At 71.4% G+C, this 113,735-nt stretch carries 102 protein-coding genes and 5 pseudogenes (1 of these 107 running past the window's edge); 66 read left to right on the plus strand and 41 right to left on the minus strand.

Translation table 11 applies throughout. The features are described 5' to 3' along the window. A pseudogene (locus ABD355_RS25650) lies at positions 1–133 on the plus strand (ABC transporter ATP-binding protein); the annotation flags it as partial. Beyond that, complete coding sequence (locus ABD355_RS25655) at positions 130–2,472, plus strand: ABC transporter permease (protein WP_344403004.1); 2,343 nt, start codon at positions 130–132, stop codon at positions 2,470–2,472. The pseudogene ABD355_RS25650 and the gene ABD355_RS25655, both read left to right, overlap by 4 nt. Before the next feature lie 186 nt (positions 2,473–2,658). On the opposite strand, the gene ABD355_RS25660 is transcribed toward ABD355_RS25655, so the two are convergent. Further along, complete coding sequence (locus tag ABD355_RS25660) at positions 2,659–3,564, minus strand: serine/threonine-protein kinase (protein WP_344403005.1); 906 nt, start codon at positions 3,562–3,564, stop codon at positions 2,659–2,661. A 124-nt stretch (positions 3,565–3,688) separates the two neighbouring features. Between ABD355_RS25660 and ABD355_RS25665 the strand changes: the two genes are divergently transcribed. The 4 genes from ABD355_RS25665 to ABD355_RS25680 all read left to right on the plus strand — a co-directional run bounded on the left by ABD355_RS25665 (position 3,689) and on the right by ABD355_RS25680 (position 6,340). Next, entirely contained in the window at positions 3,689–4,234 is a 546-nt protein-coding gene (locus ABD355_RS25665; protein WP_344403007.1) for an RNA polymerase sigma factor, read from the plus strand. 61 nt (positions 4,235–4,295) lie between these two features. After that, entirely contained in the window at positions 4,296–5,045 is a 750-nt protein-coding gene (locus tag ABD355_RS25670) for a hypothetical protein (RefSeq protein WP_344403008.1), read from the plus strand. Positions 5,046–5,183: 138 nt separating this feature from the next. After that, the gene (locus ABD355_RS25675) at positions 5,184–5,867 is read left to right on the plus strand and encodes a hypothetical protein (protein WP_344403010.1); all 684 of its coding nucleotides are present in this window, start codon (positions 5,184–5,186) and stop codon (positions 5,865–5,867) included. Between the two features lie 269 nt (positions 5,868–6,136). After that, the gene (locus ABD355_RS25680; RefSeq protein WP_004986771.1) at positions 6,137–6,340 is read left to right on the plus strand and encodes a cold-shock protein; all 204 of its coding nucleotides are present in this window, start codon (positions 6,137–6,139) and stop codon (positions 6,338–6,340) included. 175 nt (positions 6,341–6,515) lie between these two features. On the opposite strand, the gene ABD355_RS25685 is transcribed toward ABD355_RS25680, so the two are convergent. Further along, positions 6,516–6,890 carry a hypothetical protein gene (locus tag ABD355_RS25685; protein ID WP_344403011.1) on the minus strand — a complete coding sequence of 125 codons (375 nt, stop codon included), beginning with the start codon at positions 6,888–6,890 and terminating at the stop codon, positions 6,516–6,518. 640 nt (positions 6,891–7,530) lie between these two features. On the opposite strand from ABD355_RS25685, the gene ABD355_RS25690 reads away from it, so the two are divergent. The 3 genes from ABD355_RS25690 (at position 7,531) to ABD355_RS25700 (ending at position 10,146) form a co-directional block, all read left to right on the plus strand. Next, entirely contained in the window at positions 7,531–7,881 is a 351-nt protein-coding gene (locus tag ABD355_RS25690; RefSeq protein WP_344403013.1) for a MerR family transcriptional regulator, read from the plus strand. Between the two features lie 229 nt (positions 7,882–8,110). Further along, positions 8,111–8,233, plus strand: a complete 123-nt coding sequence (locus tag ABD355_RS25695; protein WP_344403014.1) for a hypothetical protein — start codon at positions 8,111–8,113, stop codon at positions 8,231–8,233. A 119-nt stretch (positions 8,234–8,352) separates the two neighbouring features. Beyond that, on the plus strand, positions 8,353–10,146 hold the full coding sequence (locus ABD355_RS25700) for an ABC transporter ATP-binding protein (RefSeq protein WP_344403015.1): 1,794 nt from the start codon (positions 8,353–8,355) through the stop codon (positions 10,144–10,146). Between the two features lie 25 nt (positions 10,147–10,171). On the opposite strand, the gene ABD355_RS25705 is transcribed toward ABD355_RS25700, so the two are convergent. Continuing rightward, positions 10,172–11,293 (minus strand): sensor histidine kinase, encoded by a 1,122-nt coding sequence (locus ABD355_RS25705; protein WP_344403016.1) that lies wholly within the window; start codon positions 11,291–11,293, stop codon positions 10,172–10,174. Beyond that, positions 11,290–11,958, minus strand: a complete 669-nt coding sequence (locus ABD355_RS25710; RefSeq protein ID WP_344403455.1) for a response regulator — start codon at positions 11,956–11,958, stop codon at positions 11,290–11,292. Before ABD355_RS25710 ends, ABD355_RS25705 begins: the two co-directional genes overlap by 4 nt. Positions 11,959–12,218: 260 nt before the next feature. On the opposite strand from ABD355_RS25710, the gene ABD355_RS25715 reads away from it, so the two are divergent. Further along, positions 12,219–13,460 carry a DUF418 domain-containing protein gene (locus ABD355_RS25715; protein ID WP_344403017.1) on the plus strand — a complete coding sequence of 414 codons (1,242 nt, stop codon included), beginning with the start codon at positions 12,219–12,221 and terminating at the stop codon, positions 13,458–13,460. A 443-nt stretch (positions 13,461–13,903) separates the two neighbouring features. Here ABD355_RS25715 and ABD355_RS25720 read toward each other — a convergent pair whose 3' ends face one another. The 5 genes and pseudogenes from ABD355_RS25720 to ABD355_RS25740 form a co-directional block, all read right to left on the minus strand. Next, positions 13,904–14,125: a hypothetical protein gene (locus ABD355_RS25720; RefSeq protein WP_344403018.1), complete on the minus strand. Its 222-nt coding sequence runs from the start codon at positions 14,123–14,125 to the stop codon at positions 13,904–13,906. Then, entirely contained in the window at positions 14,122–15,423 is a 1,302-nt protein-coding gene (locus ABD355_RS25725; RefSeq protein ID WP_344403019.1) for a cation:proton antiporter, read from the minus strand. Before ABD355_RS25725 ends, ABD355_RS25720 begins: the two co-directional genes overlap by 4 nt. 209 nt (positions 15,424–15,632) lie before the next feature. Further along, positions 15,633–15,884, minus strand: a pseudogene (locus ABD355_RS25730) (hypothetical protein); the annotation flags it as partial. A gap of 3 nt (positions 15,885–15,887) precedes the next feature. Then, positions 15,888–16,019 carry a hypothetical protein gene (locus tag ABD355_RS25735; protein ID WP_344403020.1) on the minus strand — a complete coding sequence of 44 codons (132 nt, stop codon included), beginning with the start codon at positions 16,017–16,019 and terminating at the stop codon, positions 15,888–15,890. A 59-nt stretch (positions 16,020–16,078) separates the two neighbouring features. Beyond that, complete coding sequence (locus tag ABD355_RS25740; RefSeq protein ID WP_344403021.1) at positions 16,079–16,819, minus strand: DUF4232 domain-containing protein; 741 nt, start codon at positions 16,817–16,819, stop codon at positions 16,079–16,081. A gap of 287 nt (positions 16,820–17,106) precedes the next feature. On the opposite strand from ABD355_RS25740, the gene ABD355_RS25745 reads away from it, so the two are divergent. Together ABD355_RS25745 and ABD355_RS25750 are read left to right on the plus strand one after the other, a co-directional pair. Next, complete coding sequence (locus ABD355_RS25745) at positions 17,107–18,291, plus strand: macrolide family glycosyltransferase (protein WP_344403022.1); 1,185 nt, start codon at positions 17,107–17,109, stop codon at positions 18,289–18,291. 244 nt (positions 18,292–18,535) lie between these two features. Then, a complete protein-coding gene (locus ABD355_RS25750) occupies positions 18,536–19,720 on the plus strand; it encodes a beta-ketoacyl-[acyl-carrier-protein] synthase family protein (protein ID WP_344403023.1) in 1,185 nt (394 codons plus the stop codon). Between the two features lie 16 nt (positions 19,721–19,736). Here the strand turns inward: ABD355_RS25750 and ABD355_RS25755 are convergent, their stop codons facing one another. Both ABD355_RS25755 and ABD355_RS44730 read right to left on the minus strand, forming a co-directional pair. Further along, a complete protein-coding gene (locus tag ABD355_RS25755) occupies positions 19,737–21,896 on the minus strand; it encodes an ATP-binding SpoIIE family protein phosphatase (protein WP_344403024.1) in 2,160 nt (719 codons plus the stop codon). A 241-nt stretch (positions 21,897–22,137) separates the two neighbouring features. After that, on the minus strand, positions 22,138–22,392 hold the full coding sequence (locus ABD355_RS44730) for an nSTAND1 domain-containing NTPase (protein WP_425585795.1): 255 nt from the start codon (positions 22,390–22,392) through the stop codon (positions 22,138–22,140). Here ABD355_RS44730 and ABD355_RS25760 point away from each other — a divergent pair. Beyond that, positions 22,324–22,476 carry a hypothetical protein gene (locus tag ABD355_RS25760; protein ID WP_344403025.1) on the plus strand — a complete coding sequence of 51 codons (153 nt, stop codon included), beginning with the start codon at positions 22,324–22,326 and terminating at the stop codon, positions 22,474–22,476. The two genes, ABD355_RS44730 and ABD355_RS25760, sit on opposite strands and share 69 nt — an antisense overlap. 355 nt (positions 22,477–22,831) lie before the next feature. Here the strand turns inward: ABD355_RS25760 and ABD355_RS25765 are convergent, their stop codons facing one another. After that, entirely contained in the window at positions 22,832–24,196 is a 1,365-nt protein-coding gene (locus ABD355_RS25765; RefSeq protein ID WP_344403027.1) for an MFS transporter, read from the minus strand. Positions 24,197–24,758: 562 nt separating this feature from the next. On the opposite strand from ABD355_RS25765, the gene ABD355_RS25770 reads away from it, so the two are divergent. From ABD355_RS25770 to ABD355_RS25830, 13 genes and pseudogenes are all read left to right on the plus strand, one after another. Further along, complete coding sequence (locus ABD355_RS25770) at positions 24,759–25,751, plus strand: NAD-dependent epimerase/dehydratase family protein (RefSeq protein WP_344403028.1); 993 nt, start codon at positions 24,759–24,761, stop codon at positions 25,749–25,751. Position 25,752: 1 nt separating this feature from the next. Further along, positions 25,753–27,387 (plus strand): carbamoyltransferase family protein, encoded by a 1,635-nt coding sequence (locus ABD355_RS25775; protein ID WP_344403029.1) that lies wholly within the window; start codon positions 25,753–25,755, stop codon positions 27,385–27,387. Next, positions 27,384–28,367 (plus strand): annotated as a pseudogene (locus tag ABD355_RS25780) (glycosyltransferase family 2 protein); the annotation flags it as partial. The gene ABD355_RS25775 and the pseudogene ABD355_RS25780, both read left to right, overlap by 4 nt. Positions 28,368–28,894: 527 nt before the next feature. Next, positions 28,895–29,446, plus strand: a complete 552-nt coding sequence (locus ABD355_RS25785; protein WP_344403030.1) for a D-glycero-alpha-D-manno-heptose-1,7-bisphosphate 7-phosphatase — start codon at positions 28,895–28,897, stop codon at positions 29,444–29,446. Further along, entirely contained in the window at positions 29,443–30,450 is a 1,008-nt protein-coding gene (locus tag ABD355_RS25790) for a glycosyltransferase family 9 protein (protein WP_344403031.1), read from the plus strand. Before ABD355_RS25785 ends, ABD355_RS25790 begins: the two co-directional genes overlap by 4 nt. Beyond that, entirely contained in the window at positions 30,447–31,409 is a 963-nt protein-coding gene (locus ABD355_RS25795) for a glycosyltransferase (protein ID WP_344403032.1), read from the plus strand. The genes ABD355_RS25790 and ABD355_RS25795 overlap by 4 nt, the downstream gene beginning before the upstream one ends. Beyond that, positions 31,406–32,647, plus strand: a complete 1,242-nt coding sequence (locus ABD355_RS25800; RefSeq protein WP_344403033.1) for a glycosyltransferase — start codon at positions 31,406–31,408, stop codon at positions 32,645–32,647. The genes ABD355_RS25795 and ABD355_RS25800 overlap by 4 nt, the downstream gene beginning before the upstream one ends. Further along, positions 32,644–33,264, plus strand: coding sequence for a D-sedoheptulose-7-phosphate isomerase (locus ABD355_RS25805; protein ID WP_344403035.1), 621 nt, complete (start codon positions 32,644–32,646; stop codon positions 33,262–33,264). Before ABD355_RS25800 ends, ABD355_RS25805 begins: the two co-directional genes overlap by 4 nt. Continuing rightward, positions 33,261–34,907, plus strand: a complete 1,647-nt coding sequence (gene rfaE2, locus ABD355_RS25810; protein ID WP_344403036.1) for a D-glycero-beta-D-manno-heptose 1-phosphate adenylyltransferase — start codon at positions 33,261–33,263, stop codon at positions 34,905–34,907. The genes ABD355_RS25805 and rfaE2 overlap by 4 nt, the downstream gene beginning before the upstream one ends. Before the next feature lie 112 nt (positions 34,908–35,019). After that, complete coding sequence (locus ABD355_RS25815) at positions 35,020–36,042, plus strand: glycosyltransferase family 9 protein (RefSeq protein WP_344403037.1); 1,023 nt, start codon at positions 35,020–35,022, stop codon at positions 36,040–36,042. Between the two features lie 134 nt (positions 36,043–36,176). After that, a pseudogene (locus ABD355_RS25820) lies at positions 36,177–37,209 on the plus strand (glycosyltransferase family 2 protein). A 106-nt stretch (positions 37,210–37,315) separates the two neighbouring features. Then, positions 37,316–39,796 (plus strand): molybdopterin oxidoreductase family protein, encoded by a 2,481-nt coding sequence (locus ABD355_RS25825; protein WP_344403038.1) that lies wholly within the window; start codon positions 37,316–37,318, stop codon positions 39,794–39,796. Then, complete coding sequence (locus ABD355_RS25830; protein ID WP_344403039.1) at positions 39,793–40,284, plus strand: hypothetical protein; 492 nt, start codon at positions 39,793–39,795, stop codon at positions 40,282–40,284. Before ABD355_RS25825 ends, ABD355_RS25830 begins: the two co-directional genes overlap by 4 nt. A gap of 138 nt (positions 40,285–40,422) precedes the next feature. On the opposite strand, the gene ABD355_RS25835 is transcribed toward ABD355_RS25830, so the two are convergent. Continuing rightward, positions 40,423–41,301: an alpha/beta fold hydrolase gene (locus tag ABD355_RS25835; protein WP_344403040.1), complete on the minus strand. Its 879-nt coding sequence runs from the start codon at positions 41,299–41,301 to the stop codon at positions 40,423–40,425. 28 nt (positions 41,302–41,329) lie between these two features. After that, positions 41,330–42,031, minus strand: a complete 702-nt coding sequence (locus ABD355_RS25840; protein WP_344403041.1) for an SDR family oxidoreductase — start codon at positions 42,029–42,031, stop codon at positions 41,330–41,332. A 134-nt stretch (positions 42,032–42,165) separates the two neighbouring features. On the opposite strand from ABD355_RS25840, the gene ABD355_RS25845 reads away from it, so the two are divergent. Next, the gene (locus tag ABD355_RS25845; RefSeq protein WP_344403042.1) at positions 42,166–42,735 is read left to right on the plus strand and encodes a TetR/AcrR family transcriptional regulator; all 570 of its coding nucleotides are present in this window, start codon (positions 42,166–42,168) and stop codon (positions 42,733–42,735) included. 286 nt (positions 42,736–43,021) lie between these two features. Then, positions 43,022–46,075 (plus strand): FG-GAP-like repeat-containing protein, encoded by a 3,054-nt coding sequence (locus tag ABD355_RS25850; RefSeq protein WP_344403044.1) that lies wholly within the window; start codon positions 43,022–43,024, stop codon positions 46,073–46,075. A gap of 31 nt (positions 46,076–46,106) precedes the next feature. Here the strand turns inward: ABD355_RS25850 and ABD355_RS25855 are convergent, their stop codons facing one another. Next, on the minus strand, positions 46,107–46,910 hold the full coding sequence (locus ABD355_RS25855) for a TrmB family transcriptional regulator (RefSeq protein WP_344403045.1): 804 nt from the start codon (positions 46,908–46,910) through the stop codon (positions 46,107–46,109). Between the two features lie 307 nt (positions 46,911–47,217). Between ABD355_RS25855 and ABD355_RS25860 the strand changes: the two genes are divergently transcribed. After that, positions 47,218–48,414, plus strand: a complete 1,197-nt coding sequence (locus tag ABD355_RS25860) for a S53 family peptidase (protein ID WP_344403046.1) — start codon at positions 47,218–47,220, stop codon at positions 48,412–48,414. Between the two features lie 53 nt (positions 48,415–48,467). Here the strand turns inward: ABD355_RS25860 and ABD355_RS25865 are convergent, their stop codons facing one another. Then, a complete protein-coding gene (locus ABD355_RS25865; RefSeq protein ID WP_344403047.1) occupies positions 48,468–49,214 on the minus strand; it encodes a DUF4232 domain-containing protein in 747 nt (248 codons plus the stop codon). 195 nt (positions 49,215–49,409) lie between these two features. On the opposite strand from ABD355_RS25865, the gene ABD355_RS25870 reads away from it, so the two are divergent. Both ABD355_RS25870 and ABD355_RS25875 read left to right on the plus strand, forming a co-directional pair. Further along, positions 49,410–50,735, plus strand: a complete 1,326-nt coding sequence (locus ABD355_RS25870; RefSeq protein WP_344403048.1) for a helix-turn-helix domain-containing protein — start codon at positions 49,410–49,412, stop codon at positions 50,733–50,735. Positions 50,736–50,927: 192 nt separating this feature from the next. Then, on the plus strand, positions 50,928–52,280 hold the full coding sequence (locus ABD355_RS25875; protein ID WP_344403049.1) for a S53 family peptidase: 1,353 nt from the start codon (positions 50,928–50,930) through the stop codon (positions 52,278–52,280). Between the two features lie 70 nt (positions 52,281–52,350). Here the strand turns inward: ABD355_RS25875 and ABD355_RS25880 are convergent, their stop codons facing one another. Together ABD355_RS25880 and ABD355_RS25885 are read right to left on the minus strand one after the other, a co-directional pair. Then, positions 52,351–52,995 (minus strand): response regulator, encoded by a 645-nt coding sequence (locus ABD355_RS25880; RefSeq protein ID WP_344403051.1) that lies wholly within the window; start codon positions 52,993–52,995, stop codon positions 52,351–52,353. Next, positions 52,983–54,233 carry a sensor histidine kinase gene (locus ABD355_RS25885; RefSeq protein ID WP_344403052.1) on the minus strand — a complete coding sequence of 417 codons (1,251 nt, stop codon included), beginning with the start codon at positions 54,231–54,233 and terminating at the stop codon, positions 52,983–52,985. Before ABD355_RS25885 ends, ABD355_RS25880 begins: the two co-directional genes overlap by 13 nt. 169 nt (positions 54,234–54,402) lie before the next feature. Between ABD355_RS25885 and ABD355_RS25890 the strand changes: the two genes are divergently transcribed. After that, positions 54,403–54,852, plus strand: coding sequence for a hypothetical protein (locus ABD355_RS25890; protein ID WP_344403054.1), 450 nt, complete (start codon positions 54,403–54,405; stop codon positions 54,850–54,852). 35 nt (positions 54,853–54,887) lie between these two features. On the opposite strand, the gene ABD355_RS25895 is transcribed toward ABD355_RS25890, so the two are convergent. Then, on the minus strand, positions 54,888–55,703 hold the full coding sequence (locus tag ABD355_RS25895) for a COG4705 family protein (protein WP_344403055.1): 816 nt from the start codon (positions 55,701–55,703) through the stop codon (positions 54,888–54,890). A gap of 133 nt (positions 55,704–55,836) precedes the next feature. Continuing rightward, complete coding sequence (locus ABD355_RS25900) at positions 55,837–56,214, minus strand: DUF952 domain-containing protein (RefSeq protein WP_344403056.1); 378 nt, start codon at positions 56,212–56,214, stop codon at positions 55,837–55,839. 198 nt (positions 56,215–56,412) lie between these two features. Between ABD355_RS25900 and ABD355_RS25905 the strand changes: the two genes are divergently transcribed. Together ABD355_RS25905 and ABD355_RS25910 are read left to right on the plus strand one after the other, a co-directional pair. After that, complete coding sequence (locus ABD355_RS25905; RefSeq protein ID WP_007383480.1) at positions 56,413–56,616, plus strand: cold-shock protein; 204 nt, start codon at positions 56,413–56,415, stop codon at positions 56,614–56,616. Between the two features lie 220 nt (positions 56,617–56,836). Continuing rightward, positions 56,837–58,288, plus strand: a complete 1,452-nt coding sequence (locus ABD355_RS25910; RefSeq protein ID WP_344403057.1) for a DEAD/DEAH box helicase — start codon at positions 56,837–56,839, stop codon at positions 58,286–58,288. A 44-nt stretch (positions 58,289–58,332) separates the two neighbouring features. Here the strand turns inward: ABD355_RS25910 and ABD355_RS25915 are convergent, their stop codons facing one another. Then, positions 58,333–59,469: a sugar ABC transporter substrate-binding protein gene (locus ABD355_RS25915; protein WP_344403058.1), complete on the minus strand. Its 1,137-nt coding sequence runs from the start codon at positions 59,467–59,469 to the stop codon at positions 58,333–58,335. 193 nt (positions 59,470–59,662) lie between these two features. Between ABD355_RS25915 and ABD355_RS25920 the strand changes: the two genes are divergently transcribed. Both ABD355_RS25920 and ABD355_RS25925 read left to right on the plus strand, forming a co-directional pair. Next, entirely contained in the window at positions 59,663–59,941 is a 279-nt protein-coding gene (locus ABD355_RS25920) for a CopG family transcriptional regulator (protein WP_344403059.1), read from the plus strand. After that, a complete protein-coding gene (locus ABD355_RS25925; protein WP_344403061.1) occupies positions 59,938–60,363 on the plus strand; it encodes a PIN domain-containing protein in 426 nt (141 codons plus the stop codon). Before ABD355_RS25920 ends, ABD355_RS25925 begins: the two co-directional genes overlap by 4 nt. Positions 60,364–60,561: 198 nt before the next feature. Here ABD355_RS25925 and ABD355_RS25930 read toward each other — a convergent pair whose 3' ends face one another. Then, a complete protein-coding gene (locus ABD355_RS25930) occupies positions 60,562–61,875 on the minus strand; it encodes a hypothetical protein (RefSeq protein ID WP_344403062.1) in 1,314 nt (437 codons plus the stop codon). 253 nt (positions 61,876–62,128) lie between these two features. On the opposite strand from ABD355_RS25930, the pseudogene ABD355_RS25935 reads away from it, so the two are divergent. Next, positions 62,129–63,187 (plus strand): annotated as a pseudogene (locus tag ABD355_RS25935) (chitinase); the annotation flags it as partial. A 333-nt stretch (positions 63,188–63,520) separates the two neighbouring features. After that, a complete protein-coding gene (locus tag ABD355_RS25940; RefSeq protein WP_344403063.1) occupies positions 63,521–64,366 on the plus strand; it encodes an SCO2400 family protein in 846 nt (281 codons plus the stop codon). A 71-nt stretch (positions 64,367–64,437) separates the two neighbouring features. On the opposite strand, the gene ABD355_RS25945 is transcribed toward ABD355_RS25940, so the two are convergent. Both ABD355_RS25945 and ABD355_RS25950 read right to left on the minus strand, forming a co-directional pair. Then, positions 64,438–65,109 (minus strand): DUF4328 domain-containing protein, encoded by a 672-nt coding sequence (locus tag ABD355_RS25945; RefSeq protein WP_425585787.1) that lies wholly within the window; start codon positions 65,107–65,109, stop codon positions 64,438–64,440. Between the two features lie 62 nt (positions 65,110–65,171). Then, positions 65,172–65,858: a TetR/AcrR family transcriptional regulator gene (locus tag ABD355_RS25950; protein ID WP_344403064.1), complete on the minus strand. Its 687-nt coding sequence runs from the start codon at positions 65,856–65,858 to the stop codon at positions 65,172–65,174. A gap of 65 nt (positions 65,859–65,923) precedes the next feature. Here ABD355_RS25950 and ABD355_RS25955 point away from each other — a divergent pair, with 65 nt between their 5' ends. From ABD355_RS25955 to ABD355_RS25965, 3 genes are all read left to right on the plus strand, one after another. Continuing rightward, positions 65,924–66,814, plus strand: a complete 891-nt coding sequence (locus ABD355_RS25955; protein ID WP_425585788.1) for a patatin-like phospholipase family protein — start codon at positions 65,924–65,926, stop codon at positions 66,812–66,814. Positions 66,815–66,872: 58 nt separating this feature from the next. Beyond that, a complete protein-coding gene (locus ABD355_RS25960) occupies positions 66,873–68,054 on the plus strand; it encodes a cytochrome P450 family protein (RefSeq protein ID WP_344403066.1) in 1,182 nt (393 codons plus the stop codon). Positions 68,055–68,155: 101 nt separating this feature from the next. Further along, complete coding sequence (locus ABD355_RS25965; protein WP_344403067.1) at positions 68,156–69,289, plus strand: acyltransferase family protein; 1,134 nt, start codon at positions 68,156–68,158, stop codon at positions 69,287–69,289. Between the two features lie 10 nt (positions 69,290–69,299). On the opposite strand, the gene ABD355_RS25970 is transcribed toward ABD355_RS25965, so the two are convergent. After that, complete coding sequence (locus ABD355_RS25970) at positions 69,300–69,974, minus strand: nucleotidyl transferase AbiEii/AbiGii toxin family protein (RefSeq protein ID WP_344403068.1); 675 nt, start codon at positions 69,972–69,974, stop codon at positions 69,300–69,302. A gap of 120 nt (positions 69,975–70,094) precedes the next feature. Between ABD355_RS25970 and ABD355_RS25975 the strand changes: the two genes are divergently transcribed. After that, a complete protein-coding gene (locus tag ABD355_RS25975; RefSeq protein ID WP_344403069.1) occupies positions 70,095–70,514 on the plus strand; it encodes a hypothetical protein in 420 nt (139 codons plus the stop codon). Here ABD355_RS25975 and ABD355_RS25980 read toward each other — a convergent pair. From ABD355_RS25980 to ABD355_RS25990, 3 genes are all read right to left on the minus strand, one after another. Further along, the gene (locus tag ABD355_RS25980; protein ID WP_344403070.1) at positions 70,511–72,478 is read right to left on the minus strand and encodes a YncE family protein; all 1,968 of its coding nucleotides are present in this window, start codon (positions 72,476–72,478) and stop codon (positions 70,511–70,513) included. The genes ABD355_RS25975 and ABD355_RS25980 overlap by 4 nt on opposite strands. A gap of 191 nt (positions 72,479–72,669) precedes the next feature. After that, positions 72,670–73,080, minus strand: coding sequence for a luciferase domain-containing protein (locus tag ABD355_RS25985; RefSeq protein WP_344403071.1), 411 nt, complete (start codon positions 73,078–73,080; stop codon positions 72,670–72,672). Positions 73,081–73,151: 71 nt separating this feature from the next. Then, positions 73,152–73,370, minus strand: coding sequence for a GrpB family protein (locus ABD355_RS25990; RefSeq protein WP_344403072.1), 219 nt, complete (start codon positions 73,368–73,370; stop codon positions 73,152–73,154). A gap of 216 nt (positions 73,371–73,586) precedes the next feature. On the opposite strand from ABD355_RS25990, the gene ABD355_RS25995 reads away from it, so the two are divergent. Further along, entirely contained in the window at positions 73,587–73,955 is a 369-nt protein-coding gene (locus ABD355_RS25995; protein WP_344403073.1) for a DUF6479 family protein, read from the plus strand. A gap of 15 nt (positions 73,956–73,970) precedes the next feature. Here the strand turns inward: ABD355_RS25995 and ABD355_RS26000 are convergent, their stop codons facing one another. Next, positions 73,971–74,654: a DUF6445 family protein gene (locus tag ABD355_RS26000; RefSeq protein ID WP_344403074.1), complete on the minus strand. Its 684-nt coding sequence runs from the start codon at positions 74,652–74,654 to the stop codon at positions 73,971–73,973. Positions 74,655–74,899: 245 nt separating this feature from the next. On the opposite strand from ABD355_RS26000, the gene ABD355_RS26005 reads away from it, so the two are divergent. Both ABD355_RS26005 and ABD355_RS26010 read left to right on the plus strand, forming a co-directional pair. Further along, positions 74,900–75,634, plus strand: a complete 735-nt coding sequence (locus ABD355_RS26005; RefSeq protein WP_344403458.1) for a DUF4142 domain-containing protein — start codon at positions 74,900–74,902, stop codon at positions 75,632–75,634. A gap of 252 nt (positions 75,635–75,886) precedes the next feature. Further along, positions 75,887–76,807 (plus strand): LAETG motif-containing sortase-dependent surface protein, encoded by a 921-nt coding sequence (locus ABD355_RS26010; RefSeq protein WP_344403459.1) that lies wholly within the window; start codon positions 75,887–75,889, stop codon positions 76,805–76,807. A 188-nt stretch (positions 76,808–76,995) separates the two neighbouring features. Here the strand turns inward: ABD355_RS26010 and ABD355_RS26015 are convergent, their stop codons facing one another. Beyond that, positions 76,996–77,961: a nucleoside hydrolase gene (locus tag ABD355_RS26015; RefSeq protein WP_344403075.1), complete on the minus strand. Its 966-nt coding sequence runs from the start codon at positions 77,959–77,961 to the stop codon at positions 76,996–76,998. Between the two features lie 60 nt (positions 77,962–78,021). Continuing rightward, positions 78,022–79,242 carry a threonine--tRNA ligase gene (thrS, locus tag ABD355_RS26020; protein ID WP_344403076.1) on the minus strand — a complete coding sequence of 407 codons (1,221 nt, stop codon included), beginning with the start codon at positions 79,240–79,242 and terminating at the stop codon, positions 78,022–78,024. Positions 79,243–79,488: 246 nt separating this feature from the next. Between thrS and ABD355_RS26025 the strand changes: the two genes are divergently transcribed. The 3 genes from ABD355_RS26025 to ABD355_RS26035 all read left to right on the plus strand — a co-directional run bounded on the left by ABD355_RS26025 (position 79,489) and on the right by ABD355_RS26035 (position 81,771). Continuing rightward, entirely contained in the window at positions 79,489–80,007 is a 519-nt protein-coding gene (locus ABD355_RS26025; protein ID WP_344403077.1) for an ArsR/SmtB family transcription factor, read from the plus strand. A gap of 30 nt (positions 80,008–80,037) precedes the next feature. After that, positions 80,038–80,874, plus strand: coding sequence for a M23 family metallopeptidase (locus ABD355_RS26030; RefSeq protein WP_344403078.1), 837 nt, complete (start codon positions 80,038–80,040; stop codon positions 80,872–80,874). 87 nt (positions 80,875–80,961) lie between these two features. Next, a complete protein-coding gene (locus tag ABD355_RS26035; RefSeq protein ID WP_344403079.1) occupies positions 80,962–81,771 on the plus strand; it encodes a hypothetical protein in 810 nt (269 codons plus the stop codon). 26 nt (positions 81,772–81,797) lie between these two features. Here the strand turns inward: ABD355_RS26035 and ABD355_RS26040 are convergent, their stop codons facing one another. The 3 genes from ABD355_RS26040 to ABD355_RS26050 form a co-directional block, all read right to left on the minus strand. Next, a complete protein-coding gene (locus ABD355_RS26040; RefSeq protein ID WP_344403080.1) occupies positions 81,798–82,076 on the minus strand; it encodes a ribosomal protein L7/L12 in 279 nt (92 codons plus the stop codon). Positions 82,077–82,123: 47 nt separating this feature from the next. After that, positions 82,124–82,831, minus strand: coding sequence for a GAF and ANTAR domain-containing protein (locus ABD355_RS26045; RefSeq protein ID WP_344403082.1), 708 nt, complete (start codon positions 82,829–82,831; stop codon positions 82,124–82,126). A gap of 119 nt (positions 82,832–82,950) precedes the next feature. Continuing rightward, positions 82,951–84,297 (minus strand): helix-turn-helix domain-containing protein, encoded by a 1,347-nt coding sequence (locus ABD355_RS26050; protein WP_344403083.1) that lies wholly within the window; start codon positions 84,295–84,297, stop codon positions 82,951–82,953. Between the two features lie 108 nt (positions 84,298–84,405). On the opposite strand from ABD355_RS26050, the gene ABD355_RS26055 reads away from it, so the two are divergent. The 4 genes from ABD355_RS26055 (at position 84,406) to ABD355_RS26070 (ending at position 87,214) form a co-directional block, all read left to right on the plus strand. Beyond that, positions 84,406–84,558, plus strand: coding sequence for a hypothetical protein (locus tag ABD355_RS26055; protein ID WP_344403084.1), 153 nt, complete (start codon positions 84,406–84,408; stop codon positions 84,556–84,558). A 136-nt stretch (positions 84,559–84,694) separates the two neighbouring features. Next, entirely contained in the window at positions 84,695–85,471 is a 777-nt protein-coding gene (locus ABD355_RS26060) for an NPP1 family protein (protein ID WP_344403086.1), read from the plus strand. A 240-nt stretch (positions 85,472–85,711) separates the two neighbouring features. Continuing rightward, the gene (locus ABD355_RS26065; protein ID WP_344403088.1) at positions 85,712–86,947 is read left to right on the plus strand and encodes an amidohydrolase; all 1,236 of its coding nucleotides are present in this window, start codon (positions 85,712–85,714) and stop codon (positions 86,945–86,947) included. A 42-nt stretch (positions 86,948–86,989) separates the two neighbouring features. After that, positions 86,990–87,214 carry a hypothetical protein gene (locus ABD355_RS26070; RefSeq protein WP_344403089.1) on the plus strand — a complete coding sequence of 75 codons (225 nt, stop codon included), beginning with the start codon at positions 86,990–86,992 and terminating at the stop codon, positions 87,212–87,214. Between the two features lie 7 nt (positions 87,215–87,221). Here the strand turns inward: ABD355_RS26070 and ABD355_RS26075 are convergent, their stop codons facing one another. Next, a complete protein-coding gene (locus ABD355_RS26075) occupies positions 87,222–88,556 on the minus strand; it encodes a hypothetical protein (protein WP_344403090.1) in 1,335 nt (444 codons plus the stop codon). Positions 88,557–88,767: 211 nt separating this feature from the next. On the opposite strand from ABD355_RS26075, the gene ABD355_RS26080 reads away from it, so the two are divergent. Then, positions 88,768–89,235, plus strand: coding sequence for a hypothetical protein (locus ABD355_RS26080; protein WP_344403091.1), 468 nt, complete (start codon positions 88,768–88,770; stop codon positions 89,233–89,235). 98 nt (positions 89,236–89,333) lie between these two features. After that, complete coding sequence (locus ABD355_RS26085) at positions 89,334–90,305, plus strand: hypothetical protein (protein ID WP_344403092.1); 972 nt, start codon at positions 89,334–89,336, stop codon at positions 90,303–90,305. Here ABD355_RS26085 and ABD355_RS26090 read toward each other — a convergent pair. After that, positions 90,288–91,625, minus strand: coding sequence for an aminotransferase-like domain-containing protein (locus tag ABD355_RS26090; RefSeq protein WP_344403093.1), 1,338 nt, complete (start codon positions 91,623–91,625; stop codon positions 90,288–90,290). The genes ABD355_RS26085 and ABD355_RS26090 overlap by 18 nt on opposite strands. 91 nt (positions 91,626–91,716) lie before the next feature. Here ABD355_RS26090 and ABD355_RS26095 point away from each other — a divergent pair, with 91 nt between their 5' ends. The 6 genes from ABD355_RS26095 (at position 91,717) to ABD355_RS26120 (ending at position 100,056) form a co-directional block, all read left to right on the plus strand. Then, entirely contained in the window at positions 91,717–92,463 is a 747-nt protein-coding gene (locus ABD355_RS26095) for an alpha/beta fold hydrolase (RefSeq protein WP_344403095.1), read from the plus strand. A 35-nt stretch (positions 92,464–92,498) separates the two neighbouring features. Continuing rightward, positions 92,499–93,494: an endonuclease/exonuclease/phosphatase family protein gene (locus ABD355_RS26100; RefSeq protein ID WP_344403096.1), complete on the plus strand. Its 996-nt coding sequence runs from the start codon at positions 92,499–92,501 to the stop codon at positions 93,492–93,494. 73 nt (positions 93,495–93,567) lie between these two features. Beyond that, the gene (locus ABD355_RS26105; RefSeq protein WP_344403097.1) at positions 93,568–95,502 is read left to right on the plus strand and encodes an FUSC family protein; all 1,935 of its coding nucleotides are present in this window, start codon (positions 93,568–93,570) and stop codon (positions 95,500–95,502) included. A gap of 227 nt (positions 95,503–95,729) precedes the next feature. Further along, on the plus strand, positions 95,730–97,625 hold the full coding sequence (locus tag ABD355_RS26110) for a VWA domain-containing protein (protein ID WP_344403098.1): 1,896 nt from the start codon (positions 95,730–95,732) through the stop codon (positions 97,623–97,625). 129 nt (positions 97,626–97,754) lie between these two features. Further along, the gene (metG, locus tag ABD355_RS26115) at positions 97,755–99,470 is read left to right on the plus strand and encodes a methionine--tRNA ligase (protein ID WP_344403099.1); all 1,716 of its coding nucleotides are present in this window, start codon (positions 97,755–97,757) and stop codon (positions 99,468–99,470) included. A 109-nt stretch (positions 99,471–99,579) separates the two neighbouring features. Then, the gene (locus ABD355_RS26120) at positions 99,580–100,056 is read left to right on the plus strand and encodes a hypothetical protein (protein ID WP_344403100.1); all 477 of its coding nucleotides are present in this window, start codon (positions 99,580–99,582) and stop codon (positions 100,054–100,056) included. A 75-nt stretch (positions 100,057–100,131) separates the two neighbouring features. Here ABD355_RS26120 and aspS read toward each other — a convergent pair whose 3' ends face one another. Beyond that, entirely contained in the window at positions 100,132–101,895 is a 1,764-nt protein-coding gene (gene aspS, locus ABD355_RS26125) for an aspartate--tRNA ligase (protein ID WP_344403101.1), read from the minus strand. 155 nt (positions 101,896–102,050) lie between these two features. Here aspS and ABD355_RS26130 point away from each other — a divergent pair, with 155 nt between their 5' ends. Further along, positions 102,051–104,216 carry a SpoIIE family protein phosphatase gene (locus ABD355_RS26130; protein WP_344403102.1) on the plus strand — a complete coding sequence of 722 codons (2,166 nt, stop codon included), beginning with the start codon at positions 102,051–102,053 and terminating at the stop codon, positions 104,214–104,216. Between the two features lie 177 nt (positions 104,217–104,393). Here the strand turns inward: ABD355_RS26130 and ABD355_RS26135 are convergent, their stop codons facing one another. From ABD355_RS26135 to ABD355_RS26145, 3 genes are all read right to left on the minus strand, one after another. Next, on the minus strand, positions 104,394–105,440 hold the full coding sequence (locus ABD355_RS26135; protein ID WP_344403103.1) for an AI-2E family transporter: 1,047 nt from the start codon (positions 105,438–105,440) through the stop codon (positions 104,394–104,396). 97 nt (positions 105,441–105,537) lie between these two features. Beyond that, entirely contained in the window at positions 105,538–106,509 is a 972-nt protein-coding gene (locus ABD355_RS26140; RefSeq protein ID WP_344403104.1) for a pirin family protein, read from the minus strand. A 105-nt stretch (positions 106,510–106,614) separates the two neighbouring features. Then, positions 106,615–107,082, minus strand: a complete 468-nt coding sequence (locus ABD355_RS26145) for an SseB family protein (protein WP_030939169.1) — start codon at positions 107,080–107,082, stop codon at positions 106,615–106,617. 150 nt (positions 107,083–107,232) lie between these two features. Here ABD355_RS26145 and ABD355_RS26150 point away from each other — a divergent pair, with 150 nt between their 5' ends. The 5 genes from ABD355_RS26150 (at position 107,233) to ABD355_RS26170 (ending at position 112,349) form a co-directional block, all read left to right on the plus strand. Then, positions 107,233–109,059 carry an acyl-CoA dehydrogenase gene (locus ABD355_RS26150; RefSeq protein WP_344403105.1) on the plus strand — a complete coding sequence of 609 codons (1,827 nt, stop codon included), beginning with the start codon at positions 107,233–107,235 and terminating at the stop codon, positions 109,057–109,059. A gap of 99 nt (positions 109,060–109,158) precedes the next feature. Beyond that, entirely contained in the window at positions 109,159–110,451 is a 1,293-nt protein-coding gene (locus tag ABD355_RS26155; RefSeq protein ID WP_344403106.1) for a M18 family aminopeptidase, read from the plus strand. Between the two features lie 81 nt (positions 110,452–110,532). Then, positions 110,533–110,784, plus strand: a complete 252-nt coding sequence (locus ABD355_RS26160; RefSeq protein WP_344403107.1) for a DUF6458 family protein — start codon at positions 110,533–110,535, stop codon at positions 110,782–110,784. Positions 110,785–111,092: 308 nt separating this feature from the next. Further along, positions 111,093–112,133, plus strand: coding sequence for a glycosyltransferase family 2 protein (locus ABD355_RS26165; RefSeq protein ID WP_425585796.1), 1,041 nt, complete (start codon positions 111,093–111,095; stop codon positions 112,131–112,133). 51 nt (positions 112,134–112,184) lie between these two features. After that, a complete protein-coding gene (locus ABD355_RS26170; protein WP_165954846.1) occupies positions 112,185–112,349 on the plus strand; it encodes a hypothetical protein in 165 nt (54 codons plus the stop codon). Positions 112,350–112,355: 6 nt separating this feature from the next. Here the strand turns inward: ABD355_RS26170 and ABD355_RS26175 are convergent, their stop codons facing one another. Beyond that, on the minus strand, positions 112,356–113,735 hold the 3' portion of the coding sequence (locus tag ABD355_RS26175; RefSeq protein ID WP_344403110.1) for an NHL domain-containing thioredoxin family protein. 447 nt of this gene lie beyond the right edge of the window; only the last 1,380 of its 1,827 coding nucleotides appear in the window; its start codon lies beyond the right edge, outside the window; the stop codon is at positions 112,356–112,358.

Consider the following 113,735-nt stretch of genomic DNA (forward strand, 5'->3'; position numbering starts at 1 on the left):
GCTCACGGACGCCGCCCGGTCCACCAACGCCGCCGTCGTCCTCGTCACGCACGAGGCCCGGGTCGCCGCCTACTCGGACCGCGAGATCGTCGTACGCGACGGCAAGTCCCGGGACATGGAGCGCATCGTATGAAGGTGCGGGGGCAGTGGGCCAGGGACCTGGCCATGGGGGTGCGGTTCGCCTTCGCCGGCGGGCGGGAGGGGTGGGTGCGGCTGCTGCTCACCGCCGTCGGCGTGGGACTCGGCGTGGCACTGCTGCTGCTCGCCACCGCGGTCCCGAATGCGCTGGCCGTCCGGCACGACCGGCAGGAGGCGCGCACCGACCTCACGTACACCGTGGTGGAGCCGCTGAAGAAGGCGGACGACACCCTGGTGGTCGGCGAGGCCGGGACGACCTTCCATGACAAGGAGGTGCGCGGGCGGGAAGTGCAGCCCGAGGGTCCGAGCGCACCCCTGCCGCCAGGGGTTTCGAAGTTTCCCGGAGTGGGCGAGATGGTGGTCTCTCCCGCGCTGAAGCGGCTGTTGGAGTCCGGCGAAGGGAAACTGCTGCGCGAGCGGCTGCCGGAGCGGATCGTCGGCACCATCGCCGAACCCGGACTGATCGGGGCCCAGGAACTGGCCTTCTACCGCGGCGCCGATCACCTCGTGGTCAGGCCGGCCATGGGCGGGGTCGAACGCATCGACCGATTCGGCGCAGGGTTCAAGACCCCGGAGAGGAAGGACCCCGTTCTCGTCCTGCTCTCCCTCGTCGTGTTCCTGGCGCTGCTGATGCCGGTCGGCGTGTTCATCGCCGCGGCCGTGCGGTTCGGCGGCGAGCGCCGTGACCGGCGGCTCGCGGCGCTGCGGCTGGTGGGTTCGGACAGCGGGATGACCCGGCGGATCGCCGCGGGCGAGGCCTTCGCCGGCGCTGTGGCCGGCCTGGCCTTCGGCACGGTCTTCTTCCTGATCGTCCGGCAGCTTTCCGGTTCCGTGGACCTGTTCGACGTGAGTGTGTTCCCCAGTTATCTGATGCCCTCCCCAGGGCTCGCCCTGCTCGTCGCGGTCGCGGTCCCGGCGGCCGCCGTGCTGGTCACGCTGTTCGCGCTGCGCGGCGTGGTGATCGAGCCGCTCGGCGTGGTGCGCACCGCGAAGCCCCCGCGGCGCCGGCTGTGGTGGCGGCTGCTGCTGCCCGTGGGCGGGCTCGGACTGCTCTACCCGATGATCGGCAAGGACCGGTTCAGCAAGGACTTCAACCAGTACCAGGTCATCGGTGGTGTCCTGCTGCTGCTCGTCGGGGTGACCGCGCTGCTGCCGTGGGTCGTGGAGACGGTCGTCGCCCGGCTCGGCTCCGGCCCGGTCGCCTGGCAACTGGCCACCCGCCGACTTCAGTTGAGCAGCGGAACGGCCGCCCGCATGGTGAACGGCATCGCGGTCGCGGTGGCGGGCGCCATCGCCCTGCAGATGCTGTTCTCCGGGGTGCAGGGCCAGTACACCAAACACACCAACGACGACCCCACCCGTGCCCAGATGCTCGCGGACCTGCCCGACGAGGTGCCGCTCGCCCGGGCGGCGGCCGACTTCAGGGCGACCAGAGGCGTTGCGAACGTCTACGCCTACGACGAGGGCCGTGTCCGGCGCACGGAAGCCGGCAAAGACGCCCCGGTCACCATCGCCGACTGCGCGTCCCTGCGCGAGGTGGCCTCCTTGCCTTCCTGCGAGGACGGTGACGTCTTCGCCGTCCGGGGCGGCGCCGAGGAGGCCGATGAGCTGGGGGCGGCCGACCTCTCCAAGGCCGGCACAAAGGTGTGGTTCAGCGCGACCGTAGGCTCCCTCCTCGGCCACAGGCCGATGCCCTGGACCGTGCCGGCGGGCGTGAAGCAGGCACGGGCGAAGGCGGATCAGTCCGGGTGGAAGCGTGGCGGGCTGCTGCTGACGCCGGGCGCCCTGCCCGCGGGCCGCGCACAGGGCCTGGACGGGAAGATCTATCTCGCGCTCGACCAGAGGCTGGCGGCCGCACCGGAGTACGCGCGCAACACGGCCCGCCGTCTCGGCATGCCGACCGATCCGACGATGCTGGTGTCCAGCAAGAGCGACGACACCTACGCCTCCCTCCGCACCTTCCTGTTCGTCGGCGCCGCCTGCGTACTGGCGCTGATCGGCGCGAGCCTGCTGGTCTCGCAGCTGGAGCAGTTGCGCGAGCGCCGCAAACTGCTGTCGTCGCTCATCGCCTTCGGCACCCGGCGCCGCACCCTGTGCCTGTCCGTGCTGTGGCAGACGGCGATCCCGATCGGCCTCGCCCTGACGCTGGCCACAGCGATCGGGATGACACTGGGCGCGGCACTGCTGAAGATGACGGGCAAGCCGGTGGGCGTGGACTGGACGAGCGTACTGACCATGACCGGCACCGCCACCGCCGTCGTCCTGCTGGTGACCGTGCTCAGTCTGCCGCCGCTGCTGCGGCTGATGCGCCCGGACGGCCTGCGCACCGAGTAAGGCCACCGAAGGGCCCTTCCCGCCGGGGAAGGGCCCTTCGGTCCTCCCGGTGCAGCCCGCGCACCCGCGCCCGCAGCGACGACGAACAACGACGAGCAGTCCGTCGGGCTCCTCCTCGGCGTTCCAGGCGCAGCGCTCCGCCCAGCGTGCGGCGGACCAGCGGGGACGCGATCGCCACCCGCAGGTTCAGCGGGACAACCAGGTCAGCGCCGCTGTCATCAGGAACACGACGACCGCCGCAAGCCAGACCACCAGGCGAGTCGGTCCCGAAGACCTGACCGACGCCCACTCCTCCTTCTCCCGTGACAGCAGCGCGTCCGCGAACGCCTGGGCGGTCTGCGGGCGTTCGTCAGGTTCTATGGACAGCGCAGCACGCAGCAGTCTTTCGATGCGGTCCGGAACCCCCAGCTCTCTGGGAAGGCTCGGCAACGACGTCGTCGACGCCAGCTGCGTCACAAGAACGGTGCGACCACCCGACCCGAACGGCTTGCGTCCGGTCAGCAGCTCGAACGCGACGACACCGAGGGCGTACACATCGGCTCGACCGTCGAACCCGCCGGTGAAGGCCTGTTCGGGCGCCATGTACGCGGGGGTGCCGGTGGTCACGGTCAGCCCCGACGCGTCGGCCAGTTGCTTCGCGCTGCCGAGGTCCGCGACCAGCACGGCGGCAGGCGTACGGCCGGTGTCGAGCAGGAGGTTCGAGGGCTTGATGTCGCGGTGGACGACGCCCGCGTCATGGAGCACCTGGACCGCGTACCCGGCCTCGGCCGCGAGCCGGAGCGCCTCCGCCGGCCCGCAGTGCCCTGTCTGCTCGGCCAGCGTGCCGCCTCGGACGTAGTCCATGACGAAGTACGGCCGGTCGTCCTGGACACCGACGTCGTGAACGCGCACGACACGTGGGCTGGAGATCCTGCGGAGCAGCCTCGCCTCCGCCAGGAAGCGCTGTCGTACATCGGCGTTCGACGCCCAGTTGTCGGCCAGCACCTTGACCGCGACATCGGTGTCGAGCTCGGGGTCGTATGCCTTCCAGACAGTGGCGAACGAACCGGCTCCCAGCCTCTCCTCGAGGAGATAACGACCTAGCTTCTGCATGTGGCAACATTTTTCCGGGGCGATGTGGAGCAGGCGGAGACAGCCGACCGTGGTCGGCTGTGGTCGGGAGGTTCCCTGCGACCCAGTGGGGGTCCAGGTCGGACGATAGCGGGGGGACAGCAGGGTGCTCGACGAGGATGAGCTGACGCGCCTCGTGGCGTCTGCCCAGGCAGGTGACCGGGCGTCCCTGGACCGCCTCCTCGTCAGGCTTCGGCCCACCGTCATGCGCCGCTGCTCCCGGTTCCTTCCGCACCACGCCGACGCCGAAGAGGCCACGCAGGACGCCCTGTTCTCCATCAGCACGCATCTGCACGAGTACAGCGGGCGGGGCTCGTTCCTCGGCTGGGTGACCGTGATCGCCTCGAACGCCGCGAGGGCCACGTATCGCTCGATGCGCCGACGCGCGGAGGACAGTCATGCGGTCGTTCCCGACGGTGTCGACCCCCGGACGACGAGCGTCATCGCGGGGACCCGCCTGGACCTGATGGAGTCGCTGGCCGCACTGGAGGAGCGGCACCCGGCCCTGGTGGAGTCCTTCGTGCTCCGCGATCTCGGAGACCTGACCTATCTTCAGGTCGCCGAGATCACCGGCGCCCCTCTGGGCACGGTCAAGGACCGCATCCATCAGGCCCGTCGCTTCATGCGGGACCGCCTCGGCGGTGGGTTCTGAGACGCCCCGGCTCCCCGCTCTCACCCGGCATCAGCTCGACCGCGGGCCGGGAGGTGCTGCCGTGCGGCCTCGGACGATCGTCGTCATCCTGGCGGTAGCCGTCGCACTCGGCCTGCTGACCGGCCGGTTCGTCCTGCCCGCGCCCTCTGCCGAGGGCACACCGAAGACGAGGCCGGGCGCTGCGGCGTCCTCGCCGGGCAGCGGCTCTCCGGCTCCGAGGCCCGCGAGCGGGCCCATGACGACCCGGCACTTGCTGACAGCGGCCGACTTCAAGAAAGTCGGTCTCTCCCGGCACATCTACGTGCGCGACCGTGTCGGAGACGGCAACTACGCCAACGCGGCCTGCACCGGCGAGAAGACCCTCGGGGAGACCCTGGGAGCGTACGGCGCACACTTCCGCGGGTTGGTGACGAACACGAACACGGGGAACGGCGGCGATCCCACCCAGGCGGCGAACATCGGCGATCAGGTCGCACGCGAGGTCGCCGACGACGCCGGAAGCCGGGCACTGGCCCAGAACTACGCCGAACGCCTGCTGTTGGAGGAGGTTCCGTGCCAGAGCGAACCGGCCACGCACTGGGTCTACGGGCCGACGCACACGGTTGACGTCGCTGCGGACATCACCGCGAGCTGGATGGGTGTGTACAGCGGCGATCTGAACACCACAGGGACCGCTCCACGAGGCAAGGAGCCGTGTGGAGGCGTCGCCGTACTCCGCAACGGCTCGCACTACGGGGTCCTGGAGGTCGATGCCTGCCTGGGCTCGGCTGCGATGACGCGGATCGTGCGTGCGGCCGTGACTCGGCTCTGAGACCGGCCCCCGCCCCATCGAAGCACGTGACGTGGATCACATCGATCATGGCAGATCGCCATCCAACATCTCCCGTACCTCCGGCATCTCCCAGACGTACGACGACGCCAACCGCGTCGTGACCAGACAGGAGATGACATGTTCGACAACCAGGCAGCCCGCAGGAAGTTCGCGCGTCGCGGTCGTACCGCAGGAGTGGCCGCCTCCGTCGGTGCCGCCCTGATAGCGGTCGGCATCGGCGCGTTTCCCGCCGCCGGCGCCGACACGAGTTCCGCGAACCGGTCGGCAACCGCGCCTGCCGCACCCGGCCTCGGATCCGCCGGCCTGATGCAGAGTGACGACTTCTTCCAGCAGGGCCTGGCCCCGGTCCGCGCGACGGTGGACCTGACCGGGAAGCAGGCTCTGTCGGCATGCTCCGGCGAGAAGACGATGCGAGAGCTGACCAAGGGGAAGGCCGCCGCCTATGCCGACGTGACCTGGACCTTCGACACCAAGGGCACCTCGCTGACCGAGTCCGCCGCGGACGGTTCCACCGGCACATCGGCCGCCTCGTACCAGAAGCAGCTCGACAAGCTGGTGCGCGGCTGCCAGGACGAGCCGCAAGGTCACTGGTACTACGGCAAGGGGCACACGTTCACCGTCAAGGCAGGCGGGGGCAGTTGGTACCCGGCCTTCAACGGCGACGGCAAGGTCGCCGGCGGCGTCGCGGTGATCCGCAGCGGCCACAGGTTCGGCATCGTCGAACTCACCGGTCAGCCCAGCGACGACCCCGGCTACATCGAAGGCATCGCCACCGCTGCCGCCAACCGACTGGCCGACTGATCCGGTCCCGGGCGGTTCCGCAAGAAAGCCGCGCCCGCGGAGAGCAATATCTGTTCCCGTGAAATGAGAAATAGGTGCGGGGTACGGCGAGCATTCCTCGGCCGCCCGGCGGAGCAGAATTGTCCGGCACGCAAGGCCGATCCCACCGTGCTACTGTCGAACTCAGTTGCAGGTGGGATTGCCAGAAGGTTTTTCCGACGGCCGATCATCACGGCGACACGGAATGCGCACCGGGCGTATTCGTACACCGCCTCCGAAGGAGAAACAACATGGCTACTGGCACTGTGAAGTGGTTCAACGCGGAAAAGGGTTTCGGCTTCATCGAGCAGGACGGCGGCGGCGCCGACGTCTTCGCCCACTACTCGAACATCGCCGCCCAGGGCTTCCGTGAACTGCTTGAGGGCCAGAAGGTGTCGTTCGACATCGCGCAGGGCCAGAAGGGCCCGACGGCCGAGAACATCGTTCCGGCCTGACGCACCGGCACCGACGCATACTTCGCAGCTGGGGCCCGCACCTTTGGGTGCGGGCCCCGGCTCGCTTCATTTCCGGGGTAATTCACCCCTGTGACTTTTCGGCCTGTTCTGGCTGTTCTCCGCGCCGCTCATTCTGCTGCGGAAATTCCTTGGCACCTGCCCGCATCGAGGAGTCTCACCGGTCGAAGTGGATGAGATCTCCTACGGTCCATGCGCTGACGTCCTTGATCGCGACGCGGTACATGCCACCCGTCTCCGGGATCCCGAGGCTGCCCTGCAGGATCCGGGCGAGATGAAAGTGCAGATGCGTGGGCGCCTCGCCACGACCGGACCGGTTCCCTCCCGGCGGGCGGGCGAAGACGTCCGAGAACGGGCCGAGACGGTCCGAGTCCTTCAGGACCTCCGCCACCCGCTCCCTCCACACGGCCTCGGGCGCCAGCCGGCCGGTGATGACGGCGCCGCCGACGACCACGGTCAGCGACATCTGATTGCTTCGCTCGGACTCCACAGCGGCGGAGATGGCGACGAGCAGCTCATCAGGGTTCGACATGACAGCAAAGCTTATGCGGCCCACCCGTGCCCGAAACCCCCCGCGGGGCTGAAGTGGTTGCGCGCACGGTCGGCAGGCGGCTTCCGCCCCCCGGTGCCGGCCGGCCACGGCAGGGTTCTTCCTCCACCAGAAGAGTGAAACCTTCTCTCGCTGGAGTAGATTTTCGCTCCTGACGTGGGTACGCTTCTTCTCGTAGACAAGGTCGACGAGATCCGCCAGACACGAACTGGCGGGTGACTGAAGACGAAGTACGCAGGTCAGTGCGGCTCTCGAGCCTCGAAGCCAGAGTGTTCCCAGGACGGTGACGGGACTGAGAGCCGCACTGGGCGGCTCGCACGACAAGGAGCTGCCAACAGCAGTACCGGTTCAATCAGTAGTTGGTTCAGAGAGGAACGGAGGAGCAGACGCCATCAGGATCGCCCGGCCCGAGAAGCACTCGGCCCGGGTACCGCAAGACCCCGGAATGGATGGTGGTCCCCGGTCAAGCAGCTGCGATCCCCCCGCACCCCCCTCTGCCGGGCCGGTAGCGGAAACAGAAGGTCGGCACAGCAGTAGGGCCGACAGATGGTGTTCAATTTCCTTCGGGGCCCTGGTGCCGTACGGCGCCGGGGCCCCTCGACGCGTTGCACAGCGAGGTGACATGACATCGGACAACCCCCTGAATGATCGTCTGGACGACGACGACTATCCCGCGTACACGATGGGCCGGGCAGCCGAGATGCTCGGTGCCACCCCGGCCTTCCTGCGAGCCATCGGTGAGGCTCGTCTGATCACTCCGCTCCGCTCGGAGGGAGGACATCGCCGGTACTCCCGCTACCAACTGCGGATCGCCGCGCGCGCCCGGGAGCTCGTCGACAAGGGGACTCCGATCGAGGCCGCGTGCCGCATCGTCATCCTCGAGGACCAGCTCGAGGAAGCGCAGCGCATCAACGCCGAGTACCGCCGTGCCGCCGACGAATCGGCGGACCGTGCCGGCTCCGGCTCCGTCTGAAACAAGAGCGGACAAGCTTCCTGAAGCACCAGGTCAGCGACCTGGTGCTTGTTCATTGCGTGCACCTTCAGGGCGTGGATTCAGTAAGAGAAAAATACCCAGTCCTCACCTTTCGTCTTGAGCGGGATTTCCCCCCGCCCCCGTATTCACGGGTGCCACACAGTCCAAGTCAGCGGCGAGCAGCGCCAGTTGGCAAGACAGACAAGGCATCGGAAAGGAGGGCCTCACCATGTCCTTCGCGAAGATCACGCTGGGCAAGAAGGCCAAGAAGAAGGAAGCCTGCGCCGGCAAGGCCAAGCACCACCACAAGAAGAAGCATCACCGCAAGCACAAGAAACACGCCGCCAAGTAGCAGGGCGTCGAAACGACAACCGGACAAGAACGCCGTGCCGGGGTCCGTGCGCACCAGTGGGTGCGTGACGGGTCCCGGCGCGGCGTCGGTTCGAGCAACGTGCTGGGAGTGTTGCGCACATGAGCCGAGCTGCCCCGATCGCCATGCCCATGGCCGCACCCGGAGCATCCGCCCCCACCCGTCATGCCCGTCTCTCCCCGCCGGCCGCGTTCCGGATCTTCTGGCCGCTGGTGAGCGTCAACCGTGTGGTCGTAGTGGTCTCCGTGGTGCTGCTGGTGGTGTCGGCCGCGTGCGATGCGGCCGCGATCGGCATCGTCGGCGTACTCACCGACAAGGTGCTCGCGCCGGGCGACCTGGCCGCTTTCTGGCAGCCCGCCGCCCTCTGGCTGGGGCTCGCCGCGGCCGGTGCGGCGGCCTCGGCCGCCGGCGGATATCTCACCGGCTGGTCCAGCGAACACTTCCTGCTCGGCCTGCGCGACCGTCTCTTCCAGCACCTCCAGCAGGTGCCGCCCGACGCCCTCGACCGCTTCGGCACCGGTGATCTGGTCACCCGGCTCACCGGCGACATCGAGGCCGTCGAGTCACTGGTGGCCTCCGCCCCGGTCGAGCTCGTCACCACCGCGGTGGGAGCCGTGGTCTTCGGCGCCGCGGCCTTCTGGACCAGCTGGCAACTGGCCCTGGTCACCTTCGCCGTGGCGCCCGTCATCTGGTTCGGCGCCCGGGTGTTCGGCACCCTGATGCGCTCCGCCACCCGCGACGAACGCGACAGCAACGGACGCCTCGCCTCCCTGCTGGAGGAGAGCCTCGCCAACATGCCGCTCGTGCAGGCCTACGGCCGTCAGCAGGCGGAGCAACGGAAGGTGCACCGGGAGGGACGGGTGTGGATGCGGGCCGGGTTGCGGCAGATCCGGCTGTCCTCGGTGTACGGGCCGGCGGGCGAGTTCATCGAGACCCTGAGCGTGCTGGCCGTGATCGGTGCCGGGGCCTGGCAGATCTCCGAGCACCATCTCAGCGTCGGCGGTCTGCTCTCCTTCGCCGCCTACCTCGGCTACCTGCAGCCCAAGCTGCAGGAACTCGGCGAACTCGCGGTCAGCGCCTCCTCCGCGACGGCCGCGTGCGAGCGCCTCGTCGAGGTACTGCGCACCGGCCCCGTCGCCGAAAGCGCCCCACGGCCGGACATCCCGCCGCTCGCCGAACCGGTGCGCGGCGCCCTCGCCTTCCACGACGTCGGCTTCGCCTACCCCGGCGCCGGCCGCCCCGTACTGCACGGCGTCCACCTGGACATCGCCCCCGGCACCCTGGTCGCCGTCACTGGCCCGAGCGGCGCCGGCAAATCCACCCTCGGCAAGCTGCTCCTGCGCGTGTACGAACCCTCGCAGGGGCGCATCCTGCTGGACGGCCGGGACATCGCCCAGCTCCCCGTCGACGAGGTGCGCCGGCACATCACCCTGCTGCTCCAGGACAGCATGCTCTTCGACGGCACCATCAGGGAGAACATCGTCTACGGCCGCCCCGACGCGACCGACGAGGAGGTGCTCGCCGCCGCCACGGCCGCCGACGCGCACGGCTTCATCGACACCCTGCCCGCCGGCTACGACACTCCCGTCGGCAGACGCGGCAGCCACCTCTCCGGCGGCCAGCGCCGCAGGATCGCCCTGGCCCGGGCCATGCTGCGCACCGCCCCCGTGCTGATCCTCGACGAGCCCACGGCCGGCCTCGACGACGCCTCGGCGGCCCGCATCATGACACCGCTGCGACGCCTGACCGCGGGCCGTACGACCCTTCTCATCACCCACGACCTGCGCCTGACCGCCCAGGCCGACCTCGTCCTGCACCTGGCCGACGGCACGGTCACCCTTGTCGCCGGCCCGCTTGCGGCCACGGTCACCGAAGCCGCGCACCACGCGGCCTGAAGCATCCACTGACCGCCACGCGCTCTCAGGCGGGCCGGGTGGGGGCCCGTAGTTCGATCTCGTATCCACCGTCGGGGGTGGGTTGGGCGGTGAGGGTGCCGTCGAGGAGTTCGGCGCGTTCTTTCAGGCCGATCAGGCCGTGCCGGGCGCTGGGCAGGGCGACGGACGGGCGGGTGGGGGCGGTGTTGGTGACGGTGACGCCGAAGTACTGCGCGTCGTGCCACAGTTGCACCTCGGCGCGGGCGCCGGGGGCGTGCTTGCGCACGTTCGTGAGGGCTTCCTGGACCGTGCGGTAGACGGTGCGTTGGGCGGTCGTGCTGATGCCGGGCGGGAGGCCGCCGGTCAGGGTGGTCTCGATGCCGCTGCCCGCGATCAGCTGCTGGATGTCCGCGAGGGTGGGCTGGGGGGTGAGCTCGGTTTCCCTGCCGCCGGAGGCGCGCAGCAGGGTGACCATGTGGCGGAGTTCGTCGAGGGTGTTCACGCTCAGGGTGCGGATGGTGCGGGCGGCGTCGCGTGCGTCGGGGTCCTTGGCGGCGACCTGGAGGGCTCCGGCCTGTACGGCGATGAGGCTGACCTGGTGGGAGACGACGTCGTGCATCTCCCGGGCCAGCTGGGCGCGTTCACGGGCGAGGACGGTCTGGGCGTACAGGGCGCGTTCGTGTTCGCGGGCCACTTCGACCTCGACGAGCTGGCGGGCCACGTCGTGTCTGGCCTGCACCAGCTGGCCGAACAGGATGGGGGCGAAGGCTGTGGCCAGCGTGTAGACGAAAGAGATGAGCGTCCAGGTCCGGTCGTGGGAGAACGTGTCGGACAGGGGCCACGCGAGGGTCGTCGCCGCCGCGTTGAGCAGGGCGCAGCCGGCCAGCAGCGGGCGGTTGCGGGTGCGCGTCGCCAGTGTGTACAGGGCGCAGAGCGGTGCGACCGCCACGTCCATGAACAGGGTCATGGGCAGGGTCAGCAGGAAGACGACCAGGGGAAGGCGCCTGCGCAGGAACAGCCCGGCGCAGCCGAGGACGGCGCAGGCCCACATGAACGGTGTCGCCTCGCCGTAGAGGTTGACCCAGGTGTCGAGCGCGGCGAGCACGACCAGGCCCGCGTCGACGGCCCAGGGCGGCACCCGCCGCCACAGCGCCTGAGCCGTGCTCACCACCCGTGGTCCCGTGCCGCGTCGGCGCGGCCGTCGCTGAGCAGTCCGGCCCGCTCCGCGAGGAGCGCCGCCTGCACGCGGCTGGAGACCCGGAGCTTGGTGAGGATCGAGCTGACGTGGTCCTTGACGGTTCCCGCGCTCAGATGGATGCGGGTGCCGATGTCGGCGTTGGACAGTCCTTCCGCGATCAGGACGAGGACGTCACGTTCGCGGTCGGTGAGCTGACGCACGCGTGCCACGTCCGCGTCCTGGGAGGCGCCTGCCCCCGGATGGCTGCGCAGCAGAGCCCGCGAGGCTTTCGGGGACATCACCACCCCGCCCGCGGCCAGGGTCCGTACGAGGTGGGCGAGTTGTTCGGGCTCGGTGTCCTTGAGCAGGAAGCCCGCGGCTCCCGAGCGCAGCGCGGTCAGGATGTACTCGTCGGTGTCGAAGGTGGTCAGCATGGCGACCGTCGGCGGCTCGGGCAGCGTCTGGATCTCCCGGAGGACGGTCAGGCCGTCCACGTCCGGCATGCGGATGTCGAGGAGTACGACGTCCGGGTGCTCGCGCCGGATCACCTCGGCGGCCTGCGCTCCTTCCGCGGTCGCCACGACCCGGATGCCGTCGGAGGCGTTCAGGATCAGCTCGAACCCGGACCGCACCAGGGCCTCGTCGTCCACCACCACTACCCGGATCACCGGCGTTCCGCCTCACACTCGTCTGCTCTGTCCCGCTTCTCGGCGCCCCGTGGACCCGCACTCTTACGGTGATCGCCTGCTGTCGACAGTACGTCCGCCGCGGCGGACGACGGTACGGCCGCTGTGGACACCCGCCGCCCGGCAGGCCGGTTCCAGCCGTTCGGGGGGAGCGCTCCGGCCCGTCGGCGGGGGTGCCACCGAGACCTGCCGGATGGTCCGCCCTGTGACGTCCACGCGAGGTTCTCCGTATGACACAGATACAGCCGCCACAGGAGACACCGGCTCCGCAGGAGACACCGGCTCCGCAGGAGAACTCGCCTCCACCGCCCCGGACCGCGACCGGGTCCGCCGGGCAGGACCCCGGCGGTCCCTCGACGGGACGCCTCGTCGGGGTGGACCTGGCCCGTGCGCTGGCGGTGTTCGGCATGTACGTCGTGCACATCGGCCCGCCGCTGTCGGCCACGCACGGCGTCGCCAGTTGGGTCCGGTACCTGGCGGACGGCCACTCGTCGGTGCTGTTCGCCACCCTCGCCGGGTTCTCGCTGATGCTGATCGCCGGCCGCTTCGAGCCGAAGACCGGGCTCGCCGGCCGGCAGGCGAAGGCCCGGATCGCGATCCGGGCCGTGGTCCTGCTGGCCCTGGGCACCGCCATGGCGATGGAATACGGCGGCGTGATCATCCTGGGCTTCTACGGCGTCTACTTCCTCCTCGCCCTGCCCCTGGTGCGGCTGAGCGCCGGGGCCCTCGCGACGGTCGCGGCGGGGCTCGCGCTCGTCACGCCGCAGCTGGCGTTCGTCCTGACTGCGCGGCTGAGCGACTCCGTCCAGCAGGGCATCAACGCCTACGACCCGCTCCACCGGCTCAGCGAGGTGGGAGTGCTCGATCTGCTGCTCACCGGTTTCTACCCGGCGCTGACGTGGATGCCGTTCGTGATCGCCGGTATGGCCCTGGGTCGCACGGACCTGTCGGCGACCACCGTCCAGCGGCGCCTGGCGGCGCTCGGCGCCGGCCTCGTGGTGGGGGCCTACGGCTTGTCCCTGCTGCTGGCGGGCGGGAACGCGTTGCGGAGCACGGCGGAGGACGGGGCGTCGTCCAGCGGGTCCGTGGACCCCCGGCTGTCGTTCTCGGATCTGTTGTCCGCCGGGCCGCACAGCGGCACCACGTTCGACATCGTCGGCAGCGTGGGCGTCGCGATCCTCGTGATCGTGGGCGCGACGGTGCTGATGGACCGGCTGCCGCGCCTGCGCCGCCTGGCGAAACCGGTCGTCGCCGTGGGCACCATGTCCCTGACGGCCTACGTCGGCCACTTCCTGGCGCAGTCCCTGCTGTCCACGCCCGCCGGGACCGGCACCCAGCAGTCGTGGGTGCCGCTGCTCATGTACGTCCTCGGGGCGATCGTGTTCGCCGCCGTCTGGTCACGCTTCTTCCGCCGCGGCCCCTTGGAGCATCTGCTCAACACCGCCACCAGGCCCGCCAAGTTCGTGCGGTGAGGTCCGGCCGGGGTGGCCCGGCTTCTGACCCGTCCCGGCCCGGACGGTCCGCCCGGCCCGCAGGGGATCACCCTCGCGGGCTTCGGCCGTGGCACCGACCGGCCGTCCACGGGCAAGGACTGCGGGACATGCGTGGGCGCGGTGCCGGCGTGGCCCCGCAAGGGCTGGTGTGGGTCAGGACGCGGCGGCCGCTGGTGGTGAGGCCCGTGCGGTCCGGGGCGCGGAGCGGGCTGCCGGCCGGTGCCCGTGCGCATCAGGTCGAGCGGGCGGGCGTCCGGCCTGCTCAGCGGGACTTGCCGGCCCGTGGCCATGCGGTTGCAGCAGTCCCCCGGCCGGCGCGAGCCTTGAGCGTCTCGCGGGCATGCGGGGACCCGGCAGCCGTCGGCTCCGGGGCGGATGCGGGGTTCACAGGATTCCCTTCCTACGGGCCTTCGGGGCGCCGCTCAGCGGACCAGTGAAGCCGCCCGCGTGGCGAAGAGGTGCACCACCGCTTCGTAGAACTCGGGACGGACGACGAACAGGACGCCCGCGCCCGCCGCCAGCGTCAGGCCGAGAAGTTCCAGCGGCCCGCCCCTGCGGGGTGTGGCGTCACGGCCCGGCGCGTCGACCTCGGCCGATGCCCCCAGGGTGGTCTCGGGTTCCTTGTTGCGAACATGCAGTGTCATGCCTCCAGCCTGGAAGCCCGGCCGCTCTCCGCACATCCGGCGACTGTCGGGTCCACCCCCGCCGACTGGCTGGACGTGACCGGGCCGGTCAGGGACCGGGCGATGAGCGCCGAGCCGCCGCCGTGCAGCAGCACGCTGCCGAGCACCGTCAGGGTCATGGCGTACAGGGCGGTGTCGGCGTACGGCCCGTCCGGCAGAGCGTTGAACGCGAGCAGGCCGAACACGATGGAGGTGGTGCCGCGTGGGCCGAGCGCGCCGACCATGAGCCTCTCTCGCCAGGTGAACGTCGAGCCGAGGAAGGCGAGCAGGACCGGAAGGATGCGCACCACGGTGAGCGCGGCGACGCAGAGCAGGACGGTGGGCCAGTGGAGGCCCTCGCCCACGGCGAGCACCACGGCGTTGCCGAAGAAGAACCACATGCACATCGTCGTCATCGAGTTGGTGTCCTCGATGAGCTGGAAGTCCGAGGCGTGCGGAGCCGAAGCGCCCCGTCGGCGGACCGGCGCCTGTCTGACGTAGCGGAAGGCGATCCCGCACACGAACGAGGCCACGAAGCCGTTGCCTTCCATCGCCGTGGTCACGGTGTAGGCGAGCAGCGGTGTGACCAGCACGACGATCCGCCGGGACTGCTCCGTCATCCACTGCGCGCGGTCGGCGACATTGATCAGCCATGCCACCAGCGCCCCCACCAGGAAGCCGGCCACGAGGGCCTTCAGCGCGAACGGCACGGCCGTGCCGAGGGCCTGCGCGGGCGTGCGGGTGACGGAGTCGGTGCCGACGAGGATCAGTGCGAACAGGAAGAGGGGCGAGACGATGCCGTCGTTGTAGCCGCTCTCCACGTTGAGCACGCTGCGCACCCTCGCCGGGATCCGCCGGTCGCGGACCAGCGTCTCGGCCGGGGCGAAGTCGGTCGGGACGACGATGCACGCGATGAGCAGCAGCAGCGCGACCGGCAGCCCGGGCAGCAGCCACATTCCCAGCAGCACCACCGCGATCAGGCTCAGCGGCAGAGCCACCAGCAGGACCCGCGCGGCGGAGCCGGGGTCGTTGCCGAACAGTCGGCCGCCCGGCAGCTCGGTGGCGTCGACGAACAGCAGGACGGCCAGGATGACCTCGGCCACATGCTGGGCGACCTCGGAGTTCAGGGTGACGGCGATATGGCTGTGGGTGAACACCCCCGTGACCACACCCGCGAGCACCAGCACCAGGGGAGCCCGCACCTGCCGTCGCTCCAGCCGCCCGGCGACCAGCGACCACCCGGCCACCACCGTGGTGATCACAATCAGGACAAAGATCATTTGTATCCGCTTCAGAACTCGCAACAGACCAGCGGCCACTCCATCAGGACCTGCACCGAAAATCACTCCGCCGATCAGCCGGATCCACCCCGCCGACAGGCGACCACCCGGGGGGCCAGAGCCGGCGGGCCGCGCGCAGCCGCTGGGCGTAGTAGCCGTCGCCGTCGAGCCGTGAGGCGCCGCCCTCGTCGCCCATGGTGGGGCCGCCCGCCGATCTGCTCCACGACGTTGGCGATGCCGAACTTGCGGTAGACCGGCTCCTCGGTGGCGTCGGGGTGGATGAAGCGGGCCGCGGTGCCCGTCGTCTTGGCGACGGCCACCAGGCCGCTGCCGCGCAGCGCGCCCGCGCACAGCCGGGTGATGGAGGACTTGCCGCGTATGCCGTTGACCAGCACACGGGCAGGTATGGCGCCTGTCCGGGTCACCTTCATGGTCCCCAAGGCCGAGTGGGACCACCGCACCGCTCAGACCGCGTGGTCGCGGTGGAGGATCCCCGCCTCCTCCGCCAGGCGGGTCGTGCTGCCCATGACGACGACCTGGAAGGCCGCGCCGATGTAGGCGGTGACGAAGCGGGTGATCCTGCGGGTGCTGCGCATGGTGGGTTGCCTGCCTTCCGGGCGGGTGGGATGCGGTTCGCCGAACGGGCGCTCAGGTGTCACCAGTTGGTGGCGTCGCCCATCTCCTGCTGCCAGTACGTGACCTTGATCGAGTCGTCGACGTAGACGCCCTTCGCGGGCAGCGGCGGGTGGGCGGCGGCGCCGACGCTCCCGCTCATGGAGCGAGGCGAGAAGTAGACCGCCAGGGACTTCGCGGTGTGGCCGCCCTCACTGCTGCCGTCGGTGGCGGACAGGCTGATGGCCGCGTACCCGGACTGGCCCGGTTCGAGCGTGACGACGGCCTGGGGCTGCGAGTCCTTGATGACCGGCGGCACGGCCTGGGCGCCGGTGAAGCGGACGGCCGGGTAGCCGTAGAGGAAGCAGGTCCTGCTGCCGGTGTTGGTCACCGTGAGCAGCATGTGGTTCACGGGGCGGGTCAGCGGGGCCGCGACCGTCTTGGTGTTGGAGCCCTCGCAGGTGACCGGCGTGCCGGACGCCTTCGACGCGGAGGTGCCGCCGGCGGACTTCGCACCCGTGGTGGACCCGCTGGTGGACTTGCCGCCGGTGGAGCCCGTCGTACCCGTGGAACCGGTCGTGCCCGTGGAGCCGGTCGTGCCGGTGGAGTTGGAGACCGTGCCCGACGAAGTCGCGCCGGACGAAGGGCTCGTGGAGGTGGTCGACGCCGCGCCCTCGTCGTGGGCGCCCGTTCCGTCGTTGCAGGCGGTCAGGGAGAGCGCGGCGAGAACGGCGGTTGCGGCGGCGGCTGCGAGACGGGTGCGGGAGGTACGGAGACCGGACATGTTGCTGTGCCCCTCAGGTGTCGGGTGGTGCTGATCGGATGACCGAAGCTTGCGAGGCGATCCGTCCCAACCGCCACGCCCAGCGGGCTGTTGGGGACACTGGAACGCCAAAACGCACCCTGACCTGGGAGAACACAGTCGCCCTGGAACGGGCGAATGGGATGCGGGGGCTACCGGGAACGGGGTGGGGCCAACAGCGCTTTTGCGGTTCGGGGTGAGGACCGCGTTGCTCGGGCGGGCTTCTCGGCGTTGCTGTGTCGTAGCCCTCTATCCAAGGAAGTCCGGACATGCCCCGTTCTGCTCATATCGCCATGGTCGGTACGCCTCTGGTCGGGCATGTGCTGCCCAGTCTGGAGATCATCCGTGAGCTTGTGGCGCGCGGTCACCGCGTGACGTATGCCAACGCCGGTCCCCTCGCCGAGCTGGTCGCCGCCACCGGCGCCGAGCCGATCGGCGTCACGTCCACCCTTCCGGTCGCCGGCCCCGACTGGCCGCAGGATCCCATCGCCTCCGCCTCCCGCTTCCTCGACGAGGCGATCGCCGTACTCCCCCAACTGCACGCCGTGTACGACGATCCCGCCGATCTCTATCTCTACGACGTCGGCGCGTACGCGGGCCGCGCGCTGGCCGAGGCGCAGGGCCGCGGCCATGTCCAGCTGGCCGCGGGGCATGTGGCCTGGGAGGGCGCCCAGGAGGAGATCGGCGCGGCGTACGACCGGCTGCCCGGAGGCCCCGCCTACCGGGCGCGGTTCGCGGACTGGCTGGCCCGGTGCGGTGCGGTGACCACGAACGTGGAGGAGTTCACCGGCCACCCGAAGCGGGTGCTGGCCATGATCCCGCGCGCCATGCAGCCGCTCGCCGAACGTGTCGACGCCGAGGCGGTGACGTTCGTCGGCCCGTGCCTCGGCGCCGAGCGCGAGCAGGACGGCTGGACCCGGCCGGCCGAGGCGAAGAAGGTGCTGCTGGTGTCGCTGGCCGGCTCGGCGTACCACGCGGCACGGGAGACCTACCACCAGTGCGCGGCCGCGTTCACGGATCTCCCGGGATGGCATGTGGTGCTGCAGACGAGCAGTGCCGACGATCTGGGCGAGCGGATTCCGCGTAACTTCGAAGTGCGGCCGTGGGCCTCGCCGTTGACCGTTCTCGAGCAGGCCGACGTGTGGGTGACGCACACCGGGATGGACAGCAGCAGCCAGGGCCTGTGCAGCGGTGTGCCGATGATCGCGGTACCGAACGGCCCCGGCCAGTCCCTGTACGCCGACCGGCTCGTCGAACTGGGCGTCGCCCGCCGGGTCGACGCTGCGGACGTCACGGCGGCGACGCTGCGTACCGCCCTGATGGAACTCATCGGCGATCCACAGGTCGCCGCGCGCTCGGCATGGCTGTGGTCCGAGGTCCGCGCCGAGGGAGGCACCCGCCGGGCCGCCGATCTGATCGAAGAGCAGCTGGCCGGGGACAGGGTGCGCTGTTGACACGGCGAATGTACATCAAGGGGTCAACTCCCCCCATATGTGCGCCGTCTCACGCACACCAATAGCCATCCGAGTTGTCCAGATCACAGCGTAAATGCCCATTTGGCGTCCATGCTCGAAGCGGCTCAAGGAGCCCGAAGTGGAGCGCAGCGCCATTTACTTGGACACAACCTGCCTAAGTGGCCCATGACACAGCGTTCGTGGCGCTCTGCCTCGTTCCATCCCCCGGAGAGAGGTGCCCCTCATGGCCGCTTACCTGTGCCCGCCTGCCGTGATACACGGTGAGCACACCGTGCAGACCAGCCAGATCGTGGCGGAAGTGCGCGATCGCCACCCCGATGCGACGTGGGCGCCGAGGATCGACGGCATCGCGGCCAGTACGGGCATCGAATCCCGCGGATGGATGCTGCCGTTGGAGGCCGCCGTCGCACCCGGCAGCGGGGGCGGCCTGCCGGCTGCCGGCATCGGGCAGGCCCGTCAGGCGCTGGCCGGTGACGGGTTCACCGAGCAGGACGTGGACCGCGTGATCGCCGCCCTGGAGGCGATACCCGCGCCGCAGACCGTCCAGGAGCGCACCGCGCCGGCCTGGGCGGCCGTGCAGTCCTGCGGGGAGCGTGCGGCGCGCGGGGCCCTGCAGATCGCGGGCCTGGACACCTCGGACGTCGACTGTCTGATCACCAGTCACTCCACCACCCCGGCGCTGCCGGGGCTGGACGTCTCCCTGGCCAACAAGCTCCCGCTCCGCGAGGACGTGCTGCTGCTGCCGGCCACGCAGTGGGCCTGCATAGCGGGGACCCGTTCCCTGGCGCTGGCGGCGGATCTCGTGGCCGCGGACCCCGACCGGGTGGTCCTGGTGGTGATCGCGGAGGCGCTGAGCACGACGTACCAGCCCGCGGACGACACCCTGGAGTCCTTGATCGTCCGGCTGCTGTTCGCGGACACCGCGGTCGCCGCGGTGGTCACGGGCCGCCCGAGGCCCGAGTCGGCGCTGCGGCTTGACGCCTCCTGGAACCACACCCTGCCCGGCACCCAGGACCTGCACCGCCTGGAGACGCGCGAGGACGGCACCCACTTCGTGATGGACCGGCGCGGGCCGCGCGCCGTCCAGGAGACGGTCACCGCGATGTGGGAGTGGCTGCGCCTGCGCTACCAGGACGACCCCGGCTCCTGGCACCCCGACGTGCTGCTCGCGCACCCCGGCGGGACGCGCGTGCTGGAGTACATGGAGCAGACGATGCCCGACGGGTGGCCGTCGGGGCTGCTGGAGTACAGCCGGGACAGCTACACCAGCGGCAACCGCGGAGGCGCCGCCGTGTTCGACATCATGCGCAGGGCCTACGACGCCGGGCAGGAACCGGGCAGTCGTGCCGTCCTGTACGCGGCGGCCCCGGGCCTGACGGCCACCGCCCTGGAAGGCGAGTGGCTGTAAGGCCAGGAAGGCTCCGTCACCTCTCGACCGACGCCCAGACCACCTTGCCGTTGTCCGTCCAGCGCACGCCCCAACGGGTGGTGAGGCCGTGCACGACGTGCAGGCCGCGACCGCCGTCGTCGAGGAGCCCGCCCCGGCCGAGCCGCGGCCGGCCGTTGCCGGTGTCGCCCACCTCGCACAGCAGCCCGTGGCCGGTCCTGATCAGCCGTACCGTGAGGGGTCCGCCGGCGAAGCGGACCGCGTTGGCGACCAGTTCGTCGACCACCAGCAGCACCTTGTCCTGGGTGTCGGCCCTGATACGCCACTGCCCCAGCAGCGCGGAGACCAGTGTGCGGGCCCGGGCGGCCGCGTCGCCTCGGGCCGGCAGCCGCCAGGTCGCGGTGTCCCCCTTGCGGTAGCCGATCATGCGGGCGAGCAGCAGGGTCACGTCGTCGCGCCGGTGCGCGGGCGCCAGCGCGGAGACCACGCGCCGGGCGGCCTGCTGCAGGGCGTCCCAGGGGTGGACCGTGGACACGGCGTCCGCCAGCCTGGCGATGCCCTCGTCGATCGACAGCGCGGGGTCCTCCACCAGGCCGTCGGTGTAGAGGGCGAGCAGTGAGCCCGGGGGCGCGGCGAAGGCGTGCACCTCGTACGGCTCCCGCAGCGCGAACTCGGCGCCCAGCCCGGGGTGGGTGCGCACGGCGACCGGGCGGGCGGGTCCGCCCGGGGGCATCAGGACCGGGGGGAGATGGCCGGCGCTGGCCAGGGCCACGTGGTGGCTGACGGGGTCGTACACCGCGATGCAGCAGGTCGAGCCGAGGGCGCTGTAGCCGGCCGCAAGACCGGACTCGGCGTCGTCCAGCAGTGACACGGTCTCGTCCAGGTGCTCCAGCACCTCGTCGGGCGCCAGGCCCGCGGAGAGCAGCGCGCGGGCCTCCATGCTCAGCTGTCCCATGGTCGCGGCGGCTCCCAGGCCGTGCCCGACGACGTCACCGACCACCAGCGCGGTACGGCCGTCCGGCAGCGGAAAGCTGTTCACCCAGTCACCGCCGACGCCCGCGCTGTCGGGGGTGGCGGGCTGGTAGACGCTGGCGGTCTCGATGGTGTCGCCGCCGGAGCGGGGCAGCAGCCGGCGCTGCAGCGCCAGCACCTGGGTGTGCTCGCGCTGGTGCTGACGGGCCAGGTCGACGTGGTGGGAGGTCCTGGCCACCAGCTCCTGCAGGTCGAACAGCTCGCTGTCCTCGAAGGGGCGGTCCGCCCGCCGCCAGACCTCCGCCACGCCCAGAACGACGGGCGGCGCGCCGTCCAGGACCAGCGGTATGCACGCCACGGCCGCCGCCTGGTCACCGGGCACCAGGGCACGGACCAGCCGCGGACTGCCGAGCACCCGCTCGATCGCCTTCCGGTCGGGTATGACCAGGGCCTGCGCGGCGTCGTCACGGAGTACCGCCCGGGACAGCAGGCGGCTCGCATCGCCGGGAAGGTCGTCGCCCGGGGTCACGTACCCGTCGGGCCAGGCCCGGTCCGGCACCAGGGCCGCCCGCCGCAGCCGGATGCGCTCCTGCGGCTGGCCGGTGACCACCTCGCCCGTCCATACGGCGAAGTCGAGGTCGATGGCGGTCACGTCTCCCCAGGCCAGCAGGGACTCCGCGAGCGACTGGGCGGTCTCGCCGACGTCCAGCGAGGTGCCGATCGCGGTCTCGGCCGCGTACAGGTGCAGCCTCCTGGCCATGGCGATCAGGGAGACGGTCAGGCCCTCCTGGGGCGCCGCGGCGGCCAGGATGCTCATCGAGACCACCAGCTCCGACCCGTCGCCGCGCCGCAGCCGCTGGACCCGGGCGACGTGCGGCTCACCGGTCTCCAGGACCTGCCGCAGCCGCCGGGTGACCGTCGGTACGTCCCAGGGTGGCAGCAGATCGACGAAGGGTTTTCCGGTCACGGCCTCCACCCCCGCGAAGACGGGGGCGTTCAGATTGCAGCGGGTGATTCTCAGGTCCTGGTCCAGGCTGACCGCGCCGAGGATCTGCTCCGGGCGGCCGGGTGCCGGATCCGCCTCTGCGCGAGGGCGGGCGGCGCTGTCGTCCTGCTGATCGGCGGAACCGGCCTCCGCCGCTCCCTCGCCCGGCATGTACCGCCCCAAAGCGCCGCTGACCATGTCGAACGGCGACGCGGACGAAGGGGAGGGGGTGGAGTCCATGCGGCTCTCTCAGCTCGCTCGCCGGCCCCGGCACAACGCCGGGGACGTATCAGAACCCGGGCGACAGGGCCCCGAGATTCCTGACCGCACAGCTCATTCAATAACACCCACGCCCGCTTCGCCCACACCAGCGGATCACACACCAGGGGGCCGACGCGACCATCCACCGCACGCACCGGGCGCCGACCGCTGCGTCAGGCAGCCGTGCCCCGGCCCGCCCTGCCCGTGACATCGCCGCCCTTCACCTGGCAACGACACCGGGGCCAGGGTGCGACGGGAGTCCCGGACCAAGCCCGCTCCGACCACACCGCCGCCGCTGCACCGACACCAGCGAATCCCGCGCTATAGGGCCGCCGCCGCCACTGCGCGCACCGTTCGCGGTCCTCCTCGATCCAGCCGTGCAGCCCCAGCAGGTGATCAGGGACTCGTGGGCGAGCCGGACGCCCTCCTCGTCGGCGGTCAGCAGCCGGGCCCGGGTCAGCCGCTCCACCACCACCCGCACATCGGTGTCCGCCCACCGCGCGCACCGGGCGCCGACCACTTCGTCAGGCAGCCGTTCCCCGGCCCGCCCTGCCCGTGACATCGCCGCCCTTCACCGGGCAACGACACCGGGGCCAGGGTGCGACGGGAATCCCAGGCCAAGCCCGCTCCGACAACACCGCAGCCGCTGCAGCCGCACCAGCGAATCCCGCGCTATAGGGCCGCCGCCGTGCGCGCGCCGGGCGCCGGCCCTGCGCCAGGCAGCCGTTTCCAAGTCCGCCCTGCCCGTGACATCGCCGTCCTTCACCGACAACTTCACCAGGGCCGAGATGGGGCAAGCAGGCCGGACCAAGCCCACTCCGACCACACCGCGGCCGCTGCACCCGCAGCAGCGGATCACACACCAGGGCGTCGATGCCGCCGTCCACTGCGCCCGCCAGGGCGCCGGACCTGCGTCAAGCAGCCGTATCCAGGTCCGCCCTGCCTGTGACGTCGTCGTCCTTCACGGGCAACGTCACCGGGACCGGGGTCCGGCGGGAGTGCCGGACGAAACCCGCTCCGATCGCGCCTGCGATGATCACTCCGCCCGTCACCAGGGCGCCGCGGGCCCCGGCCACCTCCATCAGGAGGCCGAGCGCGGGCGGGCCGCCGAGGCCCCAGGCCGTGCCGATGCTGTTCCACACGCCGAGTACGCGTCCCCGCAGGTGAGGGGGCGGATCCGTCTGCAGTACCGCGGTCCCGGCGGTGTCGGAGACGGACTCCACGACCGCCATCGGCAGCACCAGGACCAGCAGCACCGTCAGCGACGGGGACAGACCCGCCGCCACCTGCAGCAGGGCGCCCGCGGCCGCCAGGGTGCCGACGAGCCGGACCGAGGGCCGCCGCAGCCGGGCGCCGAGGATCGCGCCCAGGATGCCGCCGACGGCGAGCACCGTGGAGACCGTCCCGAAGGCCCCCGCTCCACCCGCGAGGGGCCCCGTGACCAGCACCGCCAGGGTGAGGCCGTAGTTGCGGCCGAAGACCGAGCTGATCCCGGTGACCGCGGCGAGCGCGACCATACGGGGGCGGCGGGCGAAGTAGAGCAGGCCCTGCCGCACGGTCAGGTCGGGGCCGCGCTCGGCACCCTCCCGGCGAGGCGGGGTGCGCACCCGGGCGGCGTGGCCGACCGCGCCGGGCGCCGGGCGCAGGAACGGGACGACCGAGGCCACGAAGAGGAACGACACACCGTTCGCGGCATACGCGGCGGCCGTGCCGAGGAAGCCGACCGTCACACCGGCCAGCCCGGTCCCCACCAGCCGGCCCGCGTTGTGCACGAGCGCGCCGACTCCGATGGCGGAGGGGACGTCCGCCACCGGCACGAGGTCGTTGCCCAGCAGCGCGCACGCGGGCCCGTCGACCGTGGCGATCAAGCCGGTGACGGCGGCCAGCACCATCAGGGACGTCATGTCGAGCCGGCCGAGCGCCACCAGCACGGCCGTGGTGAAGGCGACCGCGCCGAGCAGCGCCTGACTGACGGCGGCGGTCAGCTTGAGCGGCCACCGGTCCACGGCGGTGCCGCCCAGCAGGCTCATGAACAGGGCCGGAGCCGCCTGGACGGACATCGAAAGCCCGGTCGCCGCGGCGGAGCCGGTGATCTGCAGAACCAGCAGGTTCTGCACCGTGAGCTGCATCCAGGTGCCGGCGTTCGACAGAAAGTTGGCGACGGACCACCAGCGCATGCTGCGGTACCTCAGCGACCGCCAGGGCGAGCGTGAGGCGCCCCCGGGCGGGACCGGGGCGGGATCCCGCGCAGGCGGGAGCAGGGCAGGAGTGGAAGACACAGTGCGGTACTCGACAACCAGGAGGAGCCGGACGAGGAACCGGACCGAGGGAACCGAGGATCACCGGCTGCGCTGCGCGGAGGTTCCACCGAGTCGGTCACGGCGCGGACCATCGTGACAGACGGGATCCCCGAGGCGACGGCCTCTGCCCCCGCCGCCTCGCCGGCATGGAGGGCAACTGCCCGGAAAATGCCCGTATTTGGGTGATCGAGTGTGCTTGCTCACAGCTCTCGGGCGGCGAGTGCGGTGGCTCACAGCCCTCCGGGCCGCCAAGTCGCGAGCGTCCCGGGAGAGACGCATAGTGAGAATCAACGTGTGAAACCAACTGCCTCGGGAACCCCGCTGGGCAGTGCGGCGCCCAGGGAGGCGGCCGCTGGGGCGGTGCCACGGCCGAGCGCCATCCGCGACCTGTTCTTTCACTTACGTCAAAAGGCTCGGGAAGCTCACCGAAGCTCCCCGCATCTCTTCGAAACCCCCTTCGAAACCCCCTTGTACCGCGCCGGACGGGGTGTGCGGCGCGCCGCTCCCTGATGCCTCCGTGCGCGGACGAAGGAGGCGCCTCATGACCACTGTCTCGACGTATACATGGCAACGCGCCCTGGTGACCGGCGGCGCCGGTTTCCTCGGCAGCCACCTGTGCGAGCGCCTGATGGATTCAGGTGTCGAAGTCGACTGCGCCGACAACCTGTGCTCCGGGTCCCGCGAGAACATCGCGGATCTGGAGGAGCGCCGCGGGTTCCGGTTCGTGGAGTGCGACGTCTCGGCGCCCGACGCCGTGCAGCGGCTGCCGGGGCCGTACGACCTGGTGCTGCACTTCGCATGCCCTGCCTCCCCCGCCGACTACCTCCGGCTCCCCCTGGAGACGCTCGACGTCGGCAGTCTCGGCACCCGCAACATGCTGGCCGTGGCGGAGCGCGACCGGGCCCGCTTTCTGCTCGCCTCGACGTCCGAGGTGTACGGCGATCCCCTGGTCCACCCCCAGCGGGAGGACTACTGGGGCAACGTGAACCCGGTGGGCCCGCGCAGTGTGTACGACGAGTCCAAACGGTTCGCCGAGGCGCTGGTCACCGCTCATGTGCACGCCAGAAGTGCCGACGCGGGCATCGTGCGGATGTTCAACACCTACGGTCCGCGTATGCGCGGACACGACGGGCGCGCCGTCCCGACGTTCGTCAGTCAGGCACTGGCGGGCGAACCGCTGACGGTGGCCGGGGACGGCCGTCAGACGCGGTCCCTGTGCTACGTGGACGACACCGTCGACGGCGTCCTGCTGGTCGCGGCCAGCCACTCGGTCCGCCCCGTCAACATCGGCGGCAGCGACGAGGTCACGGTCCGCGAGATCGCCCGCCGCGTGGTCGAGCTGACCGGGTCCTCCTCGCGGATCGTGTACGTCGACCGCCCCACCGACGACCCGCAGCGGCGCCGCCCCGACACGGGCCTCGCCCGCGAGCTGCTGGGCTGGACGCCCCGCGTGCCCTGGGAGGAAGGCATCAAGCAGACCATCGCCTACTTCGCCACCGCGCTTCCGGCGCGCGAGCCCGCCCCGGAGGTGTGAGATGCGTGTCCTGGGAATCAACGCCCTCTTCCACGACCCGGCCGCGGCGCTCGTCATGGACGGCAGGATCGTGGCGGCGGCGGAGGAGGAACGCTTCAGCCGACGCAAGCACGGCAAGCGGCCCGTCCCCTTCTCCGCCTGGGAGCTGCCCGAACTGGCCGCCCGATGGTGCCTGGACCAGGCCGGCCTGAGCCCGTCCGACCTGGACGCGGTCGCCTACTCGTACGACCCCCGACTCGCCCGTCCGGCAGACCGGTTGGGCCTGCACGATCCCTGGGACCACCTGCGTCAGGAATACGCCCGCCGCGCCCCGGAGTTCCTCGCCGAGGCCCTGCCGGGGCTCGATCCGGACAAGGTCCGCTTCGTCGCCCACCATGTCGCGCACGCCGCCTCGGCCGGGCAGGCAGCCCCGTATCCCGACAACGCGGTTCTCGTGCTGGACGGCCGCGGCGAATGCGGCTCCCACCTCGCCGGCCACTACACGAACCGCGAACTCACCGTGCTGGGCTCGCAGTCGCTGCCCGACTCCATGGGCCTGTTCTACGAGGACCTCACGCAGCACCTCGGTTTCCTGCGCAGCAGCGACGAGTTCAAGGTGATGGCGCTGGCCTCCTACGGAAAGCCGCGCCACCTCGACCGGTTGCGCGAGTACGTCCACCTGGACGGCGACGGCGGCTTCCGGGCCCGCCCCGTGCCGTGGGCGTCGCTGGTCCCGCCGCGTCCGAAGGACGGCGGCTGGACGCAGGACCACGCCGACCTCGCCGCCAGCGCGCAGGCGTGCCTGGAGGAGGTCCTGCTGGGGCTCGCCCGGTGGCTGCACGACCGTACCGGCCAGGACGTGCTGACGCTCGCGGGCGGTGTGGCGCTCAACTGCGTGGCCAACACGCGGCTGCACCGGGAGACGCCCTTCCGGCACATCTGGGTGCAGCCCGCCGCGGGGGACGCGGGTACCGCGCTCGGCGCCGCGCTCCATGTCGCCCAGCAAAGGGAAGACGTGCAGCCGATGCCGACCGCCGCGCTCGGCCGGGGCTGGAGCGATGCCGAACTGCGCGACTGGCTGGAGCGCGCGGCCGTCCCCTACGAGGAGCCGGACGACATCGCCGAGACGGTCGCCGCCGAACTCGCCGGTGACGGCATCGTGGCCTGGTTCCAGGGCCGCAGCGAGTACGGGCCCCGGGCGCTCGGCCACCGCTCACTGCTCGCTCATCCCGGCCGCGCGGAGAACCTGGAGCGCCTCAACGCCGTGAAGGGCCGTGAGGAGTTCCGCCCGGTCGCCCCGATGGTGCTGGCCGAGCGGGCCGCGGAGCTGTTCGACGGGCCGCTGCCCAGCCCGTACATGCTGTTCGTGCACGACGTGGCCGAGGAGTGGCGGGGGCGTATCCCGGCCGTCGTCCACGTGGACGGCACGGCCCGCATCCAGACGGTCGACCGGGAGGACGAACCCCTCGTCGCCCGCATGATCGACGGATTCGAGCGCCTGACAGGTCTGCCCGTCGTCGTCAACACGAGCCTCAACACCGCGGGACGGCCCATGGTCGACGATCCCCGGGACGCCCTGGAGTGCTTCGGCTCCGCGCCCGTGGACCTGCTGGCGCTCGGGCCGTTCGCGATCCGGCGGAAGAGGGTGTTCGCATGACGGGCGCCACCGCCTACTCCGTGGTCATCCCGACGATCGGGCGCCCCTGCCTCGCCGACTGCCTGCGTGCGCTCGCCGCGGCGGACGACCATCCGCCCGAGGAGGTCGTCGTGGTGGACGACCGCCGCGCGCCCACCGCCCCCCTGCCCCTGGAAACTGCCGGCACGCTTCGCGTCCGGACCCTGCGCACGGGAGGACGCGGCCCCGCGGCCGCCCGCAACACCGGCTGGCGCACGCTGCGTACGCCCTGGACCGTCTTCCTCGACGACGACGTCCAGGTGCTGCCCGACTGGTCCCGCCGTCTCGCCGACGACCTCGGCACGGCGGACGCCGCCACGGGCGGCATCCAGGGGCGACTACGGGTGCCCCTGCCAAAGGACCGCCGGCCCACCGACTGGGAACGCGGTACGGCCGGCCTGGAGCACGCCGCCTGGGCCACCGCGGACATGGCCTACCGGACGGCGGCGCTGGCCGAGGTCCAGGGCTTCGACGAGCGGTTCGGCCGCGCCTTCCGGGAGGACGCGGACCTCGCGCTGCGGGTGCGGGAGGCCGGCTGGTCGCTGCACCGGGGAACCCGGGTGACACGCCACCCGGTGCGCCCGTCCGACCGCTGGGCGTCGGTACGGGCCCAGCGCGGCAACGCCGACGACGCCCTGATGACCCGGCTGCACGGCCCGGACTGGTGGACGCGCGCCGAGGCCCCCCGCGGACGCCTCCCCCGGCACGCACTCGTGACGTCCCTGGCGATCACGGCACCCGCCCTGGCCCTGACCAGCCGCCGCCGCGCCGCCGGCGCCGCCGCAGCCCTGTGGGCCCTGGGCACGGCCGAGTTCACCCTGTCCCGCATCCGCCCCGGCCCCCGCACCCGAGCCGAGATCACCACCATGCTCACCACGAGCCTGGTCATCCCCCCACTCGCGGTCCACCACTGGCTCAACGGCTTGCTACGCCACCGAAGGGCGACACCGCTCGGTGGCACGGCCGCCGGAGGCACGGCCGCCGGAGGCACGGCCGCCGGGGAGACGCCTGCCGGGCAACACGCTGGAGGAACACCTGCCGGGGACACGACGGGCGGCGACCCACCCACCGAGGGCAGGCGGGCCGGGGCATCCGCCGGGGACGCAGCGGTGGAGGACACAGCCGCCAAGAACACAACAGCCGGCGACACGCCGGCCAGGGGCACGCCCATCGGAGTACCCGCCAAGAACACCACCGCCGACGAAACGCCCGCCGGGAACACGCCCGCCAAGAACACAGCCGCCGACGACGCACCCGTCCGGGGCGCGCCCGCGGAGGCATCCGCCGGGGACACAGCCGCCGGCCACACGCCCGTCCAGCCCGCCGGAGCACCCGCCACGGACACGCCCATCGGGGACACGCCCATCGCAGAACCCGCCGGTGACCCGACCGCGGAGGACACGGCCGCCGGGAACACAGCGGCCGAGGGCACACCCGTCGGGGACGCCGAGGCCCCGCCTGTCGGCGAGAAACCCGCCAGGGGTGCGCCGTGACCCCCCAGGACGCCCGGCGCGTCGGCGCCGTGCTCTTCGACCGGGACGGCACGCTCGTCGAGGACGTCCCCTACAACGGGGACCCCGCCCTCGTGCGGGCGTTGCCCGGGGCTCGGCGGGCGTTGGATCTGTTGCGGGGTGCCGGTATTCCGGTCGGGGTCGTCAGTAATCAGTCGGGGGTCGGGCGGGGGCTGATCACGGACGGCGATGTGCGGCGCGTCAACGAGCGGGCGGACGAGCTGCTCGGTGGGCTCGATGTGTGGGTCTACTGCCCGCATCCGCCCGACGCGGGCTGTGGCTGCCGTAAGCCCCGGCCCGGACTGGTGGTGGAGGCGGCACGGCGCCTGGGTGTGGCTCCGGCGGACTGTGTGGTGATCGGTGACATCGGCGCCGATGTCCAGGCCGCGCGCGCCGCGGGTGCGCGAGGGGTGCTCGTGCCCAACGCGGTCACGTTGCCGGAGGAGGTCGAGGCAGCGCCCGGCACCGCGCCCGACCTGCTCACGGCGGTCCGGCGGATCCTCGGTGAGGCGCCAGGCGGGCTGCCGTGAAGACGCTGGTCGTGCGCCTCGACAGCTTCGGTGACGTGCTGCTCGCCGGGCCCGCGGTCCGGGCGGTGGCGGCGAGTTCCCGCCAGGTCACGATGTTGTGCGGTCCCCGCGGGGAACCCGCCGCCCGGCTGCTGCCCGGCGTCGACGAGTTGATGGTGTGGGAGGCGCCGTGGGAGGGCTTCGATCCGCCCACCGTCCAGGAGGCGGATGTCGAGGGCCTCGTGCGGCGCCTTGCCGACGCCGCGTTCGACGCCGCGCTCGTTCTCACCTCGTTCCATCAGAGTCCCCTGCCGACCGCCCTGGTGCTGCGCCTGGCCGGCGTCCGACGTATCGGCGCCGACAGCGTCGACCACCCCGGCCGCCTCCTCGACGCACGGCACCGGCGGCTGCCCGGCCGCCATGAGGCCGAGGCCGCCCTGGACACCGCCGCCGCCATGGGCTTCCTGCCGCCCCCCGGGGACGACGGCCGGCTGCGCGTGCTGCCGCCGCCCGACACGATCGCGCTGACCGGCAACGGCCCGTACGTCGTGCTCCACCCCGGCGCCAGCGCACCCGCCCGCGCCTGGAGCCCCGAACGCTGCGCCGAGGCCGTCGAGTCGCTGTCCGATGCCGGACATCGGGTCGTCGTCACCGGCGGCCCCGACGAGGTCGGCCTCACCCGCAAGGTCAGCGGCGACACCGCCGTGGACCTCGGCGGCAGGACCGACCCGCGCACGCTGGCCGGAGTCCTGCGCACCGCCGACGTCGTGGTGTGCGGCAACACCGGCCCCACCCATCTGGCGGCGGCCGTCGGCACACCGGTGGTGTCCCTGTTCGCTCCCGTGGTCCCGGCGGAGCGGTGGGCGCCGTACGGCGTGCCCAGCGTGCTCCTCGGCGACCAGAACGCGCCGTGCGCGGACACCAGGGCCCTGAACTGTCCCGTGCCCGGTCATCCGTGCCTCGACGAGGTCACGGCCCAGGACGTGGTGGCCGCGGTGCAGAAACTCCTGGGGGAGATCACATGAACGTCCTCGTCTGGCACGTGCACGGCTCCTGGCTGACCTCGTTCGTCCAGGGCGCGTACACCTTCCTCGTCCCCGTCACCCCCGACCGGGGCCCCGACGGCCTGGGACGGGCCAGAACCTGGCAATGGCCGCCCACGGTAAGGGAGTTGAGCCCCGCCGAACTGCGCGAGGCCGACATCGACCTGATGGTGCTGCAACGCCCGCACGAGCTCGAACTCGCCCGGCGGTGGACCGGCCGCCGCCCCGGCATCGACGTACCAGCCGTGTACGTCGAGCACAACAGCCCCCACGAGACGCCCGTGGACACCCGGCACCCGCTCGCGGACCGGACCGACATCACCCTGGTGCACGTCACCCACTTCAACCGGCTCATGTGGGACAACGGCCGGGCCCCGACCACGGTGATCGAGCACGGGATCATCGACCCCGGACACCTGTGGACCGGCGAGGAGCCGCGCGCCGCGGTCGTCGTCAACGAGCCCGTACGACGCGGCCGTACGACGGGAACGGACCTGTTGCCCCAGTTCGCCCGCGCGGTGCCGCTGGACGTCTTCGGCATGCGCACCGAAGGGCTCGCGGACCACCTCGGGCTGCCGCCCGACCGGCTGCGCAGCCGCGACCTGCCGCAGAGCGCCCTGCACCCGGCGATGGCGCGCTGCCGCACCTACCTCCACCCGGTCCGGTGGACGTCGCTCGGGCTGTCCCTGCTGGAGGCGATGTTCCTCGGGATGCCCGTCGTGGCACTCGACACCACCGAGGTGCGCGAGGCCGTTCCGGAGGGGGCCGGGGTGGTGTCCAACCGGCTCGACGTCCTGCGGGACGCCCTGCGCGGGTTCCTCGCGGATCCCGCGGACGCCCGGCTGACAGGGGAGGCCGCCAGGGCCGCGGCACAGGCCCGCTACGGAGAGCGGCGGTTCCGGGACGACTGGGAGCGCCTGATCAAGGAGGTCACCCGATGAGCACCAGCCACCCCTCGGCCGCCCGTGTCGCCATGGTCTCCGAGCACGCCAGCCCGCTGGCCGCGCTCGGCGGCCCGGACGCGGGCGGGCAGAACGTGTACGTGGCGCAACTCGCCGGGCGACTGGTCCGCCGGGGGCACGAGGTCACCGTGTACACGCGCCGTGACGACCCCCGGCTGCCGGAGCGGGTCAGCACGCCCGACGGGTTCCAGGTCGTCCACGTGCCCGCCGGACCGGCGGCCCCCATACCGAAGGACGAACTCCCGCCGTACATCCCGGAGTTCGGCGACTTCCTGGCCCGGCAGTGGGCCGCGGAGCCACCCGACGTCGTACACGCCCACTTCTGGATGTCCGGATGGGCGGCCCTCGCCGGGGCCCGCGACCTGGGCGTACCGGTCCTGCAGACCTACCACGCGCTCGGCACCGTCAAGAAGCGGCACCAGGGCGCCGCCGACACCAGCCCGCCCGACCGCATCGAGATCGAGACCGCCGTCGGCCGGGAGTGCAGCCGCATCATCGCGACCTGCGAGGACGAGGTGGGCGAACTCGAGGCGATGGGGCTGTCGAGGCGGCGCATCTCCGTCGTCCCCTGCGGGGTGGACCCCGTGCAGTTCGCCCCGGTCCCCGCGGCCCGCAGGCCGGCGTCCGCGCCCCGCCGCCTGCTCGCCGTCGGCAGGCTCGTCCCGCGCAAGGGCTTCGACCGCGCGATCCGCGCCCTCGCCGAGGTCCCCGACGCCGAACTCCTCATCGCCGGCGGGCCCGAAGCCGCCCTGCTGCTGGCCGAACCGGAGGCCGAGCGGCTGCGCGCGATCGCCGACGAGTGCGGTGTCGCCGACCGGGTGACCCTGCTGGGCGGGGTGAGCCGGGAGCTGATGCCGGGCCTGATGTCCAGCGCGGACCTGGTGCTGTCCCTGCCCCGCTACGAGCCCTTCGGCATCGTCCCGGTCGAGGCCATGGCCTGCTGCGCGCCGGTCCTCGCCACCGCCGTCGGCGGGCAGCTCGACACCGTCGTCGACGGTGTCACGGGCGTCCTGGTGCCGGCCGACGACGACCACGACATCAGCGCGGTCGTCCGCCGTCTGCTGGCCGATCCGGAGCTGCTCGCCCGCTACGGCGCCGCCGGACGGCGCCATGTCCTGGCCCGCTACACCTGGGACCGCGTGGCCGAGGGCGTCACCCGTGCCTACAGCGCCGTCTCCTGTGTCCCCGCCCCCTCGCTCTCGGGAGTCCTGCGATGAAACTGGCCACCGACGTCACGCACTGCGACGACCTGATGAAGGCACTGGAGCGGTTTCGCGGTTACGCCGGGCCCGTGGTGCGGCGCTGGGGCACCTCCCTGGCCACCCGGCTCGGGGCGGGGTCCCGGCTGCTCGTCGCCGGCAACGGCGGCAGCGCGGCACAGGCCCAGCACCTCACGGCCGAGCTGGTGGGCCGCTACCGGGACGACCGCCCCGCGTTCTCCGCGCTCGCCCTGCACGCGGACACCTCCTCGACGACCGCCATCGCCAACGACTACGGCGTCCAGGAGATCTTCGCCCGGCAGGTCGCGGCGCACGGCCGCGCGGGGGATGTCCTGGCCCTGCTGTCCACCAGCGGCGCCAGCGCCAACCTGCTCGTCGCGGCGGACCAGGCGCACCGCCTCGGCATGACCGTGTGGGCGCTGACCGGTCCGGCGCCGAATCCGCTGGCGGCCGCCGCCGACGAGAGCCTGTGCGTGGACGCGGCGACCTCGGCCACCGTGCAGGAGCTGCACCTCGTGACGGTCCACATGCTCTGCGAGGCGTTCGACGAGGCGGTCGAACGGCGGGGGGCCGGGGCGCCCTGGTCGTTCACCGCCGGGGAGCAGGGCGCATGACCTCCCCGGCCGCGCTGCTGGTCGTCGGGGACGCGCTGCTCGACCACGACGTCTGCGGCCGCGTCGAACGGCTCGCCCCTGACGCGCCGGTGCCGGTCGTCAGCGCGCCCCGGCGGGCCAGCCGGCCCGGCGGGGCCGCGCTCGCCGCCTGGCTCGCGGCGGCCGACGGCCGGCAGGTCACGCTGGTCACCGCGCTGGGCGACGACCCGGCCAGCGCGTCCCTGCGCGAGCTTCTCGCCGACCGGGTCGACCTGGTGGAGATCCCGCTCGCCGGGGCCCTGTCCAGCAAGACCCGCATCCTCGCGGAGGGCCGGCCGCTGCTGCGCCTGGACGACGGCGAGGGAACCGCGCTCGAGGGGACCGAGGAGGCACGTCGGGCGATCGCCCACGCCGGAGCCGTCCTCGTCGCCGACTACGGCCGCGGCACCGCGGATGTCCTGCGCGAGGCGCTGGCCGCCGCGGCGGCGCGGGTGCCGATCACCTGGGACCCGCACCCACGCGGCCGGTCACCGGTCCCGGGCGTCCGACTGGCGACACCGTCCGCCGCCGAGGCCCACAGCTTCGCGGGCAGTGAGGCAGCCGAGGCGGAGCTCCAAGTCCTCGGAAGCAACCCGGCAGCCGACGTCAAGGCCCGCACCCTCGGAGGCAACCCGGCAGCCGACGTCAAGGCCCACACCCCCGGAAGCAACCCGGCAGCCGACGTCAAGGCCCGCACCCTTGCGGGCAGTCGGGCAGCCGGGTTGGAGGCCAAAGCCCTCGCGGGCAGCCGGGTCGACGTGGAGTCCGGGCCCGGCGGCGAGTTGCAGCGGGCGGCGCGGGATGCCGGGCGGCTCGTTCGGGCGTGGCGTGCGGCCAGCGTCGCGGTGACGCTCGGCGGGCGCGGAGCGCTGCTGTCGCACGGCGAGACACCGCTGCTGGTGCCGTCGCCGGTCACCGCCGAGGGCGACGCCTGCGGCGCGGGGGACCGGTTCGCGGCGACGGCTGCCGGGCTCCTGGCCGACGGTGAACTCGTCGAGACGGCGGTGCGCGGGGCGGTACACGCCGCCACGCGTTACGTCGCCGAAGGCGGCGTCCGGTCCCTGGCGGCGGAGACCGCGCCGACCGAGCCCTCGCCTCCGCCGTCCGACGCCGAGCCGACCGACGACGCACTGCGCACGGCGGCCCGGGTGCGGGCCGCGGGCGGCACCGTCGTCGCCGCCGGCGGCTGCTTCGACCTGCTGCACGCCGGCCATGTGGCGCTGCTCCAGGCCGCCCGGCGCACCGGGGACTGCCTGGTCGTGTGCGTCAACTCCGACGCGTCCGTACGCCGCCGCAAGGGCACCGGACGGCCACTGGTCCCCGAAGCCGACCGGATCCGCGTCCTGCGCGCCCTGGAGTGCGTCGACGCGGTCGCGGTCTTCGACGAGGACACCCCGGAACGCCTGCTCGCCGAACTGCGCCCGCACATCTGGGCCAAGGGCGGCGACTACGCACTGACCCGCCTCCCGGAGGCACCCCTGGTGGAGAGCTGGGGCGGCCAGGTCGTCCTCTTCCCCTACCTCGACGGCCGCTCCACCACAGGCATCGCGGAACGAGCGGCCCTCACCCCGCGCAGGGCGGACACTCGCACGCAGGCCGCAGGCAACGGACGGAGGCCACGATGACGGAACCACCCCTCGCGCAGAGCCGGGGCGGACAGGTCACCGAGCGGGCGGCCCTCACCCCCCGAACGACACACACCCGCCCCCAGCCCGCGAGCACCGGACGGAGGCCACGATGAGCGAGCCGTCGCAGCGGCGTCGGGTGCTGGTGCTGCGGGCGCTGGGGCTCGGTGATCTCCTGGCCGGGGTGCCCGCTCTGCGGGGGATCCGGCGGGCCTTTGCCGGGGACTGTGTCGTGCTGGCCTTGCCGGGTTCCCTTGAGGAGGCGGCGTTGGCCACCGGGACCGTGGACGGCGTTCTGCCGGCCGAGGCGCCGGGACGCGGGGTGCCGTCGCTGGGGCATTGGGCCGGGCCGCCGCCGGACATCGCCGTCGACCTGCACGGCAACGGACCCGAGAGCCGCGACGCACTGGCAGCGCTCGGCCCCCGTCGGCTGCTGGCGCACGCCGCCGGGCCCGAACCCGGTCTCGGCCGGCCTCCGGTGTGGCGGCCGTACGAGCACGAGCGTGCGCGGTGGTGCCGTTTCCTCGGGGCGTACGGCATCCCCGCGGACCCCGACGACGTACGGCTGCCGGCGCCCGTCGCCCCGTCCCCGGCGCCGGGTGCCGTGGTGGTGCATCCGGGCGCGGAGTCGGCCGCCCGCCGCTGGCCCGCCGAGCGGTACGCCGTCGTCGTACGGCACCTGCGCGCCGTCGGCCGGCGGGTCGTGCTCACCGGCGGGCCGGGCGAGGACGCACTGGTGGAGGACGTAGCCGAACGCGCCGGCCTGCCCTCGCGCGACCTGCTGCGCGGCGGGCTGCCGTTCGGCGAGCTGTCGGCCCTCGTCGCCCGCGCCGCGCTGGTCGTCAGCGGCGACACCGGCCCGGCCCATCTCGCGGTGGCCCACGGAACGCCCTCGGTGACGCTGTTCGGGCCGGTGTCGCCCCGCCTGTGGGGACCCCCACGCGTCGAACGCCACCTCGCCCTGTGGAAGCCCGGCCCACCGGGAGACCCGCATGGGGACACCCCCGACCCCCAGTTGCTGCAGATCACGGCCGACGAAGTCCTCACCGCCGCATTGGGTCTGCTACGGCCCGTCCCGACAACGGCCCACCCGGCCAAGGGAGAAGACCCCCGTGGCATTCCATCCCACCGCTGAGGTGCCACCCCACCCGCGCGGCCCCCCACACGTCAAACACCACCCACCCTACGAAAGCCCGCCCCACCGGGGCACCCACCCCCGCACCCGGGCCGCTACAGCCCGCCCCCCAACCACCCACCCAGCCAAGGGAGATGACACTGGTGGCATTCCAGCCCGCCACCGAGGTGGCCTCCGGTCGTGCGGACGGTTCCGATGGGCGGGTCACCGTCGCGGTGATCACCCGGGACCGTCCCGCGAGTGTGCTGCGCACGCTGGACGCCCTGGCCGCCCTGCCGGAGCGGCCCCGGGTGATCGTCGTGGACAACGGTTCCGACGACGCGACCCGCGCCGCCGTTCGCCGGCACCCGGCGGACGTCCGCATCCTCACGCCCCGCGGGAACACCGGGGCCGTCGGGCGCAACCTCGCCGTACGGCACGCGGACACGCCCTACGTGGCGTTCAGCGACGACGACTCGTGGTGGACCCCCGGGGCACTGCGGCAGGCGGCCGACCTGCTCGACACCCATCCGCGGCTCGGCCTGCTGGCCGCCCGCACCCTGGTCGGCGCCGAGCGGGCCGAAGACCCGCTCAACGCGGTCCTCGCGGCCTCGCCGCTGCCGGCCGAACCCGACCTGCCGGGCCGTCCGGTGCTCGGCTTCCTGGGCTGCGCCTGCGTGGTGCGCAAGGACGCGTTCCTGACGGCGGGCGGCTACCACCCGCTGCTCTTCTTCGGCGGGGAGGAGACCCTGCTCGCCTATGACCTCGCGGCCGGGGGCTGGGGAGTCACCTACGAGTCGTCCCTGACGGCCCATCACCACCCCGACCCGGCAGGCCGCGCCGGCCGCAGCCCCCTGGAACGCCGCAACGAGGTGCTGACCCTGTGGCTGCGCCGGCCGCTGGGCTTCCGAGCTGAGGGACGGCACGGCACGCAGGATCCTGGGGCTGCGCAACACGCTCTGGTTCACCTGGCTGCGCCGCCCGCTCCTGCCGGCCCTGCGGCGTACGGCTCAGCTGCTGGCGACCGTTCCGCGGGATGCGGCGTCCGTCCGCGCCGTCGCCCGCGCGGTGGCCGGCCTGCCCTGGGTGCTGCGGCAGCGCGACCCGGTGCCGCGGGAGATCGAGCGGCGCCTGACCGCACTCCAGCGTGCCCGGCGCTCGTCGACGGCCCGCAGGTACGTCGGATGACGGCGCCCGCAGTCGGCACGCGCGGGAGGGGCTCGTTAGTCGACGGGCTCCGGGGGAACCCGGGGCGTGACGTGGCCGGCGTCGTCGAGGGTCCCGGGAGGCTCGCGTGCACACTTCTGTGGATCGGATCGCGCAGCCGTGGGGCGGCCGTACCCCGTACGACCGTGACGAGACCTGGCCCGAGCGTGTGGACACCTTCCTCGCGGAGGGCGTCGACCCCGGGACGGTCGAGCGGTGGGTGCAGGCCACGTCGCTGCTGCACTCGGACGGCGACGCCATGGACATCGCCGTCGCAGGCGGGCGCATGGTGGGCGTCAGGGGGCGGGCGCAGGACCGGGTCAACCATGGCCGCCTTGATCCGAAGGACCTCTACGGCTGGCAGGCCGGCACCTCCCCGGACCGGCTGACGCGCCCGCTGGTCCGCCGCGACGGGGATCTGGTGGAGTGCGACTGGGCGACCGCGATGGAACGCGTCGTCAGCCGCTCCCGGGAGCTGCTGGACGAACGCGGCCCGGGGTCGATCGGCTTCTACACCACGGGGCAGCTGTTCCTGGAGGAGTACTACACGCTCACGGTCCTGGCCAGGGCCGGCATCGGCACCCACCACCTGGACGGCAACACGCGCCTGTGCACCTCCACGGCCGCCGAGGCGCTCAAGGAGTCCTTCGGCTGCGACGGACAACCGGGCAGTTACGACGACCTCGACCACGCCGACGTGATCGCGCTGTTCGGGCACAACATCGCCGAGACCCAGCCGGTGCAGTGGATGCGCATCCTCGACCGGCTGGACGGCGGCGATCCGCCGCGCCTCGTGTGCGTCGACCCGCGCCCCACGCAGGTGGCCCGCAGGTCCGCCGTCCACCTCGCGCCGCGCAGTGGCACGAACGTCGCCCTGCTCAACGCCCTCCTCCACGAGATCATCCGGAACGACCGCGTCGACCACGACTACCTCGCGGCCCACACCGTCGGCTTCGAGGAACTCGCCTCCCGGGTGGCGGACTGCACGCCCGAGTGGGCGGCCGGCATCTGTGATGTCCCGGCCGCCCGGATCGCCGAGGCCGCCGAACTCCTCGGTACCGCCGAGCGGCTGCTGTCCACCGTGCTGCAGGGCGTCTACCAGTCCCACCAGGCCACGGCGGCCGCCGTGCAGATCAACAACCTGCATCTGATCCGGGGCATGCTCGGACGCCCGGGCGCGGGCGTGCTCCAGATGAACGGGCAGCCCACCGCCCAGAACACCCGTGAGTGCGGCGCCAACGGCGACCTGCCCGGTTTCCGTAACTGGCAGAACGACAGCCATGTCGACGAGCTGGCGAAGATCTGGAACGTCGAGCCGAGGACCATCCCGCACTACGCCCCGCCCACCCACGCGATGCAGATGTTCCGCTACGCCGAGCAGGGCTCGATCCGCATGCTCTGGATCAGCGGCACCAACCCCGCCGTCTCACTGCCCGAGCTGTCCCGCATCCGCTCCGTCCTGTCCCAGGAGCGCCTCTTCGTCGTCGTACAGGACCTGTTCCTCACCGAGACCGCCCAGCTGGCCGACGTGGTCCTGCCCGCCGCGACCTGGGGCGAGAAGACCGGTACCTGCACCAACGCCGATCGCACGGTCCATCTGTGCGACCGGGCTGTCGATCCGCCCGGGGAGGCCAGGTCGGACCTGGACATCTTCCTCGACTACGCGGCCCGTATGGACTTCCGCGACAAGGACGGCGGCCCGCTGATCACCTGGCACGACCCCGAGTCGGCGTTCGAGGCGTGGAAGCGCTGCAGTGCCGGCCGGCCGTGCGACTACACCGGCCTCGGCTACGACCGGCTGCGGGCGGGCAGCGGAATCCAGTGGCCGTGCAACGAACAGGCCCCCGACGGCACGGAACGCCTCTACGTCGACGGCATCACCTGGGCCCACCCGGACGTCTGCGAGAGCTACGGCAAGGACCTGGAGACCGGCGCGTCGAACGACGTCGTCGAGTACCGCTCCCTCAACCCCGACGGCAAGGCCGTGATCAAGGCGGCCGCCTATCTGCCGCCCCATGAAGCGCCCGACGAGGACCACCCGTTCCAGCTGACCACGGGCCGTACCCTCTACCACTTCCACACCCGTACGAAGACCGGGCGGGCGCCCCAGCTGAACTCCGCCGCCCCCGAGGTGTGGGTGGAGGCGTCCGCCTCCGACGCGTCCGCACTCGGCCTGGAGGAGGGCGACCTGGTGGAGGTGAGCACACGCCGCGGCTCCGTCCAGGGCCGGCTGCGCGTGACCGACATCCGCCCGGGGCTGCTGTTCGTCCCCTTCCACTACGGCTACTGGGACACCAAGGCGGGTCACGGCCCGAACGGCGACACACCTGCCCGTGCGGCGAACGAGACGACCGTCACCGATTGGGACCCGGTGTCCAAGCAACCCCTGTTCAAGACCGCCGCGGCCGCGCTGCGCCGCGTGGAGCACGCCGACGGCCACCCCTCGCCGGCCCCGACCACCACCGCGTCCGTCCCCGCCCGTGCCGACACCGCACCGGCGACGACCGGCGGCCCGGCCGCCCTCGCGGCCGAGACCTCCCACGACCGGGGTGAGGAGGACACCGCATGAACGGCATCGGCCTCATCCTCCGCGCGCTCCACCACGGCGAACGGCACCTGGCCAAGGAGCTGACGACGGTGGCCGAGCGCCACCGCACCGACCACGAGATCCACCACATCGCAACCGACCTCGCCCGCTGGTCCACCGCACACGCCCGCCGCCTGGCCGACGCCGGGCGCGACCACGACCTCAACCTCAGCGAACCACCCCAGGAACCGTCCTCCGGTCCGCTGTCGGCACTCAGGGAAAAGGCGGCCGAGGCGCTGGGACACCGCCCCGAGCCGGGGCTGCTGCTCCTGCGCGACCTGCGGGACCTCCACGTCGACGCCGCACGCAACTCGCTGTACTGGGAGATGCTCGCCCAGGCCGCACAGGCCACCAAGGACGAGGACCTCCTGTCCCTGGCCGCCGCCTGTCACCCGCAGACACTGCGGCAGATGCGCTGGACCAACACCATGATCAAGGAACTCTCGCCGCAGATCCTGACGAGCCTGTGAACGACGGGGGTCCGGTGGGCGGAGTTCGCGACCGGGGCGCACCAGGTCCAGGACGTCGAACCTGCAGAGGCAGGGCGTAGCCGCTGCTGGGCATCGCTCTCCTCTGGTACGTCCAGGCGTCGGCCGGTCCCGGGGCCGTCACGCCGCCGCGTTCAGCAGGTCGGCCAGCACATCGGGCCGTTCCAGGGCGATGAAGTGCCCGGCCTTCGGCACCTGCGTGAACTCGGCGGCCGGCAGCAGCTGCCGGTTGGCTTCCCGGTCCGAGGGCCGGGACCAGTCCTTCTCCCCGTAGACGAGGTGGACGGGCGCCTTGACCTCGGGATAGCGCGAGCGGGCCGCGACGAGGCTGGGCAGGGCCTGGTACACGGCCCGGGCGACGGCCGGGTAGCCGGGGCGGCCGCCCACCCGCAGGAGCTCGTCCACGTAGTCCGCCCGCAGCGCGGTCTTGTCACCGAGGCCGCCCTGGAGGATCCGCCGGAGGGCGGGCCTGGGCTCCACCCCGGCGATCACCGGGCCCACCCCAGGGGCGAGGACCCCGCTGACGACCAGGCGGGCGAGGAGGCCGGAGCGGGCGATCCCGCCGCGGAAGTCGTACGTGTTCACCGCGACGACCCGCCGGACGCGCTCCGGGAGACCGGCCGCGGTGGTCAGGGCGAGCACCGCCCCCATGGACTCCCCGACCAGCGTCACGTCCTGGAGATCGAGTTCGGTGAGGAGCCGCTCGACGCCCGCGCGCATCGCCGGCTCGTCGTACGACGCACCCGGCACGATCTCCGAGTAGCCCATCCCCGGCAGGTCGAGGGCGTACACGGTGTACCGGTCCGCGAGCAGCGGGACGAGCAGGCGGAAGTGCTCGGCCTGCGTGCGCACGGTGTGCAGCAGGACCAGCGGGGCGCCGGAGCCCGCCTTGAGGTAGCGCAGGGTTCCCTCGCGGCCGTCGAGGCCCGGACGCGGGGCGAGGGTGTGGCTGGTGGTCCCGGGGACGTGGATCGTGGGACGTGACTCCTGGGCGGGCATCTCACCGACTCCTTGCGTGGGAAGGGGCTTACTTCGCCAGCTGGGCGTACAGCCCCGCCAGGTCCCCGGCCAGACCCGCCTTGACCTGCCGTGAGATGTCGTCGGCGAGCACCTCGTACGCACCCGTCTCGATGCCGTCGAGGGCGAGTGCGGCGACCTCGCGGGGGTCGGACTTGGGTGCGTCGACATCCGCCGCCAGGTCCGTGTCCACGTAACCCACGTGCAGTCCGGTGACACCGATGCCACGCGGCTGCAGCTCCAGGCGCAGGGAGTTGGTCTGCGACCACAGGGCCGCCTTGGAGGCGCTGTAGGAGCCGCCGAGGGCCAGCCAGGAGAGCACCGAGTGCACGTTCAGGATGTGGCCACCGCCGTTGCGCTCGATGACCGGCACGAAGGCCCGGGCGACCAGGAGCGGACCGTAGAAGTTGGTCTCGAACTCCCGGCGTACGTCATCCACAGGGGCGTCGAGGAAGGACGCGCCGACCGCGGCCCCGGCGTTGTTGATCAGCACGGTGACGTCCTGGGCCTGTGCGGCGGCCGCCGCCACGGAGGCCGGGTCGGTGACCTCAAGCGCCACCGGGACGGCGTCGGGATGCGTGACGCTGCGGGGATCGCGGGCCGTGGCGTAGACCTTGCCGGCACCACGCACGTACAGCTCCTCCACCAGCGCCTTGCCGATGCCACGGCTGCCGCCGGTGACGAAGACGTGGGCGCCCTTCACTGCGGTCATGACTGCCTCCGGAGATTGCGAAACCGATCGGTTTCCAGCACGGTAAACCGATCGGTTTCACAGCGCAAGTCCGGGGCCTGACGGGCGAAAACCGATCAGTTTCCTTTCTCTCGGGGCCGAGTTAACCTCCCAGCATGACCACCGAGGCGAAGCCAAGCCCCCGAGAGCGGCTGCTGGACGCGGCGGCCACACTCACCTACCGAGACGGTGTCGGTATCGGCGTGGACGCCCTGTGCAAGGCGGCAGGGGTGTCGAAGCGTTCCATGTACCAGCTGTTCGAGAGCAAGGACGAACTGCTGGCGGCGAGCCTGGAGCAGCGCGCGGCCGCCTACGCGGCGACGCTCCTGCCCGGGGCGGACGACGACCGCCCGCCCCGGGAGCGGATCCTGCACGTCTTCGAGCAGGTGGAGTCGGAGTCGGACGCGCCCGGGTTCCGAGGCTGCCGGTACCTGGCCGTACAGATCGAACTCAAGGATCAGGACCACCCCGCCAGCCAGGTGGCTCATCGGGTCAAGGAGCACCTGACCGGCTTCTTCCGCGCCGAGGCCGAGCGGGGCGGGGCGAGCGATCCCGGTCTGCTGGCCCGGCAGCTCAGCCTGGTCTTCGACGGCGCCAGCGCCCGCGCGGGCATCGGGGCGGACACCCTGACGGGGCTCGTCGCGCCCACGGTGACCACCCTGCTCGACGCGGCGGGCATGCGCTGACGCCACACCCGTCCGGAAAGCTCCCCGCCTTCCCCGCGCAGGCCGGCAGGGACGGCGACGCCCCCACCGCCGTCGCCAGGGTGACACGGCCGGCCCCCTGGCCGGCTGACGGCCACGAGCGGGCCGTATCCGGACCGGTAGGTCATGCGCAGGTAAAGTGTTAGTATCCGGCGACTCGCCTGGGGGGCGTCCGAACGGCAGATGCACCGCGCGTTAATGACGTGCGGTTCGACGGCGTGCGCACAAGCCTCCCGAGGCCTTGCCTACCGTCCCGGAGAGGTCCTGCATGGGCAGACGTGCGCTCGTACGAGGCGCCACCGCCGCCACCGTTTCCTTCTCGCTCGCCCTCGGGCTCGGCCCGCTCACGGCCGGCAGCGCGTACGCGGGGAGCGTCACCGGGGAGGTGGTCGTGCCGGCCACCACCGCCATGGTTCCGCGGACGGGCCTGCTCAGCGCGGGGCCCTCGGGGTTCCTCCGGTACGAGGAGGGGCGGGGCCTGCTGTGGACCACGTACGGCGGTGCCGACACGGTCGTCGACCCCGACGGCACGGACGCGTACGGCGTCACGAGCGCCGGCGCGGGGTCGGACGTCGTGGCCCGTCACGACGCCGACGCCAGGACCGTGACGCTGCGGAACATGACGTCCGGGCAGGTCACGAAGGTCCAACTCCCCGACGGACACACGTACTTCAGCACGCTCGGTTCGACGGTCGTCACGATCGCCGGGACCCCGGGCACCGACGCCGCATGGCATCTGCTGGACGTCCGGCCCGACGGCTCCGTCACCGACCGCACGGTGGACGGTGTCCCCTCCGGGGTCCGTCCGTGGTCCGCCGCGGGGCTGGGCGACGCGCGCGGCCAGGTCGTGCGGTACGGCAAGGGCGACGACACCGTCACCGGGTGGCTCGACGTCGCGCAGGCGCGCTTCACCGCCCTGCCGTACGGCGTGCAGACCTGGTACGACCAGGTCGCGCTGAGCCCCACCCACCTGGTGTGGGCCTACGCCGGAACCCTGCACATCGCCTCCCGCCAGGACCCGAACGCGACCGTGCGCACCGTGCCGGTCGGCGACGTCTCGCAGGTGCTGGGCCTGGTCGGCGACACCGCCATCGTGTCCCGGTACGACTCCTCGCTGGGCCGCAACGCCACCAGCCGCGCCGTCTCGCGGGTCGAGGCCGTCCCCCTCGACGGCTCCGCACCGCGGACGCTGCTGGCCAGGACGTCACGGCAGGCCGTGGCGACTCCGGACGGCGGGCTGCTGGTCGCGGGCGGCGCCGACACCGACCACTGGGGCGTCTCCGTCATCGAAGCCGCCGCGGGCGGCGGTGTCACCGTACGCCGGATCGCGGACGCGTACCCCAAGGAGACCGCCCGCACGGTCTCCCAACTGACCCTCCGGCAGGGGATGTTGACGACCGTGGAGCAGGACCCGGTGGGTGACTGGACGTATCTCCACACCCGCGAGACCGGCGTGGCCGACTCCCCCACGGCGGGGGCGCGCACCACCCGCGGCCGTATCGCACTGGAGAACTACTCGGAGGGCCGCCCGCGCCTCCTCGAAACCGGTGACGGCCGGACGGTCCTGTCCGGCAACGGCACGAGCACCGCCCAGCAGCCCCAGCTCCTCGGGGCGACGCAGTCGCTTCCCGGCACCCGGATCGACAGCTCCCGCAGCTACCAGACCGCGACCGCCGCGAACGGCCGTTTCGCCGCCCTGATGAGGCCGTGGGACAACTCGGGCGTGGCGGAGACCCGGGTCGTCGACCTCGACACCGGCCGCACGGTGTACACGACGACGCGGTCCGTGCGGGCGATCTGGGGCACGACCGCGTGGGTGGCGTCCGGCAACGACGCCGTGGTCCCCGTCGACCTGCTCACCGGGCAGGAGGGCGCATCCGTGTGGTTCGGGTCCGGCTGCCTGCTCAACGGCTTCCAGGCGGTCGGCCGGTGGCTGCTGTGGAACTGCGTGATGGGCTCGGAGGGCCTCGGCGTCTACGACACCGTCACCCGGCGGAACCTGACGCTCGTGTCGGGCTCCGACTGGCAGCAGGCGCAACTCGGCGACGGCTTCGTCGCGACCGCGGAGGCCGGGCAGCTCAAGGTGATCGACGTGCGCAGCGGTTCGCCCGTGTCGCACACCGCCGGGAAGTTCGAGGGCAACGCCTGGGACGTCGACCCGTACACCGGTGTGATCGCCCAGCTCCGCGACGACAACTCCGTCCGGCTGACCTCCAGTGAGGTCCCCGTCTCCGCTCTCACCCTGCGCGACGCCACCGTCGCCGCCTCGGCCGACGTGAAGGGCGGCGCCGCGCAATGGAGCCCCAAGTGGTGGCTGAACAAACCCGCGGCCTCCTGGAACCTCGTGATCGCCAACAGGGCCGGCACGGCCGTGCGCACGCTCTCCGGCGGATCGGCCCGCGGTGTGGTGAGCCCGGCGTGGAACGGCAAGGACGGCTCCGGCCGGCTGGTGCCCGACGGCGCCTACACCTGGAAGCTGACCGTCACCCCCGCGGACGGGCAGGGCGCGGCGCTGACGCGGACCGGGACGGTGAAGGTCACCGGCGCGGCGGCCGCATGGCGGGACTTCGTCGGGTCGGACGGCTTCGGCGAGCTGCTGACGCTGAACGGCTCGGGCGGCCTGACGTACCAGTACGGGTCGGGGCAGGGAACGTTCACCGGGAAGCGGACCGGCTCCGGGTGGCCGACCACGGTGAAGGCCGTGCCCTTCGGCGACCTCAGCGGCGACCGGTGCAACGACGTGCTCGTGCGCTTCAGCAGCGGCACCTTGCGGGCCTACCGGCCCGCGTGCGGGGCGGCGGTGACGCCGTCGACCGCGTACACATCGCTGGGCACGGGCTGGAACCAGTACGACGTGCTGGCCTCGCCCGGGGACGTCAGCGGCGACGGCCGGGCCGACCTGGTCGCCCGCCAGGCCTCGACCGGCGACGTCTACCTCTACAAGGCGACGAGCACGGGCAAGCTCTCCGCCCGGGTGAAGATCGCGTCCAAGTGGACGGGCTACAAGAAGATCCTGGGCGCGGGCGACCTCAACGGCGACGGCTACGGCGACCTGCTGGCGCAGGACAAGTCGAACGAGCTGTGGCGCTACGACGGGACCGCGACCGGTACCTTCAAGAGCCGCGTGAAGGTCTTCGACGACTGGGGCGCGTCGTACGACGTGATCGTGGGCGTGGGTGACATCACCGGCGACGGCCGGGCCGACCTCGTCTCCCGCGACACCTCCGGCACCGTCTGGCGCAACAACGGCAACGGCAAGGGCTCCTTCGGCGGCCGCACGAAGATCGCCACGGGCTGGCAGGGGTACAAGGGCCTGTTCTGAGCGGCCACTGGGATGTGCCGGTGGTCCGTGATCACGGCCCGGCTGCGGCGGCCTCCCACACGGTGTGGAAGGCCAGCCGCAGACAGGCCGCGAGGGCCGGGTGCTCGATGAAGAGGGTGGTGGTGGAGCCGGCGCCGGCCACCGGGTCGGGCATGTCGCACAGGACGAAGGAGGCGTCGGCTATGACGAGTTTCAGCGGCAGTTCGGGGGCGAAGCGCGCCTGTTCCCCCGCGGCCGCGAAGCGCCGTACGTGCTCGGCCGTCTCGGGGTCGTCCAGGGCGTCGTCGAGGTAGATCGCCCGGACGGTGCCACCGGAGCTCTTGAGCCGGCGGACCACCGTGATGCCCTCGGCGTTGTCCGCGGGCGCGACGAACGGCGGTTTGCAGAAGGTGAGAAGTTCGTGCTGCGCCTGCCGCTGGATGTCGGCGAAGCGCTCGGCGATCGCCTTCGGGTCGCGCAGGACCTCGATGTAGTCCAGCGGATCGGTGTGCTCCCGCCCCTGGGACCACAGCGGCTGCAGCACACCGGCCAGCCCCTGCGAGACCCGCTCCAGGCGGTCGACGGACTCGCGTTGCCGCGCCATCAGCCGGGCGAGCGCCAACTCGGGCGTGACGGCGGAGTACGTGGCCACGCGGCCGGGGTGAGAGGTGGCCAACTGCCGCCGTACCAGCGCGTCCAGCACGTCGTAGACGCGCTGGCGAGGTACGTCGGCCTCCCGGGCGACCTCGGCGGCCGTGTAGGAACCACGCCTGACGAGTGCCAGGTAGACCCGGGCCTCGTACCGGGCCAGGCCCAGGGACATCAGGTCGTTGATGGTTCCGTCCTCAAGCTCCATGGCTGCACAAGGTACCTGTCGTCGCAGGGGAGTTGGGGACCAAGGTTTTACCAACCCGCGCTGTTCTCTTCGGCAAACTGTCAATAACCTCATGGGCAGCCACCACTGACCGGGGTGGCAACCAACAGAATGCCCGGAACACGGCTCCCCACGGCCACCCCCAACGGAAACCGCTTGTCATGCACGTGACATCAGCCATGGCACCAGCGCTTCCGGCCGCCGGTACGGAGCCCCCCATCCCCCCACGGAGGGCAGTTCATTGAGTTCTCACCGCAGAAGGAACCTGATACGCCGCGGCGCGCCCGCAGTGCTGTCGGCAGCGGCTCTGATCACCGGCGGCCTGGCCGTCGCCTCGCAGTCCTCGGCCTTCGCGAACACAACCACCGCGGCGCCCGCCGCCACGGTGCACACGCACCGGCTCTGTTCGCAGCCGAGCAAGCCCGGCTACATGGCGTGCCAGGCGGAGGTCCGCACCGACCTCAAGGCGCAGAAGTCCCTCGGCCGCCAGGACACCCCCAAGGGCTTCGGACCGGCCGATCTGCAGGCCGCCTACAACCTGCCCAAGGACGGCGGCAAGGGCGCCACGGTCGCGATCGTCGACGCGAACGACGACCCGAACGCCGAGAAGGACCTGGCGGCCTACCGCTCCCAGTACAACCTCCCGGAGTGCAGCACGAGCAATGGCTGCTTCAAGAAGGTCGACCAGGACGGCGGCACGAACTACCCGACGCCGGACGCCGGTTGGGCCGGTGAGATCTCCCTCGACGTCGACATGGTCAGCGCGGCCTGCCCGCAGTGCCACATCCTGCTCGTCGAGGCCAAGTCCGCCAACATGGACGACCTCGGTGCGGCCGTGAACCAGGCCGTCAAGCAGGGCGCCAAGTACGTCTCCAACAGCTACGGCGGCAGCGAGGAGGCCGCGGACACCGCCTCGGACGACCAGTACTTCAAGCACCCCGGCGTCGCCATCACCGTCAGCTCCGGTGACAGCGGCTACGGCGTCGAGTACCCGGCCGCCTCGCAGTACGTCACGGCCGTCGGCGGCACCTCGCTCAAGAAGGACAACAGCACCCGCGGCTGGTCCGAGTCCGTGTGGGGCACCTCCGCCGGCGGCAACGGAGCGGGCTCGGGCTGCTCGCAGTTCGACGCCAAGCCGTCCTGGCAGAAGGACAGCGGCTGCGCCAAGCGCGCCGTCGCCGACGTCGCGGCCGTCGCCGACCCGGCCACCGGACTCGCCGTCTACGACACCTACCAGGCCAGTGGCTGGAACGTGTACGGCGGCACCAGCGCCTCCTCGCCGTTCATCGCCGGCGTGTACGCCCTCGCAGGCACTCCCGGCAATGACGTTCCGGCCGCGTACCCCTACGCCCACCCGGACAAGCTGAACGACGTCACCGACGGCGCCAACGGCTCCTGCAGCGACTACCTCTGCAAGGCGGGCACGGGCTACGACGGCCCGACGGGCCTCGGTACCCCGAACGGTGTCGCGGCCTTCACCAAGTAATACGCGCGACGCAGGGCCCAGGTCGGTGACCTGGGCCCTTTGCCGTTACGGCCTCACCAGTCGACGGCGTCGTCCATCGACTGCTGCCAGTAGCCGACCTGGAGCGAGTCGTCGATGTAGACGCCCTTCGCGGGCAGCGCCGGGTGGGCGGCCGCACCGACGCTCCCGGACATGGAGCGGCCGAAGAAGTGGACGGCGAGGGACTTCACCGTGCGGCCGTCGGTGCCGCTGCCGTCGGTGGCGGACAGGCTCACCGACGCGTAACCGGACTCGCCGGGCTGGAGGGTGACGACCGCCTGCGGCTTCGAGGCCTCGATGACCGGAGGCACGGCCTGGGCGTCGGTGAACTGGACGGCGGGGTAGCCGTAGAGGTAGCAGGTCCTGCTGCCGGTGTTGGTCACCGTGAGCAGCATGTGGTTCACGGGCCGGGTCAACGGGGCTGCGACCGTACGGGTGTTGGACCCGTCGCAGGTGACCGGTTTGCCAAAGGGGGCGGCCACCTTCGGGGCGGGGCTGCGCACGGTCCGCTTCGAACCGGCGGCGGTCGAACCGGAACCGGTGGCACCGGCGGAACCCTTGGAGAGCGCCGAGGCCGCTGCGCTCGCCGAACCGGTGGGCTGCGTGGAAGCGACGGAGCCGGCCGGAACCACGTCCGGCGAAGAGCTCGTGGAGGTGCTCGTCGCGGCGCCCTCGTTCTTGGCGCCCGTCCCGTCACCGCAGGCGGTCAGGGAGAGCGCGGCGAGAACCACGGTGGCGGCGGCGCCGACGAAACGGGGGCGGGAGGTGCGGAAGTTGAACATTGACTGTGCCCCTTCGGAGTTCGGTGGCGGTGGTGATTTGATGACGGAAGCTTGTGAGGTGATCCGTCCCAACTGCCACGCCCGGCGGTCAGTTGGGGACACCGGAACGCCGAAACGCGCTCTGAACAGGGGGAATGCAGTGCTCCTGGAACGCGCGACTGGGACACGGGGGAACACGGAGGGGTGGGGAAACAGGTGTCGGAGGCGAGCGAGGCCACGGAGACCGAGGCGTTCGCGCTGCTGTTGCGGGAGCTCAAGGACCGCTCGGGGCTGAGCTACGGGGCGCTGGCCAAGCGGCTGCACATGAGTACGTCGACGCTGCACCGCTACTGCAACGGCAGCGCGGTGCCGGTCGAGTACGCACCGGTGGAGCGTCTGGCGAGGGTCTGCCGGGCGACGCCCCAGGAGCTGGTGGAGCTGCACCGGCGCTGGATCCTGGCGGACGCGGCACGAGGACGCAGGGCGGAACAGCCGGAAGCCGTCGGGGCGGTGGAACCCGGCCCGACGGCATCGCACGAACCCGACGGTCGCGAGAGCGGGCGGGAGGACCAGAGCGAGGGCAGGACCGACGACATCGACGAGCCGGTGGTCGTCGACACCCCGCGCGCGCTCACGCCACCCGGCCGTCCGCGTCGTCGCCGTACCGTCCTGATCGCGTCCGCCGCCGCGGCCGCCGTACTGGGAGTCGTCGCGCTCACCGTGCATCCGGGCTTCGGTGGCGAGAACAACACGGCGGACCGGCAGGAGGTCGGCGCGGGCGCCACGACCAGCGGCGCGGCGGACACCGGGACGCCGTCGGCCGCCTCGTCCCCGAGCGCGAAGGGCCACCGGCCGTCCGCGTCGGCCACCGCCTCCGCCACCGAGTCGGAGACGGCCGGGCCCGGCAAGGGCCCGGACCAGTCCACCGGCGGCCCCGGCACCGGCGCCGTCCCGCTCACCGTCGGCACCCGTCCCTACGTCTTCGACAGCCCGTGCAGCCAGCACTTCCTCGTGGACAGCGAACCCGCGCAGGTCGGCCCGCCGGCGAGCGAGGAAACCGCCACCCGCTGGGCCGCCGCGTACGGGGCGGTGTCCTCGGGCGAGCAGGAGGTCGCCCTCACGGTGCAGGGCACCGGCGCGGAGACCGTCGTCCTGGAGGCGCTGCACGTCCGCATCCTCAGCAAGGGCGCGCCGCTCGCCTGGAACGACTACTCGATGGGCGTCGGCTGCGGCGGTGGGGTCGACACCAAGTCGTTCGACGTCGACCTCGACAACGGCAGCCCCACGGTCACCGTCAAGGGCGGTCAGCGCGACTTCCCGTACAAGGTCAGCGAGTCCGACCCGGAGGTCTTCTACGTCGTCGCCCACACCAAGGCCCACGACGTCCGCTGGGACCTCACCCTGGACTGGTCCAGCGGCAGCCGCCGCGGCACCGTCCACATCGACAACTCCGGCACCGCGTTCCGCACCAGCGCAGACGCGGGCCGCCCGGGTTACGACTACCCGCTGGGCGGCAGCGAGTGGATCAAACGGGAGAGCTGACCGTCAATCGGGAGAGTTGACGGTCAATCGGGAGGTAAAGGGTTCGGCATCGTCCCTTCAACGGTCTTGAACTGTGCATGACTCATTCGATGGGATGCGCGGAGACCATCTCGGCATCACCACGTGAGACCGAGCCCTTCGCGAAACCGCTTCGCGAATCCACTTCGTGATACTCCGAATCCAGGGGGATTCATGCACATAGCCCGTATCGGGCTGGGCGTCGCGGCTGCCACGTCCGTCGCCGCCCTCGCGGTCACCGCACTGGGGACCGCCGCGCCCGCCGCCGTACCGCACACCCTGGCGGTACCGGCCGTCGCCGGGCACACCCTGGTCCACGGCGTGAGCAGCCCGCTGACCAGCGAGCAGTGCCAGGCCAAGTGGCACATCAACTGCTACACCCCGCTCCAGTACCGCAAGGCGTACGACCTCAACGCCCTGTACCGCAAGGGCGTCACCGGCAAGGGCCGCACCATCGTCATCGTCGACTCGTACGGTTCCCCGACCGTCCAGCACGACCTCGACGTCTACAGCCACCAGTTCGGTCTGCCGAGCACCAAGGTGAAGGTGGTCAAGTGGGGGCACGTCCCCGCCTTCGACCCCAAGAACTCCGACATGACCGGCTGGGCGGGCGAGACCACCCTCGACGTCGAGATGGCGCACGCGGTGGCCCCCGACGCCAAGATCGTCGTGGTGGAGACGGCCGTCGCCGAGACCGAGGGCACCACCGGTCTGCCGGAGATGATGGACGCCGAGAAGCACCTGATCGACCACAATGTCGGTGATGTCATCAGCCAGAGCTTCGGCGCCACGGAGAACACCTTCCCCGGCTTCGACCAGGGCGACTTCTCCAGCATCAAGAAGCTGCGGTACGCCTTCCAGGACGCGAACCGCAAGAAGGTGACCGTGCTGGCGGCCTCCGGTGACGGCGGCGCGACGGACAACATGGCGGACGGGAAGACGTACTACAAGAAGCGCGTCAACTCCTGGCCCTCCTCGGACCCGCTGGTCACCTCGATCGGCGGCACCCAGCTGCACCTGAACGACGCGGGCGACCGCGTCAAGCCGGACAGCGTCTACAACGACTACGGCTCCGGCGGTGGCGGCCAGTCCCACGTGTTCACCCGCCCGTCCTTCCAGAACGGCGTGAAGAGCAAGGTCGGCACCCGCCGCGGCACCCCGGACATCTCGATGACCGCGGCCGTCAACGGCGGCGCCTGGGTCTACTCCAGCTACGACCCGACCGCCGTCGGCTGGGACGTCAGCGGCGGCACCAGCGAGGCCACCCCGCTCTTCTCGGGCATCGTCGCCCTCGCCGACCAGGCGGCCGGCCACCGGGTGGGCAACATCCAGCAGGCGCTGTACGGCCTGTACGCCCACCACGCCAAGGCCAACGGCATCGTCGACGTCAACGACGGCACCGACAACAGCTACCAGGGCGTGACCGGCTACAAGGCCGCCAACGGCTACGACCTGGCGACCGGCGTCGGCACGGTGGACGCCCTCAAGTTCGTCCCGGCCCTCGCCAAGGCGAGCAGCCGCGGCTGACACCTCCCGCACGACAGGACGGCCCGGGTTCCGTACCCGGGCCGTTCGCGTTGTCCTTCTGCTCCGGCACTCACGCCACCCCGAGAAAGTGCAGCACCGCGAGGACCCGGCGGTGGTCCGCGTCGGCCTTCGGCAGGTCGAGCTTGGCGAAGATGCTGTTGATGTGCTTGGCCACCGCGCTCTCGCTGACGACGAGTTGTTCGGCGATGCCCGCGTTGGAACGGCCGCCCGCCATCAGTTCCAGGACCTCGCGTTCCCGGGGGGTGAGGCGGTCCAGCGGGTCGCTGTGGCGGCGTACCAGCAGCTGGGAGACCACCTGCGGGTCGAGGGCGGTGCCGCCCGCGGCCACCCGGCGCAGGGTGGCCGCGAACTCCTCGACGTCGGCGACCCGTTGCTTGAGCAGATAGCCGATGCCGGAGGTGTTGGCGGAGAGCAGATCGGTGGCGTACCGCTCCTCGACGTACTGGGACAGGAGCAGTACGGCGGTCTGCGGCCACTGACGCTTGACGACCAGCGCGGCCCGTACGCCCTCGTCCGTGAAGCCGGGTGGCATGCGGACGTCCACCACCGCGATGTCCGGCCGGTGCTCCTCCACCGCCGCCAACAGCGCCTCGGCATCGCCCACTTCGGCGACCACCTCGAAACCGGCCATCTCCAGGACCCTGACCACGCCGATCCGGAGCAGTACGGAATCCTCGGCGATCACGGCACGCACGGCAGCTCCACGGTGATGACGGTCGGCCCCCCGGCGGGGCTGTCGACCGACAGCGTGCCATCGACGGAGGCGACCCGCTTGGCCAGCCCCGAAAGACCCGTCCCGGCACCGATTCGGGCGCCGCCCATCCCGTCGTCACGGATGACGACCAGCAGGGTCGCCCCGGCACGCTCCACCGTGACCTCGGCCTCGGACGCCTCCGCGTGCTTCACCACGTTCGTCAGCGCTTCCGAGACGACGAAGTAGGCGACGGACTCGATCGTCGGGGACAGCCTCGCGGCCAGGTCCACCGTCACCCGGACCGGGACCGGGACCCGGGCGGCGAGGCCGGAGAGCGCGGCGTCGAGGCCACGGTCCTCCAGGACGGCCGGGTGCAACCCCCGTACCAGACTGCCCAGTTCCTCGATCGCCTCCTTCGCCTCCCGGTGCGCCTCGTCGATCACGCGGCGGACGTCCTCGGGCAGGTCGCCGAGTGTGGCCTTCGCGATCCCGAGGTTCACGGCCAGGGAGACCAGCCGCTGCTGGGCGCCGTCGTGCAGGTCCCGTTCGATGCGCCGCCGTTCGGCGTCGACGACGTCCACGAGACCCGCCCGGCTCTCGGTCAGCACCTCGACCCGGCGCGCCAGTTGCTCGGCTCGGCTGGGTCCGAGCAGGACGGACGCGACGCGGGTGTCCAGCCGGGTGAGGGCGCGGGACAGCCAGGCCGCCAGGTGGAGCAGGACGATACCGGCAGCCGTGAGGTAGCCCGCCCAGGTCGTATACCCGAGGTGCTGGAGGCGCCAGTCCAGCGGTACGAGCCAGATCCACACATAGACCGAGGTGCCGACGAGCGCGGCGACCCAGGTCACGAGCACGAGGACCGCCGCGAGGGTCAGCAGCGGCCCGTCCACCAGGTGGTACAGCAGCTGCCGCCGGCCCGCCCGGGACCGCAGCCACGCAGGCTGCCGGGGCCGCCGTCCCCCGTACGGCGAGGGGATGTCCACGCCGAGCCGGACCCGGAAGCGGGCGTGCTGCGCCTCGGTCAGCAGCGGCCCCGCGAGCACGACGGCGGCGAGCGGCAGGAGCACCGCGAGCAGGACGGTCCCCGCCGACTGCGGGACGAAGAAGATCCATGGCAGGGCCATGACGAGCAGGACGCCGAACTGGATCAGCAGGCCGGTGGCGAGGAAGGCGACCGGACGGCCGGACCCTCGCAACGGCCGCAGGACGAGGCCCCGCAGACGGGTGACGTTACGCATTGACGAAACGCTACTGCCCAGGTCAGGGGCGGTCCATGGTGCAGTTGCCCGGCTCGGGGTGCAACTGGTGCCACCCCCGGAACGGACCGCTGCGTTACTGACTGTGACCGCCGCGTGGCGAAGGCTGGAGCTCGTGGAGGAGAGCCGGGAACGCGAGGAGACCGAACCGATGAGCATGCTGATGATCCGTCAGGAGCCTGGTGTCACCCGCCGCGTGGCCGCACCGGGTGTCCGCCGCTGGTACCACCGCTGCCGCACGGAACATGTCCTCGTCGGCTGCGGGCTGGCCCTGCTGCCCTGGCTGGTCGTGCTGGCGAACGGCCTGCCCGGCACCGCCGTCGCCACGGACTGGAACACCGCCTGGGTGGGCCTGGACGCCCTGGAGGCGACGGGCCTGATCGCCACGGGACTGCTGGCCGCCCGCGGTCACCCGCTGCACGCGCTCACGGCCTCCGCGACCGCGACCCTGCTGGTGGCCGACGCCTGGTTCGACACGATGACGGCGGCCCCCGGCGGGGACCAGCTCTCGGCACTCGCGATGGCGCTCGGCGCGGAGCTGCCGCTGGCGGCGTTGTGCGGAGCGCTGGCGGTACGGGGGCTCACCCGCCGCACCGCCTGACCGGCCCTACGGCCGTACCGACGCGCCGGCCGGACTCAGACCGCGGCCTCGCCGACGTCCGTACGCGAGAGGGCGAGGTAGCCGACGAAGCCGAGGATGGCGACCGTCCAGGACAGGGTGACCGGGCCGAGGCCCAGGGCCAGACCGCCCCGGTCGTGGCCCATGGCCATCCAGTCGGCGACGGAGGCCCCGAGCGGGCGGGTGATGACGTACGCCGACCAGAAGGCGGCCACCGCGTTCAGGCCGCTCCAGCGGTGCGCGACGGCCGGTACGGCGATGGCGGCGGCGTAGACCACGGCCGAACCGAGGTAGCCGAGGCCGATCGTGGCGGTGAGGTCGCCCGCGGCGGTGCCGAGGGCGAAGGTGGCGAGGACCGCCGCCCAGTAGAAGGCCTCGCGGCGCCGGGTGTGGATGCTGTGGATGGAGAGGGTGCCCTCGCTGCGGTACCAGAGGACGAAGACGGCGGCCAGCGCCACCATGAAGAACGGCGTCGAGATCAGATACGGCACCCCGAGGCCGACGTGCAGCACATCGGCGGCCATCGTGCCGAACACGCTGACCACCACGATCGCCGTCCAGTAGATCCAGGCGACGTACCGGCGCACGGCGAACTGCACCACCAGGGCGGCCACGAACGCGACGCCGCCGACGCCCACCGCGGGGACCGGGCCGAGCACGTGTGCCAGCCAGTCGGAGGCCGTCTCGCCCATGCCGGTGGTCAGCACCTTGATGATCCAGAAATAGACGGTCACCTCCGGCACCTTGCTCGCCGCATGCCGTACGCGACCCGTGTGCTGCCCGTGCCGCGAGGGCTGCACGGGCCGGTCGGAGGTGAGGTGATCTGTGGTCATGGCAGGCACGATGACATGACGAACGGCCGTCGCCACAGGCCCCTTTGCCAGAGTTTTGGCGCTTGCAGTACACGAGTTGCCCGAGCCCTGTCCGAGCCTGAAAGCAACCTGAACGGGAGGGCAGATGCCCTGGTCACGGACGTACGTCGGGTGGTACGTCCGCAAGTCCCGTCGCCCGGCCCTCCTCGTCCCACCGGACCACCAGGACGCGCTCCACCGCCTCGCGGTCGAGGGGCCCGAACACATGCGGGAACAGGGTGTCCTCCGCGACTCCCGGCGGCGGCGCGGGATCCGCCGCCTCCCACACGCACTTCGCGCTCAGCCGCGCCTCGTCGATCAGCAGCGCGAGCAGCGGCCGGGGAGCGCTGCCGTAGAACGCGTTGACGATCTTGAGCGTGGTCGCCTCGTCGGGGGAGCAGTGGACGAAACCGTCCTCGACCAGGGAGGAAGGGGCGTAGGGCCGCTCGGGACTCGCGTTCCACTCGGCGCCGGGCACGACGTGATAGATCATTGCCCGGTTATACCCCACCGTCGCGCCCCGACCTGTGCTACCGTGATAAAAGTGGCAGTTTTGGTTACCAGAGACTTTTGAGTGCTCTTCGACCTTCCGTCGACGGGCACTCTTTTTTGTTCACGTCAGGTCAATCGTTGCTGCGACACCGGTTCCGCAAGGTGCGGACCCGGGCACTGCCCTCAAGGGAGATTCAATATGGCATCTGGCACCGTGAAGTGGTTCAACGCGGAAAAGGGCTTCGGCTTCATCGAGCAGGACGGTGGCGGCGCCGACGTGTTCGCCCACTACTCGAACATCGCCACCTCCGGCTTCCGCGAGCTTCAGGAGGGCCAGAAGGTGACCTTCGACGTGACGCAGGGCCAGAAGGGCCCGCAGGCCGAGAACATCGTTCCCGCCTGACGCTGACGCGTACGCACTACGTGGCTGGGGCCCGCACTCTTTGGGTGCGGGCCCCGGCTCGTTGCGTTTTCCCCGCACTCCGCTCCATTCCTCACCCCACCCTTCACTTCGAATTCGTCATCCGTTCCTTCGGTTTCTTCGGCTACTTCTTGCGAATCCTCATGCGGTCCGTCCGCCGGGAGGCATTCCTCGACATGTGCCGCATCGAGGAGGCTTCCGCATGAACCGCACAGCCCGTACGCATACGAACAAGAGATCCACCCGTTCCCGTACGGCGGGTCGGGGCCGCCCCGCCGCGTCCGGCGGCGAGTTCGCCCTGCCCGTCACCGTCACCCCGGCGCTGCCGCCCGTCGAGGACTTCGCCGAACTCGACATGCCCGAGCGCCTGTTGGCCACGCTCGGCGCCGAGGGCGTGACCGCCCCGTTCCCGATCCAGGCCGCGACGCTGCCGAACTCCCTCGCAGGCCGCGACGTCCTGGGCCGCGGTCGCACCGGCTCGGGCAAGACGCTCGCCTTCGGTCTCGCCGTGCTGGCCAGGACCGCAGGGCAGCGGGCGGAGCCCCGGCAGCCGCTGGCCCTCGTCCTCGTACCCACCAGGGAACTGGCGCAGCAGGTCACCGACGCGCTCACGCCGTACGCCCGCGCACTGCGGCTGCGGCTCGCCACCGTGGTCGGCGGGCTGTCGATCGGCCGCCAGGCGGGCGCCCTGCGCTCCGGGGCCGAGGTCGTCGTGGCGACACCCGGCCGGCTCAAGGACCTCATAGACCGGGGCGACTGCCGCCTGGACCAGGTCGCCGTCACCGTCCTGGACGAGGCCGACCAGATGGCCGACATGGGCTTCATGCCGCAGGTGACCGCCCTCCTCGACCAGGTGCGCCCGGGCGGTCAGCGACTGCTGTTCTCGGCGACGCTGGACCGCAACGTGGACCGCCTCGTCCGCACGTATCTCCACGACCCCGTCGTGCACTCCGTGGACCCGTCCGCGGGCGCCGTCACCACGATGGACCACCACGTGCTGCACGTGGAGGACGAGGACAAGCACGCCACCACGACCGAGATCGCCGCCCGCGACGGGCGGGTGATCATGTTCCTGGACACCAAGCACGCGGCGGACCGGCTGGCCAAGAAGCTGCTGGCCGTCGGGGTGCGCGCGGCTGCCCTGCACGGCGGCAAGTCGCAGAACCAGCGCACCCGTACCCTCGCCCAGTTCAAGGACGGCCAGGTCAGCGTGTTGGTGGCCACGAACGTGGCGGCCCGCGGCATCCACGTCGACAACCTCGACCTCGTCGTCAACGTCGACCCGCCCGGCGACCACAAGGACTATCTGCACCGGGGCGGCCGTACGGCACGCGCCGGCGAGTCCGGCACCGTCGTCACGCTGGTCCTGCCCCACCAGCGCCGCGAGGTGTCCCGTCTGATGGCCGACGCCGGCATCACCCCGCGGACCACCCGGGTCCGCTCCGGCGAGGCGGAGCTGAGCCGTATCACCGGCGCCCAGGCCCCGTCGGGCGTGCCCGTCGTCCTCACTGCGCCGGCCGCTCCCGAGAGCCGCCCGGCGCGTACGGGTTCCGCCCCGCGGGCCCGGCGTGGCCGCCCGGCCCAGCAGGGGCGCCGCCGGTCCCCGGCGAGGGGCGGCAACGGGGCCAAGGGCGGCAACGGGAACGGCCGCTGAGTGACGCGCCCGGGACGCTCGTGCGTCCCGGGCGGTGCGAAGGGCTACTTCAGGCCGATGGCCGCACAGTCCGCCGCGTACTTCGCGGTGCAGATGTCCTTGACGGTGTAGACGCCGTCCTTGATCACCGTGGACCTGATGTTGTTCTTGGTGAGGGCGACGACGGGGACCAGCATCGCCGGGATGCCCTTCTGGCTGGGGCTGTCGACCGAGTCCTGGGTCAGCGCGTCGAACTCGAGGTTCTTGCCCCGCACCTTGTCCACCGCCATGTCCGCGGCGTTGGTCGCCTCCAGCAGGAACGACTTGTACACGGTCATCGTCTGCTCGCCTGCGACGATCCGCTGCACCGCGTCCAGGTTGGCGTCCTGCCCGGTGACCAGTGGCATCTTGGTGGCGCCCGCCGCCTTCAGCGCGTCGATGGCTGCGCCCGCCATGCCGTCGTTGGCCGAGTAGACGGCGGCTATGTTGCCGAGCCCGATGGACTGGATGGCCTTGGTCATGTTCGCCTTGGCGACCGAGGGCGACCACTTGTCGGTGTCGTACGACTTGACGATGTTCACCCGGCCTTTCAGCTCGCTGAGCGCGCCGTCCTTGACGAGGGCCGTGTTCGGATCGCCGGGGTCGCCGTTCATCATGACGACCTTGCTGGAGGCCGCCTTCTCGCCGAGCGCGTCGGCGATGGCACGGCCCTGCACCTCGCCGACGAGCTCGTTGTCGTGCGAGATGTACGCGTCGATCGGCCCTTGTGCCAGCCGGTCGTACGCGATCACGGGTATCCCGGCGTCCTTGGCCTTCTGCACGTCCGGCGCGATGGCCTTGGCATCCACCGCATCCACCAGGATGACGTCGACCTTGGCGTCGACCATGTCCCCGAACTGCCTGCTCTGCTTGCCCACGCTGGCACCGGCGTTGGCGTAGCGGACCTTGCCCTTGCCGTGCGTGAGGGAGGCGACCCGCTCCTTGATCAGGGGATAGTCGAACTTCTCGAACCGCGCGGTGTCCGTGTCGGGCAGCAACAGCCCCACCGTGATGTCGTCGCCCTTCGTGGGACTCGCGGAACTACTGCTCCCACTGACGCTGTCGATGACACCGCACGAGGAGAGAAGGAGCGCCGAGGCGGAGGCGAGCACGGGGACGACGGCGAAACGACGCGCGCCGGTTCTGCGGGGGGTGTGAGCCATGACTTGCAGGTGCCTTCCGGGCAGTGGGGAGCGGACCACCGGGTGAGCAAGAAGCCAACGGGTCCGTGGAGACCACGTCAAGACATCCGGTTGTCATCCCTTCAACTTCCTACGGAATCTCCTCATCCGGGTTCGGATCCGGTCGGCGTCGCGCCGCGGTACGGGCCCTTGCACCAGAAGTACGGTTCCTTGTATGGCGACCAAGAAAGTGACAGTGACGATCCCCGAGGACCTGCTGGACGAGATCCGTGCCGAGGCGGCCGAGCGGGGACTTTCGGCGTATGTCGCCGAAGCGCTGCGGTTCAAGCGCGACCGGGACCGGCTGCTGGAGCTGGTCGACTGGCTGCGGGAGGAACACGGCCCGGTCACCGAGGACGAGCGCGCGGACGCGATCGCGGAACTGGAAGATCTCGACGCCGAGCACGAGCGCCGCCGCGCCACCGGAGGGCACAACCCCGGAGAGGCCGCGTGAAGGGGCGTGCCACTGAGCACGAACGACGGCCACTGCGTGTCTTCGTCATCGACCGCGAGGCCTTGTCCCTGGCCGTAAGCGGCGATCGGAAGATGATCGCCTGGCTCGACCTCGCGGCCAGGGGTGAGGCCGAGGTGGTGACGTCTCCCATGACCCTGATCGAGGCGTACGACGGCAGAACCACCGAGCAGCGCTGGGACTGGGTGCTCTCCCGGCTCAAGGTCGCCGACATCGGAAAGGACGAGGCCCGCCAGGCCCGGCGCCTCCTGGCAGCCGCCGAGCTGCACGGTCACAAGTACGCGATCGACGCCGTACTCGCTGTCATCGCCCGTCAACAGAAGGGCCGGGTGACCGTCTTCACCTCGGACGTGGACGACCTGGAGAAGCATCTGCCGCAGACCATCGTCGTCAGGAAGGTATGACGAAAAGCTGTGAAGGCAGTCGGCGCCGGCAGGTCGTCCGCCCGCTCTGCCCGAGACCGAAGGGCCCCTGACATCTCGTCGACCTCGACCGGGGCAGCCGGAGACGCCGTTCCGGCACTTGTCACCGTGAGGATCGCCCGCGCCGACAGGGATCGCCCCGAGGTCTGGGCCCCGGGGTGACCCCTGTCAGCCGACGGGTCAGCCGACCGTGATGGTGGCGGACGCGGTGGCGGCCGTGAGGTGCACATCACCGGCGTAGGACACCTGATAGGTGTACGTCCCCTTCTTCTGCGGGGTGTCGGTGAAGCTGAACGAGCCGTCCGCGGCCGTGGTGACGTCCGGCATCGCGACCCCGTTGCACGTCACGTGCAAGGTCCGGCCTCCGATGTACGGGCTCTGTCCACTGAGCGCGCCGCTCACCTTGAGCTGCTGCTTGGGTTTGGCGGTGGCCGGAGCGGTGAGGCTCAGTGCGGCGGCGGTCTGCTCCGGGTTCGGCTCGATGTTGAGCGTGGGTGCGCCGTTGTAGCCGGCGGTGGTGACGGCGAACAGCTCGCTGCCGTCCGGGGTGAGGGCGACGCCGTCCGCGGCCAGCCAGTTGGAGCCGAAGTTGTAGGTGTTCAGCGGGGAGCTGCCGCGGGGGGCGTAGACGAAGACCTCGTTGGAGCCGGCGTCGATGCCCGCGGCCACCGAGCCGTCACCGGAGACCGACACCGAGTTCGGGTAGGCGCCGGAGGTGTACGTCCCGTCCTGCGACAGGTCGGAGACCTTGTAGACCTGGTGGTAGTAGGGGGCACCGGTGGCGAGCACCACGTCCTGGCCGTCGGGGGTGAGCGCCATCGAGTTGATGTTGCTGTCGTTGGACAGCCGGGTCTGCGGAGCCAGGACGACCGCGCTGCCGGAGGAGACGTCGTAGGTCGCGATGTTGGGCGGTTCCACACTGGTCTCGCCCACCACGAGCTCGCCCTGCGGGTTGGCGGTGACCAGCGGTGCGCTGTACCAACTGCCCGGCACGGCCCCCAGATCGACCGTGGCCGGACTGGTGCTCGGGTCGATCGAGCCGAGGCCGCCCTGGGCGGCGGCGCCGTAGCCGAACCAGATCCGGCCGCCGGCGGCGGCGACGTAGGTGGGGTCGGTGCCGGTGCCGGTGGCGTAGCGGCCGGTCTCGGCGAGGGTGGTGGTGCTGATCGCAGAGACGGCGTCGCCGTTGGCGAGCGCGGCATAGACCGTGCTGCCGTCCGGGGCCAGCGCGAGGCCGGTGGCGCCGGGCTCGTTGGAGATGGTCGCGACCGTGTTCCCGCTGAAGTCGGTGACCAGGATCGAGCTGTAGCCGGTGCCTTCGCTGAAGAAGATGTGCTGGTGGGCGGGGTCGATCACCAGGTGCGAGTAGTGCGCGATCGGCAGCGGCACTGCCGCGGAGGTCGCGGCCTGCGCGGAGGCTGCGGGCACGATCGAGGTAGCGATCCCTGCCGCAGCGGCTATCGCAGCGGCCGTCGAGATCTGCTTGATGCGCAATGGAACTCCTATGAGAGAACCGGAGGTTGCGCGCCAGGAGTCAGGCGCGAAGCAAAGTGAATCTTCATCAGGTAAGCGCGTACGGTCACGCAAGCGTCACCCGGGTCGCGCGAGCCGCTGCTCGGCCCAGGAGCACCATGGGTCAGATAACCGTAAAGAACCTTGACAGACAATTGGTCTAGTCCAAATATGGTCGTCTGTTCGCCCCCACACGCCTCCTGTCTTCCTCTCCGCCATCCCCCTGGGAGCGTCAATGAGACGACCGCGTCCTGCTCTTCGTGCGTTGCTGTCCTGCGTCACCGTGACCGGCCTGTCGGCCGGTCTTGTCGCGCTCGGGGGAGGTGGGGCGCTCGCGGCGGATGCCGTGGCCTCGCGGCCCGTTGCCCCCATGCCCGCCCATGTCGCCGCGCCGTACTTCGAGGCGTGGACCGGGGAGAGTCCGGCCCAACTCGCTGCCGCCTCCGGGAACAAGTACCTGACCATGGCGTTCCTGCAGACGGATGCCGCCGGTTCGTGCACCGCGTACTGGAACGGCGACACCACCCAGCCCGTCTCGAAGGCGACCTTCGGCGCCGACATCGCGGCCATCCAGGCCCGCGGCGGCAACGTCGTCCCGTCCTTCGGCGGCTACGGCGCCGACACCACCGGTACCGAGCTCGCCGACAGCTGCACCAGTGTCGACGCCATCGCCAAGGTCTACGAGGGCCTGGTGACGACGTACGGGATCGCACGGATCGATCTCGACGTCGAGGCCGACTCCATCAACAACACGGCGGGGATCGACCGCCGCAACAAGGCCATCGCCCAGGTGCAGCGGTGGGCCGAACGCACCGGGCGGCGCGTGCAGTTCTCGTACACCCTGCCCACGACCGCCACCGGCCTCGCACCGAACGGTGTGGCCCTTCTCAAGAACGCCGTCGACAACCACGCGCGCGTGGACGTCGTCAACATCATGACGTTCGACTACTGGGACGGCGCCACCCATGACATGGCCGCCGACACCGAGACCGCCGCCGCGGGGCTCGTCGGGCAACTCGCCGCTCTCTACCCCAAGAAGAGCCAGGCCAGGCTCTGGCACATGGTCGGTGTCACCGAGATGCCCGGCATCGACGACTTCGGGCCTCAGGAGACCTTCACCACCGAGGACGCGGTGAAGGTCGAGCAGTGGGCCGAGGCCAAGGGCATCAACACCCTTTCCTTCTGGGCGCTTCAGCGGGACAACGGCGGGTGCGTGGGCACCGCCGGCTCCAACTCCTGCTCCGGGATCGCGCAGGACACCTGGTACTTCAGCCACGCCTTCGAGCGCTTCACTCGCTGGTAGGCCACGCGCGGGCCCACGAGGCCGGGACACCGTCACCGTCAAGGCGCCGTCGTACGCCAGGGTGACGGTGACCTCGGTGGCCTCGGCCGCGTGGCGTCGCCCTACCGGTGACTGTGATCAGCGCCACGGACTCGCGCATCCCTTGGAGGTTCCGGCGCTGACCTGGTCGTTCGACCGCGGTGTGCGAGACGTGCAGAGAATCCGCGCAGGAGAAGCACACAGACCTCACACAGTCTTTCGAAACCCTCGTTACCGTTGCAGCCCGTTCGAACTCGCATGCATCTTCGGTGCATCTCCCCGTGCGAAGGGTCAGGAACACAGCGGATGGACTACTGCTCCTCATGCCGCCGGCACCTCAACGGCGCCCTGGTGTGCCCCGGTTGCGGTGCCTACGCCCCCGACATCGCACCGGTGACCTCCCACGGCCGCCCCGCCCCGGCGCCCGCCGCGACGGCGATGTGGCCGGAGGTGGAAGAGCCCCCGGAGACCGACGCATACGGTGACGCCGAGACCGGCGCCGCGGCCGCGATACCCCTGTCGGAGGGGCGGGCCGCCCGGCGCAGGCAGCGGGCCCGCTGGAAGAAGAACCAGCGCAAGGCCGTGGTCGCGACCGCCGTGGCACTCGTCGGCGGCGGTCTGACCGTCGCCTCGATGGACCGTGGTTCCGGCCACCGCGCCGAGGCGTCGACGGCGACGGACCTGTCGAGCATGGGCTCCGAGAACGGCACCGCGGACCAGAACGCCCAGCTCCCGCCGGCCGGCACGGGCAAGCACCGCAAGCCCGACGTCACGCCGGACCGCTCCACCACCTCCGGCAAGGCTCAGCAGCGTTCCGGGGTCACCGCGTCCCACACCGATTCGGCGCGGACGCAGTCGTACACCCCGGCCGCACACTCGACGCCGGCGACGAAGCCCGCCCAGCAGGGCTCCGTGGCCACCGTGAGGACCCCCTCCGTCGACACGACGCCCGTCACCGGCGGCACGACGACGACCACCCAGACCCCCTCCTCGACGCCCACGGGCAGCACGGGTTCGGGCTCGTCGAGCACGTCCGGATCCTCCGGAACGTCGGGGTCCTCCACCGCTTCGGGAACGTCCCAGTCGGGCAACACGTCCTCGGCGACCTCCCCGTCGGGGATCTGCGTACTCGGCCTGCTGTGCGTCAGCTGACCTGAGCCTCACTCGCACCGTGACCCTGGCCGTGCCCGGCCAGGGTCAACCGCTCTCCAACTGCCCTTGTCCTACGGCTCGTCCAGATGCCGCTCCTGCACGGCGGTGACGGCGCGGACGACGAAGATGCCGGCCACGGCCGCGCCGACCACCGCCGCGTCGGACGCCAGGAGCTGCCACACGTGTGCGTAGGCGCGGGCGATGATCTCGTCGGTGTTGTCGCCGTACATCAGGCCGACTCCGCTGAGCATGCCGATCAGCCACAGGCCCCACCACACGTTCAGGGAGCGGGGCAGCCGCTCACCGGGGGCGCTGGCACGGTAGGCGTCCGCGATGATGCCGCGGGGGAACCACAGGTTGACGACGGGCACCACCCAGCCGAAGTAGACCCACAGCCCCGAGTAGCGCGGCCTGGTCCCGGAGAGCTCGCGCGCGTTGTCCCGGACGCGGCCCGTCCACACCAGGAACGCGATCGCGCAGACCGCCGCCGCGAAGCCCGACACCGTGGTGACGAGGTGGTACGAGTCCTCCAGCGAGGTCAGCGGACGGTGCACCCCACCGCCCTGGTCCGGCGGCCCGGAGGCCGGCTCCCCCGCCATCGCGAGCCGGATCTGCCATACGCCCCGCGCCGCCCATCCGAGCCCGGCGAGGGCAAGGGCGGTCATGGTGGCGATGCCTGCCGCCCGGACCGGTTGCAGGGCGGGGGCGGGAGCAGCGGTGGGGGGTGCTATGTGGTCGTTCACCGGGGCATCCTCGCCGACGACGAGCGACGACCGCCACATCGACATGCCTGAACGGCGGGCCTTCACTCGTCTTCCACTTGCCGGGCGGGCGCGCGGTGCGGTCCCAATTCCTTCAGCACGTCGGCCAGTTGGTCAGCGGTAAGGGCAGAACCCGGAAGGGTCTTCGGTGCCGGGCGCAGGCTGTCGAGGAACAGGGCGAGGGGGCGGCGCCAGGTGTCCGGTGCGGTCGCCGCGGTCAGGGCCGGGACGGCGCGGCCCAGCGCGGCCAGCGCGAACAGGACGTCCTCCGTGCTGACATCGGAGCGGATCGCGCCCTCCTCGCGCCCGCGCGCCAGCAGCAGTTCCAGCGTCTCCCGGTTGTGCGCGTGCACCTCGTCCAGGGCCTCGATGCCCTGCACGTGGGTGGTCATCAGGTCGTTGGTGCCGCGGTCGGCGGCCAGGGTGTGGAAGACGGCCCGGAGGTAGGTGTCGAGGCCGGTCCAGGCATCGGGGGCCGTCCGGGCCAGCTCGCCCGCGGCGACCGTCCCGCCGAGCTGGTCGCGGAAGACCGCGTCGATCAGAGCGGCACGGGTGGGGAAGTGCCGGTAGAGGGTCGCATTGCCGATCCCCGCCCGGCGGGCGATCACGTCCAGCGGCGCCTGCAGCCCCTGCTCGGTGAACACCTCGTGGGCCGCCTCCACCAGGAGCTCGCGGTTTCGCCGCGCGTCGCGCCGCTGCGGTCCCGTCCCACGACCTGCGCCGACGGCCATCATCACCCTCCGGAGAAAGAAGTGGGGAGCACTCCCCGGAACTGATGTTATCGTCGGAAACCGAAATGGGGAGTGCTCCCCACTTACTGCCCCGGGGGTGTGACGTGAGCGGAAGAGGAAGCGGTACGGCACTGGTACTGGGCGGCGGAGGCCCCGTCGGGGGCGCCTGGCTGACCGGCGTACTCGCCGGACTCGCAGACGCAGGCCTCGACCTCGACCGGGCCGACATGGTGATCGGCACCTCGGCCGGCGCGGTCTTCGGCTCCCGGCTGGCGTGCGGTCAGCCCCCGCGTGAGCTGTACGAGCGCCAGCTCTCCGGCGCCGATCGCATCGACCTGCACGTCACCGCCGCCCAGACGCTCCGCTTCCTCCGGGCCGCCCTGGGCTCCCGGAACCCCGAGCGCTCGATACGACGACTGGGCCGCGCCGCCCTCGCCGCCCGCACCCCACCCGCGGCCGGCATGTACGACGCCGTACGGGAGTTGCTGCGCGGGGCGACGGACTGGCCCGCGCGGGCCCTGCGGATCGCCGCGGTCGACGCCGTGACCGGGGAGGTGGCGGCCTTCGACGCGGACGCGAAGGTGGGGCTCGTCGACGCGGTGGCCGCCGGCTGTGCCGTCCCGCTGGTCTGGCCACCGGTCGCGCTGGCCGGCCGGCACTGGATCGACGGCGGCAGCCGTTCCACGGCCAACCTCCAGCTGGCCCGCGGACACCGCCGGGTGCTCGCCGTCGCACCGATCCCGAAGGCGGTCGGCCCGCACCCGAGCGCACACCAGCAGGCTGCCGAACTCACCGCTCACGGGGCCGCCGTATCGCTCCTGTGGCCGGACCGCGACGCGCGCCGGGCGATGGGCCGCAACATGACGGCGAACGCACGCGTCCCGGACGCGGCCCGCGCGGGATTTGCCCAGGCGACGGCGGTGGCGGAGTCGGTGGCGGAAGTGTGGCAGGCGTGACCGTCACTCAGAAGAGGCATCGCCTTCGCTCAGGAAAGCACTCAGGAAAGGGAACGCCATGACCGCACCCACCCTGCAGCAACTGGCCCCCGCCGGGCACGACTTTGCGGCCGATCCGTATCCCGTCCACGCGGCCCTGCGTGCCAAGGGGCCCGTACACCGTGTCCTGGTCCCGGGCAGCGGGGAGTGCTGGCTGGTCGTGGCGTGGGACGCGGCCCGGGCGGTGCTCACCGACCCGCGCCTGCGCAACGACATCCGGTACTCCTCCTCCTGGCGCACCGACGGCGGCCACGCCCTCGGCCGCAACATGCTCCAGAGCGACCCGCCCGAGCACACCCGCCTGCGCCGGCTGGTGGCGGGGCACTTCACGCCGGGCCGGATCGCCGCGTTACGCCCTGGGATCGAGGCGGTTGCAGCCGAACTGCTCGCGGCACTGCCCCGGCGGGGAACCGCCGACCTGGTGAGCCAGTACGCCCTGCCGCTGCCCGTCACCGTGATCTGCGATCTGCTGGGCGTCCCGGCGGCCGATCGCACCGTCTTCCACACCTGGTCGAACGAACTGGTCATGCCGACGTCCCCGCAGGCGGCCGCCACGGCGAGCATCGAACTGACCGCTTACCTCACCGGCCTGACCGCCCGAAAGGCCACCACCCCGGACGGCACCCTGCTGAGCGACCTCGCCGCGGCCGGGTCCGGTCTCGGCACCGAGGAGCTCCTCGGCATGGCCTTCCTGCTCCTGGTCGCGGGCCACGAGACGACGGTCGACCTGATCTCGGGAACGGTGCACGCCCTGCTCAGCCACCCGGCCCAGCTCGCGCTGCTGCACTCGGACCCGTCCCTGGTCCCCGCCGCGGTGGAGGAGTCGCTGCGCTACCACTCGCCCGTCCACTCGACGGCATTCCGCTTCGCGGCCGAGCCCCTGGACCTCGCGGGCACCCGCATCGCGGCCGGCGACGCCGTCCAGGTCTCCCTCGCCGCAGCCTCCCGCGACCCGCGCCACTTCCCCGACCCCGACCGCTTCGACATCACCCGCCGGCCACAGGGCCACCTGGGCTTCGGCCACGGCCTGCACCACTGCCTCGGCGCCCCACTGGCCCGAGCGGAGGCCGCCGTCGCCCTGCGGCTGCTCATCCGGGAACGCCGGGTGATGACCTTCGCCACCGACCCGGCGCACCTGGAGTGGCGGAGCGGCACGCTGCTGCGAGGGCTGGCCGGATTGCCGGTTTCGTTCGGACCATGAGCTGAACCTGCTGGCGCCGTGCGACGTACGAGTGACCAGGTGGCGCCATCCCGGGCCCACCAAAAGATCACGGCGCCGAAAGGGAGGGCAGAACAATTTTATTGGAATCGATCCGTCCCGACAGCAGGAAGACCGATGGGGTCGGTACGGGGGAATCAAACGCGGGCAGCCATGTGCCGGGGCTTGACGGTCTTCGTGGGCTGGCCGCGCTGTATGTCGTTCTTTTTCACTGCTGGTTGCTTGCCTTTCCGGGGTTTCCCAGGAACTCGGGTCCGTTCTGGCTGGGCTGGCTGATGTACGGGCGGCTCGCCGTCGTCTTCTTTCTCGTGCTTTCCGGGTTCTCGCTGGCGCTTTCGCCCGCGCGCAACGGCTGGCGGCAAGATGGCGTCGTCCGGTTTCTGCGGCGGCGGGCCCGGCGGATCCTTCCGCCGTACTGGGCGGCGCTCGTCCTGAGCGTGGCAGTCGCCCATTTCGTGGTGCGGGCCTCGCACCACGGGCCGCCGAACTACAGGACAGTCGTCGTGTACGGCCTGGTGCTCCAGGACATGTTCACGGCTCGTACGCCGAACGGTGCGTTCTGGTCGATCGCCGTGGAGGCGGAGCTCTATCTTCTCTTCCCGGTGCTGCTTCTTCTCCGGCGGCGGCTGGGGGCGGCGGTCCTGGTCAGCGGTGTCACACTGCTGGTGGTCGCACAGGGCATGCTCGCGGGAAACTCATCCCCGGTCGAGGGTGACAACTGGCTGGCGCCGAATCTGGTGCCCGTGTTCGTCGCCGGTCTGATCGGCGCGGGAGTCGTCGTTGCGCGCGAGAGGGTCCGGCGGATGCCCTGGCATCGGCTTGCGGCGCCGGCGATGGTTCCGGTCCTGGCACTCATCGCCGTCGAGGGGTCGGCCTGGACGGTGCATCACTACTTCTGGGTGGATCTCGCCGTCGCTCCCGCCATGGCGATGTTCCTTGCGGGGATCGCCACCGGGCGGCCTGTCCTTCTGCTGCGGCTCCTTGCCACCCGGCCCATGCGCGGTCTCGGCAACTTCTCGTACAGCCTCTATCTCATCCATCTGCCGATCGTGATGATCGTGGTGCGGAAAATAGCGCCGGAATATGTGTCGGCGGGGCTGCCCACGTTCTGTTTCACGGTGGTGGTGGGGCTGTCTGCTTCGGTTCTGTCGGCATGGCTGTTCTCAGAGGTCTTTGAGATGCCCTTCAAACGGAAACGGGACCCGCGGGCCGCGTGATCCCGGTGACTCACTCGTCCTCCGGCGGCTTCCCTTCCAGAAGGCGTTCCGCGATGTCGTCGGCCCAGACCTGGGCCCACTGGCGGAGTTCCGCGATCGCGCCCGCGTCGAGCCCGTAAGCGGCGAGCTCCCTGTCGTCCATCAGGTCCGCGCCGGACAGACGCGCCTGAAGGTCGGTCAGGTCGAAGGTGTCCCGGGCGTGGCGGCGGCCGAGTTCCTCCAGTTCGGGGTGGGTCCAGCGGTCGGCGGCGGCCCGGACGTCGATGAGGTCGCGCGCAAGGCCCCGGTCGGCCAGGGCCCAGACCCTGGTGCCGACGACGTCCTCGAGGGAGAGGGCCGGGCCGTACTCGGTCTGTACCGGCGGCCGCCACATGACCTCCTTGAGGACGTCCACCTCGCACTCGTCACCACTGTCCGGGTCCGTGACGATCAGCTGCGCGGACAGAGGATCCGTCTCCAACACCCGCACCTGCCAGCCCCGTTCCTCCAGCCCGGTCCGTACGGCGGCACCGATCCGCTCCATGTCCTCGGGGTTCTCGGTGGCGACGTCGAGGTCCTGGCTGAGATGCTCGACCAGGCCGTGCGCCTGCGCGGCGCAGTCGCCCGTGAGGACGAGCGGGTAGGCACTGCCCACGGCGAGCACGTCGGTCAGGATGCGACGCTGCAGGTCGGTCAGTGCGGCCATGTCCGGATTATGGCTCGTGGGAGCCGTGCTGAGGCGCGATCAACAGCGGGACCGGGCAGCGTGTTGTTCGTTAGGGTGATTTCCATGCGATGGGGGGATCGTCCGATATGGGTCCGGTGTGTGGCGGCGGCGTACGTCATCGGCTTCCTGGAAGGAACGGGAGCGCACGCGTACTTCCTGGCGACGGGCGGGCTGCACACCTTCAGCTACGCACCGCTGCCCGTCCAGCTCCTGCTCCACGCGCTCTTGCTGCTGGATCCGCTGGTCGCCCTGCTGATCGTCCGGGCCCGCCCGAATGGCGCGCTGCTCGCTGCCGCGGTCATGCTCCTGGATCTGGCCGCCAACTGGGACGGCGCATGGCATGCCGTTCTGGCGGATCCGGTGGCCTATCTGCGTCCGGTCGGGCTGTTGCCCATCACCGTGTTCGGCATCTTCGTCGTGCTCACCGCGCTTCCGCTGCGGCAAGGACTGGCGAACGTCGAAGCGCCGGGTGATGGCATTCGCCACCGGCCCGGCGCTCCTGACGCATCCGTCGGCTAGTTGGTGAAGTACAGGTACTTCCAGTCGCTGTACGTGTTCGAGTTGACGTTGTCGCCGGACGAGTTGTTGATGTACGCCGCGCGGACGCGGGCCTTGATGCCGGACTGGCCCGGGGCGCCCAGGCTCACCGCGGACTTGCCGTTCGAGCCGAGGGCGAAGTACTGCGGGCTGCCCTCGGTCGCGTACCACGTGCCGTTGTAGTAGACCTCGAGCTCGAGGCGCTGCTTGCGGCCCGGGTAGTACGTCATGGTCGTCGTGACGACCGGCGAGGTGCTCTTGTGGAACCAGTAGTACGTGTGCGAGCCGATCGCGGCCTTCTTGTAGTTCTTGGTGACGGCCGTTGCGACCTTCACCCTGGCGTAGCCCGTGGACTTGACCGTCCTGGGTGCGTAACGGGCGTCGCCCTTGAAGACCGCGGTGACGTCGGTGTCGCGGGTCATGTCGACGATGGCGGAGATGTTGCCGCCGGCGTCGACCGTGCCGGTCTTCAGCAGTTTGTTGGGCTTGTCGCCGCCGTAGGGGTTGGCCCAGATCTCCACCGTGCGGTTCTTGTACGTCGTACCGAGGTGCGCGGTGAACTTCACGTCGGTGCCGTACGAGTACACCTTGCCGTTGTTGTTCAGGCTCAGCGAGGTCGCGGTGCGTGAGACGGCGACCTTGTCGCTCGCGCTGACCGCCGAGTGCACCTCGTCGCCCGCGTACGCGACCTTGTAGGTGACCGTGCCGCCGGCCGGCGGGGTGTCGGAGAAGGCGTACGTGCCGTCCGCGTTCACCGTGACGGCGGGCAGCGCCCTGCCGTTCGGGGAGTCCAGGTCGGTGCGGGTGACCTGGAGCTTCACGCCCGTCGGCAGCGAGTACGACGCCGAGATCCTGCCGGTGACGGTGAGCTGCTTGCCGCGGGTCGCCGTCGCCGGGGCGTTGACCGTGAGGGTCGGGTTGTTCATCGCCGGGTCGGTGAGCGCCTTGAGCGTGTAGCCGCCGTTCGCCGCGTCCGTGCCGACGAGCGCGAAGAGCCTGGAGGTGTCCGGGGCCCAGGCCAGACCGGCCGTGCGCTGCGTGCCCATGTCGTAGGTGTGCAGCACCTTGGTGGCGTCCGGCCGGTACGTGAGGATCTTGCCGCCGCTGGCCTGGGCGACCAGGCCGTCACGGGCGACGTCGGCGAGCTGCCCGGCCGGGTAGGCGCCGGCCTTGCTGAACTTGCCGTCCGCGTACGCGTCCCGGTCCGTGCCGTTGACGATCACCTCGTCCCCGCCGGCGGCCAGGTCGATGTCACTGATGCCGCTGTTCAGCGTGTAGTCGCCGAAGTACCAGGCGGTGAGCTTGGGCGTGCCGCTCGACACGTCGACCACGGCCATCGAGTCCGTGGAGATGCCGGTCTGCCCGATGGCCAGGACGCCCGGCCGCAGCGGGTCGGTGTCCAGCAGTGCCTGGCCCCACAGGCCCGGCGAGGTGCCCTCGGTCGGGAACTGCGCCATCGTCACCGGGTTGGTGCCGCTCGCCGGGTCCACCGTCGGATCGACCGAGCCCAGGTCGCCGTCCCACTGGTCCCCGTAGGTGAACCACACCTTGCCGCTGGTGAAGGCCACGTGGCGCGGGCCGGTGTCGGTGGCGACGGCATAGCGGGCCTTGACGTCCAGGGTGGCCGCGTCGATGGCCACGATCTCGTGAGAGCCGGGCGCGGCCGCGTACACGGTGGCCCCGTCGTCCGAGACGGCGATGTCGCTGACGCCGGTGATACCGCTCACCGAACCGAGGACGGCACCCGAGTAGTCGGTGACCGCGACGGTCCCGGCGGAGCCGTCGCCGACGAACACCCGCTTCAGCGGGCCGTCCGCGACGATGCCGCCGGGCGAGGTGACATGGGCCGTGGCCGCCGAGGCGGTACCCGCCGCGACGACGCTCAGCGCCGCCGAGCCGAAGAGGACCGCAAGCGCTGTCGCGGTCGAGATGCTGCGCGTACGCACAGTGTGTAACCCCCACAAGAAAACCCGGCGTGACCGGGCAGATGAGTGCGCCGCGCAGCACCCGGACATGACCGCTCTACGGCGGTGACACGCGGGGCGCGGCTGCCGGGAGCAGCGTATGACATGCCTGTGACAGTTGTGGAGGGGGTTTCCGGTGTTCGGAGGTCCGGTGCAGGGCCCTGCTCCCGGCTCTATCCGACCTCGTCGGCCTCGTCGTAGCCATCGGCCTCGTCGCGGGCGAGCACCGTCACGCGGTGGAAGTTGCACACGGCCGGCACCGGGTGCCCCGGGTGAGCGGAGTGGGCCTTGAGGGCGACGCTGACCAGGCTGAGCAGCAGGTCGACGTCGGTCTCGCAGTCGAGATGGACGGTGACCCAGCGGGAGCCCGGCACCAGGCGGATGGCGGTGGACTCCGCGAAGTCGTAGTGGAGCCGCTGGATCGCGCGGGTGGTGAGGTGCAGATCCACGTCCCGCTCGGAGTGGAAGTGCACGATCTCGTCCCGCACGGAACGCAGCGCACGGCCGGTGCCGCAGCCGGCCTCGCACGGGCTGAGATCGGGCCACGCGGCCAGCTGGTCCATGGCTCTCTGCGCCGGTGTCATGCGCCCATGGTGCGGCGCTCACCGCACGGACACCAGGGCTTGAGCGATCCGTAACCCGCGGGAGACCTACCTCACTTCGGTCCCTTTTCCCCGACGGCCTCCGGCGGCAGACCGCGTTCCGCTCGGGCCCGTCCGAGTGCGGCGCACCGAGCCGTCTCCTCGGGGTGGGCGCGCAGGTGGTCCCGCAGGACGCGCGGGTTGCGGGTGGGCCGGCTGTCCCGCGTCACCACGTGCAGGATGTGGCCACGGACGGCCGCCTCGGCACGGGCGTACAGGAGCCGGTCGGTCATTCCGTTGTCGTGGGGGAGGAAGCCGAGCGCGGCGAGCGCCGGCTCGTGGGGGCCGCCGTGCGGAGGGCGTCCGTTGCAGTGGATGCCTTGCGGGGCCAGTCGGGATCGTAGTCGACCACGCGCACCGAGGGCATCTATGCGCACCCCTGAAAGGCGCCTTGACCTGCAAAAACACCGAACACTCCCCAATCGCTCCCTTTCGGCGATAATGAGGGCATGAGTACTGCGACGTTTGTTGTTGCGGCCACGTCGAGTGAGGTACTCAACGTGATCGCCGCCTTTGTCGGTGGCCTGATCATCGCTGGCGCACTGATCTGGGCCGTGCAGTTCGGCATGAGGGTCCGGGACCGCGAACTGCCGCGGCCCAACCCGGACGAGCAGCCGCACCTCCCCGACGGCGGCCCCGTCTGGGAGATGCGCGAGATGCGGGAACCCGACGAGGTGCCGCACGCCGAGGGCAAGGAACGGCTCATGCCCTACGAGCTCCACCCATCCGGAACGAGGACAGGGAAGGACCAGCACCGCCGGCGCTGGCTGCCCGGCTCCAGCGGCTCCTTCGGCAGCGGCGGCATGGGGCGCGTCTGAGGCCCCGCACGTCCCCTACGCCATCCAGAAGAACACCGCCGTCATGCGCTTCTCCTCCAGGGTGCTGCCGGAGTAGCCCGTCGCGCTGTGCACCAGGTTGGCGTTGTAGAGAAGCAGACGGTTGTACTTGTGCGGGACCCGCACGTCCTCCTCGAAGTGGTCCCCCGGCACGAACCGTGTTCCGAGGGCCTCGACGAGGTTGTTGTGCGGGGCCTGCACGACGTTGCCGCCGAGTCGGCCGCCGGGCAGGGACTGCCGGTAGAAGGCGGTCCCGCAGTCCTTGGGTACACCGGGGTTGAGGTACAGCACCGCCGCATAGCGGCACAGCGCACGGGAGTCGGTGTGCGGGCGCGGCTCGCTCTCGCCCTCGCCGACGACCTGGATGCAGTTGTGGTTGAGGGTGCCGCCGCCGGGAGCCTCCTGCACCCACAGGTCCTTGGCACCGGTCGACTTCTTCACCAGGCGTTCCACGCGGGCGAGTTCGGCGGGCTCCAGGCCCGGCATGGTGCGCAGACCCGGCCAGGTCTCCGAGGTGTACGGGTAACCCTTGACCCAGTCGTCCTTGGCGAGGCAGCGCTCCCGTACGGCGTCCACGTCGGGCAGGACGTCGTCGATGACCCAGTAGTCGCGGCCCTTCGTGGGCTTGCGGTAGGGCAGGACGGGAAGGGCTGCCGGGGCTTTCCGGGGCTGTGGGGGCATGGGGCGAATTTAGGTCCGGTGTTCGCCTTGTCTCTCCCGTGAAATGGTCAACATTCCGTCAACCGGCCGGGGCCTGCGGGCCGTTACCTGCCTCACACCCGCCGGTTTTTACCAAACCAAAAGGTTCCGCGGCAGAACCCCATCCGTACTCCTCTCCGTCCGACCCCCGCCGTCCGTCGGCGGGAACCGCCGACCGGGCAGGAGGCACGGTGCGCTTTTCGCGGAATGCGACGGGAACTCTCTTCGTGGGCGGGGCCCTCAGTCTGACCCTGGCCGCGCTCGCCTATCCCGCGATGCTCGGAGTCAACACGGTGTCGAGCGACGGTTCGAGAGTCATCGCTCAGACCCAGTGGGGACCGCTGACGGAGGCCGACCGGGACTTCGTGGTCAAGGTGCGCGCGGCCGGACTGTGGGAGTACCCCGTGGGCCAGATGGGCCTGAAGAAGGGGCAGAGCAAGGCGGTGATCACCGCGAGCAAGCACCTCATCGACGGGCACGCCGCGCTGGACGCCAGCTGCCGCAAGATCAGCACGATGCTGAACATCACGATCCCCAACGTGGCCAGCCCCCAACAGGTCGGCTTCGTCAACACGCTCGCCGCGGACCAGGGCAAGCAGTTCGACACGGACTTCGCCAACATCCTGCGCGTGACCCACGGTTCGATCTTCAACACGATCGCGAAGATCCGCTCGACCACCAAGAACACCGTGGTGCGGGCCCTGGCCGACCAGGCCAACGCGACGGTCCTGGACCACATCACCGTCATGGAGCAGACCGGTCTGGTCAACTTCGACCAGGTCCTCTTCCAGGAGACGACCCCGCCGAAGCTGCCCGCCACGGACCTGACCCCGCCGCCCCCGGTCGCGGGCCAGCCGGAGGTCGTCCTCACCCCGCCGGTGGACAGCACCACCCAGCCGCCGGTCCTGCCGGGCGAGTCCTCGACCGGCCAGAACGCCGCCCCGAGCCCGACCGTGCGGTGAGATCCGGGCGGCTCCGCGGTACCGGAGCCGCCTGTTCCGTCTGTGGCGAAATTGTAATAGACGATTGAACTACCCGTCGGTTACCGCAGGTTGACAGCGTTCCGTCAAGAGATCCACGATGTGATCGCACCGGGGCGCAGATGACCACTGGGCCCGGTGTTCCTCAGACCATTCACCCCCGGTGCGGCCGGGCGCGGCGTGCTGCCCTGCGCCGCCGCGCCGGGGACTGCACACGCCAAGATCGGGATCTGCATGTCCATGGCCAGACGTGTCACCGCTCGCCGCCTGCTGGGAACGGGCGCCGCCTCGCTCGCCCTGTGCGCCGCCACCGTAGCCGCGGCCTCGGGCGCCTGGGCCACCGGCACACCCGGCGGTGACGGCTGGAAGCACGCCGACGGCTACCGGCCGGGCACGGGTGCCGGTACCAAGACGGAGACGGACCGCTGCCAGTTCTCGCTGGACGGCACCACCTTCTACGACTCGGTCAAGGTCGACGACCAGACCCTGAAGCCCACCGACGACGGCAAGGTCCACATCAAGGTCCGTACCGCGGGCGACGCGGCGACCTGCACGGCCTCCCTGGCCTCGTACCTCGCGCACGGCCCGTCCTTCGCCACCTCCGGCGAGCAGGTCTTCGTCGACTTCGACTCGGTGACGGTCAAGCAGGGCCAGACGGACTCCCTCGACATCGCGGTGCCGGACGCGGGCTGCTTCGCGCAGATCGACCTCTACCGGGGCGCCGTGAAGTTCGACGGCAAGCCGGACGCCAAGGACGGCTTCGAGCACGGCGACCTGCCCAAGGGCCCCGACCACCCGGTCATCAAGGACAAGCTGATCGCGTCCTGGAACGGCGGCACGAAGGACTGCACGAGCACCGAGTCGCAGCCGCCGTCCAGCCCGCCGGCCTCGACCCCGGCGTCCGGGCAGCCCTCCACGCCGGCCACGGAGAGCCCCACCCCGACCCCGAGCGCCTCCGAGTCGACGCCGAGCGCGACCGACACCCCGGTCGCCTCCGCGTCGACCACCGTGCCCGCGGCCGCCCCGAGCGGCGGCGGCCTCGCGGAGACCGGCGGCGGCAGCAACTCCGGCCTCATCGCCGGCGGCGCCGCGGCACTCCTGGCCGCCGGCGGAGCGATCGTCGTCGTGACCAGGCGCCGCCGTACGGCCCGATAGCCACCCCCGAGACGAACGCCCCGGAGACCCCCGCTCCGGGGCGTTCGTGCACCGCCGCGGCTGCGGGAGATCGTGCGGTCACGCGTCCGTCCTTCTCGCCCGCGGGCCGGCGGGCCGGTGCGGTGCAAAGCGACCGGCCACGACGACGCCGCAGCCGACAGACGACCCGTCGCGCTCCGAGCGGAGCGCTAACGCTCCACCGTCTCCAGATACAGCTTCACGAAACGGTCCACGTCCACGTCCAACGCCACGTCCACCAGCGGCTGTTCGCGGATGCCCTCGTGGATCTCCGACTCTCCGGGGCGGGGGCGGCGGTCGACGATCGTCTGGCCGCGGGTGGGACCCGGGGCGAGGGCGACCTCGACCGGGAGGAGACGGCTGGTGATGCCCGCGGGGTCGACGACCGTGCAGACCGCGCCCGCGTCGCCGAGGCCGCCCGCCTCCTCCGCCTCGGGGGCCTCACCCTGGTGCGCCGGACGGTGGGCGAGGAGTTCGCCGGCCAGCCGGGTGCCGGGCTCGGTGCTCGCGCGCAGCCGGTGCACATCGGCGCCGGGGACGACGACCTGCGTGAAGACGTCCAGGCCGTACATGGTGATCGGCACCCCGGCGGTGAGCAGGACGGCGGCCGCCTCCGGATCGTGCCAGACGTTGAACTCGGCGACCGCCGTGGCGTTCCCGGTGGCCACCGCGCCGCCCATGAACACGATCCGCTCGATGTTGCGGGTGACTTCGGGGTGGGTGCGCAGCAACAGGGCGATGTTCGTCAGGGGCGCGGTGGGGACGAGGGTGACCGGGCGCGGCGAGGCGAGGATCTCGCGGCGCAGCAGGGTCACGGCATCCACGTCGGCGGGGGTGCGGGAGGGCGCGGGCAGCCCGAGGTCACCCATGCCGTCCGAGCCGTGCACATGCCGTGCCGAGCGCGCCGGCTCGATCAGCGGGCGCTCGGCTCCGCGGCCGACGGGGATGTCGGGGGCGCCGGCCTGCTCCAGCACGGTGAGGGTGTTGCGGACGACGCCGTCCACGTCCGTGTTCCCGGCCACGCAGGTGACCGCGCGCAGGTCGATCCCCGGGTGGCGGACGGCGAACAGCAGGGCCAGGGCGTCGTCGACACCCGTGTCGCAGTCGATGATCACCGGAATGGGCTGACCGGTCACGGCCGGGCTCCTCTCACTACGACGACACACGTCTCTACGACACGGTCTACGACAGTGACCTTACGCAGCCGCCCACAGTTCGGCGCCGCGGGTGCCGACGCACGCCCCGATCCGTTCCAGCAGCCGTTCCACCGGTACGGCCCCCGGACGCCGTCCGTCCCGCAGCCGTAGGGCCGCCAGGTCGCCTTCGGCCTCCCGTTCGCCGATCACCGCCTGGTACGGCACCAGGCGCGCCGCCCGGATGCGGGCGCCGAGGCTGCCCTGCTCGGGCCCGGCGAACTCGGCGCGCAGCCCGCGTGCCACGGCCCGTCGTACGACGTCGTGCGCCTGGTTCTGCTGGGCGTCCGACACCGGCAGCACCACGAGCTGGACCGGTGCGACCCAGGCCGGGAAGGCCCCGCCGTGCTCCTCGATCATCTGCGCCACCGCCCGCTCCACGCTGCCGATGACGCTGCGGTGGACCATGACCGGCCGATGCTTGGCGCCGTCGGCGCCGATGTAGTGCAGATCGAAGCGTTCGGGCTGGTGGAAGTCGATCTGGACGGTGGAGAGGGTGGCCTCGCGGCCGGCGGAGTCGACGACCTGGACGTCGATCTTGGGCCCGTAGAAGGCGGCCTCGCCCTCCGCCGCCTCGTACGCGATTCCGGCACCCGCCAGCACCTCCTCCAGCAGCGCGGTGGCCCGTTTCCACAGCTCCGGGTCGGCGACGTACTTGCCGCCCTCCCCCGGCAGGGACAGCCGGTGGCGGGCCGCGCGGATGCCGAGGTCGGCGTAGGCGCGGCCGATCAGCTCCAGCGCCTTGCGGGCCTCGTCCACCGCCTGCTCCAGGGTGCAGAAGATGTGGGCGTCGTTGAGCTGGATGGACCGTACGCGGGTCAGGCCGCCGAGCACCCCGGACAGCTCGGAGCGGTACATGCCTCCCAACTCGGCGAGACGGAGCGGCAGTTCACGGTAGCTGTGCGACCGGGACCGGTAGATGAGGGCGTGGTGGGGACACAGGCTCGGCCGCATGACGACCTCCTCACCGCCCAGCTTCATCGGCGGGAACATGTCGTCGCTGTAATGGGACCAGTGCCCCGAGATCTCGTACAGCTCGCGCTTGCCGAGGACGGGCGAGTACACGTGCCGGTAGCCGGCCGCGCGTTCCTGGTCGCGGATGTACTCCTCCAGGGCGTGCCGTACGACCGCGCCGTCGGGCAGCCAGTACGGCAGCCCCGCGCCCATCAGCGGGTCGGTGTCGAACAGTTCCAGCTCACGGCCGAGCCGACGGTGGTCGTACATGGTCTCTCTCCTCGCGACGGGGGAGGGCGAGCGACCCACGACGAAGCCCCGGGGCACTCGCCCCGGGGCTTCGGACATCCAGTCCATGGATCAGCGCGCCGGGACACTCTCCGGCGTCGTCGTGAGGAACGACCGGTCGCGCTGCATGGGAGGACGGTAACGCGGGGGTGGGGGCTGCTGCGAGGGCTTTTTTCGAAGAGACGGCCGGTACTTGCAAGGAATTACGTAACTACGTAATCTCTAGCCATGGATCTGGAGCAGCGCGTCGCCGAACTGGAGCGCCGCCTGGCCGCGCTGGAGCAGGCGACCGGCCGACCGCCTTCCGCGCCCTCGCCGGCACGGGAGGCCGGTGAGGATCTGTGGGCCCTGCACGGCCTCAAGGACCAGCTCGCCGAACTGGGCGCCGACAACGGCGGGGTGCTGTTCACCGGCGCCGTCCGGACGCCGACCGGGAATCGCTACGAATGGCAGTACGGCCTGGTCACGGACACCGTGCTGGAGGCCGACTGGGCGGACGCGGCCGAGTCGTTCGCGGCGCTCGGCCAGCCCGTGCGGCTGCGGCTGCTGCGTGAGGTCCTCGGTGGCCGCTGCACCGCCGCCGAGCTCACCGAGCTCGACGGCACGGGCACCACCGGCCAGATCTACCACCACCTGCGGCAGCTGACCGCCGCCGGCTGGCTGCACACGGCCGCCCGCGGCCGCTACGAGGTGCCGGCCGACCGTGTCGTACCGCTGCTGGTGATGCTGACTGCCGCCGGGCGCTGACCCCGCCCGGCCGACTCTAGGGGGAATGAGATGCGCAGGTTCTTCAACTGGGCCGCCCGTACATGCCTGTTGGCCTACGTGGCGATGTTCGTCGCGGGCTTCTTCGTCGACGCCCTGTCCGGATGGACGTGGATCCCGCTCTGCCTGTGGCTGCTGATCGGATTCGGTGTGAACCGCCGGGCGGCCGGTGTGCGGGAACAGCCCGTGACGACCGGCTGCGACACCGAAGCCGTGGAGATCGCGGTGCCGGTCACCGGCCGCTGGCGGGCGCTGAACAGTCCGGCGAGCAAGGTCCCCAGCCATGGCACCCGGGCCTACGGGCAGACTTACGCCATCGACATCGTGGCGGAGCCGGCCGAGGGTGCCCGGCCCGGGTTCGGCTGGTGGCCCCTGGCCCGCCGCAGTGCGGACTTCCCGGCCTTCGGCGCGGAGCTGCTCGCCGTCGGCGACGCGACCGTCGTGCGCGCCGACGACCGGCAGCGCGACCACCTGAGCCGTACCTCGTGGCCCGCGGTTCTCTACTTCTTCGTCGTCGAGGGCATCGTCCGTTCGCTCGGCGGTGCCCGCCGCGTGATCGGCAACCATGTCGTCCTCGATCTGGGCGACGGTACGTATGCGCTCTACGCCCATCTGCAGCGTGGTTCGCTCGCCGTCCGCCCGGGTGACCGGGTGCGCACGGGGCAGCTGCTCGGCCGGTGCGGCAACTCGGGCAACAGCACCGAACCGCATGTCCACTTCCAGCTCATGGACAGCGCCGACCCCGACATCGCGCACGGCACTCCCTTCACCTGGCGGGGCGTCGGCGTCCCGTGCAACGGCAGGACGTTCGAGGCGGGGGTGACGGCGGTGGCGGCCCCCGCTGCGTAACCCGGACGGCCCCGCGCGCTGGTGGGGTGTCCTGGGCGGTGGTCCCTTGGAGAGGTAACCGATCTTGAGGTGGCCAGGAGGCGTCCGATGACCCGCACCCCGTCCCGTGTCCTCGTCGCCGCCGTGATGTCCGCGGGTGCGCTGGTGAGCGTGAGTGCGTGCGGTCTCATCGTGGGTGTGGGCCCGGAGCCGGGGGCGAAGGAGAAGGAGAAGCCGCCCGCGGCTTCGCACAGCGCCGCGCACAGTGCGAAGCCGTCCCCCACGGCCCCCGCCGCGCCGCCGCCCCTCACCGAGGCGCAGGCCCAGGCCGCGCTGGTGACCCAGACGGATGTGGGCGCGCCGTGGGCGCCCACGCAGGGGGCCGCGACCTGGCGGGACGGGGTGCTCAAGAGCCACGCCGACGTGCCCGAGTGCCGCAAGCTCCTCGAGGCGCTGTACACGGACGACCTGTTCGGTGCGGACGCCACCGGGACGCGGGCGGTGGTCGGGCTCGACGACGCCATGGACCAGACGCAGCTGCGGTACCAGGTGCTGTCGCTGAAGCCCGCCGCCGTGGCCAGGACGCTGGCCTGGATGCGGACCTTGCCGAAGACGTGCGCCAAGTTCACGGCGGTGACCGAGCGCGGCACGCTCCAGAACGTCCGGGTCGACGAGGCCGTACTGCCGGTGGTCGGCGACGACCGGCAGGGGCTGCGGATCACGTTCACCAGTGCGACGGCGACCGGCGAGCAGACCCTGCTCACCCTCGACGTCGCCGTGGTCCGCGTCGGCGAGGACACGATCGCGCTCTCCCACGGCGGGACCGGCGACGTGTCCGCCGACACCACGAAGGCCTTCGTACAGGTGGGTGCGCAGCGGCTGGCCGATGTCAGGAAGCAGCCACGCCTGCGCGTCTGAGGCGGGGGCCGACCGCCGACCGAGGTCTAACCGAGCTTGTCCACGGCGTCCTTGGCCTCCTTCAGGCCCGCCCCGGTCGCCTCCCGGTACACCTTGATCGCCTGGATCTTCTTGCCCTCCCGCAGCAGCGCGTTCACCTCGTCCGACCACGGCTCGGGCTCGGTGAGTCCCAAGTGAGCGAGGACCAGGTCGAGTTTGTGCTCGATACGGGCCGCTCGTCTGTCCGCACGGGAGATCCGGTTCTCGACGCTGCCGATACCGAAGAGCGCCAGCAGGGTGAGCAGGGAGATACCCAGTATGTCCATGCCGTGATCATAGGGACCCCCTGATCCGGTGCCCGGTCGCGCGGCGCTCAGTCGCCGTCCAGTCGCTCCCGGTGCGCGATGACGTCGTGCGCCACCTCGAGGGCGGTGCGGCCCTGCGCGAAGGCGCGGGCACGCAGCCGGGCCGAGGCCTCCTCGGCGTCGACGCCGAGCTGTGCCATGACCATGCCGATGGCCTGGTAGACCTCGTCGTGCTCGGTGGCCAGACCGGCCAGCCAGGCCTCCTCGCCGCCGCTGCCGCTCTCCTCCCGCGGCAGGGTGGTGAGGGCCAGCGTCATGACGGCGGCCACGAGCTGTGCACGGCGCAGCTCGTCCTCGGTCAGGCCGCCCGGGGTGTCGCGGTAGAGGTCGAGCGTGCCCACGGTCAGGCCGTCGTCGCTGCCCAGCGGCATCGAGTACACGGCCCGGACACCGACGGCCGCCGCCTGGCGTGCGAACACCGGCCAGCGGTGCAGGTCCCGGCCGGCGGTCAGGTCGCAGGCGAGCACGGGGGTGCCGTCCCGGTAGGCGTGCAGCCACGGGCCGTCACCGAGGGTGGTCTGGGCCTCCGCGAGAAACGAGGCCAGGGAGTTGCTCGCGGCGAGCCGGATGGGCATTCCGCTGCCGCGCAGCGACACGCTCGCGCCGACGACCGGCAGCAGCTTCACCGCCGCCGCGCACAACCGGGCAGGTGTCTCCCCGGGCTTGGCATCGCGCACCACCTCGGCGATCACGTCGACGGCCCTTACTGCGTCCACGGCCATCGCCTCCTCCGATCGCAGCGGGGCCTGCATCTGGGAGCGCTGCCCGACTACCCCTGCCCCCGGGTGCGAAACGCCGTCGGCCCGCCGACCAGGCAAGGTACCCCTGGCCGGGGTCACAGGGGAGGCTGTGCGGGTGCGGGTCCGAGGGTGGTGGTGCCGGGGGCCGTACGGTGGCCGAGGCCCGTGCGATAGGCGTCCAGGGCCGCCTCCACCCGGCCGGTACGGCGCAGCAGATCGCCGAGCAGCCGGCACAGGTCGGCCAGGTCACCGGCCGCGCCCGCCCGCTCCAGCATGCTCAGGGCGCGGACGTAGTGCTCCTCGGCGGCCTCCGTGTCGCAGGCGTCCTCGGCGATGATGCCCAGCAGCCGGTGGGCCGCGGCCGAGTGCAGGGCACCGCGCTCGGGACCGAGGGCGTCGCTGAGCAGGTTCTGCAGCAGGGCCGCGGCCTCGTCGGACTTGCCGCGCCGGTGCAGTACGTCGGCGAGCTCGACGGCGACCTGACTGCTGTAGAGGGCGGCGCGCCCCGCGGAGAGCATGTCGAGGGCCTGCCTCAACTCGCCCTCCGCGCAGTCGAGTTCGCCGTTCTGGGCGTACACGTAGCCGCGCATCCAGTGGCAGTTGGCGAGTTCGGTGCGGATCTGGAGGGTGCGGTACAGCTCGGCGGCCTTGGCGAGGGAGGCGTCGGCCTCGGTGATACGGCCCTCGGCGAGCAGGGTGCGGGCCACCGAGCGGTGCATACGGGCGACGAGCGCGGGGTCCCCCGACTGCGGGGCGAGGGCGAGCGCGAACTCGGCGGCCTGGGCGGCGCGGGCCTGGGCGCCCATGTCCATGTAGGGGCCGATGACACTGGCGTAGAGGAGGAGCAGCGCGTCCGGGTCGTGCAGGCCGCTGCGGTTGAGCTCGTCGAGGGCGGACTCCAGCAGGTAGACGGCGTAACGGAGTTCACCGGCCAGGTAGTGGGAGACGGCCCGACCGCGCAGGGCGGGTACCCGGGCAGGCAGCGGTACGTCGGCGAGTGCGCGCTCGGAGCGCTCGAAGTACTGCCGGGCGGCCTCCAGCTCTCCGGTGTCCAGCGCGCATTCGCCGAGCCCGAGCAGGGCGACCGCCTGGACGTCGACGAGTTCGTGGCGCTCGGCCTCGGCGAGCAGCACGGCGTACTGCTCGGCCGCCTGCTCGGCCTCGCCGCCCGCGAGCGTGCGCTGTGCCTCGGTCAGCCTGAGGCGCAGATCGGTGGCGAGGCGGGCCGGACGTCCGGTGACCAGCTCGTCGTAGGCGATGCCGAGGCGCTCGGCGATGTGCCTGAGCGCCTCGGCGGAGGGGCGGACCCGGCCGGCCTCCAGGGTGGAGATGTAGGCGGGGGTGTAGGCGGGCTCCGCCAACTGCCGCTGCGTGAGCCCGCGTTCGGACCGCAACTGCTGGACTCTGCGACCGATGGTCACCGGATCATCACGGTCCGACACGACAACTCCCCCTGAACCTCTTGCCGTTGGCCCCCGTCGACCCCTACGTTAAACGGCGTCTTAAGCGCGTTTAATACAACACTGTTGAGACGCTGTTGAGAGGTTGCCGTGCTCCGACACATCTCCGAGCGTTACGCCCGAGGGTTCGGCGCAGCCCTCGTCGCGGTGGCCGCCCTGGTCCTGGCAGCCAACGCGGGCCCGGCCAAGGCGGCCGACACGAGTCCGGCCGGCCAGGTGCAGCAGGTTCACCACCGGGGCTAGCGGTCAGCACTCAGTTCGGGGAAAAGCCGCCTCGAGTTTGACGGAAAGCCCTTCCATCGAACTCTCGACCTGCACCAGTCTTCGTCCCGCCCGGATGTCATGTCCGGTACCAATGGACCGTCGACTGGAGCCCCCCATGCCCCCAGCAGTCAGCAGCGCCAGGTCCCACCGCCTCGCCAGGGCCGCCGCCGTCGCCGGCAGCGCCACCGTCCTCGCCCTCGCTCTGCCGGGCAGCGCCTTTGCGGGTGTGCTGCAGAACCTGCCGGAGAACGCGACCTCGTTCGAGAAGAACTTCGAGCCGGTCTACGACTACGACACGGACAGCTGCTACCCCGCCGCCGCGATCGACCCGAGCGGCAATCTCAACGGCGGTCTGAAGCCGACCGGCCCGATCACCGGCGAGTGCCGCTCCGGCCACCTCGGGCACGCGAACACCTACTCGCGGTCCAAGTGCAACAACGGCTGGTGCGGGATCATCTACGCCAGCTACTTCGAGAAGGACGAGGCCTCCCCGGGCACAGGCCACCGCCACGACTGGGAGTGCATGGTCGTCTGGGTCCAGGACGGCGCGTCCACCCCGGCGTATCTGTCCGCCTCCCGGCACGGCGGCTTCAGCACCCACCCGATCGCCGACGTCCCGATGAGCGGGCAGCGCGTCGAGGCCGTCTACCACAAGGACGGCGTGTCCACCCACGCCTTCCGCTTCGCCAAGTGGGGCGAGACGCCGGAGAACGACACCGGCGCCTGGCACCAGGAGAACCTGCTCAGCTGGTCCACCCTGGCGCCCGGCCTGCGGGACACGCTGAACGCCTCCGACTGGGGCAGCGCGAACTTCCCGCTCCAGGACTCCAAGTTCGCCGACCACCTGAACAAGGCCAGGCCGAGCGGCATCCCCTTCGACCCGTACGCCTGACCGGCACCCGTACGCCTGACCGGCACCCGGCCGGCAGACGACGGGCCCGCGGAATTGATTGGCCCCATGAACAGGGGTGCCTATCAACTCCCCGCCTGCCAGGCTCTTCACCGGGAACCCCCCAACGCGGCCGCCGACGCACACTCCCCCCTTCGCGTCGGCGGCCGCACTGCGTGCCCGGGCCGTCGCGATATGGGGCACCCAGCCCCGCCGGGGCCCGGCGCCGCCTACGCTGCCCCCATGCCGTCTCCCGCCGCCCGCACCGCGCTGGACCTCACCGCCGATCTCCCGGTCTCCGACCTGGAAGACTTCTACCGGGATCTGCACCGCCACCCCGAGCTGTCGCTCCAGGAGCGCCGCACGGCCGCCAAGCTGGCCGAGCGGCTCACCAAGGCGGGTTACGAGACCACCGAGGGCATCGGCGGCACCGGAGTCGCAGGCGTCCTGCGCAACGGCGAGGGCCCGACGGTCCTGCTGCGCGCCGACATGGACGCGCTGCCGGTGCACGAGGAGACGGGCCTGCCGTACGCCTCCGCCACACCCGGTGTGATGCACGCCTGCGGCCACGACCTGCACGTGACCTGGCTGGCGGGCGCGGCAGCGGCGCTGGCTGCCGGGCGCGACGCCTGGTCCGGCACCCTGCTGGTGGTGGGCCAGCCCGCCGAGGAGACCGGCCAGGGCGCCCAGGGGATGATCGCGGACGGCCTGTACGAACGCTTCCCGCGCCCGGACGTCCTGCTCGGCCAGCACGCGGCGCCCGGCCCCGTCGGCTTCTACGCCCACTCACCCGGCCTGATCATGTCGGCGTCGACGGACATCGACATCGTCCTGCACGGCCGCGGCGGGCACGGCTCCCGCCCCGAGACGACCGTGGACCCCGTCGTCACCGCCGCCTACCTCGTCACCCGCCTCCAGACGGTCGTCTCCCGGGAGATCGCCGCCCGCGAGTCCGCCGTGCTGACCGTCGGCCGGATCGAGGGCGGCACCCGGCACAACATCATCCCGTCCGAGGCGCGCATCGCCCTGAACCTGCGCACCCAGTCCGACGAGGTGCGCGAGCGGATGATCGCCGCGATCCGGCGCATCACGGCGGGCGAGGCCCTGGCCGCCGGCTGCCCGCGGGAGCCGGAGGTCACGGTCGGCGCGGCCTTCCCGGTGACCACGAACGACGCCGACACGGACCGGCGGATCGCCGCCGTGCACGAGGAGGTGCTCGGGGCCGGGACGGTGCTGGACTTCGGCCCGGTGATGGGCAGCGAGGACTTCCCGCACCTGGCGCACGGCGGGATCCCGTACTCCTACTGGTTCGTCACGACCACACCGGCCGACGTGTGGGACGCGGCGCCCGGCACCGACCTCATGGAGAAGTTCCTGGCGGTCCCGAGCAACCACAGCCCGCACTTCGCACCGGACCTGTCGACGGTCACACCGGGCGTACGGACGCTGGTGTCGGGGGCGCTCGCGTATCTCGCGTAGCTCGCGTGTCTCACGTGGTGATCGCGCTCCTACACTCACCGCGTGAACAACTACAAGTGCACCTATTGCGGCACCCTCGGCCTGGTGGACGGCTTCGTCGAGGACGAAGGCCAGGGCGCGCGCGGGTACGCGCGCTGGATCGAGGGCGCGTTGCAGCTGGGGCCCTTCGGGGGCGCCAGGCGGATGGGCCGGCCCCGGCGGCAGATAGAGGCGTACCGCTGCCCCCAGTGCGGGCACCTGGAGCTGTTCGCCACCGCCGAGATGTAGGGCCTGCTCAGCCCTGGGTCTGCAACTGCCGAAGCTGCCGCTGCACATGGTCCAGCGCACCCTGCTTGCGCCCCGGCACCCGCGAGCGCAATTCGGCGAGCGACGCTCCGAGTTCCCGCGCCGCGGCCGCGTCCCGGACCTGCCCCCACTGGTGATGCGCCCGGTCCACGGCCGCCTCCACGGCGGGCGCGTCCGCCGCCTGCCCCGCCGCCAGCCGCGCGGCGGCCACGCCGAGCCAGGTCCGGCAGCTGCGCACCGGATCCCCGGCGAACATCGCCAGGTCCGCCCGCACTTCGGCCCAGTGCAGGGCCTCTTCGGACCCCGGTCCGTGCGCACGTACGGCGACTTGCTCGTGGTGCGCGGCGAGAGCATCGGCGTCGAAGTGACGGCCGGACCGGACGGCGGCGGAGATGGCGGAGTGCGGATCGGCCTCTCGCTTGTCGGCCTCACCGCCAGGGCGCCGGTCAGCATCACTCAGCCCGTCCGCACCGTTCGAGCGCCGGTCAGCATCACTCAGCCCATCCGCACCGTTCGAGCGCCGGTCAGCATCACTCAGCCCATCCGCACCGTTCGAGCGCCGGTCAGCATCACTCAGCCCATCCGCACCGTTCGAGCGCCGGTCAGCATCACTCAGCCCGTCCGGCGTTTGAGGACGAGGCCGTTCAGGCCGATACGGGGGTCTGGGGGCGAAGCCCCCAGGGACGGGACCACCCACTCCAGGCGCGCCCAGCACCAGGTCCGCATACCCCTCCACGCCCACCCGGCCCAGCGCCTGCTGATGCAACTGCTCCGCAGGAGGCCGCAGCCCACTGCGCAGAATCGTCGCCACGGCCTTCATGTACGCGGGTACCGCCACCGCCCGCCGCGACGGCGGAGGCGCCACACGCCCGTAAACGGCATTGTTGCGCCCCGAGTCGAGCGGGTTCGCCCGAAGCCACTCCCATGCCTCGGCATCCGCATGCAAGTCCAGGAACAGCGTGGTGGAACCGACCGCCCGCAGCCGCAGTTCCTCCCGGATCCAGTGCCACGGCAGCCCGGTGTAGCGCACCGTCGCGGGCGTCGTACGGGCCAACGCCAGGTGCGGCAGCCGCTGGCGGCGGTCGAGCTGCAGCTGCCCGGTGACGAAGACGGTGAGCGGCCCCGGAGCCCCCGCGGCGGCCCGCAGCCGGGTGAGCACGGCCTGCGGTTCCAGCGGGTCGGCGAGCTCGACGACGTTCGCGGTGTCCGTGCCGGACAGTACGGCGGGCGGGACGGCCGCGAGGACGGGAAGCACGGACGCCGCGTCCACCAGGCACCCCTTGCCCGCCGGCGATGCGGCGAGCAACAGCACGGTTCCGGGCATCGTTCCCTCCCCATCCCCCGTCGATCACTTACGGCAGCACCGTAACCGCTGCGGGTGCAAAGGCGGGCGCCAGGACCGAAACCCGGGCGCCGGACCGCGCGCCGCGGCCGAGCGGACCGCACCAGGGAACTGGCCACGCCCACCGACTTGCCAGGCGTCTCCTCCAGGTGTGCTCTGGTAGGCAGGGGCGAGGAGAGAGAGGAGTGCTCTCATGGCTCACGTGGCACCCACGTCCGGCGGAATGATGAGCAAGGTCAGGCTGAACCGCGCGGCCCGGCCCACTCGCACACCCGACCTTTTCGACGAGCGGGTCCACACCCTGGGGCGGTACGGCATCCCCGTGGCCCTCGGGCTCGTCTACGGCTTCTGGGCCGCGGCCAACCGGCGCGGCGGTGGCGACATCACCGGCTGGAACATCCTGTTCGGCTTCGTCACGGCGGCCGTGTTCATCGTGCTGTGCATCGCCGTCGCGACGTTCGCACCGCTGCTCAAGCGTGAACTGCACTCACTGGTGAAGTCCGGCTTCGCGGGCGCCGCGGTCGCCTTCCTGTACAGCCAGACCGGCGAGTCGGTCTACCGCTCGGTGGCCCTGGGCGTGGTCGTCACGGCGGGCATCTTCCTGGTGTTCTTCTACCGCTACTACACGCGCGAGGACGCCGTCGGCAACCGCATCCGCTGACCGGCACGAGGGCCTGTCCGGGGCGCGGCGCACCCGGACGGAACCCATATGGGGGCGCTGGGCTCGCGCGCTCCGCCCCCGGGCCGTTGCCTGGAGAGGTGGCCCCCAAGCGACCTGAGCGCCTGCGGCACGCCCTGTCGGCGGCACTGATCGCCCTGGCGTGTCTGCTCGCGCCGTGCGGCACGCTCGCGGCCTGGGCGGCGTACGACCTGACCGACACCAGCCGCTACGTCACGACGATGGCACCGCTCGCCGGGGATCCCGCCGTGCGGGACGCGGTCGCGGACACCGTCGGCGCCGGGATCATGCAGCAGGTCGACGACCTGGGGGACGTACGTCCGCTGCGGGGCAGCGTGCGCCCCTTCGTGCACGACGCGGTGCACTCCTTCACCGGTACCGAGGCCTTCCGGCTGGCCTGGGACTCCGGGAACCGGGCGGTCCACGACGCGGTGCTGCGCGCCCTGCACGACGAGAGCGACCGCGACGTCACCGTGGACCTCGCCCCCCTCACCGCTCAGGTCAAGCGTCAACTCGCCGTGGAACACGTCCCGTTGGCGAACCGCATCCCGGTCGAGCACACCGAGGTCGCGGTGCTGCCGGCCCAGGAGCTGGACCGCCTCCGGAAGGGATTCCACGTGCTGGAAGTCGCTGGTTTCTGGCTGCCGGTGGCGGCCGTCGTCTTCGCCGTGACCGGGATCGCCGTCGCCGCCTGCCGCCGCCGCGCGGTCACCGCGACCGCCCTCGGCACGGCACTCGGCGGCGCCCTGCTCGCCCTCGCCGTCACCATCGGCCGCCACTTCACCCTCGCCGACCTCCCCGACGAGGCCCAGCAGCCGGCCGCGGCCGCCGTCTACGACGCCCTGACGTCCACCCTCCGCCAGGCGTGCTGGCTCCTGATCACCCTGGGCCTGACGGTCGCGCTGGCAGCCTGGCTCACCGGACGCTCCCGGAGCAGCAAGGCCGCGCCCCATGGGGGCGCGGGGCAGCATCGATCTGCGGCTCCGCCGCGGGGCGCGACCAGCCACGAAGCACCCGCAGACGAATCCCAAGACCTACAACGGAGCCCTTAGAGCCAGGCCGGCAAGCACCCGCAGGGCCCGATCCAGATCAGGCACAGCAGCAGACGCCAGACCAAGCCTGACCGCATCCGGCGTCCGTTTGGAGTCGACCACAAAAGCAGTCCCCGGCGTGACGGCAATCCCGTGCGCAGCCGCAGCCGCGGTAAACGTGTCCGCCCGCCACGCCGCAGGCAGCTCCCACCAGGCGAAATACGCCCGCGGATCACACCGCACCCGAAACCCCTCCAGATGCTCGGCGACCAGCCGCTGCCTGCGCGCCGCATCCTCCCGCTTGGCCGCAACCAGCCGCTCCACCGTCCCGTCCCCGATCCACCGCACTCCTGCCTCCAGCGCGAACCGCCCGGCACTCCACCCCCCGGACCGTACGGCCGCCGCCACCGCCTCCACCCGATGCGCCGGTACGACGAGAAAGCCGGCCGTGAGCCCGGGCGCGACCCGCTTGGAGAGGCCGTCGACGACATGGGTGAGGTGGGGGGCGTACGCGGCGAGCGGATCGGCGGCCTCGGCCGGGTCGGCGAGGAAGGACCAGATGCGGTCCTCCACGACGGGGATGTCCAAGCCGGTGACGACCTCGGCGAGTTCGCGCCGCCGTACCTCGCCCGTCGTCACGGACGTCGGGTTGTGCAGGGTCGGCTGGACGTACAGCGCCGACAGGGGAGCGGCCCGGTGGGCGGCCGCGACGGACTCCGCACGCAGCCCGCCCTCGTCCGTGGCCAGCGGGACCAGCCGGACGCCCAGCCGACCCGCGATCTCCTTGACCAGCGGATACGTCAGCTCCTCGACCCCCACCCGGCCGCCCGGACGGACGAGGGAGGCGAGGGCGGCCGCGATGGCCTGGCGGGCGTTGCCGGTGAAGAGCAGCCGGTCGGGGGCCGGGCGCCAGCCGGGGGTGGCGAGCAGCGCCGCCACCGCCTCGCGGGCCTGCGCGGTCCCGGCGGCGGGGGCCGGGCGCAGGGCCTCGGTGAGGACGTCGGGGCGCAGCATCGGCGCGAGGGCGGGGGCGAGCAGCTCCGACTGGCCGGGCGCGGAAGGGTAGTTGAGCTCCATGTTCACCGGGGCCGCGGTCGCCGGTTCGGTGAGCGCCCGCCCGGCGGGTCCGGTCCGGGCGGCCCGTACGAAGGTGCCCCGGCCGACCTCGCCGACGACCAGCCCCCGCCGCACCAGCTCGCCGTACGCCCGCTCCGCAGTGGAGGCCGCGATCCCGTGCCGCCTGGCGAACTTCCGCTGCGGGGGAAGCCGTTCGCCCGGCCGGAGCCGTCCGGCGGCGATGTCGTCGGCTATGCGGTCGGCTATCCGCCGGTACGCGTCCACTGGCCCCCCTGTTTGCTGCCGTTGTCCGGCATTGCACCGAGGGCAAAGATCTTATTGCACTGAGGAGTCGGCCCGCCCTAGGGTCGATGCCATGCCGATCCCGCTGGTCCTCGTCCACGGCCACCCCTTCGACCACACCATGTGGAACCCGCAACTGGAGGCGTTCTCCGGCTCCCGCCGGGTGATCGCCCCCGATCTGCGCGGCTACGGCGCCTCCCCCTCCTCTGCGGAGGTCACGCGCTTCGAGCAGTTCGCGCAGGACCTCGCGGCGCTGCTGGACGAGCTGGGGGTGGAGTCGTGCGTGCTCGCCGGGCTCTCCATGGGCGGCCAGATCGTCATGGACTTCTACCGCCAGTTCCCCGCCCGCGTCGGCGGCCTGGTCCTCGCCGACACCTTCCCGGCGCCGGAGACACCCGAGGGCGTCGAGGTGCGTCACGCCATGGCCGACCGCCTGCTGCGGGAGGGCATGCGCGGATACGCCGACGAGGTCCTGGAGAAGATGGTCGCGCCGTACGCCTCCGCCGAGGTCAAGGCCCACGTCCACCGCATGATGACGGCCACCCGCCCCCAGTCCGCCGCGGCCGCCCTGCGGGCCCGCGCCGGCCGCCCCGACTACCGCGAGCTGCTCACCACCGTCACGGTCCCGGCCCTGGTCGTCGTGGGCGCCGACGACACCTACACCCCGGTCGCCGACGCCGAGGCGATGCATGCGGCGCTCCCCGACTCGACCCTCCATGTCATCGAGGGCACGGCCCACATGCCGAACCTGGAACGGCCCAAGGAGTTCAACGAGGCGCTGGAGAGTTTCCTGGCGCGCATCGACTCCGCCGGGGGATGATTCGGGCATCCCACTCGTGAGCGGAGGGCCCGGACGTGGACACTGCGGCTGCCGAGTGGACCACTGAGCGCGAGGGCGAGCCGGTACGGCGGGCCGGGCGGCGCTTCGCGGCCTGGTGCGCGGGGCTGCTGCTGGCCGCGGTGAGCGTGGTCGTCGGCTGCCGGGTCGCCGACAGCGACGGCTTCACCCCGGTCCCCCAGGTCCTCGCCTTCCTGCCCTGGCTGCTCGCCCCCGCCGGGCTGGCCCTGCTCCTCGCGCTGCTGGGCCGCTGGCGCCTCGGCATGATCTGGGCGCTCGTCGTCCTCGGTCTGCTGGCGTGGTTCATCGAGCCGTACGGGAAGACGGACGAGCCGGGCGGCACCCCCGTCGCCGAGTTCCGGGTGCTGACCTCGAACGTCGAGTTCGGGCGCGGCACCGGCTCCCTCGTCCCCGAGATCCGGCGCCACAGGCCGGACCTCGTGTTCGTGGAGGAGTGCGAGTACACCTGCCAGGCCCGGCTGAAGCAGGACTTCGGCACCGACTACCCGTACCGGCAGGCCGTGGCGGCCGGCGGCAGCCACGGCTCGATCATCCTCAGCCGCTTTCCGCTCAGGGGCACGGCGGGCGTGACCGGGACCATGGGCATGCCCGGCGCCGTCGCCGAGGTGCGCGGACATGCCGTACGGCTCCAGCTCGCCCACCCCATGCCGCCGCTGCCCGGGCAGGTCGACCTCTGGCGCCGGGAGCTCGGACGGCTGCGGGACGCTGCCGCCGCCCGTACGCCCATGATCCTGGCCGGCGACTTCAACGCCTCCCAGGACCACGCCGCCTTCCGCCGCATCCTCGACACCGGCCTGCGCGACGCCGCCCGCCTCACGGGCCACCCCCGCACCCCCAGCTGGCCCGCCCGCACGGCCCCGACCTTCGGCACCCAGATCGACCACGTCCTCGTCTCCCGGGACTTCTCGGCGACCAGCGCCCACTTCCTCGACCTGACCGACACCGACCACCGCGCGCTGCTGGTGGACCTCACGCTTCACCGGCGCGGATGATCCGGACGGTGGCGATCGGAGGGGGAGATCATCGGGGCGTAGATGATCGGCGCGGGCTGCTCATAATGGGCGCATGTCCCGAGAGTTCCCCGCCGGCCTCACCCCTCCCGACTGGCTGGTAAGGAACCTCCGGCCCCAGCAGGCCCCGGTGAACTGGGCCGCCGTGGCCCGCGCGGCGACCGCGATGGCGCTTCCGCTGGCGATCGGCCTCGCGGCCGGCCGGCCCGCGTACGGTGCGCTGGCCTCCATGGGCGCCCTGTCCGGTGTCATCGGCGACACCGCGGACGCGTACCGCATGCGGATCCTCAACATCGCGATCCCGCAGCTGTTCGGCGCGATCGGCGTGACCCTCGGCTCGCTGGCGTTCGGGCACGGCTGGATCGCCGTCGCCGCGGTCACCGGTGTCGCGCTGGTCTCCGGGATGATCTCGACGATCGGGGCGGTCGCCTCCGTGTCGGGGCTGCTGCTGCTCCTCAACTCCGTGGTGGGCGCGGGACTGCCGATGCCGGGCGACTGGTGGCTCGCGCCCGTGCTGATGTCCGGCGGCGGCCTCCTCGTCCTCCTTCTCGCGCTGCTCGCCTGGCCCCTGCGGTCCGGGGTGCCGGAGCGGGCGGCGGTCGCGGACACCTACCGCACGGTGGCCGCGCTGATGGCCGCCTGCGGCACTCACGAGTACGACGCCGCCCGCCACGCCGTCACCCAGTCCCTGAACCAGTCGTACGACCTCGTCCTCGCCCGCCGCGCCCGCCACCACGGCCGCAGCCCCGAACTCACGCGCTTGCTCGCCCAGTTGAACGCCATCACCCCGGTCGTGGAGGCCGCCCCCGCCGTCCGCCTCAGCGATACGGCCCTCCCTCCGGAGGTCCCCGAGGCCGTACGCCATCTCGCGCAGGCCGTGGAGACCGGCTACAGGGGACCGATAGGGCTGCGGCTGCCCGTGCCGACGTCGGAGACCGCCCGCGCCGTCGACCACGCCCTGCGGCACGCCGCCGAGGTCGTCACCGCGCCCGACGTGGACCCGAGGGGCATCGACGACCGCCTCGGGCGCCCGGCGGCCCTGTCGATCCGCGCGGCCCGCGCCGCCCGCAACGTCACCCTCTCCGCCAACTCCTGGCGCTACGGACTGCGCCTCGCACTCTGCATCGGCATCGCGCAGGCCCTGGTGTCGATCGTCCCGGTGCCGCGCTCCTACTGGGTCGCCCTGACCATCACCTTCGTGCTGAAGCCCGACTTCGGCTCGGTCTTCTCCCGGGCACTGCTGCGGGCCCTCGGCACGGTCGCGGGCCTGGTGATCGCCGCTGCGGTGCTGGCGGCGGTACCGCGCGGCTGGTGGGACGTACCGGTGATGCTGGTCCTCGCCCCGCTGATCCCCGCGCTCACACCGCGCGGCTACGGCTACCAGACGGCCGCCATCACACCCGTGATCCTGCTGCTCTCCGACGTCCTGAACCACCAGGGCACCGCCCTGCTCCTGCCCCGCCTGGTCGACTCCCTCATCGGCTGCGGCATCGCGCTGGTCGCCGGTTATCTGCTGTGGCCGGAGAGCTGGCACACCCGCGTCGGCGACCGGCTCGCGGACGCGGTCGCGGACACCGCCCAGTACGTCGAGTCCGCCTTCGGCGACGGCACCGAACCGGCTGCCCGCGCCCGGATGCGACGCCGCCTCTACCGCGATCTGTCCGTCATCCGTACCGAGTTCCAGCGCGCCCTGACCGAACCACCACCGACCGGCCGCCGGGCCGCCGCCTGGTGGCCGCTGGTCGTCGCCGTGGAGCGGATCGTGGACGCCACGACGGCCGCGGCGGTACGGGTACGGCACGGGGCGGCCACGCCGTCCGCCGCCGAGGTCCGCCAAGTGACCATGCAGCTCGGCGAGTTGGCGGAGGGGCTACGGGACACCGAGGTCCTGTACCCGGTCCGCACGGACCTCACGGGGCCGGCGGGCAGCGTGCTGGAGCCACTGCGCCAGGAGGTGGCGGCGGCCCGGGCGATCGCGTCCCCGCACTGAGCCCTGCGCCGACTGCGCGCCCGCGGCCAGGACCCGGGGAATCGGCCCACCAGGCACCGGCGTACCGGCAGCGGCTGGAACACCAGGCGTCCCCGTTGACGCGTGGTTGACACGAGTGGCCGTACTGTCCCTTGCCCCTGCCCAAGATCGCTATCTGGGGCCGCTAACCTTACGTGTCCGTCCTGGCCAGGGATTGACGGGATCAACTCACGCGAAGGGTTGCGCACATGGGCATTCTCACTCTCCTGCGGAACGCGTTCGGCAGGTCACGCAAGGGGCGTGCCGCCGAAGCAGAGGGTGCGGACCTCACCCCTTCGCACGCTCCGGAACCGACGGTCCCGGCCCCCTCCCCCGAACCGCAGCCGACACCGTCCGCCCAGGTCCCGGAACCGCGCTCGTCGTCCACGGAGGACCAGGACGAGCACGAACTGGTCTCGGCGGCCTTCGACAACGTCACGGTCCCGAGGCCGTCGGAGCCGGTGGACCGGGTGACTGCGGAGACGGAGGTCGAAGAGCCGACCCCCCAGCCCGAGGAGCAGCCGGAACCGCCCACCGGGGCTGCCGCGCCCGAGCCGGTCACGGGGACCGAGCCTGAGACTCCGGAACCGGCCGCCCCCGAGGAGCCGGAGCCGTCCACGGCACCGGAGGAGACCACGAAGCCGGTAGCGGCTGCCGAGCCGGAGCCCGAGGCAGTGGCGGAACCCGAGCCGGTCGCAGAGGCGGTGACGGAGGCCGAGCCCGAGCCGGTCGCGGAGGCGGCGACGGAGGCCGAACCCGAGCCGGCCGCAGAGGCGGCGACGGAGGCCGAACCCGAGCCGGTCGCGGAGGCGGAAGCCGAGGAACCGCAGCACACCGCCGAGCCCGCAGGCGCCGAGGCCGAGGCCGATGAGCCCGCGGCCGCCGACGGCGAGGAAGACCCACAGGGGCCACCCGCAGCCGACATCGAAAGCAGCACGGGTGGTGCGGGTGGGAACGACTCCACCGAAGGCGAAGCCGAGGCGGCACCCGAGCCGGCGGCGGAGCCGACGGCCGCCGCGGCCGACGAGCCGGTGGCCGCCGACGGCGAGAAGGCCCCACAGGGACCACCCGCAGCCGACATCGAAAGCAGCACGGGCGGTGCGGGTGGGAACACCGAGGGCGAAGCCGAGGCGGCACCCGAGCCGGCGGCGGAGCCGACGCCCGCCGCGGCCGACGAGCCGGTGGCCGCCGACGGCGAGGAAGACCCACAGGGGCCACCCGCGGCCGACATCGAAAGCAGCACGGGTGGTGCGGGCGGGAACACCGAGGGCGAAGCCGAGGCGGCACCCGAGCCGGCGGCGGAGCCGACGACCGCCGCGGCCGACGAGCCGGTGGCCGCCGACGGCGAGAAGGCCCCACAGGGGCCACCCGCGGCCGACATCGAAAGCAGCACGGGTGGTGCGGGTGGCAACACCGAGGCCGAGGTCGAAGCCGAGGCGGAGCCCGAGCCGGCCCCGGAGCCCGCGGCCGCCGCGGCCGACGCCGACGCCCCCGCCGCCGCCCTGGCGAAAGCCGGCCTCACCACCGCCCGCGCCAAGGTCTACCTCGTACTCGACCGCTCCGCGAGCATGCGCCCGTACTACAAGGACGGCTCCGCCCAGGCCCTGGCCGACCAGACCCTCGCCCTCGCCCAGCACCTGGACCCCGCCGGCAGCGAGAACGCCTCCGTCCACGTGGTCTTCTTCTCCACCGAGGTCGACGGCACCACCGACCTCACCCCGGCCTCCCCCCAGACCGCCGTCGACGACGCCCACGCCGGCCTCGGCCGCATGGGCCGTACCAGCTACCACGCCGCCGTGGAAGCGGTCCTCGCCCACTACGACGCCCACACCCCCGACGCGAAGACGCCCGCCCTGGTGATCTTCCAGACGGACGGCGCCCCGGACGCCAAGACCCCCGCGACCCAGGCCCTCACCGACGCCGCGAAGACCCACCCCTCGGTGTTCTTCTCCTTCGTCGCGTTCGGCGACCACGACAACAAGGCCTTCGACTACCTCCGCAAACTGAAGACCGACAACACGGCCTTCTTCCACGCGGGCCCCACCCCCCTGGAGCTCACGGACGCGGAGCTCTACGACGGCGTACTGATCGACTGGCGTCCGTAACGCCTCCGCCCGGTGCCGCCCGCTTCCCACCCCGTAAAACGGGAAGCGGGCGGCACACCCATGTCGGCTACGATTTCAAGGTTCGCAAAGAACCAAGAACCCCGAAATCCGACCTGGGAGCAGCCCCCGATGGCTCGACACCTCATCACCAGCGCCCTTCCGTACATCAACGGAATCAAGCACCTGGGCAACATGGTGGGGTCCATGCTCCCGGCGGACGTGTACTCCCGGTACCTCCGCCAGCGCGGCCACGACGTCCTGTACATCTGCGCGACGGACGAGCACGGCACCCCCGCCGAGCTCGCAGCCAAGGAGCAGGGCCTCCCCGTAGCGGACTTCTGCGCCCAGGCGCACGACGCCCAGAAGGCGGTCTACGACGGCTTCGCGCTCGCCTTCGACTACTTCGGCCGCAGCTCCTCCCCGCAGAACGTCGAGATCACCCAGCACTTCGCCCGCCGCCTGAACGAGAACGGCTTCATCGAGGAGCGGGCGATCCGCCAGGTCTACAGCCCGGCCGACGGCCGCTTCCTGCCGGACCGCTATGTGGAGGGCACCTGCCCGCACTGCGGCTACGACAAGGCTCGCGGCGACCAGTGCGAGAACTGCACCCGCGTACTGGACCCGACCGACCTGATCAACCCGCGCTCGGCGATCTCCGGCTCCACGGACCTGGAGGTCCGCGAGACCAAGCACCTCTTCCTCCTCCAGTCCAAGCTGGAGAACGAGGTGCGCGAGTGGGTGGCCCGCCACGACAAGGACTGGCCGCAGCTGGCCTCCTCCATCGCCCACAAGTGGCTGACCGAGGGCCTGCACGACCGCGCGATCACCCGCGACCTGGACTGGGGCGTCCCGGTCCCGGCCGACACCTGGCCGGAGCTGGCCGCGGAGGGCAAGGTTTTCTACGTCTGGTTCGACGCCCCGATCGAGTACATCGGTGCGACGAAGGAGTGGTCGGACCAGGACCCGTCGACCCGCGACTGGAAGTCGTGGTGGTACGACGTCGACAACGACGTCCGCTACACGGAGTTCATGGCGAAGGACAACGTCCCCTTCCACACGGTGATGTTCCCGGCGACCGAACTCGGCGTCCGTGAGCCGTGGAAGAAGGTCGACTACGTCAAGGCCTTCAACTGGCTGACGTACTACGGCGGGAAGTTCTCCACGTCCCAGAAGCGGGGCGTCTTCACCGACCAGGCCCTGGACATCCTCCCGGCGGACTACTGGCGCTACTTCCTGATCGCCAACGCCCCCGAGTCGGACGACTCGTCCTTCACCTGGGAGCACTTCACGGCCACGGTGAACAAGGACCTGGCGGACACCCTCGGCAACTTCGTCAACCGCGTGCTGTCGTTCTCCAAGAAGCGCTTCGGCGAGGAGGTCCCGGCGGGCGGCGAGCCGGGGGAGGCGGAGGCGAAGCTGGGCGAGCAGATCGCGGAGCTCCTCGCGGAGTACGAGTCGCAGCTGGAGTCCCTCCAGTTCCGCAAGGCGGCCGCGGCCCTGCGCGCCCTGTGGTCGGCCGGCAACTCCTACCTGGAGGAGAAGGCCCCCTGGCTGGAGATCAAGACGAACCAGGACGGCGCGGCCCTGACCCTGCGCACCGCGATGAACCTGATCCACCTCTACGCGGTGGTCTCGGAACCCTTCATCCCGACGACCTCGGCCGCCATGCGCCAGGCCTTCGCCCTCCCTCAGGACACCGCGACCTGGGTCTCCCCGACGGATGCGAAGTCCCTCACCGCGGTCCCCGCGGGCACGCCCTTCACGGTCCCGCCGGTCCTGTTCGCCAAGCTGACGGACGAGGACCTGGAGACGTACAAGGAGCGCTTCGGCGGCGAGCCCGCGTAACGCCGTTCTGTGGAGATCGACCGCCGTCTCGTGAATCTTCGGCGAGGTCAATGGTGTCCTCATCGACGACTGGGGGATATTGCCACGCCGCATACGTAGGGTGTGCGCCATGGCAGTCCCCGAGGTCATACCGATCTCCTACGAACCGCACGGCCGGGCCGAGGCCATCGGCCGCTATGCGGACGGCCAGTTCCTGGGCACGGTCACGTACGCCTTTCCGCGCGGGTACCGTCCGGACGACGGCTGGGAAAACGAAAAACGCCTCTTCGCGGTGCTCCACACCTTCGATGCCGAGGGCAACCACCGCGACTCGGAGATCTGGTGTGCCGGCACCTGGGCCGAGCAGCAACGCAACCCGCACGGCGACGACTCGGTTCTCACCCGCGCCCGTGTGCATCTGGCGAAACTGCTGCGCAGCCTGCCCCGGCGCTCCTACACGGACATCGCGATACGCCCGTTCCAACTCACCGTGGACGGCGTGCTGTTCGGTCTGGTGACCGGCCAGGACGAGGAGGGCGGCTGGGCCGAGCTCTACCCGGACCGTCTGTTCTTCGCCTCGCCCTGGGACGGCTCGTACGACACCTAGGACTGGCGGAACCCGGCAGAAACAAGCGAAGGGGCTCGAAACCGGCGCCGGTTTCGAGCCCTTCCCTACCGCTTGCTACTTCGGCTGCGGCTTGCGCACCGACAGGTGCAGCTCCTTCAGCCGCGCCTCCTCCAGCTCCGTCGGGGCGCCCATCATCAGGTCCTGGGCGTTGCCGTTGAGCGGGAAGGCGATGGTCTCGCGGATGTTCGGCTCGTCGGCCAGCAGCATGACGATGCGGTCGACGCCGGGGGCGATGCCGCCGTGCGGCGGGGCGCCGAAGCGGAAGGCGCGCAGCATGCCGGCGAACTTCTCCTCGACGGTGTCACGGTCGTAGCCCGCGATCTCGAAGGCCTTCAGCATGATCTCGGGCTCGTGGTTCCGGATCGCGCCGGAGGACAGCTCGACGCCGTTGCAGACGATGTCGTACTGCCAGCCGAGGATGTCCAGCGGGTCCTGGGTCTGAAGGGCCTCCAGGCCGCCCTGCGGCATGGAGAAGGGGTTGTGCGAGAAGTCGATCGCGCCGGTGTCCTCGTCCTTCTCGTACATCGGGAAGTCGACGATCCAGCAGAACCGGAAGACGCCCTCCTCGAAGTGCCCGGCGCGCTTGGCGGCCTCGACACGGACCGCGCCCATGATCTTGGAGACCTCGTCGAACTCGCCCGCGCCGAAGAACACCGCGTGCCCGGCGGCCAGCGACAGGCGCTTGGTCAGCTCGGCGACGTTGTCCTCGGTGAGGAACTTCGCGATCGGGCCGGAGAGCGAACCGTCCTCGGCCACGCGCACCCAGGCCAGGCCCTTGGCGCCCTGCGAGACCGCGAAGTCGCCGAGCTGGTCGAAGAACTTGCGGGGCTGCGCGGAGACGTCCGGCACCGGCAGCGCACGCACGTGCTTGCCGGCGAAGGCCTTGAACTCCGAGCCCTCGAAGATGTCGGTGATGTCGACGAGCTCCAGCTGGGCCCGCAGGTCCGGCTTGTCGGAGCCGTACTTCAGCATCGACTCGCGGAACGGGATCCGCGGGAAGGGCGAGGTGACGTGCCGGCCGCCGCCGAACTCCTCGAACAGCTCGGTCATCAGCTGCTCGATCGGCCGGAAGACGTCCTCCTGCTCGACGAAGCTCATCTCGACGTCGAGCTGGTAGAACTCGCCCGGCGAACGGTCCGCACGGGCGTCCTCGTCACGGAAGCAGGGCGCGATCTGGAAGTAGCGGTCGAAGCCGGAGATCATCAGCAGCTGCTTGAACTGCTGCGGCGCCTGCGGCAGGGCGTAGAACTTGCCCGGGTTGAGGCGGGAGGGCACCACGAAGTCACGCGCGCCCTCGGGGGAGGTGGCGGACAGGATCGGGGTCGCCATCTCGTTGAAGCCGAGTGCCGTCATCTTGTGCCGGATGGCCGAGATGACCGCCGTACGCAGCATGATGTTCTTGTGCATGCGCTCGCGGCGCAGGTCCAGGAAGCGGTACTCCAGGCGCCGCTCCTCGTTGACCCCGTCCTCGGTGTTGATCGTGAAGGGGAGCGGGGCGGCCGCGCCGAGCAGCTCGACCTCGCCGACCTCGACCTCGACCTCACCGGTCGGCAGGTCCGGGTTGACGTTCTCGGTGCCCCGGGAGACGACCTTGCCGTCGACGCGGACCGTCGACTCCTTGGTCAGCTTGTCGAGGGCCTCGTAGGCCGGGGTGCCCGGACGGGCCACGAGCTGCGTGATGCCGTAGTGATCGCGCAGATCGATGAAGAGGATGCCGCCCAGGTCGCGCCGATTGTGCAGCCAGCCACTCAGCCGGACGTCGGTGCCGACGTCAGAGGAGCGGAGCTCGCCGCAGGTGTGGGACCTGTACCGATGCATCGTCGTTCATCCAGTCTTCGCGGATCGGGGGCTGTGTTTCAGGGTGTTTCACGTGAAACAACCCCCAGGGTACCGGGCACCCCGAGATCGGCTCCCCACCATTAAGAGTGGACAATCGGTGGCACTCCTCGATCACCTCTCCATAAAGTGGGGCAATGCGCACTGGTGAGCCTCTGCCCGCCGTGGGGGAGGTTCTCGCCGCCCTCGCGACCGGCCTGTGGCACTGGGACACCGCCACCGAACTCGTCACGGTCGACGCCGAGGCGGCTCGGCTGCTGGGTCTGCCCGCCGAGCAGACCACCCTCACGGAGGCGAAGGCCCGGGCCCGGCTCCATCCGGTGGACTGGAACGAGATCATCGCCGTCGTCGGGCTCGCGGTCGCCGAGGGCACGCTGGCCGAGGTGCGGATCCGGATCATGGACGAGCACGGCCGGGTGATCCGTGTCGTGCGCTCCCGCTCCAAGCCGTCCTTCGACCCCGAGAAGAAGTCCTTCCAGCTGATCGGCACCCTTCAGGAGGTCACCGAGCCGACCCCGGGCACACCGGCCGGGCGCAGCGCCGTCACCGGCGACTGGCGGCGTTCCAGGGAGGCGTTCCTGCTGGACGCGGGCCGGGCGCTGGCCGAGGCGCGGTCCACGGAGGAGGTGCTGCGGGTCGCGGCGGGTCTGTCGATGCCGGGGTTCTCGCCGGACGGGCTCGCCGTGTTCAGCGTGCAGGGCGACCGGCTGAGGATCATCGGTCACCACGGCCACCAGCCCGGTGACGAGGGCCCGTTCTCGCACATGTCGCTGGACACCGACTACCCGGCCGCCGAGGTGGTCCGTACGGGCCGCGCCGTCTATCTCTCCACGCCCCAGCAGTACAAGGCCCGCTATCCGGTCACCTGGCCGCTCGCCTCGACCTTCGGCCGCCACTCCTGGGCGTTCCTGCCGCTGACGGTGGCGGGCCGCACGATGGGCGCCTGGATGGCGGCCTTCGCCTACCCGGTGACCTTCAATCCGGACGAACGGTCGGTGCTGACGACGGTGGCGCGCATGCTCGCCCAGGCGCTGTCGCGGGCCGGCGCCGCCGAGACCGAGCGTGCGCTGACCGACGGTCTGCAACGCTCGATGCTGCCGACCCTCGGCCCGCAGATACCGGGCATGAGCGTCGCCGCCCGCTATGTGCCCACCGGCGGCGGCCTCCAGGTCGGCGGCGACTGGTACGACATGATCCCGCTGCCTGGGGGCACCTCCCGAACGAAGTTTGGGGGAGGCCGGATCGCCCTGGTCATCGGCGACGTCCAGGGCCATGACGTGCGGGCGGCCGGCCTGATGGGCCAGCTCCGGATCGCCCTGCGCGCGTACGCCTCCGAGGGCCACCGCCCCGACGCGGTGCTCTCCCGCGCCTCCCGCTTCCTGCACGGCCTGTCGGACGGCGCCACCCGGCCCGGGGCCGCCGAGGAGGACGCCCTCGCGGACCTGCGCTTCGCGACCTGTCTGTACGTCGAGGCCGACCCGGCGACCGGCACCCTCGACATCGCCCGCGCCGGGCACCCGGACCCGGCGATCCGGATGGCGGACGGCACGGTGCTGGCCCGTCCGACGGCGGGTGGTCTGCCGCTCGGCATCGACCCGGACGCCGACTATCCGACCACCCGGATCACCCTCGAACCCGGCGAGACCATGCTGATCTGCACCGACGGTCTGATCGAGACCGGCGGGCACGACCTGGAGAGCGGCTGGCAGCGGATCCGCGCGATCCTCGAGGACCACAAGGGCGACCTGGAGGAACTGGCCGACGCCCTGGTGCAGGGGGTCCATGGCCCCTCCTCCCACCACACCACCGGGCCCCTCGCGGACCGGCGCGAGGACGACATAGCCGTACTGCTGCTGTCCCGGCCGGAGGGCTGCGACGAGACGGTGCTCGTGCCGCCGAAGGTCCGCCGCACCATGCTGTCCGTCGCGCAGGCGGAACCGGAGCGGGTGGCGGTGGCCCGTCAGCACCTGCGGGAGCTGCTGCACGACTGGCCCTCGCCGGACCAGGTCGACTCGGCGGTGCTGCTGGTCTCCGAGATGCTCACCAACGTCCTCGTGCACACCGACGCCGACGCGTTGCTGCTCGCGGAGGTGCGGGGTGAGCCCGGTGGCCGCCGGATGCGGATCACCGTCACGGACACCAGCGACGCCCTCCCGCACAAACGCCGCCCCGGCGAACTGGCCTCATCAGGCCGCGGATTGATGCTCATCGAACTACTCGCGGACACCTGGGGCGTGGACCCGCAGGGCGAGGGCAAAAGCATCTGGTTCGAGCTCTACGAATCCGACGGCTCCGGCACCTGACAGCCCACCTCGTGCACGACGGCGAAGGTGCGGGGCGAGCCCGCGGCCGCCGGATGCAGATCACCGTCACGGACACCAGCGACGCCCTCCCGCACAAACGCCGCCCCGGCGAACTGGCCTCATCAGGCCGCGGGGCGTGGACCCGCAGGGCGAGGGCAAAAGCATCTGGTTCGAGCTCTACGAATCCGACGGCTCGGGGACCTGATACCGCGCCCGCAGTTCGTGCACGACGCCGAAGGCGGCGGCGGTGAGCGGCACGGCGAGCAGCATTCCGAGTACTCCGGCGACGGAGGCTCCGGCGGTGATGGCCACCATCACCATCGCCGGGTGCATCTGCACCGTCCGGCTCTGGATCACGGGCTGCAGCACGTGCCCCTCCAGCACCTGGACCGCGAGCACCACCCCGAGCACCCAGAGCGCGATCACGAACCCACGGTCGGCGAGCGCGACCAGCACGGCGACGGCACCGGAGATGAAGGCGCCGAGGTAGGGAATGAAGGCCCCGACGAAGACGAGCGCGCCGAGCCCGACGGCACCGGGCACGTCCAGCACCAGCAGCCCCAGGGTGATGCAGACGGCGTCGATGAGCGCGATGAAGCTGGTGCCGCGCATGAAGCCCTCGACGGCCTCGTAGGCGCGGCGGGCCATGGCCTCGAGCGTGTCGCCGCTCTCCCCGGGAGCGATTCTCCTGATCAGGTCGGAGGCCTTGTGCGAGTCCCGCAGGAAGAAGAAGACGAGGAAGAGCGCGAGGACCGCCATGGCGATGGTCTCGCCGACGACGCTGACCCCGCTGATGACATTGGAGGCGGCGGTGCCCCCGAACTTGGTGAGGAGTCCCCTGGCGTTCGTGGCGAGGTCGTCCAGGGAGGTGCCCGCGGCCCCGAAATGATCGGCGACGCCCTGGGCCGCGTCCTTCAGTGAGGCGACGATCTGGTCACCGGTGTCGATGAGCGCGGCGACGACGATGTACACGGCACCGCCGACCACGGCCACGACCGCGACACAGGTGAGCCCGGCGGCGACCGACCGATTGACCCTGGCCCTGACGAGCCGCCGGTGCAAGGGCCCCAGCAGGGCGGTCCCGAGCAGCGCGAGCAGTACCGGCGTCACGGCTGTGCGGAACTGCGAGCACAGCAGGACCCCGACGTACACGACCCCGGTGACCAGCAGGATCACGGCGCACCAGGCGGCGAGCCGCCGGACGGGGTCGGGGAGGAGCTGCACGCGTCCAGCGGATCATGCCCGCCCTTGCCGTGTCCTGCGCGGACGGACCAGCCGGGTGAGATCCCGGTGGTCCGCCCGCGCAGGGTCCCAGCGAGCCTTACAGGCCGCCCTCGGTCATCCCGTGCACGGCCGGGATGGTCCCCAGCCGGCCCTTCTGGAAGTCCTCGAAAGCCTGCTGGAGTTCCTCGCGGGTGTTCATGACGAACGGGCCGTAGTGGGCCATGGGCTCCCGTATCGGCTGTCCACCCAGGAGCACGACCTCCAGGTCCGGGGTGTGCGAGTCCTGCTTCTCGTCCGCGCGGACGGTCAGCGCGGAGCCCGCACCGAACACGGCGGTCTGGCCCAGCTCGATCGGCCGGCGCTCGGCACCGACCGCGCCCCGGCCGGCGAGGACGTACGCGAGGCCGTTGAAGTCCTCGCGCCACGGCAGGGTGAGCTCGGCACCCGGCGCCAGCGTCGCGTGGATCATCGTGATCGGCGTGTGCGTGATGCCGGGGCCCTGGTGGCCGTCGAGCTCACCGGCGATGACCCGCAGCAGGGCACCGCCGTCCGGGGTCGTCAGCAGCTGAACGTTTCCACCGCGGATGTCCTGGTAGCGGGGGGCCATCATCTTGTCCCTGGCCGGGAGGTTCACCCACAGCTGCAGCCCGTGGAAGAGGCCGCCGGACATGACGAGCGACTCCGGCGGGGCCTCGATGTGCAGCAGGCCCGAGCCCGCGGTCATCCACTGGGTGTCGCCGTTGGTGATGGTGCCGCCACCGCCGTTGGAGTCCTGGTGGTCGAAGATCCCGTCGATGATGTAGGTGACGGTCTCGAAGCCGCGGTGCGGGTGCCAGGGGGTGCCCTTGGGCTCGCCCGGCGCGTACTCCACCTCGCCCATCTGGTCCATCATGATGAACGGGTCGAGGTACTTGTAGTTGATCCCGGCGAACGCCCGGCGCACCGGGAAGCCCTCGCCCTCGAAACCGCTCGGCGCGGTCGTGACAGCGAGCACGGGACGCGCCACGGCGTCGGCCGGAGCGGCCACACGGGGCAGGGTCAGCGGGTTCTCGACGGTCACTGCAGGCATGTCGGTACCTCCTTGTGCGGCCAGTTTAGTTGAGCATTGAACTTTCTGCCACCCGTAACAGAGAAAGCCCGGAGGGCATTCCCTCCGGGCTCCCACAGGCGGTGGTCAGCCGTACATCCGGCGCATCGCGAACTCGACCATCTGCTCCACGGCCTTCGCGTCGAAGACCATGCGGTGCTCGCCCTCCATGTCGAGGACGAAGCCGTAGCCGGTGGGGAGCAGATCGATGACCTCGGCCCCCGTGATCACGAAGTACTTGGACTCCTTGCCCGCGTACCGGCGCAGCTCCTTGAGCGAGGTGAACATCGGGATCACCGGCTGCTGGGTGTTGTGCAGGGCGAGGAAACCCGGGTTGTCGCCGCGCGGGCAGTAGACCTTCGACGTGGCGAAGACCTGCTGGAAGTCCTCCGCGGACAGCTGGCCGGTGGTGAAGGCCCGTACCGCGTCCGCGAGGGACGGCGGAGACGGCTCGGGGTACAGCGGCTGCTGCTGCCCGTAACCGCCGGGGCCCTGCTGCGGCTGGGCGTACTGCTGCTGAGCACCCGCACCCACGTTCTGGTCGTAGCCGTACATGTGCGCAAGAGTACTGAGTCACAGATGACCCATTCGGGGTTGCTTCTTATTACCGACGGGTAGCATCATCGTAGCTACTTGTTGGTACGTGAACTAGCGCGAGGAGCTACACCCGGTGCCTCGCCGATCTCTCTAAACGGAGCCGTCGCCATGGGGCACTACAAGTCGAATCTGCGCGACATCGAGTTCAACCTCTTCGAAGTCCTCGGTCGGGACAAGCTGTACGGCACCGGCCCGTTCGAGGAGATGGACGTCGACACCGCCAGGAGCATCCTCGAGGAGCTGACCCGCCTCGCGGAGAACGAGCTGGCGGAGTCCTTCGCGGACGCCGACCGCAACCCGCCGGTCTTCGACCCGGAGACGAACACCGCCCCGGTCCCGGCGTCCTTCAAGAAGAGCTACCGGGCCTTCATGGACTCGGAGTACTGGCGTCTGGGCCTGCCCGAGGAGATCGGCGGCACCACCGCCCCGCGCTCCCTGATCTGGTCGTACGCGGAGCTGCTGCTCGGCTCGAACCCGGCCGTGTGGATGTACGCATCCGGCCCGGCGTTCGCCGGCATCCTCTTCGACGAGGGCAACGAGGTCCAGAAGCACATAGCCAAGATCGCCGTGGAGAAGACCTGGGGCTCCACCATGGTGCTCACCGAGCCCGACGCGGGTTCGGACGTCGGCGCCGGCCGCACCAAGGCGATCCAGCAGGAGGACGGCTCCTGGCACATCGAGGGCGTGAAGCGCTTCATCACCTCCGGTGAGCACGACATGGAGGAGAACATCCTCCACTACGTCCTCGCCCGCCCCGAGGGCGCCGGCCCCGGCACCAAGGGCCTGTCCCTCTTCCTCGTCCCGAAGTACCTCTTCGACTTCGAGACCGGCGAGCTGGGCGAGCGCAACGGCGTGTACGCGACGAACGTCGAGCACAAGATGGGCCTGAAGGCCTCCAACACCTGCGAGATGACCTTCGGGGACAAGCACCCCGCCAAGGGCTGGCTGATCGGCGACAAGCACGACGGCATCCGCCAGATGTTCCGCATCATCGAGTTCGCCCGCATGATGGTCGGCACGAAGGCGATCTCCACGCTGTCGACGGGCTACCTGAACGCGCTGGAGTACGCCAAGGAGCGCGTCCAGGGCCCCGACCTGGCGAACTTCATGGACAAGACCGCGCCCAAGGTCACCATCACGCACCACCCGGACGTCCGCCGCTCGCTGATGACGCAGAAGGCGTACGCGGAGGGCATGCGCGCCCTGGTGCTCTACACGGCCTCCCTCCAGGACGAGATCCAGGTCAAGGAAGCCGCCGGCGAGGACACCAAGGCGCTGGAGGCCCTGAACGACCTGCTGCTGCCGATCGTCAAGGGCTACGGCTCCGAGAAGGGCTACGAGCAGCTCGCGCAGTCGCTGCAGACCTTCGGTGGCTCCGGCTTCCTGCAGGAGTACCCGATCGAGCAGTACATCCGCGACGCCAAGATCGACACCCTGTACGAGGGCACCACCGCGATCCAGGGTCAGGACTACTTCTTCCGGAAGATCGTCCGCAACCAGGGTGCGGCGCTGAACTCCCTCGCGGAGGAGATCAAGAAGTTCCTGGCGCTCGGCGAGGGCGGCGAGGAGCTGGCCGGCGCCCGCGAGCACCTCGCGAAGGCCGCCGTCGAGCTGGAGGCCATCGTCGGCCTGATGCTGACCGACCTCGCGGCCACCGAGCAGGACGTCAAGAACATCTACAAGGTGGGCCTGAACACCACCCGCCTGCTGCTCGCCTCCGGTGACGTGGTCGTGGGATACCTGCTGCTCAAGGGTGCCGCGATCGCCACCGAGAAGCTTCCGACGGCCTCCGCCAAGGACAAGGCGTTCTACACGGGCAAGATAGCGGCGGCGAAGTTCTTCGCGGCCAACGTCCTGCCGGGCGTCACCGGCGCCCGCAAGCTCGCCGAGAACGTCGAGCTGGACCTGATGGAGCTGGACGAGGCGGCGTTCTAACCTCTCCGGTTCTGGGTAGCCAGAACTCCACATCGCCCTCACGAGGGCCCGCTCCTCATCACGAGGAGTGGGCCCTCGTACGTCGTTAAGGTGAACCCCATGAGCGAACCCCACCGCTTCGACCGCGGTCACACCGACGACCTCATGTCCTTCCTGACGGCGAGCCCGTCGCCGTACCACGCGGTGGCGAGCGCCGCCGAGCGGCTGGAGAAGGCAGGGTTCAGGCAGATCGCGGAGACGGACGCCTGGGACGGGACGAGCGGCGGCAGGTATGTGCTGCGCGGCGGCGCGATCGTGGCCTGGTACGTCCCCGAGGGCGCGGCGCCCCACACGCCGTTCCGCATCGTCGGCGCGCACACCGACTCCCCGAACCTGCGGGTCAAGCCGCAGCCGGACACCGGGGCGCACGGCTGGCGCCAGGTGGCCGTGGAGATCTACGGCGGGCCGCTGCTCAACTCCTGGCTCGACCGCGACCTGGGCCTGGCAGGACGGCTGACCCTCCGGGACGGCTCGACGCGCCTGGTGAACGTGGACCGGCCGCTGCTGCGCGTCCCCCAGCTCGCCATCCACCTGGACCGCTCGGTGTCGGCGGAGGGACTCAAGCTGGACAAGCAGCGCCACATGCTGCCGGTGTGGGGTCTGGGCAACGACGTGCGCGACGGCGACCTGATCGCCTTCCTGGAGGAGAGCGCGGGGCTGGGCGCCGGCGAGGTCACCGGCTGGGACCTGATGACGCACTCCGTGGAGCCGCCCGCCTACCTGGGGCGCGACAAGGAGCTGCTCGCCGGGCCGCGCATGGACAACCTGCTGTCGGTGCACGCGGGCGTGGCCGCGCTGACGGCGGTCTCCGGCGGTGACCTGCCGTACATCCCCGTACTGGCCGCCTTCGACCACGAGGAGAACGGCTCGCAGTCGGACACGGGCGCGGACGGGCCGCTGCTCGGCAGCGTGCTGGAGCGCTCGGTGTTCGCGCGCGGCGGCTCGTTCGAGGACCGGGCGAGAGCCTTCGCGGGCACGGTGTGCCTGTCGTCGGACACCGGTCACGCGGTGCACCCCAACTACGCGGAGCGGCACGACCCCACGCACCACCCGCGGGTCAACGGCGGCCCGATCCTCAAGGTCAACGTCAACAACCGCTACGCCACGGACGGTTCGGGCCGCGCGGTCTTCGCCGCCGCCTGCGAGAAGGCGAACGTGCCCTTCCAGTCCTTCGTGTCCAACAACTCCATGCCCTGCGGCACCACGATCGGCCCGATCACCGCGGCCCGGCACGGCATCAGGACCGTCGACATCGGTGTGGCGATCCTGTCGATGCACAGCGCCCGTGAACTGTGCGGCGCGGACGACCCCCTTCTGCTGGCGAATGCGCTGGTGGCGTTCCTGGAGGGGTAGTCAACTGGCCGTGAGGGCATGGGCGATGTCCGTCCGGGTACTCGGGTTCTACCGCAAACACCGGACAGGGAGGCGACACTCATGGGCCTCGGCGGGTGCATCATCCTCATCGCCGTGGGAGCCATCCTCACGTTCGCGACCGACTGGCACATGCAAGGGGTCAACCTCGACCTGGTCGGGATCATCCTGATGATCGTCGGCCTGATCGGCGTCAGCACCTTCAGCGGCATCGCCCGGCGCCGACGCGTCGTGGTTCCGCCGACGACGCCGGTCGTGGAGGAGGAGGTCCGCCACCGTCGCACGGACGGATACTCCGACGGTTACGGCATCTGACGGATAGGGCATGTAAGGGACACGCCCCCTGCTGATGGACGCACAGGGCAAGCAAAGACAACCGTGAGCATTCCGTGATCAGGGGTGCCTTGTTGACTTGTGTGAAAATAGTGAAGACTCCGGGGTAGTGAGCCCGGGGGGTCGCACGTTCCGGGCGTGAACCATCAGCGCATCCCGGAGGGCTCCCCGTGCTCCACTCGGCGGAGACGACCGCCGTGGCACCCGTCGCGGGGCCACGGTCCCCACGACGGCACGCGGCACGCCGCGCCCACGCCGCACCCGACGAACTCGGCGGCCCGCTGCGGCTCGTGGTGCTGATCCCGGCCCACAACGAAGCGGACCGCATCGCCGCCGCCGTCCAGGGCCTGTGGCGGCAGACCCGGCGTCCCGACCTCATCGTCGTCGTGTGCGACAACTGCACCGACGCCACCGCCGAGATCGCCGCCGCCCACGGCGCACAGGTCTTTCACACCCAGGGCAACACCCACAAGAAGGCCGGCGCCCTCAACCAGGCCATCGCCTGGGTGCTGCCCCATCTCGAGGAACGCGACCTGCTGCTGGTGCAGGACGCCGACACCGTGCTCGACCCGTGGTTCAACGAGACCGCGATGGCCACCTTCAACCGCAAGGTCGGCGCCGTCGGCGGGGTCTTCTACGGCGAGGAGGGCGGCGGCTTCCTCGGACTGCTCCAGCGCATGGAGTTCCATCGCTACGCCTGGGAACTGGAACGTTCCGGCGGCAAGGCGCAGGTGCTCACCGGCACCGGCACCATGTTCCGCGCGCGGGTGCTGCGCGAGGTCCGCGCCGCCCGCCGCACCGGGGTCATCGGCGGCGGCAACGGCTACTACAGCCTCGCCTCGCTCACCGAGGACGACGAGATGACCAAGGCCGTCAAGACCCTCGGCTACCGCGCCATGTCACCGGCCGGCTGCGCGGTCACCACCGAGGTCATGCCGACCCTGGGCAAGCTGTGGCACCAGCGGCTGCGCTGGCAGCGGGGGGCGCTGGAGAACCTGCGCGACTACGGATGGACCCGGGTCACCGCGCGCTACTTCATGCAGCAGTTCCTGATGGGCTTCGGCGCCCTGTGCTTCCTCGTCTATCTGACCTACATGGTCACCTTCACCACGCTCTACGGCTGGCCCGGCTTCTCCCCGTTCTGGACGGCGATCGGGCTGCTCTTCGTGGTCGAGAAGACGGTCTCCGTACGGCGGGCCGGTCCGCGCGCGGTGCTGGTCGCCGCGCTGATGGTCCCCGAGATGCTCTACGACCTCTTCCAGCACGCCGTCTACTTCACCTCGCTGTGGGGGCTGATGCGCCGCAGCGAGGAGAAGTGGGTGGCTACCTGACACCCCCTTGACCCACCCCCCACGACCAACCCCCGCTAGGAGAAGCACGACATGTACGGAAGAGTGATCGGCGCCGGGACCACGGGCGCCGGCGGCGCCACGCTGGCCGCCACGGGCATGTGGATGAACAGCATGGCGCTGCTCGTCACGGCCACCACCCTGATGGCCGCAGGGGTGGCCCTGTTCAAGCTGGCGCCGCGTCCGCGCCGTCGCTGAACCCGGTCAGCCGGCCGGGTGATCCATCCCGGCCAGCACCAACGGCAGCCGGTCTGCCCCGCCTTCGGTGAGGCGGACCGGGACGCCCCAGTCCTGCTGGTGGACGTGGCAGGCCGGGTAGGGGTTGTCCGCGTCGTCGTCGCAGGAGGCGGCCATCGCGGAGACGTGCACAACGCCTTCCGTGATCGCGGAGTTGAACTCCAGGGTGCGCGAGAGGCCGGTGTCGGCGCCCTCGCCCTTCAGCAGGAGTCCGGGAGGCGTCGACGACACCAGCAGGCGGGTCGAGGGGCCATACCGCGTGTCCAGTTTCTGGCCCGCCGGGGCCTGGAAGACCACGTCCAACCTGAGCTCGCCGGGGGTCACTTCGGTGGCTTCCCGCTGTGTGCGGTGGGCCACCGACTCCACCCGGACGGCCTCCTCCGGCAGCCGCAGCCGGGTCAGCCTGTGCCGGGCCGACTCGACCACCACGATGTCCTCGCCCACCAGCACCGCATCGCTCGGTTCACGCAGGTCGGTCGCGAGGGTGGTCACCTCGCCGGTCGAGGGGTCGTAGCGGCGCAGGGCGTTGTTGTAGGTGTCGCTCACGGCCACCGAACCGTCCGGGAGGGCCGTCACGCCCAACGGGTGCTGGAACAGGGCCTGTGCGGCGGGCCCGTCCCGGTGACCGAAGTCGAACAGGCCCGTGCCGACGGCGGTGCGGACGATGCCGTCGAGGTCCACCCAGCGCAGGGCGGAGGTCTCGGAGTCGGCCAGCCAGAGCCGGTCGGCGGTGGCGGCGAGTCCGGAGGGCTGGGCGAACCACGCCTCGGAGCCTGGTCCGTCGACCAGCCCCTCGTTGGTGGTGCCGGCCGCGACGGCGACCGTCCGCTCGACCGGGTCGTACGACCACAACTGATGGACGCCGGCCATGGCGATCCAGACCCGGCCACCGAAAAGGGCCACGTCCCAGGGGGAGGAGAGGTCGATCTCGCGCGCCGGGCCCGAGGTGGGCGAGCCCTGCCACCACTGGCGTCCGGTGCCGGCGAGCGTGGTGACCTCGCCGGACGCCAGGTCGAGGCGGCGCAGGGCGTGGTTTACGGTGTCGGCGACGACGACCGTGGTGTCGTCGAGAAGGGCGAGGCCCTGCGGCTCGTTGAACGCCGCCGCCTCCGCCGAACCGTCGGCGAAGCCCCGTGCGCCGGAGCCGATGCGCCGCACCACCGACTCCCCATCCGCCGCCAGCTCCACCAGCTGATGCCGGGTGGTGTCGCTGACCAGGAAGGTGCCGCCCGGCAGGACGAGCGCCTTGCCCGGGAAGCGCAGGGTGGTCGGCTCGGGCTCCGGCGGCACGTACGGCCCGTCGCCGCGCCGCAGGGTCCCCTTCGCCTCGTGCTCGGCCTCCAGCTC

Origin of the sequence: Streptomyces longisporus, from assembly GCF_039532765.1 — a bacterium.
Classification (GTDB): Bacteria; Actinomycetota; Actinomycetes; order Streptomycetales; family Streptomycetaceae; genus Streptomyces; species Streptomyces longisporus.

Bases quoted from the DNA above. Each gene is read 5' to 3' on its own strand.
- ABD355_RS25655 (WP_344403004.1), top strand. From the start codon at position 130: ATGAAGGTGCGGGGGCAGTGGGCCAGGGACCTGGCCATGGGGGTGCGG.
- ABD355_RS25660 (WP_344403005.1), bottom strand. From the start codon at position 3,564: ATGCAGAAGCTAGGTCGTTATCTCCTCGAGGAGAGGCTGGGAGCCGGT.
- ABD355_RS25675 (WP_344403010.1), top strand. From the start codon at position 5,184: ATGTTCGACAACCAGGCAGCCCGCAGGAAGTTCGCGCGTCGCGGTCGT.
- ABD355_RS25680 (WP_004986771.1), top strand. From the start codon at position 6,137: ATGGCTACTGGCACTGTGAAGTGGTTCAACGCGGAAAAGGGTTTCGGC.
- ABD355_RS25685 (WP_344403011.1), bottom strand. From the start codon at position 6,890: ATGTCGAACCCTGATGAGCTGCTCGTCGCCATCTCCGCCGCTGTGGAG.
- ABD355_RS25690 (WP_344403013.1), top strand. From the start codon at position 7,531: ATGACATCGGACAACCCCCTGAATGATCGTCTGGACGACGACGACTAT.
- ABD355_RS25695 (WP_344403014.1), top strand. From the start codon at position 8,111: ATGTCCTTCGCGAAGATCACGCTGGGCAAGAAGGCCAAGAAGAAGGAA.
- ABD355_RS25700 (WP_344403015.1), top strand. From the start codon at position 8,353: ATGAGCCGAGCTGCCCCGATCGCCATGCCCATGGCCGCACCCGGAGCA.
- ABD355_RS25715 (WP_344403017.1), top strand. From the start codon at position 12,219: ATGACACAGATACAGCCGCCACAGGAGACACCGGCTCCGCAGGAGACA.
- ABD355_RS25720 (WP_344403018.1), bottom strand. From the start codon at position 14,125: ATGACACTGCATGTTCGCAACAAGGAACCCGAGACCACCCTGGGGGCA.
- ABD355_RS25725 (WP_344403019.1), bottom strand. From the start codon at position 15,423: ATGATCTTTGTCCTGATTGTGATCACCACGGTGGTGGCCGGGTGGTCG.
- ABD355_RS25735 (WP_344403020.1), bottom strand. From the start codon at position 16,019: ATGCGCAGCACCCGCAGGATCACCCGCTTCGTCACCGCCTACATCGGC.
- ABD355_RS25740 (WP_344403021.1), bottom strand. From the start codon at position 16,819: ATGTCCGGTCTCCGTACCTCCCGCACCCGTCTCGCAGCCGCCGCCGCA.
- ABD355_RS25745 (WP_344403022.1), top strand. From the start codon at position 17,107: ATGCCCCGTTCTGCTCATATCGCCATGGTCGGTACGCCTCTGGTCGGG.
- ABD355_RS25750 (WP_344403023.1), top strand. From the start codon at position 18,536: ATGGCCGCTTACCTGTGCCCGCCTGCCGTGATACACGGTGAGCACACC.
- ABD355_RS25755 (WP_344403024.1), bottom strand. From the start codon at position 21,896: ATGGACTCCACCCCCTCCCCTTCGTCCGCGTCGCCGTTCGACATGGTC.
- ABD355_RS25770 (WP_344403028.1), top strand. From the start codon at position 24,759: ATGACCACTGTCTCGACGTATACATGGCAACGCGCCCTGGTGACCGGC.
- ABD355_RS25775 (WP_344403029.1), top strand. From the start codon at position 25,753: ATGCGTGTCCTGGGAATCAACGCCCTCTTCCACGACCCGGCCGCGGCG.
- ABD355_RS25795 (WP_344403032.1), top strand. From the start codon at position 30,447: ATGAACGTCCTCGTCTGGCACGTGCACGGCTCCTGGCTGACCTCGTTC.
- ABD355_RS25800 (WP_344403033.1), top strand. From the start codon at position 31,406: ATGAGCACCAGCCACCCCTCGGCCGCCCGTGTCGCCATGGTCTCCGAG.
- ABD355_RS25805 (WP_344403035.1), top strand. From the start codon at position 32,644: ATGAAACTGGCCACCGACGTCACGCACTGCGACGACCTGATGAAGGCA.
- rfaE2 (WP_344403036.1), top strand. From the start codon at position 33,261: ATGACCTCCCCGGCCGCGCTGCTGGTCGTCGGGGACGCGCTGCTCGAC.
- ABD355_RS25815 (WP_344403037.1), top strand. From the start codon at position 35,020: ATGAGCGAGCCGTCGCAGCGGCGTCGGGTGCTGGTGCTGCGGGCGCTG.
- ABD355_RS25830 (WP_344403039.1), top strand. From the start codon at position 39,793: ATGAACGGCATCGGCCTCATCCTCCGCGCGCTCCACCACGGCGAACGG.
- ABD355_RS25835 (WP_344403040.1), bottom strand. From the start codon at position 41,301: ATGCCCGCCCAGGAGTCACGTCCCACGATCCACGTCCCCGGGACCACC.
- ABD355_RS25840 (WP_344403041.1), bottom strand. From the start codon at position 42,031: ATGACCGCAGTGAAGGGCGCCCACGTCTTCGTCACCGGCGGCAGCCGT.
- ABD355_RS25845 (WP_344403042.1), top strand. From the start codon at position 42,166: ATGACCACCGAGGCGAAGCCAAGCCCCCGAGAGCGGCTGCTGGACGCG.
- ABD355_RS25850 (WP_344403044.1), top strand. From the start codon at position 43,022: ATGGGCAGACGTGCGCTCGTACGAGGCGCCACCGCCGCCACCGTTTCC.
- ABD355_RS25855 (WP_344403045.1), bottom strand. From the start codon at position 46,910: ATGGAGCTTGAGGACGGAACCATCAACGACCTGATGTCCCTGGGCCTG.
- ABD355_RS25865 (WP_344403047.1), bottom strand. From the start codon at position 49,214: ATGTTCAACTTCCGCACCTCCCGCCCCCGTTTCGTCGGCGCCGCCGCC.
- ABD355_RS25875 (WP_344403049.1), top strand. From the start codon at position 50,928: ATGCACATAGCCCGTATCGGGCTGGGCGTCGCGGCTGCCACGTCCGTC.
- ABD355_RS25885 (WP_344403052.1), bottom strand. From the start codon at position 54,233: ATGCGTAACGTCACCCGTCTGCGGGGCCTCGTCCTGCGGCCGTTGCGA.
- ABD355_RS25890 (WP_344403054.1), top strand. From the start codon at position 54,403: ATGAGCATGCTGATGATCCGTCAGGAGCCTGGTGTCACCCGCCGCGTG.
- ABD355_RS25895 (WP_344403055.1), bottom strand. From the start codon at position 55,703: ATGACCACAGATCACCTCACCTCCGACCGGCCCGTGCAGCCCTCGCGG.
- ABD355_RS25900 (WP_344403056.1), bottom strand. From the start codon at position 56,214: ATGATCTATCACGTCGTGCCCGGCGCCGAGTGGAACGCGAGTCCCGAG.
- ABD355_RS25905 (WP_007383480.1), top strand. From the start codon at position 56,413: ATGGCATCTGGCACCGTGAAGTGGTTCAACGCGGAAAAGGGCTTCGGC.
- ABD355_RS25910 (WP_344403057.1), top strand. From the start codon at position 56,837: ATGAACCGCACAGCCCGTACGCATACGAACAAGAGATCCACCCGTTCC.
- ABD355_RS25915 (WP_344403058.1), bottom strand. From the start codon at position 59,469: ATGGCTCACACCCCCCGCAGAACCGGCGCGCGTCGTTTCGCCGTCGTC.
- ABD355_RS25920 (WP_344403059.1), top strand. From the start codon at position 59,663: ATGGCGACCAAGAAAGTGACAGTGACGATCCCCGAGGACCTGCTGGAC.
- ABD355_RS25940 (WP_344403063.1), top strand. From the start codon at position 63,521: ATGGACTACTGCTCCTCATGCCGCCGGCACCTCAACGGCGCCCTGGTG.
- ABD355_RS25950 (WP_344403064.1), bottom strand. From the start codon at position 65,858: ATGGCCGTCGGCGCAGGTCGTGGGACGGGACCGCAGCGGCGCGACGCG.
- ABD355_RS25955 (WP_425585788.1), top strand. From the start codon at position 65,924: ATGGGGAGTGCTCCCCACTTACTGCCCCGGGGGTGTGACGTGAGCGGA.
- ABD355_RS25960 (WP_344403066.1), top strand. From the start codon at position 66,873: ATGACCGCACCCACCCTGCAGCAACTGGCCCCCGCCGGGCACGACTTT.
- ABD355_RS25970 (WP_344403068.1), bottom strand. From the start codon at position 69,974: ATGGCCGCACTGACCGACCTGCAGCGTCGCATCCTGACCGACGTGCTC.
- ABD355_RS25985 (WP_344403071.1), bottom strand. From the start codon at position 73,080: ATGACACCGGCGCAGAGAGCCATGGACCAGCTGGCCGCGTGGCCCGAT.
- ABD355_RS25990 (WP_344403072.1), bottom strand. From the start codon at position 73,370: ATGACCGACCGGCTCCTGTACGCCCGTGCCGAGGCGGCCGTCCGTGGC.
- ABD355_RS25995 (WP_344403073.1), top strand. From the start codon at position 73,587: ATGAGTACTGCGACGTTTGTTGTTGCGGCCACGTCGAGTGAGGTACTC.
- ABD355_RS26000 (WP_344403074.1), bottom strand. From the start codon at position 74,654: ATGCCCCCACAGCCCCGGAAAGCCCCGGCAGCCCTTCCCGTCCTGCCC.
- ABD355_RS26010 (WP_344403459.1), top strand. From the start codon at position 75,887: ATGTCCATGGCCAGACGTGTCACCGCTCGCCGCCTGCTGGGAACGGGC.
- thrS (WP_344403076.1), bottom strand. From the start codon at position 79,242: ATGTACGACCACCGTCGGCTCGGCCGTGAGCTGGAACTGTTCGACACC.
- ABD355_RS26025 (WP_344403077.1), top strand. From the start codon at position 79,489: ATGGATCTGGAGCAGCGCGTCGCCGAACTGGAGCGCCGCCTGGCCGCG.
- ABD355_RS26030 (WP_344403078.1), top strand. From the start codon at position 80,038: ATGCGCAGGTTCTTCAACTGGGCCGCCCGTACATGCCTGTTGGCCTAC.
- ABD355_RS26035 (WP_344403079.1), top strand. From the start codon at position 80,962: ATGACCCGCACCCCGTCCCGTGTCCTCGTCGCCGCCGTGATGTCCGCG.
- ABD355_RS26040 (WP_344403080.1), bottom strand. From the start codon at position 82,076: ATGGACATACTGGGTATCTCCCTGCTCACCCTGCTGGCGCTCTTCGGT.
- ABD355_RS26060 (WP_344403086.1), top strand. From the start codon at position 84,695: ATGCCCCCAGCAGTCAGCAGCGCCAGGTCCCACCGCCTCGCCAGGGCC.
- ABD355_RS26065 (WP_344403088.1), top strand. From the start codon at position 85,712: ATGCCGTCTCCCGCCGCCCGCACCGCGCTGGACCTCACCGCCGATCTC.
- ABD355_RS26075 (WP_344403090.1), bottom strand. From the start codon at position 88,556: ATGCCCGGAACCGTGCTGTTGCTCGCCGCATCGCCGGCGGGCAAGGGG.
- ABD355_RS26080 (WP_344403091.1), top strand. From the start codon at position 88,768: ATGGCTCACGTGGCACCCACGTCCGGCGGAATGATGAGCAAGGTCAGG.
- ABD355_RS26095 (WP_344403095.1), top strand. From the start codon at position 91,717: ATGCCGATCCCGCTGGTCCTCGTCCACGGCCACCCCTTCGACCACACC.
- ABD355_RS26105 (WP_344403097.1), top strand. From the start codon at position 93,568: ATGTCCCGAGAGTTCCCCGCCGGCCTCACCCCTCCCGACTGGCTGGTA.
- ABD355_RS26110 (WP_344403098.1), top strand. From the start codon at position 95,730: ATGGGCATTCTCACTCTCCTGCGGAACGCGTTCGGCAGGTCACGCAAG.
- metG (WP_344403099.1), top strand. From the start codon at position 97,755: ATGGCTCGACACCTCATCACCAGCGCCCTTCCGTACATCAACGGAATC.
- ABD355_RS26120 (WP_344403100.1), top strand. From the start codon at position 99,580: ATGGCAGTCCCCGAGGTCATACCGATCTCCTACGAACCGCACGGCCGG.
- aspS (WP_344403101.1), bottom strand. From the start codon at position 101,895: ATGCATCGGTACAGGTCCCACACCTGCGGCGAGCTCCGCTCCTCTGAC.
- ABD355_RS26130 (WP_344403102.1), top strand. From the start codon at position 102,051: ATGCGCACTGGTGAGCCTCTGCCCGCCGTGGGGGAGGTTCTCGCCGCC.
- ABD355_RS26140 (WP_344403104.1), bottom strand. From the start codon at position 106,509: ATGCCTGCAGTGACCGTCGAGAACCCGCTGACCCTGCCCCGTGTGGCC.
- ABD355_RS26145 (WP_030939169.1), bottom strand. From the start codon at position 107,082: ATGTACGGCTACGACCAGAACGTGGGTGCGGGTGCTCAGCAGCAGTAC.
- ABD355_RS26150 (WP_344403105.1), top strand. From the start codon at position 107,233: ATGGGGCACTACAAGTCGAATCTGCGCGACATCGAGTTCAACCTCTTC.
- ABD355_RS26155 (WP_344403106.1), top strand. From the start codon at position 109,159: ATGAGCGAACCCCACCGCTTCGACCGCGGTCACACCGACGACCTCATG.
- ABD355_RS26160 (WP_344403107.1), top strand. From the start codon at position 110,533: ATGGGCCTCGGCGGGTGCATCATCCTCATCGCCGTGGGAGCCATCCTC.
- ABD355_RS26170 (WP_165954846.1), top strand. From the start codon at position 112,185: ATGTACGGAAGAGTGATCGGCGCCGGGACCACGGGCGCCGGCGGCGCC.